At 34.9% G+C, this 115,343-nt stretch carries 116 protein-coding genes, 1 pseudogene and 2 riboswitches (2 of these 119 only partly in view); of the genes and pseudogenes, 37 read left to right on the plus strand and 80 right to left on the minus strand.

Translation table 11 applies throughout. The annotated features are described in order from the left end of the window. Both tnpA and ade read right to left on the minus strand, forming a co-directional pair. On the minus strand, window positions 1–392 hold the 5' portion of the coding sequence (gene tnpA, locus AB3U99_RS18010; RefSeq protein ID WP_100525941.1) for an IS200/IS605 family transposase. Its footprint begins 76 nt before the window's first position; 392 of the gene's 468 nt are visible here — the first part of the coding sequence; the start codon lies at window positions 390–392; its stop codon lies off the left edge, out of view. A 679-nt stretch (window positions 393–1,071) separates the two neighbouring features. Then, complete coding sequence (gene ade, locus AB3U99_RS18015; RefSeq protein WP_400242944.1) at window positions 1,072–2,805, minus strand: adenine deaminase; 1,734 nt, start codon at window positions 2,803–2,805, stop codon at window positions 1,072–1,074. Window positions 2,806–3,221: 416 nt separating this feature from the next. Between ade and AB3U99_RS18020 the strand changes: the two genes are divergently transcribed. From AB3U99_RS18020 to AB3U99_RS18030, 3 genes are read left to right on the plus strand one after another with little or no spacing between them, the layout of a single operon-like run. Next, complete coding sequence (locus AB3U99_RS18020; protein ID WP_400242946.1) at window positions 3,222–3,788, plus strand: chromate transporter; 567 nt, start codon at window positions 3,222–3,224, stop codon at window positions 3,786–3,788. Window positions 3,789–3,790: 2 nt separating this feature from the next. After that, window positions 3,791–4,330 (plus strand): chromate transporter, encoded by a 540-nt coding sequence (locus AB3U99_RS18025; RefSeq protein ID WP_400242947.1) that lies wholly within the window; start codon window positions 3,791–3,793, stop codon window positions 4,328–4,330. A 45-nt stretch (window positions 4,331–4,375) separates the two neighbouring features. Beyond that, window positions 4,376–4,852, plus strand: coding sequence for an Lrp/AsnC family transcriptional regulator (locus AB3U99_RS18030; protein WP_400242948.1), 477 nt, complete (start codon window positions 4,376–4,378; stop codon window positions 4,850–4,852). Between the two features lie 84 nt (window positions 4,853–4,936). Here AB3U99_RS18030 and AB3U99_RS18035 read toward each other — a convergent pair whose 3' ends face one another. From AB3U99_RS18035 to AB3U99_RS18045, 3 genes are read right to left on the minus strand one after another with little or no spacing between them, the layout of a single operon-like run. After that, a complete protein-coding gene (locus AB3U99_RS18035) occupies window positions 4,937–5,494 on the minus strand; it encodes a 5' nucleotidase, NT5C type (protein WP_400242949.1) in 558 nt (185 codons plus the stop codon). Between the two features lie 20 nt (window positions 5,495–5,514). Further along, window positions 5,515–6,615: a bifunctional diaminohydroxyphosphoribosylaminopyrimidine deaminase/5-amino-6-(5-phosphoribosylamino)uracil reductase RibD gene (gene ribD, locus AB3U99_RS18040; protein ID WP_400242951.1), complete on the minus strand. Its 1,101-nt coding sequence runs from the start codon at window positions 6,613–6,615 to the stop codon at window positions 5,515–5,517. An 11-nt stretch (window positions 6,616–6,626) separates the two neighbouring features. Continuing rightward, the gene (locus AB3U99_RS18045; protein ID WP_400242953.1) at window positions 6,627–7,364 is read right to left on the minus strand and encodes a GTP cyclohydrolase II; all 738 of its coding nucleotides are present in this window, start codon (window positions 7,362–7,364) and stop codon (window positions 6,627–6,629) included. Window positions 7,365–7,798: 434 nt separating this feature from the next. Between AB3U99_RS18045 and AB3U99_RS18050 the strand changes: the two genes are divergently transcribed. Together AB3U99_RS18050 and AB3U99_RS18055 are read left to right on the plus strand one after the other, a co-directional pair. Further along, entirely contained in the window at window positions 7,799–8,674 is an 876-nt protein-coding gene (locus AB3U99_RS18050; RefSeq protein ID WP_400242954.1) for a TetR/AcrR family transcriptional regulator, read from the plus strand. 90 nt (window positions 8,675–8,764) lie between these two features. Continuing rightward, on the plus strand, window positions 8,765–9,754 hold the full coding sequence (locus tag AB3U99_RS18055) for a potassium channel family protein (protein WP_400242956.1): 990 nt from the start codon (window positions 8,765–8,767) through the stop codon (window positions 9,752–9,754). Window positions 9,755–9,915: 161 nt separating this feature from the next. Here AB3U99_RS18055 and AB3U99_RS18060 read toward each other — a convergent pair whose 3' ends face one another. The 5 genes from AB3U99_RS18060 to yugI form a co-directional block, all read right to left on the minus strand. Continuing rightward, the gene (locus tag AB3U99_RS18060; protein ID WP_400242957.1) at window positions 9,916–10,248 is read right to left on the minus strand and encodes a four-helix bundle copper-binding protein; all 333 of its coding nucleotides are present in this window, start codon (window positions 10,246–10,248) and stop codon (window positions 9,916–9,918) included. A 160-nt stretch (window positions 10,249–10,408) separates the two neighbouring features. Next, a complete protein-coding gene (locus AB3U99_RS18065; protein WP_031536951.1) occupies window positions 10,409–11,755 on the minus strand; it encodes a glucose-6-phosphate isomerase in 1,347 nt (448 codons plus the stop codon). Between the two features lie 240 nt (window positions 11,756–11,995). Further along, window positions 11,996–13,159 carry an iron-containing alcohol dehydrogenase gene (locus AB3U99_RS18070; protein WP_400242958.1) on the minus strand — a complete coding sequence of 388 codons (1,164 nt, stop codon included), beginning with the start codon at window positions 13,157–13,159 and terminating at the stop codon, window positions 11,996–11,998. A 259-nt stretch (window positions 13,160–13,418) separates the two neighbouring features. Then, window positions 13,419–14,630 (minus strand): ornithine--oxo-acid transaminase, encoded by a 1,212-nt coding sequence (locus AB3U99_RS18075; protein ID WP_400242959.1) that lies wholly within the window; start codon window positions 14,628–14,630, stop codon window positions 13,419–13,421. 255 nt (window positions 14,631–14,885) lie between these two features. Beyond that, the gene (gene yugI / locus AB3U99_RS18080; protein WP_341194087.1) at window positions 14,886–15,293 is read right to left on the minus strand and encodes a S1 domain-containing post-transcriptional regulator GSP13; all 408 of its coding nucleotides are present in this window, start codon (window positions 15,291–15,293) and stop codon (window positions 14,886–14,888) included. A 524-nt stretch (window positions 15,294–15,817) separates the two neighbouring features. Here yugI and AB3U99_RS18085 point away from each other — a divergent pair. Further along, on the plus strand, window positions 15,818–17,317 hold the full coding sequence (locus AB3U99_RS18085) for a transposase (RefSeq protein ID WP_400242960.1): 1,500 nt from the start codon (window positions 15,818–15,820) through the stop codon (window positions 17,315–17,317). 160 nt (window positions 17,318–17,477) lie between these two features. On the opposite strand, the gene AB3U99_RS18090 is transcribed toward AB3U99_RS18085, so the two are convergent. From AB3U99_RS18090 to AB3U99_RS18100, 3 genes are all read right to left on the minus strand, one after another. Then, window positions 17,478–18,650, minus strand: a complete 1,173-nt coding sequence (locus AB3U99_RS18090) for an aminotransferase (RefSeq protein ID WP_400242961.1) — start codon at window positions 18,648–18,650, stop codon at window positions 17,478–17,480. Continuing rightward, window positions 18,650–19,150, minus strand: coding sequence for an Lrp/AsnC family transcriptional regulator (locus AB3U99_RS18095; RefSeq protein ID WP_400242963.1), 501 nt, complete (start codon window positions 19,148–19,150; stop codon window positions 18,650–18,652). The genes AB3U99_RS18090 and AB3U99_RS18095 overlap by 1 nt, the downstream gene beginning before the upstream one ends. A 238-nt stretch (window positions 19,151–19,388) precedes the next feature. Then, window positions 19,389–19,649: a DUF1871 family protein gene (locus AB3U99_RS18100; RefSeq protein ID WP_400242964.1), complete on the minus strand. Its 261-nt coding sequence runs from the start codon at window positions 19,647–19,649 to the stop codon at window positions 19,389–19,391. A 175-nt stretch (window positions 19,650–19,824) separates the two neighbouring features. Then, window positions 19,825–19,931, plus strand: a riboswitch (SAM riboswitch). A 130-nt stretch (window positions 19,932–20,061) separates the two neighbouring features. Here AB3U99_RS18100 and AB3U99_RS18105 point away from each other — a divergent pair. The 5 genes from AB3U99_RS18105 to AB3U99_RS18125 all read left to right on the plus strand — a co-directional run bounded on the left by AB3U99_RS18105 (window position 20,062) and on the right by AB3U99_RS18125 (window position 25,091). Beyond that, on the plus strand, window positions 20,062–21,075 hold the full coding sequence (locus AB3U99_RS18105) for a methionine ABC transporter ATP-binding protein (RefSeq protein ID WP_400242965.1): 1,014 nt from the start codon (window positions 20,062–20,064) through the stop codon (window positions 21,073–21,075). Next, window positions 21,065–21,742, plus strand: coding sequence for a methionine ABC transporter permease (locus AB3U99_RS18110; protein WP_400242966.1), 678 nt, complete (start codon window positions 21,065–21,067; stop codon window positions 21,740–21,742). Before AB3U99_RS18105 ends, AB3U99_RS18110 begins: the two co-directional genes overlap by 11 nt. Before the next feature lie 33 nt (window positions 21,743–21,775). Beyond that, window positions 21,776–22,597 (plus strand): MetQ/NlpA family ABC transporter substrate-binding protein, encoded by an 822-nt coding sequence (locus AB3U99_RS18115; RefSeq protein ID WP_400242967.1) that lies wholly within the window; start codon window positions 21,776–21,778, stop codon window positions 22,595–22,597. 290 nt (window positions 22,598–22,887) lie between these two features. Continuing rightward, a complete protein-coding gene (locus AB3U99_RS18120; RefSeq protein WP_400242968.1) occupies window positions 22,888–23,433 on the plus strand; it encodes a polymer-forming cytoskeletal protein in 546 nt (181 codons plus the stop codon). 383 nt (window positions 23,434–23,816) lie between these two features. Next, window positions 23,817–25,091: an Nramp family divalent metal transporter gene (locus AB3U99_RS18125; protein ID WP_400242969.1), complete on the plus strand. Its 1,275-nt coding sequence runs from the start codon at window positions 23,817–23,819 to the stop codon at window positions 25,089–25,091. A gap of 49 nt (window positions 25,092–25,140) precedes the next feature. Here the strand turns inward: AB3U99_RS18125 and AB3U99_RS18130 are convergent, their stop codons facing one another. Then, complete coding sequence (locus tag AB3U99_RS18130; RefSeq protein WP_400242970.1) at window positions 25,141–25,656, minus strand: superoxide dismutase family protein; 516 nt, start codon at window positions 25,654–25,656, stop codon at window positions 25,141–25,143. A gap of 129 nt (window positions 25,657–25,785) precedes the next feature. Between AB3U99_RS18130 and AB3U99_RS18135 the strand changes: the two genes are divergently transcribed. Beyond that, window positions 25,786–26,175 carry a kinase-associated lipoprotein B gene (locus tag AB3U99_RS18135; protein ID WP_400242971.1) on the plus strand — a complete coding sequence of 130 codons (390 nt, stop codon included), beginning with the start codon at window positions 25,786–25,788 and terminating at the stop codon, window positions 26,173–26,175. Window positions 26,176–26,334: 159 nt separating this feature from the next. On the opposite strand, the gene kapD is transcribed toward AB3U99_RS18135, so the two are convergent. Further along, window positions 26,335–26,952 (minus strand): 3'-5' exonuclease KapD, encoded by a 618-nt coding sequence (gene kapD, locus AB3U99_RS18140; RefSeq protein WP_400242972.1) that lies wholly within the window; start codon window positions 26,950–26,952, stop codon window positions 26,335–26,337. 413 nt (window positions 26,953–27,365) lie between these two features. Further along, a complete protein-coding gene (locus AB3U99_RS18145; protein WP_400242973.1) occupies window positions 27,366–27,572 on the minus strand; it encodes a hypothetical protein in 207 nt (68 codons plus the stop codon). Window positions 27,573–27,802: 230 nt separating this feature from the next. On the opposite strand from AB3U99_RS18145, the gene AB3U99_RS18150 reads away from it, so the two are divergent. The 9 genes from AB3U99_RS18150 to AB3U99_RS18190 all read left to right on the plus strand — a co-directional run bounded on the left by AB3U99_RS18150 (window position 27,803) and on the right by AB3U99_RS18190 (window position 34,487). After that, a complete protein-coding gene (locus tag AB3U99_RS18150) occupies window positions 27,803–30,193 on the plus strand; it encodes a Na+/H+ antiporter subunit A (RefSeq protein WP_400242974.1) in 2,391 nt (796 codons plus the stop codon). Further along, window positions 30,180–30,605, plus strand: a complete 426-nt coding sequence (locus AB3U99_RS18155; RefSeq protein WP_400242975.1) for a Na(+)/H(+) antiporter subunit B — start codon at window positions 30,180–30,182, stop codon at window positions 30,603–30,605. The genes AB3U99_RS18150 and AB3U99_RS18155 overlap by 14 nt, the downstream gene beginning before the upstream one ends. Further along, window positions 30,605–30,943, plus strand: a complete 339-nt coding sequence (locus tag AB3U99_RS18160) for a Na(+)/H(+) antiporter subunit C (RefSeq protein WP_400242976.1) — start codon at window positions 30,605–30,607, stop codon at window positions 30,941–30,943. Before AB3U99_RS18155 ends, AB3U99_RS18160 begins: the two co-directional genes overlap by 1 nt. Continuing rightward, complete coding sequence (locus AB3U99_RS18165; RefSeq protein ID WP_400242977.1) at window positions 30,936–32,408, plus strand: Na+/H+ antiporter subunit D; 1,473 nt, start codon at window positions 30,936–30,938, stop codon at window positions 32,406–32,408. The genes AB3U99_RS18160 and AB3U99_RS18165 overlap by 8 nt, the downstream gene beginning before the upstream one ends. A gap of 5 nt (window positions 32,409–32,413) precedes the next feature. Continuing rightward, on the plus strand, window positions 32,414–32,890 hold the full coding sequence (locus AB3U99_RS18170; protein WP_400242978.1) for a Na+/H+ antiporter subunit E: 477 nt from the start codon (window positions 32,414–32,416) through the stop codon (window positions 32,888–32,890). Beyond that, a complete protein-coding gene (locus AB3U99_RS18175; protein WP_400242979.1) occupies window positions 32,890–33,177 on the plus strand; it encodes a Na(+)/H(+) antiporter subunit F1 in 288 nt (95 codons plus the stop codon). The genes AB3U99_RS18170 and AB3U99_RS18175 overlap by 1 nt, the downstream gene beginning before the upstream one ends. After that, window positions 33,158–33,520, plus strand: coding sequence for a monovalent cation/H(+) antiporter subunit G (gene mnhG / locus AB3U99_RS18180; RefSeq protein WP_400242981.1), 363 nt, complete (start codon window positions 33,158–33,160; stop codon window positions 33,518–33,520). Before AB3U99_RS18175 ends, mnhG begins: the two co-directional genes overlap by 20 nt. Window positions 33,521–33,632: 112 nt before the next feature. Next, the gene (locus AB3U99_RS18185) at window positions 33,633–33,815 is read left to right on the plus strand and encodes an asparagine synthase (RefSeq protein ID WP_400242983.1); all 183 of its coding nucleotides are present in this window, start codon (window positions 33,633–33,635) and stop codon (window positions 33,813–33,815) included. A 291-nt stretch (window positions 33,816–34,106) separates the two neighbouring features. Then, entirely contained in the window at window positions 34,107–34,487 is a 381-nt protein-coding gene (locus tag AB3U99_RS18190; protein ID WP_400242985.1) for a hypothetical protein, read from the plus strand. 123 nt (window positions 34,488–34,610) lie between these two features. Here AB3U99_RS18190 and AB3U99_RS18195 read toward each other — a convergent pair whose 3' ends face one another. Beyond that, window positions 34,611–34,808 carry a hypothetical protein gene (locus tag AB3U99_RS18195; RefSeq protein ID WP_400242986.1) on the minus strand — a complete coding sequence of 66 codons (198 nt, stop codon included), beginning with the start codon at window positions 34,806–34,808 and terminating at the stop codon, window positions 34,611–34,613. 328 nt (window positions 34,809–35,136) lie between these two features. Between AB3U99_RS18195 and AB3U99_RS18200 the strand changes: the two genes are divergently transcribed. Genes AB3U99_RS18200 through AB3U99_RS18210 form a run of 3 tightly spaced genes read left to right on the plus strand, consistent with a single transcriptional unit; the run spans window position 35,137 to window position 37,469 of the window. Then, window positions 35,137–35,904: an SDR family oxidoreductase gene (locus AB3U99_RS18200; RefSeq protein WP_400242987.1), complete on the plus strand. Its 768-nt coding sequence runs from the start codon at window positions 35,137–35,139 to the stop codon at window positions 35,902–35,904. A gap of 51 nt (window positions 35,905–35,955) precedes the next feature. Further along, complete coding sequence (locus AB3U99_RS18205) at window positions 35,956–36,453, plus strand: hypothetical protein (protein ID WP_400242988.1); 498 nt, start codon at window positions 35,956–35,958, stop codon at window positions 36,451–36,453. Between the two features lie 2 nt (window positions 36,454–36,455). Next, window positions 36,456–37,469 carry an alpha/beta fold hydrolase gene (locus tag AB3U99_RS18210; RefSeq protein WP_400242989.1) on the plus strand — a complete coding sequence of 338 codons (1,014 nt, stop codon included), beginning with the start codon at window positions 36,456–36,458 and terminating at the stop codon, window positions 37,467–37,469. A 60-nt stretch (window positions 37,470–37,529) separates the two neighbouring features. On the opposite strand, the gene AB3U99_RS18215 is transcribed toward AB3U99_RS18210, so the two are convergent. After that, window positions 37,530–39,032 carry a leucyl aminopeptidase gene (locus tag AB3U99_RS18215; protein ID WP_400242990.1) on the minus strand — a complete coding sequence of 501 codons (1,503 nt, stop codon included), beginning with the start codon at window positions 39,030–39,032 and terminating at the stop codon, window positions 37,530–37,532. A 413-nt stretch (window positions 39,033–39,445) separates the two neighbouring features. Between AB3U99_RS18215 and AB3U99_RS18220 the strand changes: the two genes are divergently transcribed. Then, window positions 39,446–39,922: a divergent PAP2 family protein gene (locus tag AB3U99_RS18220; protein WP_400242991.1), complete on the plus strand. Its 477-nt coding sequence runs from the start codon at window positions 39,446–39,448 to the stop codon at window positions 39,920–39,922. A gap of 138 nt (window positions 39,923–40,060) precedes the next feature. Here the strand turns inward: AB3U99_RS18220 and AB3U99_RS18225 are convergent, their stop codons facing one another. Beyond that, complete coding sequence (locus tag AB3U99_RS18225; protein ID WP_400242992.1) at window positions 40,061–40,768, minus strand: 3D domain-containing protein; 708 nt, start codon at window positions 40,766–40,768, stop codon at window positions 40,061–40,063. Between the two features lie 338 nt (window positions 40,769–41,106). On the opposite strand from AB3U99_RS18225, the gene AB3U99_RS18230 reads away from it, so the two are divergent. Beyond that, window positions 41,107–42,099, plus strand: a complete 993-nt coding sequence (locus AB3U99_RS18230) for an NAD(P)/FAD-dependent oxidoreductase (protein WP_400242993.1) — start codon at window positions 41,107–41,109, stop codon at window positions 42,097–42,099. Between the two features lie 173 nt (window positions 42,100–42,272). Here the strand turns inward: AB3U99_RS18230 and AB3U99_RS18235 are convergent, their stop codons facing one another. Continuing rightward, window positions 42,273–42,638: a HesB/IscA family protein gene (locus AB3U99_RS18235; RefSeq protein ID WP_400242995.1), complete on the minus strand. Its 366-nt coding sequence runs from the start codon at window positions 42,636–42,638 to the stop codon at window positions 42,273–42,275. A gap of 257 nt (window positions 42,639–42,895) precedes the next feature. Here AB3U99_RS18235 and AB3U99_RS18240 point away from each other — a divergent pair, with 257 nt between their 5' ends. Beyond that, window positions 42,896–43,582: a DUF2225 domain-containing protein gene (locus AB3U99_RS18240; RefSeq protein ID WP_400242996.1), complete on the plus strand. Its 687-nt coding sequence runs from the start codon at window positions 42,896–42,898 to the stop codon at window positions 43,580–43,582. Between the two features lie 58 nt (window positions 43,583–43,640). On the opposite strand, the gene AB3U99_RS18245 is transcribed toward AB3U99_RS18240, so the two are convergent. Further along, window positions 43,641–43,880 carry a DUF1450 domain-containing protein gene (locus tag AB3U99_RS18245; protein WP_400242997.1) on the minus strand — a complete coding sequence of 80 codons (240 nt, stop codon included), beginning with the start codon at window positions 43,878–43,880 and terminating at the stop codon, window positions 43,641–43,643. A 350-nt stretch (window positions 43,881–44,230) separates the two neighbouring features. Here AB3U99_RS18245 and AB3U99_RS18250 point away from each other — a divergent pair, with 350 nt between their 5' ends. Further along, window positions 44,231–45,304, plus strand: coding sequence for an NAD(P)/FAD-dependent oxidoreductase (locus AB3U99_RS18250; RefSeq protein WP_400242999.1), 1,074 nt, complete (start codon window positions 44,231–44,233; stop codon window positions 45,302–45,304). Window positions 45,305–45,379: 75 nt separating this feature from the next. Here AB3U99_RS18250 and AB3U99_RS18255 read toward each other — a convergent pair whose 3' ends face one another. Beyond that, the gene (locus AB3U99_RS18255; protein WP_400243000.1) at window positions 45,380–45,703 is read right to left on the minus strand and encodes a YuzD family protein; all 324 of its coding nucleotides are present in this window, start codon (window positions 45,701–45,703) and stop codon (window positions 45,380–45,382) included. Window positions 45,704–45,857: 154 nt separating this feature from the next. Between AB3U99_RS18255 and AB3U99_RS18260 the strand changes: the two genes are divergently transcribed. Continuing rightward, the gene (locus AB3U99_RS18260; protein WP_400243002.1) at window positions 45,858–46,094 is read left to right on the plus strand and encodes a NifU family protein; all 237 of its coding nucleotides are present in this window, start codon (window positions 45,858–45,860) and stop codon (window positions 46,092–46,094) included. A gap of 68 nt (window positions 46,095–46,162) precedes the next feature. On the opposite strand, the gene thrB is transcribed toward AB3U99_RS18260, so the two are convergent. The 4 genes from thrB to yutH all read right to left on the minus strand — a co-directional run bounded on the left by thrB (window position 46,163) and on the right by yutH (window position 50,967). Next, window positions 46,163–47,083, minus strand: coding sequence for a homoserine kinase (gene thrB, locus AB3U99_RS18265; RefSeq protein WP_400243004.1), 921 nt, complete (start codon window positions 47,081–47,083; stop codon window positions 46,163–46,165). After that, window positions 47,080–48,141, minus strand: coding sequence for a threonine synthase (gene thrC / locus AB3U99_RS18270; RefSeq protein ID WP_400243006.1), 1,062 nt, complete (start codon window positions 48,139–48,141; stop codon window positions 47,080–47,082). The genes thrB and thrC overlap by 4 nt, the downstream gene beginning before the upstream one ends. After that, entirely contained in the window at window positions 48,141–49,436 is a 1,296-nt protein-coding gene (locus AB3U99_RS18275) for a homoserine dehydrogenase (protein WP_400243007.1), read from the minus strand. The genes thrC and AB3U99_RS18275 overlap by 1 nt, the downstream gene beginning before the upstream one ends. Window positions 49,437–49,965: 529 nt before the next feature. Next, entirely contained in the window at window positions 49,966–50,967 is a 1,002-nt protein-coding gene (gene yutH / locus AB3U99_RS18280) for a spore coat putative kinase YutH (protein WP_400243009.1), read from the minus strand. 190 nt (window positions 50,968–51,157) lie between these two features. Between yutH and AB3U99_RS18285 the strand changes: the two genes are divergently transcribed. Next, on the plus strand, window positions 51,158–51,649 hold the full coding sequence (locus tag AB3U99_RS18285; RefSeq protein WP_400243010.1) for a phosphatidylglycerophosphatase A: 492 nt from the start codon (window positions 51,158–51,160) through the stop codon (window positions 51,647–51,649). Window positions 51,650–51,739: 90 nt separating this feature from the next. Here the strand turns inward: AB3U99_RS18285 and AB3U99_RS18290 are convergent, their stop codons facing one another. From AB3U99_RS18290 to lipA, 5 genes are all read right to left on the minus strand, one after another. Next, window positions 51,740–52,516, minus strand: a complete 777-nt coding sequence (locus AB3U99_RS18290; protein ID WP_400243012.1) for a TIGR01457 family HAD-type hydrolase — start codon at window positions 52,514–52,516, stop codon at window positions 51,740–51,742. Between the two features lie 39 nt (window positions 52,517–52,555). Further along, window positions 52,556–52,993 (minus strand): DUF86 domain-containing protein, encoded by a 438-nt coding sequence (locus AB3U99_RS18295; protein ID WP_400243013.1) that lies wholly within the window; start codon window positions 52,991–52,993, stop codon window positions 52,556–52,558. Between the two features lie 24 nt (window positions 52,994–53,017). After that, window positions 53,018–54,316 (minus strand): EAL domain-containing protein, encoded by a 1,299-nt coding sequence (locus tag AB3U99_RS18300; RefSeq protein WP_400243015.1) that lies wholly within the window; start codon window positions 54,314–54,316, stop codon window positions 53,018–53,020. Window positions 54,317–54,667: 351 nt separating this feature from the next. Then, window positions 54,668–54,940 (minus strand): YutD family protein, encoded by a 273-nt coding sequence (locus tag AB3U99_RS18305; protein ID WP_031536307.1) that lies wholly within the window; start codon window positions 54,938–54,940, stop codon window positions 54,668–54,670. 282 nt (window positions 54,941–55,222) lie between these two features. After that, window positions 55,223–56,137 (minus strand): lipoyl synthase, encoded by a 915-nt coding sequence (gene lipA / locus AB3U99_RS18310; protein WP_400243017.1) that lies wholly within the window; start codon window positions 56,135–56,137, stop codon window positions 55,223–55,225. A gap of 261 nt (window positions 56,138–56,398) precedes the next feature. On the opposite strand from lipA, the gene AB3U99_RS18315 reads away from it, so the two are divergent. Beyond that, a complete protein-coding gene (locus AB3U99_RS18315; RefSeq protein WP_400248117.1) occupies window positions 56,399–57,379 on the plus strand; it encodes a M23 family metallopeptidase in 981 nt (326 codons plus the stop codon). Between the two features lie 66 nt (window positions 57,380–57,445). Here AB3U99_RS18315 and AB3U99_RS18320 read toward each other — a convergent pair whose 3' ends face one another. The 4 genes from AB3U99_RS18320 to AB3U99_RS18335 form a co-directional block, all read right to left on the minus strand. After that, the gene (locus tag AB3U99_RS18320) at window positions 57,446–58,540 is read right to left on the minus strand and encodes an HD-GYP domain-containing protein (protein ID WP_400243019.1); all 1,095 of its coding nucleotides are present in this window, start codon (window positions 58,538–58,540) and stop codon (window positions 57,446–57,448) included. A 164-nt stretch (window positions 58,541–58,704) separates the two neighbouring features. Continuing rightward, window positions 58,705–59,007 carry a YunC family protein gene (locus AB3U99_RS18325; protein WP_400243021.1) on the minus strand — a complete coding sequence of 101 codons (303 nt, stop codon included), beginning with the start codon at window positions 59,005–59,007 and terminating at the stop codon, window positions 58,705–58,707. 119 nt (window positions 59,008–59,126) lie between these two features. Further along, a complete protein-coding gene (locus tag AB3U99_RS18330) occupies window positions 59,127–60,482 on the minus strand; it encodes a bifunctional metallophosphatase/5'-nucleotidase (RefSeq protein ID WP_400243022.1) in 1,356 nt (451 codons plus the stop codon). Between the two features lie 96 nt (window positions 60,483–60,578). Then, complete coding sequence (locus AB3U99_RS18335; RefSeq protein ID WP_400243024.1) at window positions 60,579–61,424, minus strand: DUF72 domain-containing protein; 846 nt, start codon at window positions 61,422–61,424, stop codon at window positions 60,579–60,581. Between the two features lie 953 nt (window positions 61,425–62,377). Here AB3U99_RS18335 and AB3U99_RS18340 point away from each other — a divergent pair. Further along, complete coding sequence (locus AB3U99_RS18340) at window positions 62,378–62,542, plus strand: helix-turn-helix transcriptional regulator (protein ID WP_400243026.1); 165 nt, start codon at window positions 62,378–62,380, stop codon at window positions 62,540–62,542. Window positions 62,543–62,906: 364 nt separating this feature from the next. Further along, complete coding sequence (locus AB3U99_RS18345; protein ID WP_400243027.1) at window positions 62,907–64,274, plus strand: transposase; 1,368 nt, start codon at window positions 62,907–62,909, stop codon at window positions 64,272–64,274. 1 nt (window position 64,275) lies between these two features. Here the strand turns inward: AB3U99_RS18345 and rpoN are convergent, their stop codons facing one another. From rpoN to AB3U99_RS18545, 40 genes and pseudogenes are all read right to left on the minus strand, one after another. Beyond that, the gene (gene rpoN / locus AB3U99_RS18350) at window positions 64,276–65,604 is read right to left on the minus strand and encodes an RNA polymerase factor sigma-54 (RefSeq protein ID WP_400243029.1); all 1,329 of its coding nucleotides are present in this window, start codon (window positions 65,602–65,604) and stop codon (window positions 64,276–64,278) included. A gap of 145 nt (window positions 65,605–65,749) precedes the next feature. Next, window positions 65,750–66,655, minus strand: coding sequence for a glycoside hydrolase family 43 protein (locus tag AB3U99_RS18355; protein ID WP_400243030.1), 906 nt, complete (start codon window positions 66,653–66,655; stop codon window positions 65,750–65,752). A 12-nt stretch (window positions 66,656–66,667) separates the two neighbouring features. After that, complete coding sequence (locus AB3U99_RS18360) at window positions 66,668–67,507, minus strand: PTS system mannose/fructose/sorbose family transporter subunit IID (protein ID WP_400243032.1); 840 nt, start codon at window positions 67,505–67,507, stop codon at window positions 66,668–66,670. 16 nt (window positions 67,508–67,523) lie between these two features. Further along, complete coding sequence (locus AB3U99_RS18365) at window positions 67,524–68,348, minus strand: PTS mannose/fructose/sorbose/N-acetylgalactosamine transporter subunit IIC (protein WP_400243033.1); 825 nt, start codon at window positions 68,346–68,348, stop codon at window positions 67,524–67,526. Between the two features lie 30 nt (window positions 68,349–68,378). Then, on the minus strand, window positions 68,379–68,861 hold the full coding sequence (locus tag AB3U99_RS18370; RefSeq protein ID WP_400243034.1) for a PTS system mannose/fructose/N-acetylgalactosamine-transporter subunit IIB: 483 nt from the start codon (window positions 68,859–68,861) through the stop codon (window positions 68,379–68,381). Between the two features lie 12 nt (window positions 68,862–68,873). Next, complete coding sequence (locus tag AB3U99_RS18375) at window positions 68,874–69,281, minus strand: PTS sugar transporter subunit IIA (protein ID WP_400243035.1); 408 nt, start codon at window positions 69,279–69,281, stop codon at window positions 68,874–68,876. Window positions 69,282–69,618: 337 nt separating this feature from the next. After that, window positions 69,619–72,495, minus strand: a complete 2,877-nt coding sequence (locus tag AB3U99_RS18380) for a hypothetical protein (RefSeq protein ID WP_400243036.1) — start codon at window positions 72,493–72,495, stop codon at window positions 69,619–69,621. A gap of 169 nt (window positions 72,496–72,664) precedes the next feature. Further along, entirely contained in the window at window positions 72,665–74,242 is a 1,578-nt protein-coding gene (locus AB3U99_RS18385; RefSeq protein ID WP_400243038.1) for a glycoside hydrolase family 43 protein, read from the minus strand. A gap of 84 nt (window positions 74,243–74,326) precedes the next feature. Continuing rightward, on the minus strand, window positions 74,327–75,124 hold the full coding sequence (locus AB3U99_RS18390; RefSeq protein WP_400243039.1) for a hypothetical protein: 798 nt from the start codon (window positions 75,122–75,124) through the stop codon (window positions 74,327–74,329). After that, window positions 75,118–77,313, minus strand: a complete 2,196-nt coding sequence (locus AB3U99_RS18395; RefSeq protein ID WP_400243040.1) for an alpha-galactosidase — start codon at window positions 77,311–77,313, stop codon at window positions 75,118–75,120. Before AB3U99_RS18395 ends, AB3U99_RS18390 begins: the two co-directional genes overlap by 7 nt. A gap of 60 nt (window positions 77,314–77,373) precedes the next feature. Next, complete coding sequence (locus AB3U99_RS18400) at window positions 77,374–78,498, minus strand: glycoside hydrolase family 88 protein (RefSeq protein ID WP_400243042.1); 1,125 nt, start codon at window positions 78,496–78,498, stop codon at window positions 77,374–77,376. A gap of 206 nt (window positions 78,499–78,704) precedes the next feature. Further along, complete coding sequence (locus AB3U99_RS18405) at window positions 78,705–79,028, minus strand: hypothetical protein (RefSeq protein ID WP_400243043.1); 324 nt, start codon at window positions 79,026–79,028, stop codon at window positions 78,705–78,707. 65 nt (window positions 79,029–79,093) lie between these two features. Then, complete coding sequence (locus AB3U99_RS18410; RefSeq protein ID WP_400242245.1) at window positions 79,094–79,351, minus strand: DUF5348 domain-containing protein; 258 nt, start codon at window positions 79,349–79,351, stop codon at window positions 79,094–79,096. Then, window positions 79,348–80,151, minus strand: a complete 804-nt coding sequence (locus AB3U99_RS18415) for an ExeA family protein (RefSeq protein ID WP_400243044.1) — start codon at window positions 80,149–80,151, stop codon at window positions 79,348–79,350. The genes AB3U99_RS18410 and AB3U99_RS18415 overlap by 4 nt, the downstream gene beginning before the upstream one ends. Then, window positions 80,144–81,406 (minus strand): DDE-type integrase/transposase/recombinase, encoded by a 1,263-nt coding sequence (locus AB3U99_RS18420; protein WP_400242241.1) that lies wholly within the window; start codon window positions 81,404–81,406, stop codon window positions 80,144–80,146. Before AB3U99_RS18420 ends, AB3U99_RS18415 begins: the two co-directional genes overlap by 8 nt. A gap of 134 nt (window positions 81,407–81,540) precedes the next feature. Next, entirely contained in the window at window positions 81,541–82,071 is a 531-nt protein-coding gene (locus AB3U99_RS18425; protein WP_400242239.1) for a DUF6431 domain-containing protein, read from the minus strand. A 119-nt stretch (window positions 82,072–82,190) separates the two neighbouring features. Next, window positions 82,191–84,062 (minus strand): glycoside hydrolase family 36 protein, encoded by a 1,872-nt coding sequence (locus tag AB3U99_RS18430; protein ID WP_400243045.1) that lies wholly within the window; start codon window positions 84,060–84,062, stop codon window positions 82,191–82,193. A gap of 83 nt (window positions 84,063–84,145) precedes the next feature. Next, complete coding sequence (locus tag AB3U99_RS18435; RefSeq protein ID WP_400243047.1) at window positions 84,146–84,967, minus strand: Cof-type HAD-IIB family hydrolase; 822 nt, start codon at window positions 84,965–84,967, stop codon at window positions 84,146–84,148. 96 nt (window positions 84,968–85,063) lie between these two features. Continuing rightward, complete coding sequence (locus AB3U99_RS18440; RefSeq protein WP_400243048.1) at window positions 85,064–87,820, minus strand: sigma 54-interacting transcriptional regulator; 2,757 nt, start codon at window positions 87,818–87,820, stop codon at window positions 85,064–85,066. A gap of 131 nt (window positions 87,821–87,951) precedes the next feature. Further along, window positions 87,952–88,755 carry a gluconate 5-dehydrogenase gene (locus tag AB3U99_RS18445; RefSeq protein WP_400243049.1) on the minus strand — a complete coding sequence of 268 codons (804 nt, stop codon included), beginning with the start codon at window positions 88,753–88,755 and terminating at the stop codon, window positions 87,952–87,954. A gap of 14 nt (window positions 88,756–88,769) precedes the next feature. Further along, a complete protein-coding gene (gene kduI / locus AB3U99_RS18450) occupies window positions 88,770–89,600 on the minus strand; it encodes a 5-dehydro-4-deoxy-D-glucuronate isomerase (RefSeq protein ID WP_400248118.1) in 831 nt (276 codons plus the stop codon). A gap of 21 nt (window positions 89,601–89,621) precedes the next feature. Continuing rightward, window positions 89,622–90,626, minus strand: coding sequence for a PfkB family carbohydrate kinase (locus AB3U99_RS18455; RefSeq protein ID WP_400243051.1), 1,005 nt, complete (start codon window positions 90,624–90,626; stop codon window positions 89,622–89,624). 2 nt (window positions 90,627–90,628) lie between these two features. Continuing rightward, complete coding sequence (locus AB3U99_RS18460) at window positions 90,629–91,276, minus strand: bifunctional 4-hydroxy-2-oxoglutarate aldolase/2-dehydro-3-deoxy-phosphogluconate aldolase (RefSeq protein WP_400243052.1); 648 nt, start codon at window positions 91,274–91,276, stop codon at window positions 90,629–90,631. 123 nt (window positions 91,277–91,399) lie between these two features. Continuing rightward, window positions 91,400–92,158, minus strand: coding sequence for an IclR family transcriptional regulator (locus AB3U99_RS18465; protein ID WP_400243054.1), 759 nt, complete (start codon window positions 92,156–92,158; stop codon window positions 91,400–91,402). Next, a pseudogene (locus AB3U99_RS18470) lies at window positions 92,158–92,367 on the minus strand (hypothetical protein); the annotation flags it as partial. The pseudogene AB3U99_RS18470 and the gene AB3U99_RS18465, both read right to left, overlap by 1 nt. A gap of 124 nt (window positions 92,368–92,491) precedes the next feature. Next, window positions 92,492–93,889 carry a Fe-S cluster assembly protein SufB gene (gene sufB / locus AB3U99_RS18475; RefSeq protein ID WP_400243056.1) on the minus strand — a complete coding sequence of 466 codons (1,398 nt, stop codon included), beginning with the start codon at window positions 93,887–93,889 and terminating at the stop codon, window positions 92,492–92,494. A gap of 39 nt (window positions 93,890–93,928) precedes the next feature. Further along, window positions 93,929–94,366 (minus strand): Fe-S cluster assembly sulfur transfer protein SufU, encoded by a 438-nt coding sequence (gene sufU, locus AB3U99_RS18480; RefSeq protein ID WP_400243057.1) that lies wholly within the window; start codon window positions 94,364–94,366, stop codon window positions 93,929–93,931. Beyond that, complete coding sequence (locus AB3U99_RS18485; protein WP_400243059.1) at window positions 94,356–95,585, minus strand: cysteine desulfurase; 1,230 nt, start codon at window positions 95,583–95,585, stop codon at window positions 94,356–94,358. The genes sufU and AB3U99_RS18485 overlap by 11 nt, the downstream gene beginning before the upstream one ends. Further along, window positions 95,585–96,892: a Fe-S cluster assembly protein SufD gene (gene sufD / locus AB3U99_RS18490; protein ID WP_400243060.1), complete on the minus strand. Its 1,308-nt coding sequence runs from the start codon at window positions 96,890–96,892 to the stop codon at window positions 95,585–95,587. The genes AB3U99_RS18485 and sufD overlap by 1 nt, the downstream gene beginning before the upstream one ends. Before the next feature lie 18 nt (window positions 96,893–96,910). Next, window positions 96,911–97,705 (minus strand): Fe-S cluster assembly ATPase SufC, encoded by a 795-nt coding sequence (gene sufC / locus AB3U99_RS18495; RefSeq protein ID WP_312099253.1) that lies wholly within the window; start codon window positions 97,703–97,705, stop codon window positions 96,911–96,913. Window positions 97,706–98,251: 546 nt separating this feature from the next. Beyond that, window positions 98,252–99,097, minus strand: coding sequence for a MetQ/NlpA family ABC transporter substrate-binding protein (locus AB3U99_RS18500; RefSeq protein ID WP_400243062.1), 846 nt, complete (start codon window positions 99,095–99,097; stop codon window positions 98,252–98,254). Between the two features lie 11 nt (window positions 99,098–99,108). Beyond that, complete coding sequence (locus AB3U99_RS18505) at window positions 99,109–99,777, minus strand: methionine ABC transporter permease (RefSeq protein WP_400243064.1); 669 nt, start codon at window positions 99,775–99,777, stop codon at window positions 99,109–99,111. Next, window positions 99,774–100,796, minus strand: coding sequence for a methionine ABC transporter ATP-binding protein (locus tag AB3U99_RS18510; protein WP_400243065.1), 1,023 nt, complete (start codon window positions 100,794–100,796; stop codon window positions 99,774–99,776). The genes AB3U99_RS18505 and AB3U99_RS18510 overlap by 4 nt, the downstream gene beginning before the upstream one ends. Window positions 100,797–100,944: 148 nt before the next feature. Then, window positions 100,945–101,050, minus strand: a riboswitch (SAM riboswitch). 282 nt (window positions 101,051–101,332) lie between these two features. Further along, window positions 101,333–101,680 carry a hypothetical protein gene (locus AB3U99_RS18515; protein ID WP_400243066.1) on the minus strand — a complete coding sequence of 116 codons (348 nt, stop codon included), beginning with the start codon at window positions 101,678–101,680 and terminating at the stop codon, window positions 101,333–101,335. Between the two features lie 552 nt (window positions 101,681–102,232). Continuing rightward, window positions 102,233–102,544 (minus strand): thioredoxin family protein, encoded by a 312-nt coding sequence (locus tag AB3U99_RS18520; RefSeq protein ID WP_400243068.1) that lies wholly within the window; start codon window positions 102,542–102,544, stop codon window positions 102,233–102,235. Further along, the gene (locus AB3U99_RS18525; protein WP_400243069.1) at window positions 102,541–102,894 is read right to left on the minus strand and encodes a toprim domain-containing protein; all 354 of its coding nucleotides are present in this window, start codon (window positions 102,892–102,894) and stop codon (window positions 102,541–102,543) included. Before AB3U99_RS18525 ends, AB3U99_RS18520 begins: the two co-directional genes overlap by 4 nt. 205 nt (window positions 102,895–103,099) lie before the next feature. Beyond that, a complete protein-coding gene (gene gcvH, locus AB3U99_RS18530) occupies window positions 103,100–103,483 on the minus strand; it encodes a glycine cleavage system protein GcvH (protein WP_400243070.1) in 384 nt (127 codons plus the stop codon). 69 nt (window positions 103,484–103,552) lie between these two features. Next, a complete protein-coding gene (locus tag AB3U99_RS18535; protein WP_400243072.1) occupies window positions 103,553–103,909 on the minus strand; it encodes an arsenate reductase family protein in 357 nt (118 codons plus the stop codon). A gap of 280 nt (window positions 103,910–104,189) precedes the next feature. After that, a complete protein-coding gene (locus AB3U99_RS18540) occupies window positions 104,190–105,944 on the minus strand; it encodes an acyl-CoA dehydrogenase family protein (protein WP_400243074.1) in 1,755 nt (584 codons plus the stop codon). A gap of 46 nt (window positions 105,945–105,990) precedes the next feature. Further along, window positions 105,991–108,354: a 3-hydroxyacyl-CoA dehydrogenase NAD-binding domain-containing protein gene (locus AB3U99_RS18545; protein WP_400243075.1), complete on the minus strand. Its 2,364-nt coding sequence runs from the start codon at window positions 108,352–108,354 to the stop codon at window positions 105,991–105,993. A gap of 199 nt (window positions 108,355–108,553) precedes the next feature. On the opposite strand from AB3U99_RS18545, the gene AB3U99_RS18550 reads away from it, so the two are divergent. From AB3U99_RS18550 to AB3U99_RS18560, 3 genes are all read left to right on the plus strand, one after another. Then, window positions 108,554–108,688, plus strand: coding sequence for a YuzL family protein (locus tag AB3U99_RS18550; protein WP_081836570.1), 135 nt, complete (start codon window positions 108,554–108,556; stop codon window positions 108,686–108,688). 21 nt (window positions 108,689–108,709) lie between these two features. Further along, a complete protein-coding gene (locus tag AB3U99_RS18555) occupies window positions 108,710–108,982 on the plus strand; it encodes a hypothetical protein (RefSeq protein ID WP_400243077.1) in 273 nt (90 codons plus the stop codon). A 175-nt stretch (window positions 108,983–109,157) separates the two neighbouring features. Then, window positions 109,158–109,496 carry a spore coat protein gene (locus tag AB3U99_RS18560; RefSeq protein WP_400243079.1) on the plus strand — a complete coding sequence of 113 codons (339 nt, stop codon included), beginning with the start codon at window positions 109,158–109,160 and terminating at the stop codon, window positions 109,494–109,496. 466 nt (window positions 109,497–109,962) lie between these two features. On the opposite strand, the gene AB3U99_RS18565 is transcribed toward AB3U99_RS18560, so the two are convergent. From AB3U99_RS18565 to AB3U99_RS18575, 3 genes are all read right to left on the minus strand, one after another. Continuing rightward, the gene (locus AB3U99_RS18565; RefSeq protein ID WP_400243080.1) at window positions 109,963–110,211 is read right to left on the minus strand and encodes a DUF2573 family protein; all 249 of its coding nucleotides are present in this window, start codon (window positions 110,209–110,211) and stop codon (window positions 109,963–109,965) included. A 212-nt stretch (window positions 110,212–110,423) separates the two neighbouring features. Beyond that, window positions 110,424–111,569 carry a rod shape-determining protein RodA gene (rodA, locus tag AB3U99_RS18570; RefSeq protein WP_400243081.1) on the minus strand — a complete coding sequence of 382 codons (1,146 nt, stop codon included), beginning with the start codon at window positions 111,567–111,569 and terminating at the stop codon, window positions 110,424–110,426. A 370-nt stretch (window positions 111,570–111,939) separates the two neighbouring features. Next, entirely contained in the window at window positions 111,940–113,223 is a 1,284-nt protein-coding gene (locus tag AB3U99_RS18575; RefSeq protein ID WP_400243082.1) for a methyl-accepting chemotaxis protein, read from the minus strand. A gap of 451 nt (window positions 113,224–113,674) precedes the next feature. On the opposite strand from AB3U99_RS18575, the gene AB3U99_RS18580 reads away from it, so the two are divergent. Continuing rightward, window positions 113,675–113,866 carry a hypothetical protein gene (locus tag AB3U99_RS18580; protein WP_400243083.1) on the plus strand — a complete coding sequence of 64 codons (192 nt, stop codon included), beginning with the start codon at window positions 113,675–113,677 and terminating at the stop codon, window positions 113,864–113,866. Window positions 113,867–114,031: 165 nt separating this feature from the next. Here the strand turns inward: AB3U99_RS18580 and AB3U99_RS18585 are convergent, their stop codons facing one another. Beyond that, window positions 114,032–114,778, minus strand: a complete 747-nt coding sequence (locus tag AB3U99_RS18585; protein WP_400243084.1) for an amino acid ABC transporter ATP-binding protein — start codon at window positions 114,776–114,778, stop codon at window positions 114,032–114,034. A gap of 53 nt (window positions 114,779–114,831) precedes the next feature. Beyond that, window positions 114,832–115,343: the 3' portion of an amino acid ABC transporter permease gene (locus AB3U99_RS18590; RefSeq protein ID WP_400243085.1), read on the minus strand. The gene runs 190 nt beyond the window's last position; 512 of the gene's 702 nt are visible here — the last part of the coding sequence; its start codon lies beyond the right edge, outside the window; its stop codon occupies window positions 114,832–114,834.

Here is a 115,343-nt window from a genome sequence, read left to right on the forward strand (position 1 = left end):
TTCAGCTGATTTCTTATATATTCTTGTATTTGTTTCTTATTTCTCCCCACGGTATCAACGTAGAAACCACGACACCAAAATTTCCGATTCCCATAGCGATATTTCAAATTCGCATGTCGATCAAATATCATCAGGCTACTTTTTCCTTTTAAGTAACCCATGAACTGCGATACACTTAATTTTGGTGGGATACTAACCAACATATGGATATGATCCGGACAGGCATTTGCTTCATGTATGATAACACCTTTTCTTTCACATAGCTCTCTTATGATTTGTCCAATACTCTTTTTGTATTTGCCATATATAATTTGCCTTCTGTATTTTGGGGCAAAGACTATGTGGTACTTACAATTCCATGTTGTATGTGCTAAACTGTTCATGTCCTTCATAAGGGCATACCTCCTTCTTGCGTGAGATAAAGTGGTCGGGAAACCAACTTTATCCTACCATGAAAGGAGGTTTTTTTGTTACCTCGCTATAAGCTCTCCGGAACCCCCGGCATAGCCAGGGGTTTTCGAAACCATCAAAAAAAGGCATCGAAAGAGTTATCTTTCGATGCCTTTTCATTAGAACTCTACATGCTTATATAAAAACATCCCAAGAAGACTTCCACACTTTTATGCCATATTAATAATTAGCTTTATCCAGCCAAAAAACGAAATCCACAAAGGTATACTAATAATTACTCCCCATTTTAATCCGTTAAAAAAATTCGTTTGTTCTTCCATCATTATCCACTCCTCATTAGTAAGTAGATGATCTATACATTTATTATATCAGAAAACGCTTTCATTATTACTAATTTTATTATAAGTTATATGTTTATATTGGTTAATTTGAATACTTCTATAAAAGTATTCACTTTCTTCAGCAACCTTAAACATACTTTTCCTATTATTCACTAAAATTTTCTATATAATTAACGACAATATGGACTTGAAAAAGAAAAAACCCGAAAATTCTTTCGGGTCGAATATATTTTAAGAGGGGAAACTCTCAACCTATTTATAGAATATCGAATAATTATGAACAAATAATGAACAAAAGATTAAAAAATAAAAAAATCTATTATCTAGCAACTGCTATATCTTTATAAGAAAAAGAATGAAAGTCAAATAATCCTTTATCCGTTAACTTTAAGGTAGGAATTACTGTTAATGATAGGAAAGATAAGGTTAAAAAAGGATTAAATGTATCATTTCCTTGTAAAATTTCTACTTTTTGATTTAATGTCTTTAGCTGTTCATACAGGGTTAAATAATCTTGATCTGAAATCAACCCAGCTATCGGTAATGGGAGCGTGGCAACTACTTCTTCTTCGGATACAACCACTATTCCCCCATTTATATTTTGCAACTCATTAATTGCCAGCAATAAGTCTTCATCATTTGTTCCGACTGCAACGATATTATGGGAATCATGAGAAATAGTTGTCGCTATTGCACCATTTTTAAATCCAAATCCTTTTACAATTGCTTTTCCTACATTTCCAGTTTGGCGATGTCGCTCCGCAACTACTAGTTTTAGTTGATCTTCTTTCAAAGACGATTGAAAATATCCATTTTCGACTATTACCTTTTCAATTACTTCATTTGTAACGATACTATTCGGAATAATTTCGATGATATGGCATAAATCAGATGATAAGGGGAGCTTTAAATCATCTAAAGCTACTTTCGCACAATTTATCGCCGGTAAATTAGTATCCAAATAAGAATGTTTAATTAACTTCTCTTCTATTAATTTTCCATCTTCTACAACACATTGACCATTTTTAAATACACTGTGAATAGTTAATTTCTCAAGATTATCCACAAGCAAAAAATCAGCTTGATAGCCTGGAGATACTGCTCCAATCGACTCTAAACGAAAACATTCAGCAACGTTAATGGTCACCATTTGAATGGCGATAATCGGATCTAACCCTAGCTCTATCGCTAAGCGCACACTATGATCCACACTACCTTCTTCCACTAAATCATCTACTAATTTATCGTCTGTTACAAATAAACATCTTCGCGAATTTCTTGTCGTTACAGCTGGTAATAAAGCATTCATATCTTTCGCAACGGTACCTTCTCTTATCATCAGGTACATTCCTAAATCTAACCGGTCTTTTGCTTCTTGTAGTGTTGTCGCTTCATGGTCATTCCCGATACCTGCAGCACTATAAACATTTAATTTTTCTCTTTCAATACCTGCCGCATGACCATCTATTACACGATTATGCTTCTTTGTCAGCATTAATTTATCGACCATATTCAAATTCGTTTCAAATACAGATGGAAAATCCATTACTTCTGCCAATCCCAATACTCTTTCGTGTGAATAAAAAGGCTCTAAATCTTTTGCATATAATGTTGCCCCATTTGAATCATCTGGAACAGCAGGTACACACGATGGCAACATCACACGAATATCTAACGGTAGATCTTCAGATTTATCTAACATATACTGGATGCCTTCAGCACCAGCAACATTTGCAATTTCATGTGGATCAGTTATTACTGTGGTTACACCGTGCAACAATAGTATTTTCGCAAATTCCTGAGGTGTAAGCATACTACTTTCAATATGTACATGACCATCAATGAATCCAGGAACTAAATATTTTCCTTTCGCATCAATCATTCGTTTTCCTTTATAGCTACCAATCCCAGCGATTCTATCATCTGCAATTGCTACGTCACCTATCATTATTTCGCCAGTAAAGACATTAACAATTTTTGCGTTGGTAATTACGATATCAGCAAGTTCTTTTTTCGCAGAAACTCTAATTCTTTTTTCCAATTTATCTCTCAAGAACAAGTACCCCCTTTATTAATTACGAATATTCAAACTTTACAAAGTGATACAATTAACCTACTTTAGGAAGGCTACTTTTGCATAAATTGTTTCTTGTAAACACATCGTTTTTCTGCAATAAAATAAAACTATGATTACCTTAAAAATTCATTTCATAGCACTAAGGAATGGTATAATGAATAGTTATTTACGAAAGATAGAGAAAGATAACTCTAACTATAAATATATTTTTATTATTTTATTATATGTTGATTTATTTTTCAATGCACTTTCCACAGCGGCTTTACTTCCCATTAGTATTGTTTTTACATATTATTTAAACACATTATCGAGTATCAGTGGTATTATAATTACGTATCGTAATGATGATTCCCTCTATCGTTACACTTGTTAAGAAAGGAGAAATAATTTACATGTATAAAGATTTAATTCTAGCAATGCTACGATCAGGTATTTTTGGATTTGGTGGAGGTCCTTCTGTAATCCCATTATTTCGTCACGAAGCAGTAACCAAGTATAAGTGGATGGATAATGAAGAATTTGGGGACGTATTAGCCATTGCAAACACGCTCCCTGGACCAATTGCAACAAAAATTGCCGCTTATTTAGGTTATCGTCAAAAGGGTACTGTCGGAGCAATTGTTAGTGTCTTAGCTCACATATTGCCGACTTGTTTATCTATGGTATTTTTATTTTCATTTATATCTTTTCTTAGTCATTCACCAATAATAACAAGCATGGTCTCGGCTGTTGTACCTGTAATTGCGGTAATGCTTGGCTTAATGGCGTATGAATTTGGAGAAAAAGCAGTGAAGGGACTAGGAATCTATGCTGGAATCGGCTTAACAATTCTCTGTCTCTTCCTATTGCAAACATTTTCGATTCACCCTGGTATTGTCGTACTTATTTTTCTTACCTATGGAGCATTCCATTTTAAATTAAAACATAAATTCATACATAAAAAAGAAAGAGGCATGTGAATATGATTTTTGTCAGTATTTTTCTCAGTTTCCTTGTAGCTAATTTATTAGGATATGGTGGTGGCCCAGCTTCTATCCCTTTAATGTATGAAGAAATAGTTAATCGATACAATTGGCTATCCAACACCGAATTTTCCAATATGTTGGCATTTGCTAATGCATTACCAGGGCCAGTGGCTACAAAGATTGCTGCCTATGTAGGCTATGGAGTAGGAGGATGGGGAGGATTTGTTGTTGCATTACTAGCAACGATTCTACCTTCAGCTATAGGACTGATCTTTTTATTAAAACTAATGAGGAAACATAAGGACTCGATGATTGTTAAAGGTATGACCCTACTCGTACAACCTGTCATTACTGCATTAATGGTGGTATTGACGTTTGAGATGTTTCAGGATTCCTATCATTCCATTGGGTTCATTCAATCTGCAGCAATTGCATTAATCGCTTTTTTATTGTTGCAAAAATGGAAAGTGCACCCAGCAATAGTTATTGTTCTTGCCTTTCTTTATGGAGGACTTGTTGTTCCGCACTTGAGCTAAACTTAGATAATGGAAAGCTGATGAATCATTAGTTGGGGGTTTTTTATGGATAAAAATTTTTATGTTCCTAATATCAAGCTAGATAAAATAGATCGACATATATTGTCACTACTACACGAGAACAGCCGCATCTCTTATACCGATATTGGAAAAGAAATCGGGATTTCAAGAGTAGCTGTTCAAACAAGAGTGAATACTCTCTTTGAAAATGGAATTATTGAGCAATTCACAACTGTCATTAATCCCTCCAAAGTCGGGAAAACGGTATCTGCTTTTTTTAATGTAGATGTGGAACCACAATACTTAGAGGCAGTTGCTATAACTCTCGCAGAGGATTCTGCTGTCACAAGTCTATATCATATGACTGGTCCAAGTAAATTACATATGCATGGCATATTTATCGATAACCAAGAGATGGAGTCATTTTTAACGAATAAGCTTTATGCAACAAAAGGAGTTGTGAGTGTAGACTGCCAAATACTTATTAAACGATATAAGAGCAGAATCGGAATGAAGCTATAAGGTTCGGATGAAGACTAGAAATAAATGCTGAATAACAGCCTGAAAGCATCTAAACAGGCTGTTATTTATTCCTAGGATAAGAAACTAATATAATTGTTTTAGTTCTTTCCAATCCTCTATTCTGTTCAACTCAAGATGCTTATTATAAAGATGATCTTTCACATAAAGCTGCGTAGAATGATCTATGAGTGTTTCTAGGACCGCGGGCTTATCGTCAAAGTAGTAGTCTAACTTTAGACCTTGAATAATCCTTATTTTCTCATGATCTTCCATTCCACAATAAAAGTGACTATCCACAATAGGAAAACCTATCTCCTTCATCCACTCTTTCGTTTTTGCAGCAAATTGTTTTTTTCTTGCTGTAATATAATAAACTTGATGATCATTATTAACAAGTTCATTTAAAGCTTCAACTGCTCCAGGAAAAGGCGTACAATTTGTAAAATAGATTTCTTCTCGAAGTGAATCCCATAGTTGCTTTCCTTCGATAGCATTCAATCCAAATGGCTCGTGAATTTCCACCGTTTTTAACGCATGAAAGCTTGCTAATGGAATATTCTTTTTAAGCTTTTTATTATAAAGATTAAAAGCATGCTGTCTTAAATTGATCAGTGTATCATCTATATCAAATCCGAACTTCATTTATTTCCTCCACATAAATACTATGCATTCTTATTAGGATAAGCAGTTATTTTAATATCTTCTCCTATCCACTCAGTCTTTTCAAAACGTAATGGAACAGCCTCATCCACTTTTTCAATATCTTCTCCTCTAAATGGCGTATAGGAATTAACCCCTCCTGCTATTTTAGGAGCAATATATACTAGATACTTTTGAATAAGCCCCTCGCGCATAAAGCTTGCATTTACTTCACTTCCACCTTCGAGAAGAATATCAGTAATTCCTATCTTGTATAATTGTTGTAACGCATTTTTTAAATCTAATTTCCCATTATTGGAAGGGACAGCTAACAAATCTACTCCCTTTCCCTTCAATGCCTTCGCTTTCTCTGAATCAATATTTGAAGCAGTAACAATGATCGTTTGTGCCTCTGTGCAATCTGTTATGTGTGCATTTAACGGTGTTCGTAAATTTGTGTCCAAAATAATTCGAATGGGATTCTTTGATGGTCCCTCTAAGCGGGTTGTCAATTTTGGATTGTCTGCTAATACTGTTCCAACACCAATTAAAATACCATCTACTTTGTTTCTTAAATGATGCACTTCTTTTCTTGCTGCTTCCCCGGTAATCCATTGACTATGTCCAGTATGTGTGGCAATTTTACCATCCAAGGTCATTGCAACTTTCGAAATAACAAAAGGCGTTTCATGTATCATATTATGAATAAAACGCTCATTTAATTGCTGTGCCTCTTTTTTTAAAATACCAACTTCCACTTCAATTCCTGCTTCTCTTAAGATGCTAATCCCCCGACCAGCAACTTGAGGATTAGAATCTTCTGTTGCAACAACCACTCTCTTTACTCCTGAATTTTTAACCAGCAGTGCACATGGGGGTGTTTTACCAAAATGCGAGCAAGGCTCCAAGGTTACATATAGCGTTGCATCTTTTGCATGGTCACCTGCCATGTTAAAAGCATGGACCTCAGCATGTGGCTCCCCAGCTTTACGATGAAGGCCTGTGCCGACAATTACTCCATCCTTTACAATCACAGCACCTACTACTGGATTGGGATTCGTCTTTCCTAATGCTGATTCTGCAAGCTCCAATGCCATTTTCATATAATCTTGATCATGCTTCATACCTATGCTCCTTAAATGGTCACTGTATTTTTCAAGGGAATATGACCAGATTTATTCACTTTCGTCTTTAAATAATTCTCATTAAAGGGTGAAACATCTCCCCATAATGGAACATTTTCCTCTGCTGTAAGCCCAAGCTTCTTAAGTGCCTCTAATTTTTTAGGATTATTCGTAATTAATTTCACTGGTTTTTGTCGAAGAAATTGAAGTACTTTTATCGGCGCTTCATAACTTCTCATATCATCTGGAAAATCAAGTGCAAGATTTGCCTCGACTGTATCTAACCCATTTTCTTGCAAAATATACGCAAGGGATTTTGTAAATAGTCCAATCCCCCTGCCTTCATGATTAGCCAAATAGAAGAGTGCACCACTTCCATTCTCAACCATCATGCGCATCGACTCTTTTAATTGATATCCACAATCACATCTCTTACTTCCAAAAATGTCACCAGTATGACATATACTATGCATACGTATTAAAGCATTTTCGTCATTAGCGAAGTCACCATATACTAAAACAGATGATTGCTGATATTCAGCTAAGTTTAGAGATGGTAATGAACATAGAACTTCTTCTTTCGTTTGGTTTTTATTTATTGGTAACCATGTATACCACTGAAAGGTTTCCACTTGGTCGTCCAATTGAACTGGCAATTTTACTGGTCCAACTAAACTTAAATTCCGCTCTTCATTAAATGCAATTATTTCCATTTTATTTTGAAGAAGATTGATAATATTTTGATCCATCCGAAAATCTCCTTTATTGTCTGTTGTATTCTTTATTCTGTAATAGCAATATAAATATATCATGTAAAATATTCTTCAATTAAATAGCCAGTAAAATGAACTTTAAATTTTTAAGCCTCTTTTCACTTACTATATGTAAGCAAGTTTATAATCATAAGGATACATCGTCAAGTAAATAGCACTCAAATAATTTAAACCCATTGGATTACTCTACAGTTTCTACTCGAAAGCTTACTGATAACTATTAGCATATAGCAAATTCTTTATTCGTACAATTCAAAACTCCTCTGTATTCTTACAACCACTACTTAGAGAGCCCAATTCATTGATTTCGCCCGTTATATACTTTATAATTTGACTACCTAGTCATGAATTCAAAATAATATGACCAACTAGTCATTACATTGCTTCCTATAAGCATAGGAGGAAAATACGTGAAAGAAAAAGAAAAAATAATTATTGATTCAGCAATAAAGTTTTTTGCTCAAAAGGGATTTTCTTCAACATCTGTACAAGAAATTGCAAGTGATTGTGGAATATCAAAAGGCGCCTTTTATTTATATTTTAAATCAAAGGAATCTCTTCTTTATAAAATCTTGCAATATTATTACGATGAACTGATTAAAACCTTTGAGGAAATCAGCCTAAAATCAATCCCAGCTAGAGACAAATACATGGATCAGCTTACCTTTATGTTCAATCACGCCTTAAAGCATAAAGAATTTATTATCATGCAGTCAAAAGAACAGGCAATCCCATTAAATAGCTCTATTAAAGATTTATTACTACGAATGCAATCAGAAATGCAAAATTATAATCTAAAAGGTCTCCATGCTATATATGGTGAAGAGAAGAAACAATACCTTCTAGACCTCCTAATGATACAAGAAGGGCTTGTCCATTCCTTTTTAAAAATTGTAATCCTTGAATCAAGCAATGTTTCGACCAAGGATATTTCCAATTATCTTTTAAAAAGATTAGATTCCATTATATCGGATATGGATGCAAATAACGAGCCCCCACTATTTTCGAATGATTTTATAAAATATATTATAAAAAAACCTAAAATAAACTTTATGGAAGATAGCCACCAGCACATTATAAATGCTGTTAACTCGATCCTTAGTAAAATCGAGCATCTTTCAAATAAACAAGAGATCGAAGTAACAATGGAAGTGTTGATGACAGAAATTGATGCCGATAAGCCTAGGATTCCTATTATCAAAGGAATGCTGTCTAACTTGAATAATTATGAAGATCTTAAAGAAGAACAAAAAACCATTGCTGATTTTTATCATATTGCACTTTAAGAATACTGGATAAAAAAGCTTTCATATGATTATGAAAGCTTTTTTATTGGTCAATAATGCAAAGGAGAACAACTTTAAGAGGTGTCTACTTTGCCTAATTCCGTACTTTCAAGATTTTTAAGATTGCCGTTAAGTATCCGTGTATTAACGATTTCTTTAACTATTATTATCCTATTTGGGTTCTTTATCACCTTGATTGAGCCAGAAACATTTCCCACTTTTTTTGAAGGAATCTGGTGGGCAATTATTACAACCTCCACAGTTGGCTATGGTGACTATGCTCCCACAACGATTCTTGGAAGAATAACTGGCATGACATTAATATTAACGGGGGTAGGGTTCCTTTCTACCTATTTAGTGACATTAGCTACTGCGGCTGTAGCTAAACAAAATGCCTATTTAGAAGGAAAATCAACCTATAAAGGACAAAACCACTTGATTATTATTGGTTGGAATGAACGGTCAAAGCTAATGATTCATTCTATCATTAAAGATCGGGAGAATATTCCGGTTACATTAATTGACGAGTCCTTAGCAACTAATCCAGTACCTGAAAAGATACATTTTGTCAAAGGGAATTCTAATTTAGACAATGTTTTACTAAAGGCTAATATATTGACTGCAAATAAGGTGATAATAACTGCTGACCAAAACAAAGAAGAGCTGCAAGCTGATATGCATTCGATTTTGACTTTACTCGCGATTAAAGGTCTGAATGCGAATATACCATGTATCGTTGAAATACTTACTGCTGAACAAGTACAGAATGCTAAAAGAGCTGGAGCTGATGAAATTATTGAAACAAATAGTCTAACGAGCTTCGTTATGCACAATAGCTTAAATTCACAAGATACGATGATTGCATTTCTAGAGCTTTTAAATCAGTTAAAGGATAAGAAACTCCAATTTATTCCTCTAAAAAATATTAATGAAGAATTAGTAGATTATTTGACATTAAACAATTATTTATTAGCTAATGGAAAATTATTGTTAGGAGTGAAAAGAGGGGGAGCTAGTTATCTGAATCCCAATCCTTCCTTTGTTTTTGAAGATGGGGATGAATTAATTATTATTACTTAAATATATTTCCCGTGGCTTGCTGTTCACCCTTTCTAAAGCTAGCAGCAAGCCACGGAAAAGGAATATAAACCCCTTTATCCAGGTCTCAAAAAATATCCCTCGTTTCAAGGATTTCGTTCTTCCATCAATAAGACACTATCCCTTCCATCAACAATCTAACTTTAAGCTTCTAAAAATGTTTTACAAGCATTTGCACATTCCCTACAAATATCTGCGCAGTATTGACAGTGTCGATGATCATGCTTCTCACATTCACGGGCACAATCCTGACAAACAGAAAGACAGATTTCTGCAAACTCTTTAGCATATGGAGATTTTCTGATAATAGCTTGTTCTAAATAACTACAAAATTGAATACATTCCCTATTCGTATGAATGCAATCAATCATTGGTGTAACATTTTCTACTGCTAAGCATTCATTTAGGCAGTGGTTACAAACTATCATACATTCCTGCAAGGATTTTATCAGCAATTGTTCTTTTTCAATAAGCATAGCTTTCTCCTCCTTCTATTACCCATTTCTATTTATTTAACCTTTCAAAAAACCTTTAAACATTTGGGAGCAAAAATAGAGGTTAATGGAAATAAAAAAACAAAAAAGCTATCGGTGCTCTCAAAATTTCTGAGTGCACCGATAGCTCAATTACTATAGCTTATAAACGACTTTCTAGTTCTGCTTTTTTCTCTTCAAATCCTGGTTTACCAAGTAAAGCAAACATATTTACTTTGTATGCTTCAACTCCTGGTTGATCAAATGGGTTCACCCCTAGTAAATAACCACTGATCGCACAAGCTTTTTCAAAGAAGTATACTAGATATCCAAACGTATATTCATTCATTTCCGGAATGCTAACAATTAGGTTTGGTACTCCTCCATCTGTATGTGCAAGAAGTGTTCCTTCAAACGCTTTATTGTTAACAAAGTCAATAGTTTGTCCAGCAAGATAATTTAAACCATCTAAATCATTTTCTTCTGCCTCAATAACAAGCTCATGACGAGGCTTGTCCACTTTTACAATTGTTTCAAAAATGTCACGACGACCTTCTTGAACATATTGTCCTAATGAATGTAGGTCAGTTGAGAAGTTTGCAGAAGAAGGATAAATACCTTTTTGATCTTTTCCTTCACTTTCTCCAAACAACTGCTTCCACCATTCGGAGAAATATTGTAATCCTGGTTCGTAGTTAATTAACATTTCAATTGTTTTTCCTTTGTTATAAAGGACATTACGAACTGCTGCGTATTGATATGCAATGTTGTTTTTCAATTCTGATGTTCCGAAATCAGTTCTAGCTGCTGCTGCACCTTCCATCATTGCTGTAATATCAGCACCGCTAACAGCGATTGGCAATAAACCAACTGGTGTTAAAACAGAATAACGTCCGCCAACATCATCAGGAATAATAAATGATTCATATCCTTCTTCTGTCGCTAATGTTTTTAACGCGCCTCTTGCTTTATCAGTAGTAGCATAAATTCTTGTTCTAGCTTCTTCTACTCCATATTTTTGTTCTAATAATTTACGGAAAATACGGAATGCAATAGCTGGTTCTGTAGTTGTTCCAGATTTAGAAATAACATTAATAGAGAAATCTTTATCACCAAGGAAATCAATGACATCACTCATATAGGTGGAGCTAATATCTTTCCCAATAAAGATAATTTGCGGTGTGTTTCTTTTTTCTTTTGATAAAGAATTATAGAAACTGTGATTTAGCATTTCAATCGCAGCACGTGCTCCAAGGTAGGAACCTCCGATACCGATTACAAGCAAAACTTCTGAGTCACTTTTAATTTTTTCTGCCGCTTTTTGAATGCGCGCAAATTCTTCTTTATCATAATCTACAGGAAGATCTATCCATCCTAAAAAATCGCTTCCTTGTCCGGTTTTTTCATGTAAGGAATGATGGGCAACTTTCACTGCATCTTCTAAATATGTAATTTCGTGTTCTCCAAAGAAACTTAATGCCTTTGAGTAATCAAAACGAACGTGTGTCATAAATGATCCTCCAATTATAATATTTATTTATACTCCTCTTCCACTTTATCGGAAGTAGAAAAAGGAATCAAGAAAGAACTCGTATTGAAAACGGATACAATGTCTTTTTTTTTCATTTTTCACCAATTTTTCAATTTTAATTCTACTTTTTCAACCATAAGAAAAGGAATAGAATTAACTCAGATAAAAACATACAAACAAATAGCATAAATTGTTTGTATGTTTTTTTCGTCTATTCTTTTATAGAGATGCTTTATAAATTTCTAAAACATCTTTATCATTTAACACTTTAAAATTACCAAATCCGCCATTCGCCATTGCTTTTTGGACCATTAAATCAAGCTTACTATTATCAATGTCATAATCAGCCAAACGAGAAGGAGCTCCTAAGTCATTCCAAAACGCACGAAGCTTTTCAATTCCCTCAAGCCCAGCTTCTTCTGCTGTTTTCCCTTCAAGATCCACCCCAAATACGCGACCAGCTAATTGTTTGAATCGTTCTGGTTTTACAGATAAGTTATGCTTCATCCAATTAGGGAATAGGATTGCAAGACCTCCACCATGAGGTATATCATATACGGCTGAAACAGCATGCTCAATATTATGTGAAGCCCAATCGCCACGGTATCCCATATTAAGCATTCCATTAAGAGCCATCGTTCCACAATATAAAATAGCAGCTCGATATTCATAATTTTCTAAGTCATTAACAAGCTTCGGACCAAACTCTATGACCGTTTTCAATACAGATTCACACATATAATCTTGAAGTTCTGTATGCTCTTCTAAGTGGAAATAATGTTCAAAGACATGAGACATCATATCCACGATTCCATAAATCGTTTGATCTTTAGGAACTGTATATGTATTTTCCGGATCTAGGATTGAAAACACGGGGAATGTAAATGGACTTCCCCAGCCAACTTTTTCTTGCGTTTCCCAATTTGTAATAACAGAACCTGCATTCATTTCTGATCCAGTTGCAGCGAGTGTTAGAACTGTTCCAAACGGTAAAGCTGCTTTTGGGGCTGCTTTTTTCGTAATAAACTCCCATGGGTTGCCATCGAATTTTGCACCGGCTGCAATTGCCTTTGTACAGTCAATAACACTTCCTCCACCAACGGCTAATATAAAATCGATTCCTTCTGTTTTACAGATATCAACTCCACGCTGTACAGTAGTCAATCGGGGATTGGGCTCTACACCAGATAATTCAAATACTTCTTTGCCATTTTCATTTAAAATAGTCATTACTTTATCGTATAGACCATTTTTCTTAATACTTCCCCCACCGTATACTAAGAGGATTTTCTTCCCAAACGAGGCTAATTGATCTTTTAATTGTTCTAATTGACCTTTACCAAAAATAAGTTTTGTCGGATTATAAAAAACAAAGTTTTCCAAATAAATGCCTCCCATTCCTTTTTTAAGAATTATTAATGTAAAACCTAGTGTATGACTTATTATTAAACAAACTTCTATGAAAATCAAAAGATTAAGCTTAAGCAGCCGACAAATAGTATATGTATCCTTTTGGTCACTTATCCCATATTAAGGACAGTTTGCCCCAAATAATGAGAAGTTTCCTTATTTTTGTATCTATCATTTTATTCATCTAACTAAATAAAGCTGACCTTCCAGCCAGCTTTTAACTACATATATTTTATTGATTGTTCACATTTAATACTTGCTTAATCCGCTCAATAGCCCAATCCAACTCTTCCTTTGTAATCGTTAACGGAGGTGCAAAACGGATGACTGTTTCATGTGTTTCTTTACATAATAAGCCTACTTCTTTTAGCTTTTCACAATATGGTCTGGCTTCTACCATTAATTCTACTCCTATAAATAATCCTCTTCCTCTAATATCCTTAATAATCGGATTCTTAATTTCCGTTAATTTTTGCAGAAAATAATTCCCTAAATTTGCAGAACGGTCGGTTAAATTCTCTTCTATAATTACATCTAGCGCAGCAATCGATACAGCGCATGCCATTGGATTCCCTCCAAACGTTGATCCGTGGGAACCTGGATTAAATACTCCTAATATGTCCCCATCCGCAACTACACAGGAGATAGGAAACACACCAGCTCCAAGCGCTTTTCCTAATATATACATATCTGGTTCAATCCCGTACCATTCACTCGCAAATAATTTACCTGTTCTCGATAGACCTGTTTGAATTTCATCTGCAATAAAGAGAACATTATTTTCCTTGCATAACTGAAATGCCGCTTCCATGAAACCCTCCGGAGGAATGATGATTCCAGCCTCACCTTGAATTGGTTCAACAATGAATGCTGCTGTATGCTCTGTAATAGCTTCTTTCAATCGATTTATATCACCATAAGGGATAATCCTAATACCTGGCAGCATCGGTCCAAATCCCCTCTTATACTCCTCATCAGAGGATAGGGATACAGCTCCCATTGTTCTTCCGTGAAAATTCCCCTCACACACAATTAATTCTGCCTTCTCTTTTTCCACCCCTTTACAATCATAAGCCCATCTTCTGGCAGCTTTAATAGCCGTTTCTAACGCTTCTGCTCCAGTATTCATCGGTAGAACCATTTCTTTGTTCGTTAGTGTACTTATTTTTTCATACCAAGGACCTAATTGATCATGATGAAAAGCCCGTGATGTTAAAGTAACACGATCTGCCTGTCTCTTTAACGCTTCAATTATTTTCGGATGACGATGGCCTTGATTTAAAGCAGAATAAGCACTTAACATATCCATATATTTATTTCCTTCTGGATCAGCAATCCAAACACCTTCTGCTTCGGAAATCACTATTGGCAATGGATTATAATTTTTTGCTCCATATTTCTCTGACTGTTCTATTAGTGAAATAGATTTAAATTCTTGTACCATCCAATCATCCTTCCAATATTGTTATATAAATGTAAAGAACTATATATTAACTTTAGCTGATTTTACAAAAGAAGGATAGAATTTATTATCATTATTTTCTAAAAATTTGTTTTTTGATTTTATTATGGTTTACTATGATGTTCAAAGGTAAGTAAAAAACTTAAAAAAGGCAAAAAAAAGACTGCCCAAAAGCAGCAGCACTCCATGAAATAAAGGAAGCAATAGCTTTGTTAGACAGCCATTTTATAAAATTAATTATTTTTTAATTAAATCATTACGATTAGATTGTTCAATCCACTCTTGTAATTTATCTTTTAATGTATTGAAACCTTGTACGTTTTCTGTTTCAACTACAGCAGCAGCTGTTTGACGTTTAGGACGAGGTTTTTTTGCTTTAGCAGCTTCTGGTTGTGCAGGTGCTTCTTCTGTAGCACGGATAGAAAGACCAATTTTACCAGCATTTTCATCAATAGAAAGAACTTTAACGTTCACTTCATCTCCAACTTTTAAAAACTCGTTAATATCTTTTACGTAACCATGTGTTACTTCAGAGATATGAACTAAACCTTGTGTATTTTCATCCAAAGAAACAAACGCTCCGTAAGGCTGAATACCTGTAACCTTTCCTGTAATAACACTTCCAACTTCGATTTTATCTGACATGAGAACACTCCTAATTGTTTATATTAATATTTCCTTTTATACGCATTATAAGATTATATCACATATATGACATTTATACAAAAGGATTTATTTACAGTGTTATAATTCCCTTTTATCATTTGTGTAAACTATGTCTATTAATGGAACGATCTTAGCCTTGTAAGTATATACTTTCCTCCCACTTAGAATAGTATGCTGGAGTCCTTACAGGCACGATTTTCCCCCGCATGAAAGCAATGGAGCAAATCAACGACATCTGAAATTGATTTCATAAGAAAAGAGGTGTTCCAAAGGAAGACCACAATTTCATGAATTGTGATGCTTAACCATAAAAACACCTCTTTTTAGATTAAATAGATTCTCGGAATTAAATTTTCCGCATAAGCTCTAGTCTTTTGACTAGGGCTTTTTTATTGTGACACCCCCAAAACGGAGATGCGAACAAACTTTCCTCTTGACAAACATACGTTCCCTAAATAATTAAGTGACGGTATTTTTTTAATCACTTAAACGGGGGAAAACTTATGCTTACAGATATTCGTTCTCATGAATCCTATCTACACTTTGTTGTAGAGCAGCTAGACATACACTACAATAAAAAGTTTTTAAAAGATTTCTACTTCGAACCAATCATTTGGTGTTCTTTAATCGATCTAACTGACACCACAGAATTACTGAAACAACGGTATTCCTCTAATCCAAGAGGAAGAAAACCACGGAATCCTTGTGATATGCTTCGAAGCTTAATGCTTATGCATTATCAAAAGGAAACCAGTGTGGATCACTGGGTTTTTATCTTAAAAACAACTCCCATATTCGCCATTCTTAGTGGCTTTTCTCCAGACAACGTTCCTGGAGTTGGTACGTTTTATGACTTTTTCAAACGCCTTTGGCTTACATCAACTCCTCATCTATCCAATCGAAAGAAGAGAAGGTTGAAAAAGCCAAGAAAGAAAGGCAAAAAGAATCAAAAACTTGAACCTAAAAATCCAAAAATTGTGGAGAAGCTAGTTAACCGTGCACTAAAAAACAAGAAAGTTCATTATAAACAAAAGGCACACGATCAACTCCAACTCCTATTTCAATCACTATTCGTAAATAAATCGGCATCAGATGGATTATTAGGAAATACGCAGTCACTCAGCATTTTGGCTGACGGAACTCCTGTTGTAACGGGAGGTCGGTCATATGGGAAATTCCTTTGTGATTGTCGAAAACAAGGAATTTGGAAGTGCCAATGTAAACGACAATTTTCAGATCCTGATGCTGATTATGGCTGGGATAGCTCTAGAGAAAAGTACTATTATGGACGAAATCTCTTTATGATAGGTGCCTCAGATAGTCCGTATAATTTGCCAATCTACCCAAGAATGTATCGAGCTAGTAAACACGATTCTGTTCTGTTTGTAAGTACATATCATGAACTTTTACATTGGTATCCTGATTGGAAATTTAGGGAAGTCATCTTAGATTCAGCCTTAGACGCTTATCCCATTTATAAAATGTTAGAACACTATGATGTTTCAGCCATCATTGACCTCAATCCTAGGCGTTCTAAGCAGTTTATTTACAATGAAATGGATATTAATTTAGACGGTGTTCCGATTTGCCCAATTGGTCGCAAAATGCTTGATTGGGGAGCGGATAAAAAACGTTACCGTCGTAAATGGCGATGCCCAGCTGTAGTTGGAAAATGGAAGTGCCCAAACCCATGTTCTACCTCTACATATGGACGAACTTTTTATACATCGACAAAGGATAATCCTCGTCTATTTCCACGTGTCAAACGTGACAGTAAGGAATGGTATAAGCGTTATTCCTTGCGTACTGGGATTGAGCGCTGTATTAAACGGCAAAAGATTGATTATCATTTAGAGGATTCAAGAGGACGTAGTTCAAGGCATTGGAATATTCGAACCTATATCATCGGCATGTGCCAGCATGCCGATGCGTGGTTAAAGGAGGCAAAAAAGAATCATTTTGCAAATCTTAACACATTAATTAAATCTCTTTTGTCCTTATAAAGTCATCTTAAAATACATTTTTAAAAAAATCCACTATAGGTGGTTTATTTGATATGCACTTTTTTAAAAACGACTTTGAAAATTCCAATTTATCCTCCAAAATTTAGCTATCATCCCCCTTAAGACCCAGAATCAGTCATTTAATTTCCGAGCCTCTATATTAATAAGAATATTTATCAACAAAACGCTTCATTCGCTTCATTGCTTCTTGTAATTGTTGTAACGACGAAGCATAGGAACAGCGGATATGGCCTTCTCCACTTTCCCCAAACACATTGCCAGGTACAACTGCCACTTTTTCTTCCATCAATAGTTTTTCTGCAAACATCTCAGAAGTCATTTTTGTTGATGTTATATTAGGAAACGCGTAAAAGGCTCCTCCAGGTACATGACATGTTAATCCCATATCGTTTAATGACTGAACGATAAAATTCCTTCTCCGTCGATAACTCTTTTTCATTTCTTCTACATCATTTTGCCCGCTTCTCAATGCCTCTAGTCCTGCATATTGGGCCATCGTAGGTGCACACATTAAACTGTACTGGTGAATTTTTAGCATCGCTTGAATTAATTCCTCTGGTCCACACACAAACCCTAATCTCCATCCTGTCATCGCAAAACCCTTTGAAAAACCAGAGAGAAGAATTGTCCGCTTCCAAGCTCCCTCAATAGCAGCTGTGCTTGTGTATTCTTCGTCATAGCTAAGTTCTGCATATATTTCATCGGAAAGAATAAGCAAATCATGCTTTTCTGCTACTGATACGATTGCTGATAATTCCTCTTTTAAAAGGGTAGTTCCAGTAGGATTATTGGGTGAACAAATCATAATTGCTTTTGTCCGTTCTGTAATGACTTCTTCCAATTGCTGTGGCTGGATTTTAAAATCATTTTCCTTTAAACTTTGCACAGAAATTGGCACTCCACCTGCAAGCATTACTAACGGTGCATAGGAAACAAAACATGGTTCCACCACAATGACTTCTTCCCCTTGGTTCAGTATAGCTCTTAAAGCAATATCGATCGCCTGACTAGCACCAACAGTAACAATTATTTCAGAAGTCGGCTCGTAAGAAACTAAAAATCTTTTTTTCATATAATGACTAATTTCTTCTCGAAGCTCTAAAAGTCCAGGATTCGCAGTATAAGATGTATATCCTTGTTCTAGTGATAAAATTGCCGCCTCTCTTGTTGACCAAGAAGTAACAAAGTCTGGTTCTCCTACACCGAGAGAAACAACTCCTTCCATACTGGATGCTAAATCAAAGAATCTGCGTATTCCAGATGGCTGCATTTCCTCTACTTTCTGTGCAATATAGCTTTTGGTTTGCTTCATTATGGTGACACCACAATTCTTTTATCATCATCTGACGGTTCAAATATCGTTCCATCATGTTTATATTGTTTCAAAATAAAATGAGTAGTGGTAGAAATTACAGAATCAAGGGTTGAAAGCTTTTCCGAAACAAATCTTGCCACTTCATTCATGGATTTCCCTTCAATAATTACCGATAAATCATATGCCCCAGACATTAAATAGAGAGACTTAACTTCCTTAAATCGATAAATCCTTTGAGCAACTTCATCAAAGCCAACCCCTCTTTTAGGAGTTACTTTGACATCGATCATTGCAGTAACTCCTTCATGACCTTCCACTTTTGACCAATCCACAATAGATGTATAACGGACAACTACATTTACTTCTTCTAATTTAGCAATCATTACTTTTGTGTTCTCTAACTCTTCACCAATCATTTTTGCTATATCTTCGTCAGATATCCTCGCATCTTTTTCCAGAATCTCTGCAATTTCAATTTCCTTATCTGTTAATCTCATGTTCATCCTCCTGCTCGCCTGAAATATTCTCATTATACCAAATTATCACTAAATTTTTCGTACATTTTTCATTTTGGGCTTCAATTTTTAAATTGGGTTAATCTAAATTACTTCTAAAAGAGTTGCGTAAAAAACATACTTATATTGAATTAACGATACGAATCAACCCGAAGGCGAAGCGTAAACTTCGCCAACAGCATTAATCAGATAACTCCTGTGAAACTAATCTGTCCTGCCATTAAAGAGAACAGATGCCGCTTCTTTTTATAATCATAAGCTTCTTTGAAATTGCTAAGCAATTCTCTAAAGGAAGAACTTCCTCAAATGAAAATTCATAAATAGCTTGCATTGCATTTGCTAGTTCTTCCTCTTCATCTAAATCATGCAACGCTTGAAGAATATCCGCAATTTCCGTATCATAATTTCCCTCTCCAATGGAGAAAGGATCCCATCCATTTAATATACGTACAAATTCTAAAGTCATTTCTTGATTATTCATATTGCGGTCTCCCTTGTTCCATTTTTGGCTGAAACTATTCTATCATATAACCTTACAAAAGGGCATAGTCGAAAAAGAAGTCGATATTTAAAGCTATTCGATGACTTAAATTGTAGTTTTATATTGACAATTCAGTATTTTAGCTATATTATTCATTTATTGAAAATTTCATATTTACTTATCAAGAGAGATTGAGGGAACAGGCCCGATGACATCCAGCAACCTCCTTTCCTAAAGGAAGGTGCTAACTCCTGCAGAATGACTTATTCTGAAAGATAAGATCGCTATATGTATACGATACTTCTTTCCAGATGAAAGAAGTTTTTTTTATGTGCAGTGGTTCTCATAATCTGTATCTAATAACAATCTCTAAAAGACAAATGATTTTCATGCAAAGGGGGATAAAGCTCGAATGATACAAATTAACGATTTAGTGAAAGTATTCAAAACGAAAAAAGAACAAGTTGTAGGAGTGGATCATGTTTCTCTCTCTATACAAAAAGGAGAAATATTCGGAATTGTAGGCTATAGCGGTGCTGGTAAAAGCTCCCTTATTCGATGTCTCAATTTATTGGAAAAACCTACAAGTGGTGAAATTATTATCGATAATATTTCCTTAACTTCGTTAAATCAAAGGCAATTAAGAGCTGCTCGTTTAAAAATAGGGATGATTTTCCAACATTTCTATCTTGTCAGTAGTAAAACCGTTTATGAAAATATCGCTTTTGCTCTTAAAGCAGCAAATTTACCCTCAAAGCAAATACATAAACGTGTATTAGATTTGCTCGACATGGTAGGGTTAACAGATAAAAAAGATGTCTTTCCAGCACAATTAAGTGGTGGTCAAAAACAACGGGTTGGCATTGCTAGAGCGCTAGCTAATAATCCAACGGTACTACTTTGTGATGAAGCAACTTCTGCTCTTGATCCAACGACAACGAAATCCATTCTTGCTTTATTAAAAAAAATTAATAAGGAACTAGGATTAACCATCGTTCTAATCACCCATGAGATGGAAGTCGTGAAAGATATTTGCGATCGTATGGCAGTTATGGAAGCAGGAAAGGTCATTGAAGAAGGAGCAGTATACGATATGTTTGCTAATCCAAAGCAGGAGCTTACTAAAAATTTTGTTAACAGCATTCTTCAATTTGAATTGCCTAACCATCTCCTAGAAGAGAGAAAAGGGACAATTATTAAAGTTACCTTTCAAGGTGCAATTGCAGAAGAAGGAATTATCTCTGATGCATTTCAGCACTATCAAGTAAAAGGCAATATTCTGCATGGGAAGATCGAATACATTCAAAACAATCCACTTGGTATTTTTATAATGGAATTAACAGGTGATGATGCTGAGATTACGAAAGCGATTCAGTATATTAAAGATCGCACCAAAAAGGTGGAGGTGATACATCATGCCTCTTAGCGTTGATTGGAATTATATTATTGAATTACTTCCTGATTTAAATTCTGCTTTTTTTGAAACCTTATACATGGTTGGTATCTCTATTGTTGTGGCTATTATTGTGGGTTTACCGATAGGAATTCTTTTATTTGTTACAGATAAAGGACTGTTTTTAGAAAATACATTTCTTAAAAACATTGTAGGTTTTGTTGTTAATATGGTTCGCTCCATTCCTTTTATTATCCTATTAATTGCCCTATTACCTTTAGCAAAATGGATTACCAACACAACAATCGGTCCTACAGCTGCTTCCGTTTCTCTATCAGTTGCTGCTATTCCTTTTTTTGCAAGAATAGTGGAACAAGCTTTTCGTGAAATTGATAAAGGGGTAATTGAAGCCTCAGTTGCGATTGGAGCATCCCCCTGGATGATTATTTGGCAAGTTTTAATTCCAGAAGCAAGACCAGGTATTATTCAAGGTATTACTATCACCATTATCAATTTAATCGCTTATTCAGCCATGGCTGGAATTGTTGGCGGTGGCGGGGTCGGTGATCTTGCAATTCAGTATGGCTATTATCGTTATGATAATACAGTAATGATTACAACCGTCGTTGTTCTCGTCTGTTTAGTCCAAATCATTCAATTTTTTGGCGATAAAATTTCAAAAACATTGGATAAACGTTAACTCAACATAAAGACTTTTAGGAGGAATAAACAAATGAAAAAAATACTTATAGGAATTCTTTTACTAGTTTCATTTAGTGTGCTTAGTGCATGTGGGGAAGAAAAAAACAATGCCGAATCAGGCGAGAAGAAAGAGATTAATATTGGTGCAACTTCCGGCCCTTATGCGGACATGGTAAAAAAAGCAATTAAACCAATCCTTGAAGATAAAGGCTATAAAGTAGAAGTTACAGAGTTTACAGACTATGTACAACCTAATAAAGCATTAGCAGAAGGAAGCATTGATGCGAATCTGTTCCAACACAAAATTTATATGGAATCCTTTGCCGAGCAAAATAACTTAGAGTTATCTGAACTTATTTCAGTTCCGACTGCACCAATGGGCATATATTCACATAAATTTGACAGCTTAGAAGACATCACAGATGGTGCAACAATTGCAATACCTAATGATCCTACCAATGCGGCTCGTGCCTTCTTAATTTTAGAGGAGGCAGATTTAATTGAAATTGATCCAGCTGCTGACCCACTAACTGTCTCTGATAAAGATGTAACGAAAAACATTAAAAACTTAAAGTTTGAAACAATTGAAGCAGCACAATTACCTCGTGCTGTTGATAGTGTAGATTTATCAGCGGTTCCAGGTAACTTTGCACTAGCAGCAAAAATGAACCTATTAGATGCTCTTCAATTAGAAAATATGTTAGATCAATACCGTAACCGTGTCGTTGTTAATACAAAAGACTTAGATGCTCCATTTGCTAAAGATATTAAAGCAGCTGTGGAATCAGCTGAATTCGAGAAAGTAATTGATGAAGAATTTGAAGGCTTTGGAAAGCCTGAGTGGATGAATTAAATAAATGACTGTGACTGAAATATAATACAATAAATCAAGGGAGCTACGCGGTGGAAATTATTCATCCTCGCAGCTCCCTTGATTGTTTTTACACCCATTTACAAGACAATAACTATTTAGATCCTCTGTATTAATTTTCTGATTATTAAAACAAAGTCACATTTTCACCTTATTTCTTTCACAAATTGGACACACATCCTCTCTCTACAACTACAAAGTGTGTGTTAATATAATGTTGTATTGTGAATCCATTCACATAAAACCAAAAGACAATATAGGGGGAACCAATCATGAAAACTACACCAAAAGTTTTACTTGCTTCCATTTTAGCAGGAGCGCTTTTAACAGCTTGTGGAAATACAGACACAGAACCAAAAAAAGAAGAAAATAAAGCAGAAGAGTCAGCTGATGTAGTAACAACAGCTTCCATCGTTAATGAAGCAGATGCATTAGTAAATGCATTAGGTGAAAACGGTACTTGGATTGTTGCAACACTTCAAGATTTAACAGTAGACAGTGATATCGTAGTTGCAGGTGAGTTCCACGATAAAGGCGATGCTGCAAATCCAATTTATCGTAAACTTGGCCTTTATACACAAGACGAAGATCATAACATCATTGATTCTTTCACTTTAACTGCTCCTAAAATGACAGTTCAAAGTGAAAACTTCAAAATCCAAGGTGGTACATTTGCTGGAGATGTTTATGTAGAAGCTAATGGATTCACCGTGGACACTACAGCAAAAGTAGATGGAAATGTTTACTATAAAAGTGATGAATTCAAATCATCTGCTGTAATTGATGGAGAAGTAACCGGTGAGCAAGAAGTACAATAAATATTCTTTAAAGAGGCTGGGACATAAGTATTCCAGCTAGCATCAAAAAACGAACAATTATACAAAATATGTATAATTGTTCGTTTTTTTTAGTTTTAAAAAGAAGGTCTCAGTAAAATCTGTTGTTAATACCCGCAGCCATTTTGACCCAGCACCTTTGTTTACCTAAACAGTTTTTCAATTTCCCGCTTCAACCACCAAGGAACTAAACAGTTACTTTTAAATAGATTACTTCCTATTTAAATAACCCTTCCATTAAGTTTACAAAATTCCCTAAAAAAAATAACATAAATAGATTGACAATATACTGATTTAGGAATATCTTTTATATAAAAGTTGCACCAGTGAAACTTTTTAAACCAAAGGAAAATCAGGTGAAAAAAATGAAAAAAAGTCAATCAATAGAACAAATACATTCTAAATCAGCACAAAGTATTTTAAATGAGGATGTTAAAGGCTTAAAAAGAATACTCCCTTTTTTAGGTCCTGCTTTCATTGCTGCGATTGCATATATTGATCCAGGAAATTTTGCGACAAATATTGCTGCTGGATCAAAATATGGATATCTATTATTATGGGTTATTCTTTTCTCCAACATCATGGCATTAATCATTCAATCCTTATCAGCAAAATTAGGAATTGCTACTGGAAAAAACTTAGCTGAAGTAGCTAGAGAAGAATTTCCAAAACCAGTTTCTATCGGACTATGGATTCAAGGTGAACTTGTTATCATGGCAACTGACTTAGCAGAGTTTATCGGTGCTGCGCTTGGTATCTATCTTCTTTTTGGCATTCCGTTATTGGAAGCTAGTCTTATTGCCGCTGTCGGATCTTTTGCTATTCTTGAATTACAAAGACGAGGTTATCGTTCCTTAGAAGCGGGAATTACTGGTATGTTATTTATTGTTGTCCTTTCTTTTGTTGTGCAAATGTTCTTTGCGAAGCCAGATGTTCCATCTTTAATCAGCGGGTTATTTACCCCTCAATTTGATGGATTAGATAGTGTCGTTTTAGCAGCGGGGATACTTGGTGCCACAGTGATGCCACATGCAATTTATTTACATTCTGCCTTAACGCAAAAAAGAATTGTTGGGGAGACAGATAGAGAGAAAAAACAAATTTTCCGTTTTGAATTCATCGATATTCTCATTGCCATGTTAATTGCAGGATTTATTAATGGAGCAATGCTTATTGTCTCAAGTGCCTTATTCCATAAAAACGGACTATTTGTCGAGGATTTAGATGTAGCCTTTCATTACTTTGGAGAGTTGGTTAATCCTATCTCTGCCACATTATTCGGGCTAGGCTTATTAATCGCAGGCTTATCCAGCTCCTCTGTTGGAACCATGTCTGGTGATGTAATCATGCAAGGGTTTATCCATTTCCGTATTCCTATCTATGTAAGAAGGGTGATTACAATGGTTCCACCAATCGTCATTATCGCCATTGGGATTAACCCAACCACTGCACTTGTTGCAAGTCAAGTAATTTTATCATTTGGAATCGGATTTGCTCTTATTCCTTTAATTATGTTTACTAGTTCCAAACGGATAATGAGAAGTTTAGTAAATACAAAATGGATTACTGTTCTATCATGGATAATGGCTACTATAATTGTTGCATTGAATATTTTTATTCTCATCCAAACTTTTCTGTAATAGAAAATCTTAAAAGACCGGAATCCTGTTCTCCGGTCTTTTTCTCTACCTATTTCTTCTTAATTGCACCACATGCAATTCTTTCCCCTGAATCTCCGGCAGGTTGTGTCATCCCATCATCTTGTTGTTCCGTAATTACAATCGAGGTTCCATCCTTCGTAAATAACGATGTTTTTCCATCTCTAAGTGTTACCTGAGGTGCCATTAACTCCGCTTTCACAGTACCATCCTCTTTCACAAGAATATTTGGTAAATCACCTGCATGGGCGCCTTCTGGATGAAGCAATCCATGTTCTTTATTATCTGGATTAAAGTGATTACCTGCTGCTTGAAAATCAGGAGCATCACATTTATTTGTCTCATGAATATGAATTCCGTGAATCCCTGGAGTCAGCCCTTTTAAATCTAACGATAACTTAACTCCCTCAGACTGTTCTTGCAGTTCTATTGTCCCTAATAAATCCCCTACATCATTATGCATTTCCACTTCCACTTTGGTTACTTCACCTGCGGCACAACCGGTTAGGAAAAGGAGTATAATCGCCAATAAGCACAGTTTTTTCATCGTTTTTCCTCCATAGACGGTTTGGTATTAGTATTTGAAAAACTCTTCATTTATATGCAGTTAATCTCGTTTATCAAATAATGTATATTTGTGATACTATAAAAGGAAATAATACTTGGAGGGATTATATTGTCAGATCTATCTATTGGTTCTATCGTAACTGCCTTTTATAAAACAGGAAAATACATAGGGGAAATAACAGATATACGTCCTCAAAGTTATTTAGTGCGTGTACTTGCAGTATTAAAACATCCAATGCAAGGCGATTTGCATCAGCCGAAAGAGGCTATGGTTGAAATTTTCCATGAACGAAAAGCACTTTCCTATCGGGAACAAATGAATGCTCCAAAGAAAATGGTCAAGCTGTACAAGGAGGAATCAATTCCATCATATAACGAATCCTTGCAAGCTGCCTTAGAAAAAATGCGTCAGGACCTTCAAGAAGACGATTCTGCATTCGCTGCTCAAAGTTTGAAAAACTTAGAAATACTTGATGCGGAATATTATAAGTTATCTTAAATGGAAGTCTATGTTTAACACTTACTTCAGAACTAAAAGATGATGAAATTCCTCACGTGAAGGATTATTAATAAGAAGAAAATCAACAGACTTCAACCGAAGGAAAAATTAAATCTTGAAAACAAATAAAAAAGACGAGGAATGGTATCTTCGTCTTTTTTAAGCAAACTTATTTAGTAGTTTAGACATGTCAATTAAATCTCCAATTGTCGGTGGATTTGATTTCCCCATGTATTTCTTGTCTTGTTCAACGAGTTTGAAAATATGATAAGTGGTCAAAGCATCATCTAGGGCTCGATGATGTTTTCCTGTGCCTTCTCTTCCGTATTCTCTAACTGCCTTCCATAAGCCTGTTTGGTTTTTATCACCAAAAAAACGCTTATATTCCATTGACAAATCCACTTCTTTACAATGAAAAGTAAATGGTATTTGCGCCTTTTGACAATTATCCTTAAGCACTTTCATATCCATGTTTCCCCATGTAACAACGGTATTTTGATAGCCTCTGCTAATTGTCTCAAGCTTTTTCATTAAATCATAAAAAGATATCCCCTTATTTACTTGTTCCTGTGAAATATGTAGAAAAGATTTGCATCTCCTTGAGAGTGTTGAAAACTTACGGGGTACAACATAAGAAGAAAAATGTTCCCTTATTGAATCATCTACAACGGCTACGATACCAACCTCAATAATTTCTGGATAAAACCCCTTAAACTTAATACTTTTCTCTGGCATGGTGAATTCAAAGTCAATAAATAAATACTGTTGCTTTTCCATTCTTTCACCTTCTTTTTCATCGATATTTCACATGAATCATGAGTCAAAGTAATTCTTACCTTATGAAGTGCATTCCCGGACTTTGGCTATATCTATGCTAGGTTCCTTCTATTTATCTACCTATATTATAACAGAATATCACTTAACCTTTTTAATTTTCTGTATTTTTTACCGAGATTTTTGATGAGGATTTTAAGAAGCAGAATGCCTTTTCTCAAAAATTGGTGTATTTGCATATTTATGAAGCCTGTTTATTACTGCAAAATCAATTCACTGTGCTAGTTGTTAAAAGCAGTAAAGTTTTCGAATAAGCCTACTTTAAAAAAATATTCTTCCGACACATATTTTTTCATCCGCGGTAAAACATAAAAAAAGAGACAAACCCTAAAGGCTGCCTCTCTTTTTTTGAACCTTTATTCCACTGCCATCTTACGAATATATTCTCTTGGTTGAAATGGGATCATCGTTTCTTCTAGAAATAGAGAGGCATCCTCTTCTATTACTAAGAGCTCAGCTAATGAATAGAACTCTCTTTTTTGAAAGCTATTTAAGAAAGTTCCAACTAAAAGACAAAAAGAGAATAAACAAATGGAAATACATATCTTTGATTTAATATTCATGTATATAACCACCTCCCCATTAGTTTGAGCAAAAAGGTGGGTTTTTTACACAAAAAAAACAAAAAAATTTTTCTGTTTTAAACCGGTTCCTTCTTATTTAATAGAAGAGTATATTGTCCAATAATTTTCATGTTTCCTATGTGCACAGCGGTTTTTTTTGCGTTATACTTTAATATGTTCATTCATTTTCAATGACATTTCATTTAGATTTTGTTTAAGGAGGGTTTAATTTGTCTATTCTTCACTGGGTTGTACTTTCACCATTTTTATACACCCTATTGATTCCTATTGCATATAAATTGATGAAAAGAGTACATACGGGATGGTTTGTATTACCACTGCCAATATTACTGTTTATTTATTTTTGCAGTAATATCGGAGCAACGTCCAATTTGCAGGCAAAAGCAGAATCGATTGCTTGGATTCCATCATTAGGTATTGATTTTTCAGTAAAATTAGATGGTCTTGGAATGCTATTTTCTCTTTTAATATCTGGAATCGGCGCACTTGTCATTCTTTATTCCATCTATTATTTGGATAAAAACAAAGAAAAGATTAATCAATTCTATGTATATCTTCTATTATTTATGGGAGCAATGCTAGGAGTTGTATTATCTGATAATTTAATTGTTCTATATATGTTCTGGGAGATTACAAGTATCTCTTCTTTTCTTCTAATCGGTTTTTGGAATAATCGAAGTAATTCTCGATATGGTGCAATTAAATCAATGGTTATTACGGTTTTTGGAGGGCTTTCCTTATTAGCTGGCATAATCCTGCTTTATTTAATGACTGGATCATTTAACATCTCAGAAATTATTACTTTAGTTCAACAAGAATCAATTATTTCCCATCCGCTATTTATTCTGGGAATGATTTGTATCTTAATTGGAGCATTTACAAAATCTGCACAATTCCCATTTCATATTTGGCTACCAGACGCAATGGAAGCTCCAACTCCAGTCAGCAGTTATTTGCATTCGGCTACAATGGTTAAGGCTGGGATTTATCTTGTTGCCCGTTTAAGCCCTGTATTTGCCGTTTCTGGTTATTGGCTCTGGATTGTATCACTTGTCGGAATTATCACTCTGTTGTACGGCTCATTTTTTGCTGTGAGACAAGTCGATTTAAAAGGACTTCTAGCCTATTCAACCATAAGTCAGCTTGGAATGATTATGTCTTTACTAGGCATTGGTGCTGCTGGTGTCCATTATGATAATGAGAGTGTTTATTATATTGCAACAGCGGCTGCAGTCTTCCATCTTATCAACCATGCCACCTTTAAAGGTAGCTTGTTTATGATGGTTGGGATTGTTGATCATGAAACTGGGACAAGAGATATTCGTCGTTTAGGTGGATTGATGAAAATTATGCCGATCACATTTGCAATTGCATTGATTGGCTCACTTTCTATGGCTGGTATCCCGCCATTTAACGGCTTCCTTAGCAAGGAGATGTTCTTTGCGAGCATGTTGAACATTCGTGAATTCAATATGTTTCATTTAGATACTTGGGGAGTTCTATTACCTATCGTCGCTTGGGTTGGTAGTATCTTTACCTTTGTATATAGTATGATTCTTGTCTTTAAAACTTTTACAGGAAAATATCAACCTGAAAAATTATCTACTAAGCCACATGAAGCACCAATGGGTATGCTAATTTCACCAATTCTATTAGTATCTCTTGTCGTAATATTTGGATTATTCCCAGGGTTAATATCAAATACCATTCTATCCCCTGCCATTACATCTATTTATGGTGGAGGTGTTTATGATCTTCATATCTATCATTGGCATGGTTTCGAACCAGAGTTGTTTATGACGATTGGAGTCATTGTTTTTGGTATAATCCTTTATTTGACATTGAAGAAATGGACTGTTATTTATCAAGTAATTCCTGTTATTTGGAATAGAATATATGATTGGTTATTTGGAAAAACAGAAAATTTATTTAACCAGCTTACAAACAGATATATGACCGGTTCCCTTAGAACCTATTTGATTTATATCTTTTCATTCTTTATCCTAATTCTTTCTTATACTTTATTTGCAAAGGATGGATTTACAATCGACTCTTCCCGGCTAGCGCCAATTGGAGGCTATGAAGTAGTTCTATCAATCGTTCTTGTGATTTCGACTATTGCCATTTTGTTCTCTAAATCACGTTTAACCTCCATTATCCTTTTAGGCGCAGTTGGTTATACAGTATCCTTATTCTATGTAGTTTTTCGAGCACCTGACCTTGCATTAACTCAATTGGTAATTGAAACTGTTTCAGTAGCTTTATTCTTACTATGTTTTTATCATTTACCAAGAAACGCTAGGAAAAAAGAAAGTATACCTTTTAAATTATCAAATGCAGTAATTTCTGTGTTAGTAGGACTCGTTGTTATGCTAATTGCTATTGCTTCCTATAGCACAAAACTGTTCGATTCCATTTCTCAATATTATGTGGATAATACGTATTTAAAAGCGGCAGGAGAAAATATGGTAAATGTTATCTTAGTTGATTTCAGGGGATTTGATACGCTCTTTGAAATTGCTGTGCTTTCCATTGCTGCGATTGGTATTTATTCCATGATTACCTTGAGAATGGGGGGAAAGAAAAATGAAAATAAATAATTTAGTTTTACAAACCATCACAAAAGTCATTGTCTTTCTGATACTTCTATACGCTGTTGATCTCTTTTTTGCTGGCCACTATACACCAGGCGGAGGATTTATTGGTGGATTGATGGCAAGTGGAGCAATTGTTCTATTGCTTATTGCTTATGATATAAAATTAGTGAAGAAAATCTTCCCTGTTAATTTTATCTATGTTACTGCAATAGGTCTGTTAATAAGTACCTTAACAGGAATGATCGCAGTATTTTCTAATAAACCATTTTTAACGCATTTTTTTAATAAACATGTGCACTTGCCTTTATTAGGAGAAACGTCTCTTCACACTGCGGCATTATTTGATCTTGGTGTTTTCTTAGTAGTAGTGGGCGTTACAATGACCATTATTCAAACGATTGGAGAGGATGACTAATGGAATTCTTAATGGCATTCATTATCGGTATTCTGTTTATGTGTGCGACGTATTTAATTCTTTCTAAAAGCCTATTACGCATTATTATCGGAACAGGACTTCTTAGCCATGGGGTTCATTTATTAGTATTAACGATGGGCGGTCTTAAGAAAGGTGCTGCCCCTCTCTTGGGACAGCACGCAGAAAATTATTCTGATCCCTTACCTCAAGCGTTAATATTAACAGCTATTGTTATTAGCTTTGGTGTTACATCCTTCTTATTAGTGCTTGCTTACAGAACTTATCAAGAATTGGGGACAGATAATATGGAGAAATTGAGAGGGAAAAAGTATGACTAATCTAATTCTATTTCCAATTTTAATTCCTTTATTAACGGGAATTATTTTGATTTTCTTCTATAAGAAAATCATTTTACAACGTATTTTTTCCTTATTGAGCATCAGTGCTTCCATTATTATTACACTATTTATGATTGAACAAATCAAAAATGAAGGCATTCAAACAGTAAATTTGAGTAATTGGGATGCTCCTTTTGGAATAACAATTGTTTCAGATATGGTATCCGCACTACTTGTGTTAACTACAAACATTATTGCATTTTGTTGCATCATTTATTCCTTTAAAGGAATGGAAAGAGAAAGAGAAACTTACTTTTATTACTCGATCATTCAATTTCTTTTAGTTGGTGTTACTGGTGCGTTTTCAACTGGCGATATCTTTAACCTGTTTGTATTCTTTGAAGTAATGTTAATGGCTTCCTATGTACTACTTGTTCTTGGAAATACAAAAATCCAATTAAGAGAAACAGTAAAATATATTATTGTAAATGTTGTTGCATCTGCACTCTTTGTTATTGCTGTTGCCTATATTTATTCTGTTGTCGGTACATTAAATATGGCCTTAATCTCAGAGCGAATTAGCGAAGTAGGAGGAGCGGGAATATTAACAGTCATTGCTGTCCTCTTCTTAATCGTATTCGGATTAAAAGGAGCTATCTTCCCATTATTTTTCTGGCTTCCAGGCTCTTATAACGCAGCGCCAATTCCTATACTTGCATTATTCGGAGCGTTATTAACGAAGGTAGGGGTCTATTCCATAGCCAGAACTTACTCCTTATTCTTTTACGAGGATTCTTATGTCTTTTCGCTATTAGGCATTCTTGCCCTTATAACCATTATTTTAGGGGCAATCGGATCTATTGCTTATAACGACGTAAAAAAAATTATTATCTATAATATCGTTACTGCAATTGGGGTAATCTTGTTTGGATTCTCCACCTTTAATGCAGTTTCCCTAAGCGGATCCATTTTTTACCTTTTGCATGACATGATTATAAAAGGTGCGCTATTCTTATTAATTGGAGTCATGATTTATATTACAGGTACTAGCAATTTAAAATACATGAGCGGATTAATGAAGCAATATCCTCTCCTTGCTTGGACCTTTTTCATTGCAGCACTTGGTTTAGCGGGGATTCCACCACTAAGTGGGTTTGTCGGAAAATTACTTATTATTCAAGGAGCATTTGAAGAAAGTAATTATATTGGAAGTTTTATTGTAGTTTTATCCAGTCTCTTTGTATTACTTTCCGTTATAAAGATATTTGTTAAAGGTTTTTGGGGTGAGGAATCAGATAATGTGACGAAAAAGCCTGTAAAAGCACTTTTATTACCTGGCTGTATACTAGTTCTTCTTTCCTTCCTTATCGGAATTGGAGCAGAGGTGCTTTCACCCTATATTTCTCTAGCTGCTGAGAATTTGCTTCAACCTGAAAACTATATACATGCCGTATTAAAGGAGTGATGACGATGGCATTTCAATTATTATTAAATTTTCTAATCAGTTTTATTTGGATGTTTCTGAAAGGCTCCTTCGCTCCAGATACATTTCTAATCGGATTCATTATCGGATTGATTCTTATCTATATAACAAGGAGATTTTTCTCAGATAAGTTTTATTTATACCGAGTTGTATCCATTTTAAAGCTTTTAGGCATCTTCCTAAGAGAGTTGATCCTTTCTAATATCGAGGTATTAAAGGTCATTCTTCGACCCAAGCTGAAAGTGACACCTGGAATTTTTGCATTGGAAACAGATTTAACAAAGGACTGGGAAATAACTGTACTTTGTAATCTAATTACCCTTACACCTGGAACACTTGTAGTGGATATTTCAGAGGACAATAAAATTCTCTATATTCATGCCATGGATATTAGTGATAAAGAGGCAACAATTTATAGTATCAAACATAACTTTGAAAAAGCCATACAAGAGGTGAGTATTTGATGTTCCAAACTATCATGAACATATCCTTATTTATCGTCTCTATCTCAACCATTTTATTTATTTATCGGGTTGTAAAGGGACCAACCACTCCTGATAGAGTGGTTGCTCTTGATGCAATCGGAATTAACCTAGTTGCTATTACTGCTATTTTATCAGTAGTGTTAAAAACTTCAGCCTTTTTGGAAGTTATTCTTCTCATCGGTATTTTAGCTTTTATTGGGACAGTAGCTTTTTCTAAATATCTGGAGAAAGGAGAAATTATCGAAAATGACCGAGACGATTATTAACATTATTATCGCTATCCTTATTCTCCTTGGCGCCCTGTTAAGCCTTGTTGCAAGCATTGGGGTATTGCGACTTCCAGATGTTTACACACGAAGCCACGCTGCTTCCAAATCAGCCACACTAGGTGTAATGTGTATCCTTCTAGGTGTATGTCTTTATTTTTTCCAAGCAGAACAAATTTTTAATTCTCGCTTAATTCTTGCGATTGCATTTATTTTCTTAACCTCTCCAGTAGCAGGACAGCTTATTATTCGCTCTGCTTATAATAGTAAAGTTCCAATGGCAGATGTGACGATAAGAGATGATTTAAAACAGGCAAAAGAAGCAGCCGCAAGAGATAAATGAGTCCATTATTTCCCTTATTAACCATTGCTTAGGGTAGGTTAAACAATTGATTAATAGCGAATAATAATCAAGTCCTTTCTTAGGACCAAATCCATTACAGGAGTGTCACAAAATGAAGAATATTCGTGAAGGATTAATCCCTACTGTCCTAGGAACAGCTGTTACAACTGCCGGAATGGTCATGAAGCAAAATCGAAAAATAGACTCAATGATCTCCAATACCGTGTTCGGTTTCGGACTAGCCCACATCGTGCTAGGAACAATTGACCTAATCGAACACCGCCACAAGTTATAAGTAATGCGAAGGGCACCATGTTTAGGTGAATATAGAGTGGAGCGATCTTTCCTGAGGTATAGGAAACACAGGGAACGTCAATGAACCGATGTTGACTCATCGTAGGTAACGAGCGTGAATCACATCAAAAGCTCCTTGATTGTCTAAACTATTTAAAGACTTGAAATCATGAAAGGTTAGTCCAACCTGTAAATGATCTCAAGTCTTTATTTTTCTCTCTATTCATATTTTGCACCTATTAAGAATAGGATTTAAGAAGTTAGATTATTATGTAAGAAAGGAATGTCCACTATGAACCAAGGCCTTTTTTCTCATCGTAATACTCCTACTCCAGCAGCATTCCATCCATATCTTCATTATCCTATCTATTTTCGTGAATTTCCTGAAGTAAATCCTTCTAAGTTTATTAATTCTGCCAAAGATACATTAAATCTTTTATCAGACGTTGAAGCATGTTTAAAGCAGTTAGCTAATTCCTATGAATTCTCTAAAAACGTAATGAATGCAGCTCAATTATCTAAAACAGAAACAATTGAACAATTAATTAAATCCATTGGGGTAAAGGAAACACCTAAAATATCCTATAATCCAGATGGTATAACATTAAACTTTGACCACAAGAATAAGCCTCCCCATTGCTGTTATTTATCTGTTCAATTAAGATGGCGATAAAATTTTTACGTTTGTTTATAATGGATTCTTTCAGACTGCTTATAAGTGCAGGCTGAAAGAATCAGAAAAACTTGTTCTACTTTATAATCTTTACAAACATTTATGAAATTTTCAAGATAGTTTTTAGTAATAAGGATACGGTCCATATGGCACTGGACCATACGGAACGGGACCATATGGCGCTGGACCATAAAATGGTCTAGGTCTGACTAAAGCTCCTCCTATAACTCCTCCTAATAAACCACCCACAAAAGGTGCTGCAAACCAAACTCTTGAATCTTGGTGCGGATATTGATACTGATATGGGTAACCATGTATCATTCGCAATTACCTCCACTCTCTTTTATACTTTTTTCTCTCTACTCTATTTTCTATGCGAATGTCCCCTTTTTGGACTGGGCTATCGCCTTTAATAGCTAAATTTCTAATAGGAAGAAGCAGGATATAACTACAAATATAATCTTTAAAGATGAATAATCTCTAATTTAGCTAAACCATTAGACGGCTGGCATCGGCGCAATACACTGTATGCGAACATTTACAATGAAATACAGGTTAGGCATAGGTGAATCCATCAATTTATTCACCCTTAGGACATTGCTTGTCTATACTATATGGAATAGATGTAGCAGGAGGAATGGTAAATAAAATGAATTCACTATTTGATTTGACTAATCAAACAGCAATCATTACTGGAGGTAGTCGTGGGTTAGGAGAACAAATGGCAACAACGTTAGGAAAAGCAGGTGCAAATATCGTCATTTGTTCCAGAAATGTAGAGCAATGTGTAAAAACAGCTGCTAAATTACAGGATAAAGGAATTAGTGTGTTAGCCCTTTCTTGCGATGTTTCCAAAAAAGAGGATATTGAACATGTTATTAGTAAAACAATCGAGAAATTCGGAACAATAGATATCTTAATTAATAACAGCGGAACTTCCTGGATTGCACCTTTTTTAGATTACCCTGAAGACAAATGGGACAAAGTACTCGATGTAAACGTAAAAGGTTCTTTTTTATTTTCACAGGCAGTCGCTAAAAAAATGGTAGAACAAAAACACGGCAAAATTATTAATATTTCCTCTGTTACTGGATTTAGCGGGACATCACCACAGCTATTAGACGCTATAGCATATAACACAAGTAAAGGGGCTCTGATTACGTTAACAAAGGAATTAGCAATTAAATTAGCTCCATACAATATTCAAGTAAATGCGATTGCCCCAGGATTTTTCCCAACTAAAATAACGACAGTATTCGAAAATTATAAAAAACAAATTAGCGCAAGAATTCCAGCAGGACGTTTAGGTGAACTAAGTGATTTAGACGGTATTATTCTTCTTTTATCAGGAGAAGCATCTAATTACATCACTGGACAAATTATTGCTATTGATGGTGGACTTTCTTCCATACTTTAAAAGCTTCTGTAGAATGTTCATTAAAAAAAGAAAAGAAAGAGGGATCAGAAAATGGCTCATGTTACAATCGACTTTTATGAGTTATTAAAAAAAGGTGGTAACTTACTGCAATATCGGATAAATAACCGAATTAAAAATAGTTTAAATCAAATGTCTATCATTGATTTTACAAGTAAAAAAACAAACCCATTGACAAACAAGTTGGATCAGATTCAAAGCTACTCAGAACAATTAAGTAATTATATCAATCTTCCAACCAAAACAGATTTAGCAAATGCCACCCAATTAATTCTTCAATCAGAAGAGAAAATTGATAATCTTGATGACCAATTGTATAAATTGACTAATATGATGAGAGAAGTAAAACAATTAATGGAACAATTAAGCTTGAACCCTTCCGATGATTATTCCTTACAGTTATCGAATAAAATGACAGAGCAAGAACAAAGAATTTCCGCTCTGCAATATGAATTATCACAAGCAAAACAACAATTAGAAATACAAAAAGAAGGATTCAACCATTCCACTTTTCCTAATCAGGCGATATAATTATGGCTAAAAAAAATCTAGCAAATTTTATTCATACATTGTCATACGACCCAGTTGTTGGACAATCAGAAAGGTACGCAATATGGAGAAAAAATAAAGCGACTCTATGGTACTACCCTTCCAAAAAAAGAAAATTCAAAGAATCTATCTATCTTATTTATTCTATTGTCAATAAGCCATATATCCTCGACTTAGGTCCTTCCATGAGTTTAATTGAGGCATTTAATAATGCAGGATATGATGCATATTTAATCGATTTTGGTATACCGGCCTATGAAGATCGTCATTTAACAATTGATGATTATATAACAAAGTATATTCAACCAGGATTTAAAAGGGCAATGCGACATGCAAACTCAGATTCCTTTACCGTCATTGGCTTTTGTCTAGGAGGTACACTTGCTACCATATTCTCAGCACTAGATAATTCTAATATTAAAAATCTCGTCCTTGCCGTTTCACCAATCGATTTTTCTGCTTTTCCTGATTACGATAATTGGCTAAATGCACTTCGCGAAGAGGAATTACATTTTGATGAACTTATTGATAAAATGGGTATTATTCCTCCAGAATCGGTAAAATATGGAACAAGATTGCTTGTTGCACCATTGTCCTTTAGTCATTATTTAGCACTTCTAAATCGCTCTGGAGAAAAAAATTACACAGAAAAATGGGCAAGGATGAATAAGTGGACACTTGATCACATTCCCGTTGCCGGAGCAACACTTAAGCAACTCATGAATGACTTTGTAAGGGAAAATAAAATGATTGAGGGTGGATTAGCTATTAATGGAGAGGAAGCTGATTTATCAAAAATCGAATCCAATCTCCTCGTATTTTCTACGAAGAATGATCCCCTTGTTCCAAGTTCGCTTTGTGAACCAATCATGGATTTTGTTTCAAGCAAAGATAAATCCTTTGTTTTATTTGAAGGAGGGCATGCTGGTCTCGTTGCAAATACACATATGCCAGAACCAATGGAAACTTGGCTGAGAACTCATAGTACTCCCATTTAAATACAAGCCAGAACCCCATCACTAAAAAATGGACGGGGTTCTGGCTGATTACGTATATAGTTATTTCCTGCTTTCAAATCTTTCCACAAATAGTGCTAGTGTCCTTGTCATTGCACCCGTTGCACCTGGCTGTCCTAAATCTGTTGCTTTACTTTGTGTAGAAGTTCCAGCAATATCTAAATGTACCCATGGCGTTTCCTCTGCGAATTCACCAATAAATGCACCACCCATAATTGCATGACCTGCACCACCTGGTGAATTATTTAAATCAGCTATTGGACTATTACGTACCAATTTTTTGTGACTTTCAAAAATAGGCAGTCTCCACATTTGCTCTCCAGCTTCATAAGAAGCTTCTAACACTTGTTCAAATAAAGATTCGTCGTTCGTCATTGCACCCGTTGTTTCCATACCTAGTGCAGTAATTACACCTCCAGTAAGGGTTGCAACATCAACAAGATAGTTAGCGCCATGATGTTTCGCATAGGTTACCGCATCTGCTAAAACTAAGCGTCCTTCTGCATCTGTATTTAATACTTCAATTGTTTTTCCACTCATCGATGTAATGACATCATCTGGTTTAAATGCATGGCCGCTTATCATATTGTCAGTCGATGGAATAACTGCAACCACATTTTGTTCTGGTCTTAGTTCACCAATAACTTCCATTGCGCCAAGCACAGCTGCTGCTCCACCCATATCTGTTTTCATGCCGACAATACCTGTTTTTGTCTTAATAGAATAGCCGCCTGTATCAAATGTAATCCCTTTTCCTACTAAGCCTATTACGTCTTCCCAGTTTTCTTTACCTTGGTATTTCAGGACAATCATTTTAGGTGGCTCTGTAGAACCTTGGTTAACGGCAAGCAGCGCACCCATGCCGAGCTTTAGCATATCTTCTTTTTCTAAAATTTCTGCTTCAAATCCAAATTTCCCTGCTAATTCTAATGCATAATTAGCTAAATCTGTTGCTTTTAACATATTTCCTGGCAGATTAACGAGTGTACGTGCTGAGTTTGTCGCCTGTCCATACACATAGCCGACCGTAAGTGCAGCAGTAACTGCCTCTTCTTCAGCATTGCTATATACCGTTATTTCCGTTACCTTCTTTTCTGGCTCATTAGACCTTTGTTTAAAGCCAACAAATTCATAGGTTGCAAGACCAAATGCCTCACTGGATGCATGAGCAACATCCTCTGCTTCGTTCTCCTCTGTAACAAAGGAATCTAAATAAATAGCCGTTTCCACCCATTTTTCTTTTGTAATACGTTTAAAGGTTGCTCCAAATATTTCTTTGAGATCATCAAAAGAAAGCTCTTTTTCTTTTCCTAAACCAACAAAAACAATTCGTTTTGATCCAATTTTTCCAAAAGTATGTATAACTGTAATGGATTTTTTCTTTGCTGAAATATCTCCATCTTTTACTAGATTGGTTAACTCTCCATCAAAAAGTTCATCTAATTGTTGAAGCTGTCCTTCTAATTTAATAGATTTGTCAAATAAGCCTACAATAATACTTTCATGGTTATTTTGAAATTTCCATTCTGCTTGATAAGAAAACATATATCCATTCCTCCATTCTATTTCTTCCTTTATTATAGCAAAATTTATTCAACATTTCGTATACCTAATTACTTTTCTATCTTCAATACTTTAAAATATAAACAGATTTTTTCGATTTTAAGTAGAAAGCACGATATTTGGTTATGTTATAATAAGGTAAGTGGAAACAGTCATTTAGAAGCAAGGATAATGCTGTCCTCAAGAAGTTTAAAAACGGAATTGCATTTTCTACTCTCAATCGCTCTGAAAAATAAAATACATAGAGAAAAATCATTTTCACTCTATTTTCTAAACTCCACTGTCTACCTCCTTATTTCCATTAATATTCCTTATATGAAAGATTAGTAATGCGTTAAATAAGGTATACATACTAAAAGTACAGATTTTACAACAGAAATGATGAGGTGTTTTTTATGGAATTACTAGCTAACTTTCCTTTATTTGCGAGCCTAATTGCAATTTTTTTCGCACAATTTGTCAAAGTACCGATTACTTTTTTTGTTACAAAAAAAATTGATTGGTCTCTGTTAACTAGTACTGGAGGCATGCCGAGCTCTCATTCAGCTGCTGTAACTGCCCTTTCAACTGCTGTTGCACTTCAAACAGGCATGGATTCACCTATTTTTGCGGTTGCGGCTATCTTTGCAATTATTACCATGTTTGATGCTACAGGAGTTAGAAGGCAAGCAGGGGAACAAGCAATCGTTTTAAATCGTTTAGTCAACGATTTTAATAAATTCTTAAATGAAGCAAAGGGATGGCAAAACAAACCAGAACAAGAGAAAAGAAAAGAATTAAAAGAATTATTGGGACATAAACCTATAGAGGTGTTTTTTGGAGGATTAACGGGCATCTTATTAACCCTGCTTTTACATATGCTTATTTATTAACAGCTACTACTTATTAAAGTAATATAAGCACAAAAAGGGATGTCCTTGAGATAGTATTTCAAACAAATTATGTTTGATTCTTGTTAAGAATACAGTCTTTAGGACATCCTTTTTAGATTTATGTGATATATAATCTGCTTATTTATTTTCAGCTTTCGTATACTGTTGACGGAATACTTGCATCGATTCGTCTTCATTTAATGCACTTAATGTTTTTTCCGTTAATTTTCCTTTACCCATTTCCACTATGTATACATCTACTGTTTTCTTTCCCCATTGACTATAGACATCTTGTACGGTTTCATAATATAAATCTAATTTATTTCCGTTAATTGCTGAACCAGTATCGGCAACTACTCCAAATCCATAATCAGGGATGAAAAGAATTGTCCCAATTGGAAATACACTAGTATCAGCAGCAATTGTACTATATAAATCTCTCTTTACTTTGACCCCTGAATAGGTAATTCCAAAAGAGGGATGACCTGGGTTTTTCCCAGTTGATTCATACCCTGCTGTATAACCAGTCGCTACTACTCTTTTTGTTGGATATTGTGACCAATCTTTCATATTTTCCAACAAAGGCGGCTTTCCTGCAACCTCTTTACTTGATGAGATTTGTGTTTTTTCCACCAATGCTTTTTTAAAGCTCTTTAATGCTACACCAATTTGCTTTATTGTATGATCAAACTGATCGTTCGTTTCGCTTGCCCCTGATTGTTCATAATTACTAAAATTTATCGAACTTGCCTTAACTCCTGAAATCGACTGAAATGTAGTTAGTAATGCTGCCATAAAAAGTAGAGCCATTCCTACTCTTCTAAAAAACTTTTTATAAAAAATCATATTTTTCACTCCTCCCAAAACTATTCATTTCCCATATTCAAAGAATTTATTCATAAATAGTTAAAAAGAGGAACTTTCCCCTTAGTAAAATAGCAAAAAATTCCAAAAAACCGATTGATTTACTACAATCAATAGACTTTCTTTTATTTGTTCAACTAATCAAAATTAATAGAGCGTTATGGAATAAAACGGCCAAATAGTAATTTATCTATTAGTTAAATGTAGGTGTGTGGACCTACATTACTTAAAAAAACTAAGATTAAAAAAGTGAGAAATCATTATCATTATGATATGATAGCTTGTAGAATTGAATCTTTTTGTAGGAGGGTTTTAGAAAATTGGAAGAGAATCAAACCATTTTTGATATAACAGTAATTGGTGGTGGACCTGTTGGAATGTTCACTGCTTTCTATGGAGGGATGAGACAAGCAAGCGTTAAGATCATCGAAAGTCTCCCTGCTCTTGGCGGTCAGCTTACAGCGCTCTATCCTGAAAAATATATATATGATATTGCTGGATTCCCGAAAATTCGTGCTCAAGAGTTAGTCGATAACTTAGAAGAGCAAATGAAAAAATTTGAACAGTCCATTGTGTTGGAACAAGCTGTTCAAACGGTTGAAAAGCAAGGGGATGGTGTCTTCAAAATCACCACAGATAAAGAAGTACATTATTCAAAAGCAATTATTATAACAGCTGGAAACGGAGCTTTCCAACCTCGTAAATTAGAATTGGAGCAAGCGAAAGAATTTGAAGGCAAAAACCTTTATTACTTTATCAATGACTTAAATCAATTCGCTGGAAAAAAAGTAATGGTATTTGGCGGCGGAGATTCTGCTGTAGACTGGGCATTAATGCTAGAACCAATTGCAGATACCGTTTACTTAGCACATAGACGAGATAAATTCCGTGCACATGAGCATAGTGTAGAAAACCTTAAAAATTCAAAAGTAAACATTAAAACACCTTACATTCCTTCTGAATTAGTTGGAGATGAGGAGATAAAACAAGTTATTCTTGAGAATGTAACAACACAAGAAAAAGAAATTATTGATGTAGATGCAGTCATCGTAAACTACGGATTTGTTTCCTCACTAGGCCCAATTAAAGAATGGGGCTTTGACATTCAAAAGAATTCCATTGTTGTTAACAGCAAAATGGAAACGAATATTCCAGGGATCTATGCAGCTGGTGACATCTGCACATATGATGGAAAGGTTAAATTAATCGCTACTGGATTTGGCGAAGCACCTACAGCTGTCAATAATGCGAAAACATATATGGATCCAAAAGCTCGAGTACAGCCGCTTCATAGTACTTCATTATTTAAGTAAAAAGAAGATATTTTCAAGACTGATGATAATCGTTTCCTTTCTGAAAGGGAATGTGATTACACTCAGTCTTTTGTTTATATATCTAGAAATTAATAAAAAAACACCACTAATCATTCATGATCCCTCAAAATGAGGTTTTCATTCCTGATATAGCGATGTTTTTTTATTTTATGTTAGCACTCCTCAGGTGTTCCAGCCACTTTCGCCGTACGGAAAGACGAGCCACAACCACATGATGCAATTGCATTTGGATTGTCGATGGTAAAGCCTCCACCCATTAGGGATTGTTTGAAATCAATTTTTGTTCCTTTTAGAATTGGACCATCATTTTGATCTACTAATACACGAATGCCAAATTGCTCAAACAATTGGTCATTTTCTTCTTTTTCAGGTGAGAAGCCCATTCCATAAGACAAACCACTGCATCCTCCACCTTTTACCGCTACTCTTAAGTAAGCATTCTCTTCGTTATTTTCTTTCATCATTTCTTTTATTTGAAGAGCTGCCGCTTCTGTTATGTGCACAATTTCTTCTGTCACCGTTCATTCTCCTTTCGTCCTATTATTATTACCTATTATATACCTCCATTTGAAACTACTCAACTGAATGGAACTGAGTAAAAGATTGGTAATGACATCATTTCTACTTTATTTGCTTCCCTTGATCAATACTAGCAAATACAAACAAGGATTATTTACCTATTAATAATATTTTAATAGGTAAAATTACTCAAAAAGATGTATAATTAGAGTATGAATAACATGAAATTATACCTATTAATTAAGGAGGGAGAAGCTTGAATAAAATCGAACCATTATTTGACAAACAATGTACTTGTTTACTTTGCCATACTAAATTTACTTCCAAGAAATTGCGTTCAAGGTTTGTTAAATTAATTAAATTGGATACAGATTTTTTTCCTGTCTATGCAGAGCATAATCCACTCCTTTATTACATAAATGTTTGCCCTTCTTGTGGTTTTTCTTACAGCGATGATACAATCCCTTATTTTTCTTCAGAGAGTAAAATGACGCTAGTCGAAAAAGTATGTTCACAGTGGATACCACAATCATTCGGTCAGGAACGAAGTATAGAGGATAGTATTAAAACATATAAGTTAGCTGCTTATTGCGCTTCTTTACGAAAGGAAAAACATATTACCCTTGCTGGCCTATATCTCCGGATTGCATGGCATTATCGCATGTTAAATAATTCAGAACAAGAAATCCGTTTTATAGCCCTTGCATTATCAGAATATGAAACTTCCTATTCCATTGGTGATTACCAAGGAACCCAAATATCTGAACTGAGAACGATTTATTTAATCGCAGATCTTTCAAAGCGGACAAATAATTTAGAGAAAGCTACTAAGTTTTATTCGAAAGTAATCGAGCAACAGAGTAGAACAGTGGAAACACAAATTGTTAAGCTAGCTAAAGAAAGCTGGCAGGAAATGCGTGACAGCCCAAAAAACTTAATATGAAATCGCATCTATCAGTGCAATCAATCTCAATCTCCTTTTAACGCACTGATAGATTTTTTTATGAAATTGGATTATCCTTTAAATACTGATATACATTTTTCACAAGACCTTGTGGATCTTCCCCTTTTATTACTTCCCCATCTACCAATGCAAAGAACGATACCCCACATTGACCACAATAACTTAAGCAGCCATAATCCATAACATCTAACGCATCATCCAGCTCTAGAATTTCCTTTGCTTTGTATGACCCAGATGCCAGATTGCTAAGGCAGAATTCAATTAGTGGTTTAAACAAAATATCTCACCTCTTTCTTACAATTATACTAGGTTTTCTTGTAGCTAAAGCAAAGAATGTCCAATTTTCCAATAAGAAAAAATTTTTTTAGAAATATGGTTCCACATGAATACTTATAGACTAAATACGGGGATTTAGCGAGGCAGGAGAGGCACGACGGAAAGAGAAGTGTATTCACTCTGCTAGTAATTGCATCAAACTTTATGAATCGCCAAGAGAAAAGTCATTTTCCTTCTCTAAATATGAATAAACCGTCCTAACCCTTTAATATACTCTATAAGGAGACAGAACTGACTTTAATGAACTATTTTCATAACGATAGATACCTATAATGCAAAAGGGGGGAAAGAATGAAAAATTTAGTAATATTAGGCGGTGGGTATGGTGGAATGCGACTTTTATCCTCCATAATTCCCCATTTACCATATAATCTAATGGTCATATTAATAGATAAAGTTCCTTTTCACTTTCTTAAAACGGAATATTACGCTCTTGCAGCTGGAACCGTTCAGGATCAAAGCCTTCAATTTCCTTTTCCTAAACACCCTCAAGTCAGTCTTATACATGCGGAAGTAGAAAAAATTGATTTGGAAAATAATAAGGTATGGATAGCTGATAGAAATCCAATCGAATATGATGATCTAATTATTGGACTTGGCTGTGAAGATAATTATCATCAAGTGGATGGGGCAGATAAATACACACATAGTATTCAAACAATTAGCAAGTCAAAACATACACATAAGCATCTTCAAAGCTTACCTGATAATGGAAAAGTGGCTATTATTGGCGGTGGTTTAAGTGGTGTTGAATTAGCTGCCGAACTAACCGAAAGCAGAAGGTTCCAAATAGCACTATTCGATCGAGGAGATGCCATTTTATCCGCTTATCCTAAAAAGGTAAGAAATTATGTTGAACGATGGTTTGAGACTAAAAAAGTTATCGTTTATAAAAACAGTGAAATTACTCGTATCGAAGAGAATATTGTTTATAATCATGGAAACCCCCTGTCTTTTGACTGTATCGTATGGACTGCTGGGATTCAGCCAAATAAAATTGTACGTGCACTAGATGTAGAAAAAGATAAGAAAGGAAGAATTCTCCTATCCAAATATCATCACCTTCCAAGTAATGAACATGTGTTTGTTATTGGAGACTGTGCTAGTTTAAATCATCCTCCAAGTGCGCAGCTTGCTGAAGGACAGGCAGAACAAATAGCTTTTGTTCTCATTTCTAAATGGCAAGGTAAAGTGCTTCCGTATCATATGCCTCCCATCAAGCTAAAAGGAGTACTAGGATCATTAGGAAAAAAAGACGGCTTTGGACTTATCGCCAAAACCGCTCTAACCGGGAGGATTCCACGTTTAATAAAGCATGGTGTCCTTTGGAAAGATAAAAATAAAAAAAGCAAAATCACAGATTAATAAAGGAGAGCCGTTTTTGAACGATACAATTTATTCTTTATCGACAGTTCAAAACCGACTCTCCTTCCCTTTCGTCTACATGCTCGTATATCCATATTTCTCGAATTCCCCATAAATTGTCTTTAATTTTGGATTTCCTTCTCCAACTATTTCTCCCTCAATGACTACTACTGGATAAAATAAGTCTTCCTCTATTATCTTCCGACAAAATTCATTTTTTTCTTCTTCATAATTTGCTTGAAATATATCATAATAATTAATTTGAAAGGTTTGCTCAGGAAACTTTCTGCTCAACGCTGCTTGAAGCCACTCATATGTGTCTTTAGAGGATGGCAGATTGACACAGCTTGCACAAATTTGATCTGCACCATATATACTCACTTCAATCTCTTTTTTCAAAGAATTTCCTCCTTAACTGTCTATTTCTTATTTTTACTGTTTAAATAATGTTTTTATATAAATCCATTTTTTGTTTATGCAATTCATGTTTCTTGATTATAGATTTTTCATCCTAATGTGATTATAATAAATAATAGGAAAGGAGTCGATATGTATGCAAGAATTAGAAATGAAAGAACAAGTACAAGAAGTACTCGATAAATTACGTCCATTCCTTTTAAGAGATGGCGGAGACTGTGAATTAGTTGATGTAGAGGATGGCATTGTTAAGCTGCGCTTACTTGGTGCTTGCGGAAGCTGCCCAAGCTCTACCATCACTTTAAAAGCTGGTATTGAACGTGCTTTATTAGAAGAAGTACCAGGAGTTTATGAAGTAGAGCAAGTATTTTAATCTTTTCAATATGGGAAAGTAGCAAGAGGATGCAACTTCTGCATCCTCTTGCTTTTGCTTACATTATTCTATTGAGCCTTTGTTACAATAGCTCCGGAACAAAGGCTACCTTCCTTGTCTATTTCCAAGGGCAGAAAGCACATTTCAGGTAATAACGGGGTTAACCCCTCCATTAACGCATTCATTTCTCCAGGTCTTACAAAGCATAACACAGTTGGCCCTGCCCCGCTTAGAGCAACACCGTAAGCACCAAGCTCATAAGCTTGATCCTCCATTATTTGCAAATGTGGAACAAGTTCTTTTCTGTAAGGCTGATGGTACTTGTCCTTTTTCATCATCTTACCTGCAAGCTCTATATTACCTGATAACAGGGCGGCAACTAGTAAATTGGATATTGCCCCTGCAGAAACAGCTTCACCAAAGGATAGAGAGCTTGGCAATACTCCCCGCGAGGATTTTGTTAGCAGTTCTTCCTCTGGAATAACCGCCAACACTTCCAAATCGATGGAATGGATAATTTCTGCATCCACTTCTTCCCCTAATTGACAGCCTATAACTAGACCGCCAAAAAGACTTGCTCCTACATTATCTGGGTGTCCTTCCATTTTGGATGCAATTTCAAACTTTTGGTGTTTCGTCAAGCGTAAGTCTCCAACTTGATCCGCAAGTTCAATTCCCGCCACAATGGCAGATGCACTCGATCCTAGCCCTCTTGCTAAAGGGATATTGCTAGCAACTTTAATCTGGCAAGGTGATAGCAAGGTTTGAAATGATTTTGCAACCTCGATAGCCGTTTTAACGATGAAATTTTTTTCATCATTAGGGAATTCCTTTAGTTCATCCGTTAACGGAATAACCTCCCAACGATCACTTAGAACCACTTCTAACGTTAGATATAAATTTAACGCTAATCCAATACTATCAAAGCCTGGCCCTAAGTTAGCAGTGCTTGCTGGCACTTTAATAAGTAGCATTTCGCCTTCGTTCATATATGAACGACTCCTTTGATATGGTTCGCAACAGCCTTTTCATCATTAGGCAGAACTACTGGCTTTATTGGACTAACATCAATAGCTGTATTTGGATCCTTTAAGCCATTTCCTGTAAGAATAGCTACAATCTTGCTTCCTTTTGGAATTTTTCCGCTTTGGATATGCTTATACACACCTGCAATGGATGCACAGGATCCTGGCTCCGCAAATATACCTTCTGTAGCAGCAATTGTACGATAAGCAGCTACTATCTCTTCATCTGTTACCTCATCAATGATACCATTTGACTCTTGTTGTGCTTGAACAGCTAACTTCCAGCTTGCTGGATTACCAATACGTATCGCTGTCGCAATTGTTTCTGGATTTTCAAAAACACGGTTATGAACAATTGCTGCTGCTCCTGCTGCCTCAAAGCCATGAATTTTTGGAAGTCCTGTTTGCTTTACTTGATGATATTCTTTAAATCCTTTCCAATAAGCACTAATATTCCCTGCATTTCCAACTGGAATTGCCAATATATCTGGAGCTCCTCCCAACTGATCACATACTTCAAAGGCTGCCGTCTTTTGGCCTTCTAAACGATAAGGATTCACAGAATTTACAAGGGCAACCGGTTCGGTTTCGCTAATTTTCCGAACCATTTGTAGGGCTTGATCAAAATTCCCTTCAATGGCGATAATCTCTGCACCATACATTACAGCTTGCGCAAGTTTTCCCATCGCGATTTTCCCTTCAGGAATAACTACAATACAACGCATTCCTGCTCGAGTAGCATATGCTGCTGCTGCTGCAGATGTATTACCAGTAGAAGCACAGATTACGGTTGAGTTTCCTTCTTCCTTGGCTTTAGCAACAGCCATTACCATTCCTCTATCTTTAAAAGATCCAGTAGGATTTGTTCCTTCTGTTTTGACATAAAGCTCTACGCCCCACTCTTCCGATAACTTATCTAGCTTTACTAATGGCGTATTCCCTTCATTTAGTGTTAACATCGGTGTTGATTCATTTATTGGCAAATATTCTTTATATTCTTCTAAAAGGCCCTTCCATCTCATTACTTTGTACCTCCCTCAACTCGGTATGAACTTTTGACTGTTCGAACAGATGCTAAATCCCTTAATTCTAATAAAATATTTTCATAGTTTAATAAAGATGCATGATGTGTAACTAAAACGATTTCCGCCAGTCCTTTTTCCTTCACTGGTAATTGGAGAATCTTCTCAAAGCTGACCCCATGTTGCGAGAAGATAGAGGTAATTTCTGCAAATACTCCAACCTCATCCTCTACTTGCAGACGCAAGAAATATTTTGAAAACCTTTCATCTGGTTCTTTTAGCTTCTTTTTAAATTGTGGGGCAATTGCTCCTTTTCCATTAACACCCAATCTCATATTTTTTAAGACATTTACTAAATCCGAAACAACTGCTGTTGCAGTAGGTAAGCTTCCAGCACCTGGACCATAGAACATCGTTTCTCCTACAGCTTCTCCATAAACATATACAGCATTATATTCATTATTAACAGATGCTAATGGGTGGCTGTCGACGATAAAGGTCGGCTGCACACTTACCTCTACTTTTTCTTCCTGCCTTTGAGCGATACCAATGAGCTTCATTGTGTATCCCAGCTGCTTTCCATACTGAATATCTTCATCTGTTACATTTGTAATTCCTTCTACCTTCACATCTTCTAATCCTATATTCATGGAAAAGCCCAGTGTCGCCAAAATCGTCATTTTTCTAGCAGCGTCCAATCCTTCTACATCTGAGGATGGATCACTTTCTGCGAAACCTAATTCTTGTGCTTCTAATAAGACATCTTCATATGGTCTTTGCTGTTGGCTCATCTTCGTTAGAATAAAATTAGTTGTACCGTTCACGATTCCCATCAATTTGATGATTCGATCAGAAGCTAATCCATCAACTAATCCCCTTAGTATAGGAATTCCCCCAGCGACACTGGCTTCATAAAATAAATCACAATTATTTTGGGAAGCTGCCTGCAAAAGCTCTGCTCCATGCACAGCCATTAAATCCTTATTTGCTGTAACTACTTGCTTTTTATTTTTTAGCGCCTTGAGCAAGATGTTCTTTGTATCTTCAATCCCACCCATTACTTCAATTACCACATCTATTTCAGGATCATCCAAAATATCATTTGCTTCAACTGTTAGGAGAATGTCTTTTACCTCTACATCTCTCTCCTTATTGATATTTTTGACCAGAATTTTTTTTACTTTCACCGGACAGCCAACCTGGTGCATAATTTTATCCTGATGATTTTCAATAATTTTCACAACGCCCGATCCAACAGTTCCTAATCCGAGTAGTCCAATTGAGATTGTCTCCATCTGCTTTCCTCCCGTTGATGTTCTTTTTACGAGAACAACTGTCTTTGTATAGTAGACATTATAGTGTTTGATTCCTTTTTTTACAAGGGGTGTTTAAACATTCTTTTGAAAATTTATATTTTATAAAGAATGTTTAAACACATTTCCGCCCTAAAAAGAAGCAACTGCTCGTTTACTTATTGAATCTATTATAAAGGAAGATAATACAATACTAAAAGGAAAATTATAAATTTTATGTATTTTTAGATTTCTGTTACAGGATTAAATTTTCAATGATAGAATTTAATCTGTTCGTCCTATTTCGTAGACGAGACAGAACCTGATTAATTTAGTTGCTCTCTGTCAGCTTTATTTCTTTTTCGATAAGTAGACATGAGAATGCACTTCTGTTACCTTTGCTCCTCTTTTTCGGACAAAGCGGGCTCTGAGCTACTATTTCTCGATAAGATATTCACACTTTAAAAAGACCTCATTAAACAAATGTAGCATACAGCCACGTTAACAAGGTCTTTTTATCCATATTGTTTATTTACAGCCAAGTAACAATCGGTATCTTCATTGTTTTAACTGGAACTTCCGTATTTTGATAAAATTCCTTGAGAAAATTTTCTAAATCCCTTGATTGATTAAGCATTTTCTTTAACCGTTCTTCAAGAAATAATCGATCTGCTTCATGTGTAGCAGAATAGTAATTTTCCACACATTCTACATAATGAATGGGAAATAACAATCTTGCATATATTAATCTCCATGCAAAAGAGCTTAGTGGCATAACACTTTGATATTCCTCATAAAATGTTTTCACTTCTCTATGATACGTTTTAATATTTCTAAAATAACGGTCTCTTGTCCATTCTGCAAGATCTCTTCCACAATGATCAAAAACCCAATCAAATGGATTTTTAATATAATATTCCCCAGCCCATGTATCCTTGGTAAAACGATTATAGCAAATCGTTCCACTATCAACTGCATTTGGATCATCATCTAGCTCCGTATCGACAAGATACTGGATTGCATTCTCAGCAATTCCCATATAATATGGAAAAGATTCTAAAAACAGCTTATCAAATTCACTTTCCGGTTCTTTATATAACATACCGTTCCAAAAACCTTCCATCTGATCCAATCTCTGTTCCCACATGCTCTTCCATTGTCCCATCCTGCTAATATTTTGCACACCAAATTGAACCGTTCTCCCTCTAAAATGAAACTTTCCGAGCTTTCTTCCTAGCTGTCGAGAACGAAAAGGTCGTAACCGATCATTCATTATTACACAATAATGCTGTTCATCTATCTCTGTATATTTAGCTCCTTCTTTTGACTCTAAAAGCATGCTAACATGATGATCGCCAGTCTGATAAATATGTGTCGCTATTTGGTCTCTTTCTACAAGCTCTTCTTCCTCTATCCTTCCAACTGGAACGAGTGTATATAGCTTTCCTTCGTTAATACATGCTTCATAATGTCCAATTCTCGTTTCTTCTTCTACTTCAATCCCATATTTTGCAGACAAAATATTACGAATCATTTTTCCCCCTCCTATCCTCTCTTTTAGGAGTATATGATGCTGTTTGTAAAAACTTGTTAAGTGGATTAAATTAATGAATATCCGACTTTATGGAAACAATAAGGGAGCATAGGAACATTTTCGGCTTTCGTGCATATAATAATAAACACTGTGACTACATAGTGAATAAACAAAAGAAAAGGTGAAGTTCATGTCATTAAAAGACCTAACAGAAAAAACAGCCAGAAAGTGGTTACATGAACGTGGAGTTAACATAGAGGACATTGCGAAGCTTGTATATATATTACAAGAGAAATATCATAATGATTTAAAAATGGAAGACTGTATTCATAATGTGGAGCGGGTCCTGTCAAAGCGCGAGGTCCAAAACGCTATTATTACAGGGATACAATTAGATATGTTAGCAGAAAAGAAGCTATTAGAATCCCCTCTTCAAGAAATTGTAGAAACAGATGAAGGACTTTATGGAGTAGATGAAGTGCTTGCATTTTCTATTGTAAATGTTTATGGATCTATTGGCTTTACGAATTATGGATATGTGGATAAATTAAAGCCGGGTATCTTACAAAGGCTAAATGACAAGAGTTCTGGAGAGTGTCATACTTTTTTAGATGACATTGTTGGCGCCATCGCAGCAGCCGCTTCTAGTAGACTAGCTCACCGTTCTAAAGGGGAAGAATAAGGCTTAAAGCTAAGATAGCATAAAAAGGACATTTCGGAACAAGTAAACAAAAAGTATACTTGTTTGCGAAACGTCCTCTTTTTATCATGATTATTCTTTTATAACCCAATCCATTAAGCTATCTACTGTATAAGTTGGCTGAGTGGAGTAGTCACCTAATTGCTCTTTCGTCGTTACGCCTGTATGGACTAAAAGGGTATCCATATTTGCATTAATTCCTGCCATAATATCTGTTTGATAATTATCTCCTACCATCAAAACATCTTCTTTAGGCAAGCTCAATAATTTGATTGCTTGGTTTACTATAATGGATTCTGGTTTTCCTATAACGACTGGCTGTTGTTGTGTACTTACTGTGATAACAGATGCAACAGCACCGTTACCTGGCAATAATCCCCGTTCACTTGGCAAAGCAGTATCACCATTTGTAATCACAAAATCCGCTCCATTACGCACAGCAAGACAAGCTATTGTCATTTTTTCATAGGTAATCTGCTGGTCAAGACCAGCAACCACATAATCGACATTTTCAGAAACTTCAACAAGCTTTAAGCCTTGTTCAACTAAAGCTTGTTGAAGCCCTTCTTCTCCAATCATAAATACACTGGCTCCCGGGGATCTTTCAGAAATATAATTTGCTGATGCCATTGCAGAAGTAAATACCTCACTTGCTTTTGCTGGTATATTGAATTCTCGTAGCTTTTGTGCTACCTGTTCTGGCGTTTTGGTTGAATTGTTTGTGACGTATAAATAAGGGATTTTTAAAGCCATTAATCGTTTTACAAATCCAGCAGCCTCAGCAATCACTTCTGTTCCACGATACATCGTGCCATCTAAATCGATTAGATATCCTTTATAAGCTTTCATTTAACAAAAATCCTTTCTAATGTTTCAACTTCTTATACATTATTTTTTAAATGCAGATACAGGACCGAGTTCATGAATTAAGTAATCTTTCACAGACGGGATAAACGATTTTATTGAATTCATTTTTTGTGCAAATGAAGCAGCCAATTTCTGATGATCAATATCTGTATAATGATGAACAAGCTGTTTTCTCCAAAGAATAAGTTCTTTAATATCTTGTGCTGTGCCTAGGGTAATTACTTTTTCATCTGTTAGTATATCTACAATGTCATCATAGCTTCCAGGGTCTCTCATAATAAAACCGTCAATCATACTATTTCCCACATCTAAAATAACCTCAATCATCAAATGTGTTATTCTTTCCAATGCCACTTTTTCCATAAAAGTGTTCCAAGTATCCTGATTTTCAAATTGACAGATAAGTTCTTGGTAATAGCGTAATTGTTCTTCTATTTTTTCTCGGTCCACAAAATACATAATTTTGATTTCTCCTTCCGTGCCTTATGAGATTTGTAAGTGATCACTTAAGCTAGTTGGCCTGGCATAGAAATATCCTTGAGCTAAATCAACTTTATTCTTAGATAAAACAGAGGCTTCCTCTGCACATTCGATTCCTTCCGCAACCACAACCGATCCCACTTCTTTAGCAATAAGAAGCAGTCCTTTTAACATCGATTCCTTAACTGAATTTTTATCAATATTCTGGATAACAGACCGGTCAATTTTAATAATATCTGGCATAATTTCACTTATAGAATTCAGGCTTGCATAGCCTGCTCCTGTATCATCTACTGCGATTAAAAATCCAAGCATTCTTAATACTTTCAGATTATTAGTAAAGTGCTCTAAGCCTTCAAATGAATCTCTTTCCGTAATTTCGATAGTTATTTTTTTCGGGGAAATCCCTTTAAATCGACGGATAACATTTTTAATATCTTTAATAAATCTTGGATTGCCTATTGTTACAGGTGTAAAGTTAATAAAGATATTGTGCCTCCATCTCGTTTGCTGGATTTGTTCAAATGCTTTTTCCAGAACAATCATTTCAAGATCATACAAGAACTTCGTCTGCCTTGCTAAGGAGAACAGCTGAAGAGGATTTTCTAACGCTGTTCCTTTTGGTCCTCTTGTCAGCATTTCACAAGCATGAATTTTATTTGTTGCTACATTCATAATTGGTTGAGCTAATAAACAGATGCGCTTATTGGCAACAATATCACTTAATACATGGACTAATTTATTAAATTCTGTATCTGACCTTTTATGTGCCATAGCAAGCGCTAATTCATAAGCCATTTGAATGGCATCCTGAAGATAAGTATATTTTTTCTCGATAAACATGTACCCAGGATTAAATACAGGCTGAACTCTCCCTGTTTCCCGAAAAACTCTTTCAACATTATGTATAATACTTTTTATTAGACCATCCAGAAGTGACAGGCACTCTGTTCCTTGCTGCCATTTAATAAACATCGTTAGGCTGTTTGGACTGTAATCATGAATAGCCATAAATTCATTTGAAACATCTAATGATTGTATCGCTGCACGAAATGACTTTTTTAGAAACCGAATATAATCTAAAAAATCCTGCGCCTCTAATTGCTGCTTGATTCTATGTAAATTTGTTATATCAATTACAACAACGGTCACCTCATATCCATTCTTCATTGCTTTCTCTACTTGATGAATAATAGGGTCTCGTAAAACAAATGAGGGAGGAAAATACTTTATAAATTTTACCGGAAGCAATAACTTCCCCCAATTGAATAACCTTGAATATACATTTTCTTGATATTTCATAGCTCCATTCCTCTCAAAAAGCCAACTTTTCCTTTTACAAATAAGCCTTTATATCTCTATCGATGGACTTTCCCTTTACTTCTAGTGCTACACATCTAACAATCACTTGCAAAAAACAGCACTGGGGAATTTTTAAAATGTAGAATAGAAAAAATTTAATGGTCTTGCTTACTGCAAGGAAATGACTTTTAGATCTACCTAAACTTTTTTAAATAGCTTTCGCCAAGTCACAATACATTTAAGCTAATCATCTAAAGAAACAGTTCTATCGCTTCTAAACAGACCCATTTCTCGTTTCCTTTCAGAATGGAAGCTCCTTCATCAAGAACAATAGGAAGGATTGGCTAATTGCTATTTCGTTTTTTTCACTACAAAATATGCACAGCCAAAATTACAATATTCATACAAGTACTCTGTTAATGTACTTATTTTTGTGTCAAAGCTTGATTTTTGATTATTGTCATCAAAAAAACCACGTAGTCTTAATTGTCCATAGCCCCAATCTCCGACAATATAATCGTATTTCGATAATATATCACTAAATCTATTTTTAAATGCTTCTTCATTAAAACCTGATTTTCTTTCTTCAATCAGTTCATAACAATTGTTATTAATACAAACCAATCGTATCACCTCAAAACCTGTATGGATTTCATATAAATAGTCCAATCATAACATTACTCCCTATCATTATAACCTTAGGAAGGATATTTACATAGCAATAACAATAAAATCCTCCTAAAAAAACAGAATTTTTTATTTTTTACTGTTAAATAATTTTAGTGAAATCAGGCTGCAGGTAGTATAATAGTTCGATTAATTATGGGAAAACACTTAATCTGCATTGAAAATTTCTGAGTTTTTCGACATGGATAAACAAAAAAAAATCCCCAGAAGGGATCTTTTTTAAGCTTCTTTTGCATGTTCAGCCATTTGTTGATTCTTTTTTGCTTCATTAACTTGCTCATCTGCGTGATAGGAAGAGCGTACTAATGGTCCTGCTTCACAATGGCTAAATCCTTTACTCAATGCAATTTCTTTCAGCTCTTTAAACTCATCTGGATGATAATATTTTTGCACTTTTAAATGCTTTGCAGTTGGCTGTAAGTACTGACCAATTGTCATAATATCAACGTTATTTTCTCTAAGATCATCCATCGTAGCGATAATTTCTTCTTTCGTTTCTCCTAATCCAATCATAAGACTAGACTTAGTCGGTATCTTGGGCTGCATTTCTTTTGCTCTACGCAAAAATTCAAGGGAACGATGGTATTTTGCTCTTGCACGTACTCTAGGGGTCAATCTTTCTACTGTTTCAATATTATGGTTTAAGATATCAGGCTTAGCATCCATTAATATACGTAGGTTTTCTTCTATGCCTCCCATATCGGAAGGTAATACTTCAATGCTGGTGAATGGATTTTTTCTGCGAATTGCACGAACCGTTTCTGCAAATACTGCAGCGCCACCGTCTTTTAAATCATCTCTTGCAACAGCAGTAATAACGACATGCTTTAAATTCATCGCATAAACAGAATCAGCAACTCTTTCTGGCTCTTGCCAATCCAGTTCTGTCGGTAAACCTGTTTTTACTGCACAAAAACGACAAGCTCTTGTGCAAGTATCTCCTAAAATCATAAATGTGGCCGTTCTTCTTACAGCCCAACATTCATGTATATTGGGACATTTTGCTTCCTCACAAACTGTATGTAGTTGTTTTTCCTTCATCATTTTTTTCAAACCTGTATAATTTTCATTCGTATTCAATTTAATTTTCAACCATTCAGGTTTGCGTAAATAATCTTGTTTTTTCTCTGACACCATATTCATCTCCTAGTAAAATAATTTTCATCATTTTTACCTAAAAAAAGTATTGTATAACAATCTTCAATTAGAAAACTTTGTAATGTTACACACAATAGAAGGATTGCCCCACTTCATTTGTCACTTTAACATAATGCAAATGCCTCTACAAGTTATTGATTTTAAAGATTACCATTAATTGATAATCATTTTTTTCATTTTACTTCACAAAATATAACGACAGAATAAGAAGGGGGGGATTATCTTTTGCGCAGGTTAATGTTTTTAATCATTATACTTATGTTTTTACTACCTAACACTGTCACATATGCTACTCAAAACACGAATGATCTTTATACGAAACGAATGGAACTATATAACAAAGTCGAAGCGTTGTATCAAATACCCTGGTATTATATAGCGGCTGTCGATCAATATGAGAGAAATATTCGCTCCGCAAGAAAAGATATCCCAAAAGCAGAAGGACTTACTGGGATTTATTTTACAAAAGAAAAATGGGCCGGCATTATCAATCCAGATTCCGAGGATACCAGCCCTTTAACCATTCCTTTATTTGGAGGACTTGGAGCAGATGGTAATGGAGATGGAAAAGCGGATCGATTTAATAATGAAGATATCCTCTCCGCATTCTCAAATTATATAAGCCAATATGGAGTGGATGAGGATAACTTTAGAATCGGTCTATGGAATTACTATAAAAGAGATAAAACAGTAAGTATCATAATGGGAAAAGCGGCAATATATAAACACTTTGGAAGATTAAATTTAGATGACCATGCCTTCCCTCTTCCGCTAAGAAGTAACCATAGCTATCGCAGTACTTGGGGAGATGCACGTGGGTGGGGGGGTAAACGTATCCATGAAGGAACCGACATTTTTGCAGACTATGGTGTCCCTGTAAAAGCGACTTCCTATGGTATTGTGGAAATGAAGGGGTGGAATAATTATGGAGGATGGCGAATTGGTATAAGAGATATTAATAATAACTATCATTATTTTGCACATTTAAGTGGATTTTCTAAAGATATTAAAGCAGGTATGATAGTGGAACCAGGTATGCTCATTGGAGGGGTTGGGAGTTCGGGATATGGACCACCAGGAACGTCTGGGAAATTCCCGCCACATCTGCATTATGGAATCTATAAAGATAATGGATATACAGAATGGTCTTATGATCCGTATGCACACTTAAGATTATGGGAAAGACAAGAACGGATAAAACCACAAAGTAAAAAATAAAACTTTCGTTAAGTTCCTTGGCGATAAGATGAAATTGCTCATTCTTATCGCCATAAATAGAGCATTCTATAATGGATTATAAATCGTATCACATTCCGTTATGAGAATAGAGAAATCTTCTTTTAAATCCAAATCATAAGGAGGAATTTCTTTACCATCTTGTTCAATTATTCGAATAATCGGTCTTTCATTCATTCCTTTATTTTGTTTGCAGACAATTCCTTTATCTCCATTACTTAGCTTTACACTTAAACCATTAGGATAAAGGACAATGGCTCTTCTAAAAGCTTCGACAATTTTCGCATCATATAGGCGACCAGAACCGGTATATAAAATTTCTAACGCTTCATGTGGTAATAGAGCATTATGATAAACACGATTAGAGGTTATTGCATCAAAAACATCTGCAACAGCAATTAGCTTCCCAAATAAGTGTATTTCTTCTTCTATCAAACCTCTAGGATAACCAGATCCATTCAACCGCTCATGATGCTGAAAAGCACAATGTGCCACTAACAAAGGCAGGGATTGTACATTTCTTAGGATTTCAAATCCTGCTTCTGCATGGTTCTTTACTATCTCATATTCTTCTTCTGTCAATTTTCCTGGTTTCATTAGAATCTCTAATGGAATATTCATTTTGCCAATATCATGCAAAATAGCACCTAATCCTATAATTTCCATCTGTTTAGGAGAAAGTTTTAATTCTAATCCTAACGCCAATGTATAAATGGTAACATTTAAGCTATGTAAAAAAATATAATTATCATACAAATATACATCTGACATAATAGAATAAAGATCTTCATGATTCTTTAACTCTGCTAGCACTTTTCCAACTAGTTTTTTAAAAATAGGAGTGTTTTTTTCCATCACCATCGAAATATTCGAAGAATCCGTCTGTTTTATTGCCTGGAAACTTTTCTCAATGGTTTGCATCGCTTCCATCTTTATCTGCTCTGAAATAGCAGGATTCACTTTGATATCCTTTGTATGCCTATCCTCTAAGTATACGTAGCTGACGCCAAAATCAAGCAGCCTTTTAATAACCCTTTGTTCTAAACGCATCCCACTATTCACCAACACTTTTCCACGATCATTTAATATGGGCTTAGCTAAGATTGCACCTTCTTTTACATTTTTCGTCCCAACTAATCTCATGCTTTATTTGCTCCTAATAATTTATATATAAATATTATATCGTACTTTCAGCACCGTTTCTTTAGACCTACAGAAAAGAAAATGAAAAAATCCCCTTATAAATAGAAGGATTAACGAAAAAGGATATCCTATCAATCGTTAACCCTTCTAGACTTCACTCTGATTTAAATCATTTTCAACAATGCTTCTTTTCCAATCATGCCTTTATGAATTCCATATGCTTCAGCCTCGATTGTAACTGATTCTAAAGGTGCCTCTAACAATTGCTCAATCGTTCTAACGCCAACCGCTCTGCCAGCAATTATTTTTCGGTCCTTTAGCTTATCATTTAACAATCCTACATCTAGCGCTCCGCACATGATATACCCCTTATCATTTTTAACAGCAAGCAAGGTAGTTTTAGGCAATAGTACTGAGACCGCGATAAAAGTATGTCCATTGATCTCTACAGGATACACATCAATCATAATACTTCGTGCTCACTCCTCTCTTTACCTTCATGGTAATTATATTCAGAAGAGGAGGAATCTGTGTTAAATTCTTAGTTTATCAATATCCAAAATATAGACACACGATCTTTATGCTTTTATCCTGTTTCTTTTCTCAAAGTAACTGCAAGAATATTGCGCATAAATTCAGGAAGAAAATAGTCTTTCTTTGCTGCACGATAAATAGACGGAAAAAAATTACCAAACGTCAACATATCAGGTACTGTTACGACATAACTATGATTTGCTTTTATTTCTTTTGATTGTATATAATATCTATCTCTTTCTCCACTTTTCTCTTGTGTAATTCCCGCTGAAATCATTTTCCCCATTAAAGTCCCTCGAAAACCAAGACCCTTAACCTGCATCGTCTCCCATTTTTCTGCTTTCATATCAAGCAAGATTTCCTTTAATTCAGCTCCTGTTAAGGTAACATTACATGGATTAATTGGATGTGGACAAATCGATAATAAATCAAAGAAAGTGACATCCCCTGCTTGTAAGCCATTTAGTATTAACCCTTCATTTAGGATGGCACAATCAGAATGACACCAAGAGACTAATTTTTCACAGAGCATTTTCGCAAGAACTTCTCGAGCATAGTATTCATCAATAGTAACTACTTTTTCTGATAAAGCCTGTTTACCTTGCAAATAATAATTTTCGATGACTGCTTCTTCCTCATTCGCTATCGGCAATTTACTTGTTTCATATAATATCGCCTTTTTATCGATTACTTCCTTTAAATCATCAACCTTTAATTCAATATGGCCTACATAATAGCCATACTTTCCAGCAGCCCCTTGAAGATTATTATTAATTATTTTTCCTTGATGAAAAATATGATGCGTATGTGCACCTAAAATCACATCTATTTCTGGATGGTTAGTTGCAATCATCTCATCATCATTTATTCCTAAATGGGATAATAATATAATGATATCTACCTGTCCTCTAAGCTCTTCTATTTGCTTAGATAATTCTTGCATCGGTTCTGTCAATTTCCAGCCTAAAAGTTCATATAATTGTTCAAAATATGCGGTAATGCCAATTACACCAACTTTTGTTCCTTTTGCCGTTTTATAAATTTGATGAGGAATTGCCCATGCAGGTCGTTCTCCGTTGTTCTTATAAAGGTTCGCAACAATCACATCGAATAAGGCATCATCATATAAGTGATCTAGTGCTTCATATGGTAAGGTAATCCCTTCATTGTTCCCTATTGTCACAGCATCATAGCGTTCTTTATTTAATAGCTCCGTATTAATTCTACCTTTAGTCGCTTCTGTATAAGGATGAGACAAATCCAAATGGTCGCCTATATCAAATAAATAAACAGCTTCGCCAGCCTCGTCATGCCATTTTTTTCTTTCACGCAGCAATTCATAAATTCTTGGCCAATTTTCAAAATGGCTATGTAAATCATTGGTATGATATATGTGGATGACTTCCATCTTCTCGCCTTCCTTGTTTTGAATTTTCTCTATTTTTTTAGGCAATTATTTATCCAAGGAGATTATTCTTCTCCTTCTTACTTTTTCTCCAATATTTTAAAATAAATCTAATTGTCTTGGAGCTAAATCCATATATTCTATATTCAGTAATTCAATAAGCTCTTTGGCGTTATCGGCAGCGTCTCCACCAGAGTTATTATTAAAAAGAACATAAATATTTTTACATTCCTTTTCAAGGTGGCTGATATTTGCGACCCACTCTTTTAATTCAACCTTATTATAGCGATATAAATAGCGTACCTCTCGCCAATTTGGATTGTTATTTTGTTGCCACCCATAATAATTTCTACCATGGAGACGAATTAGCACTTTTTCTTCGTCAACAGCTTCTAGCACAGTAGGAACAGACCCTGGCATTACTTGTGGTTCATCACAAATACTATGAATCCAATTCTCTTCTCGCATAAACTGAAGCGTGCTTTCCCGATACTTTGAGTCAAACCATGATTGATGTCGAAATTCAAGGGCACAAGGTATATCGCCCATCTTTCTTTTGCATGCTCTTAAGTATTGGACATTTTCCTTTGTACAATCAAACCAAGGCGGAAATTGAAATAATACCATGGCAAGTTTTCCTGCTTTTATATACGGAACTAAGGAGTCTATAAATGCAAAAAACATTTCTTCATGAGAAGAAAATGGAATGTCTCCCCGGTTATGTCCTGTCATTCCCTGATATGCCTTTACTATAAATTGAAACGAGTTTGGTGTTTTCCGTACCCAAGTTTCCGCGTTCCGCACTGGTTGCACGGCATAAAAAGAAGCATCTACTTCTACCGTGGGAAAGTAACCGGCATACTCCACTAGTTTATTTTGGGATGAAGTATTTTTTCCATAAAGACTTATATGGTCTCCCCAGCCGGTTAAACCAATATGAATCAATTAAATCACCTCTATATGAGTCTTTCTCGATGAGAAATATACATTGAGAAAGACATAGCTACCTTTAATATCAAAACAATATTATTTAATCTTCCATACTAAATATCATATCATAATTACCTTAAATGACTAACAAAAAGCAAAAGGACATAACTGTATTCTTTAATACCTAGCGTGCCCTAAGGATACATTCGGTTTGTTTTTCTCCGTAAAACTTATTTCAATAAAAAATGCAAACAAAAAAAGCTTTCTTCTTGCCCCAATATTATTGAATTTAATCATCCTTAATGGGCTCCATGTTGAAACCAACCAAACAAAAAGTCTACTTGCGCTACCTTATTTAAGTTAACGAGAAATCGCAAGTATAATAAGGTTTGTATATTTATATAACTGTTGAAACCACATAATAAGTGTGTAAAATCTGACATTGGTATTGGAGGAGTTATGTATAGAATTTCTTTAGAAAAGCTTATTTTTTTATGGTGTGGGTTGGGGAATACATCAATGATGGGGGAACATTCCCGAAGCATAAAACTCGAGAAAATTCTGTAGAGTTTCAAATATTTTTGCCTACTACAAGAGAATTTAACTTATTAGAATGAGAAACAATAAATTGTTCAACAAGACAAATGTCTGATTGTCTCTCTTTATTCAAGAATATCCAGCAAGATAACAACAGATTAAAGCGTCTCTTTCCATTGCTTTACTTCTTAGCTGATTGGGAAAAAGTAGAAATCTTTGATTCTTCTTTTAAAAGCGCATTTGAAGTGATGTCTCGACAACAAATTGCTACTAGTATTAACAATACCGTTCTATTGCCTGATATTTTCAAATGCAGAATCCAAAATCCCACCGTTTATTATTCAGACAACTACTTACATCAATGAAAACTTACATGTACTCTGAACGTAGTAATGATTTTTTTACAAGTTTAATTCTTTGCTCACTAAGCAATGAGAACAGAATATATCGCTGAGTGGATTAAAGTTCACTTATCACAAGATATTACTGTGAAACAATTTGCAGATCAGTTTGAAATGAATCCAAATTATTTAACAAGATTATTCCGTCAAGAACAAAGGATAAGTGTGAAGGAGTATATTCTTTTCAAAAGATAGACATATTTATTTAAAATAAAAAAATCTTATGTACAGAGTAAGGCCAGTTGAATTTTACTCGCCGCAAAATTCAACTGACCTTATTTAATTAGAGCAGTAACACTTCTGATAAAATCAAGGTAACACACAAAAATATTATCAAAAAAGAAAAAGATGGCAGACACTATACTAATAATTAATTTATTAATCACTCAACTTTCGGAGTTGAATTTAACTTTTAAAGCCTTACGATTGATAGGGTAGACCCCATTTAATATCCATTTGCTTTTCTTTGTCTTTTGTGAAGATAAAAAGAAAAGACACCTGTTTCTTTGGTAAAATAACGGTGACTAAACCAATTACACAAAGAAAGGTGTCTACCATTATGTTATCGAAAAATTCGTCTTTTGTCCATCTCTCGCAAGCTATGAAACACAGCTTTTCGGAGTTAAATGTGGGAAGGCATTTACGGAATGCGGGTATTACCAAAAAACTTGGATTTTCATGCCTCACCATTTTTCAACTTTTGTTTCTTTTAGTATTTGAACATCGTACCTGGTATCAAGCTTGTTTGAGTAAAAAAGCAACCGTTCTTCCAGGTAAGGATGTCATTTATGACTTCTTAAAGGTGCCTACATTTAACTGGCGCAAGTTTTTATTATCCCTTTCATTTGAAGTTACACAGCGTTTTGAAAGGTTAACTTCATCAAAGAGGATTTCCGTTTTTATTTTGGATGACTCAGTTTTTTCACGTAACCGTAGTAAAAAAGTAGAGCTGTTAGCACGTGTTCATGACCATGTGACACATAAATTTGTTAAGGGGTTCTCCATGTTAACACTCGGTTGGTCTGACGGATTTTCGTTTGTACCAGTTGACTTTGCGCTCCTCAGTTCAACTAAAAAGGAGAACCGTTATTGTGAAATAGATTCTACTATTGATAAGCGAACTTCTGGATATAAGCGTCGTCTGGAAGCTATACAACCTAAACCTGAAATGGCCGCTACTCTTATCCAAAACTGCTTAGATAAAGGCATAGTGGCGGATTATGTGTTGATGGATACTTGGTTTACACATGCGCCTTTAATCGAATCGATTACAGAAAAAGGCTTATTCGTGATTGGCATGGTCAAACAAATGAAGCAACGCTACCTTTATAACGACAAACTATTGAAACTAGATGAGTTGTTTAAGGTAGTTAAGCCCAACCTTCAAAAAAAAGGTGTCTTGGGCTCTATTCAAGTATGCCTTCAAACGGATAAACAGACGTCTGTCAAAATTGTTTTTGTTAGAAATCGCAATAAGAAGAGTGAATGGTTAGCCATTTTAAGCACGGATACTGCCCTTTCAGATGAAGAAATTGTAAGGATTTATGGTATGCGTTGGGACATTGAAACATTCTTTAAATGCACAAAGTCAATGTTAAAGCTCGCAAAGGAATTTCAAGGTAGATCGTATGATTCCATGATCAGCCATACAACCTTAGTTTTGACACGCTATACTCTGCTTGAATGGAGCAGAAGAAATGAACAAGACCCAAAAACAATCGGAATACTCTTTTTCTTAATGTGCGAAGATGTAAAAGATTTGGATATGCTTACGGCTTTACAACAGTTACTAGAACTTTTCGAAACAATGTCAAAAGGTACTGTTTCTTTAAGCACGGAAACTTTAACGGGTCAATTAACACATTGGTTTGAATCCCTGCCAAGTTACATCAAGGGTTCATTGAGTTTTTCTATGTCCGAAAGTTGAGTTAATCATATCTTTTCCTCTCCATAGAAGAAGGAATTTTCAATTCTTCTCGATATTTAGCAATCGCCCTTCTAGATATTACAATGCCATCTTTCTTTATTATATCCGATATTTTTTGATCAGACAGTGGTTTTTTCTTATTCTCAGCTTCTACTATTTCTTTAATTTTTATTTTCACTGATATTGCTGAGACATTTTCACTATTATCTTTCTGTTCTAATCCATTAGAAAAAAAAGATTTTAGCTCATATACGCCCGAATTGGTTTTTAGGTATTTCCCATTCACTGCCCTACTTACTGTCGATTCATGAATATTTAGTTTCTGTGCTATTGTTTTTAATCCTAATGGTTTTAAAGGCTTATTAAAATCAAGGAAAAAATCTCTTTGATAGTTTACTATTTCAGTAGCCACGCGAAGAATCGTATCTCCTCTTTGAATAACACTCTTTTGCAAAACTTCAAATTCTTCTTTCTTTTCTTTTAGATATTTTTGAACTTCTTTATCCTTTACCTCACATAGCTTATTAAAGTATTTCTGTCTAAAAGTTAATAAGCTGGAGCTCGATATATTGGAAGAAATACTTATATTATTATCAATAACATTTATAACTATATCTGGAACAATATAATTTTTCCTAATATCTTCATAATCACCATTTGGATGAGGTGAATATTTTTTTATATAATCTGCAATCTTTTGTATTTCCCTTAATTCTATTTTATATTTCTCCGATATTTGTTGCCATTTTCTTTGAATAAACAATTCAAAATCTTCTCTTAGTATTTCATATGTGTAAGTTGGCGAACTACTATCCCTCAGAACTTGTATCATCAAGCATTCCTGTAAGTTTCTCGCTCCTACTCCAGGAGGATCTAATTGCTGCAATAAATTCAGTGCTTCTTTAACCTCTTGATGCTTAGCACCAGTTTCTCGTTGAGCTTCTTCTATTGATATATCTAAAAATCCATTTGTATCAATATTTAATACTAAAAAAATCAGCAATTTTCTTATATATGTATCATCATAATTTAAATGAATCTGTTGGTACAAAGAATCAAGTAACGAAAAGCTATTATCTATTAAATGATTGATATCAGGAGCTTCTCTACCATTAATATTGGATTGAGATGAACGACGAACTGGAGTTATTTCAAAATCATCCATTATATTTACTTTTAATAATGGATTTTCCAAAGACTTATCCTGAAGAAAATTTCTTAATTCTTCATTATCATAACGAAGAATTTGGATGGATTGCTGTATGGACTGTGTCAATATAAGTCTTTGTTTTTGTTTTTGATTCTGATCAAAGTTCAGCTCAATACGCATAAAGTAAGCTCCTTTCATTATAGTTTTTATTGTTTCATCAGATTTTATTCTGTTATTATTTTCTTGCTAGTAATTTCCGATAAGGGACTGATGTATATATCAGCCCCTTCCTGTATCCTATACATTTTAAAAATAACTTCTGTAATTAGTTTTTAGTAAAGGGAAATTCAGTCCAACTTACTGTAATTTCTCGATTATTCACTGAAACTGGTAGAATGCTATATCCTGATTCTTGTAGGTTATTAGGTACCCAGTGATCTAACATTAAATAGAAATCCCCATTACGCTCAAATACAAATGTGCTCTGTCCATTATATGTTTTTCGATAATTTGGGCCTTCGCAAGGATTATCAATTAATTTCGCAGGCGAAAATAAATGGGATGTCCTTGAATAAAGAGCAGCATTGGGAGACCAGCCACTACATCCCGATGTAATCATAAAATAATAGTTATTTGCTTTAAAGATTGTTGGTGCTTCCCTTTCCTGATCAATTAAAATTTTCGTATATAAACCAGTTACATCTTGATAATCCTCTGTCAGTTCAGAAATATAAAGGGTTTTGTTAAAATCACTACTGTGTATCAAATAACCTTTTCCATTTTCTTCAAACAGCGTCATATCCCTACAGTCTTTTCTGTTTGGTTTGATTACTTTCACTAACTGGAATGAACCTTGTGGTGTATCAGAGACAGCCACACCAGCTCCTGCATATAGATAATCTGCTGTATCATAATGAAACCACATAACAAATTTCTTTGTCTTCTTATTATAAAGAACCTTTGGCCGCTCTATAACACGAGATGGATGCAAATAACTATTTTTATCTGCTTCTGCTTCCAATGCCAATCCTAGGTACTCCCAATCAAATAAATTATCCGAAACATAGCAGGAAATTCCAATAAAATCTACCCTGGTTAATCCTTCTACATTTGGTGCACCTTTGTTTTCTCCATACCAATAATATTTCTCTTCATATTTAAGAATCATGCCACCATGAGCCTGAATTGGATTCCCAGATTTCGTATACCATTTTTGTCCATTTCTATTCATTTTATCGTCTCCCTATACAGCAATTCCTAATACAGCTAACAATGCAGATAACAGAACGATAAATAATAATACGAAATTTCCACTTTTTCCTTTTCTTAATAAATGCGCACTGAACCAAACTAGTGCAAGAGGTAATAAACCTTTCATAATTTTATCTAAAATATCTTGCAATACAAATTCTTGTCCGGATATAGTAGTTTTAAAAGTAAGTTCAAAGGGAACATTTAAGAATGTCATAGCTCCTACCATAACTAAACCTAAAATAGTAGCACCTTTCGTTACCGCTTTCAACAATCCACTTTCAGTAGCAGTTTTAATATAACTTGCACCCATTGAATAACCAACAAATGTACCAAAATATCTTACAAAAAAGAAAGGAATATGGAATAGTAAAAAGAATAAAATTGGTCCTAGTAAATTTCCTGCTGTCGCTAGGCTTAATGAGATTCCTGTAACAATAACACGTAAAGTTCCCATAAAGAAGGAGTCTCCAAGTCCTGCAAGAGGTCCCATTAACCCCACTTTAATACCGTTTACCGTTTCATCCATATTATCAATTTTTTTTATAGAGTTTTCCTTTTCCATCGATAATGTTACTCCCATAATAAATGGAACAAAACCTGGATAAGTATTAAAATAGGAAGCACTTCTTTCTAATGCATTATAATACTCTTCCTTATCATTTTTATAAACTTCCTTTAGAAAGGGCATGCTTGCATATCCATAACCAATCCCTTGCATTTTTACATAGTTCATTTCAGCAGATTGAGTTAAAGAACGCCAAAATACTTTTTTTAATACTTTCTTTTCTTCTGAAGAAATATTATATTTTTTTTGTTTAGTTTTAGCCATTCTATTCTCCCCCATTTTAATTAAAGAAGTCATCTTTCGGATTCTGTTTACCGCTTTCATTTATAGAAATAGAGTTGTTATTACCAGCGAATAATAGCTTCTGCTCCAGTTTCTGTTTTTTAAAATAATTTGCTGCATAAACTACTGCTGCAATTGTTCCAAATATAGCGATTCCCATTGTATCTAAACTTAAATAAGCAGCTAATCCAAATCCTAAAAAGTAGAAAGGGATAATCTCTTTGTCCCATAAAGATTTTAACAACAAACCAAACCCTAATGCAGGTAACAATCTTGAAGCAATTGTTAAAAAGTCATTAACAACTTGTGGAAGATTATTCATCAGATTATTTATAGGTTCAACTCCAATTAAGATAGAAACAAATGATATTATTGCATATGGAACCCCAAAAGCCACCATTGCAATTATATGAATTCTTTCAAAGGCTTTATCATTTTTATTTTCAATGCTTTTATCTACTATGGATACCACAGCGTTATGCCATACAATTTTAATTAATTGATATATAAACACAGAAATTAGGCCAACTGGAACTGCTAATGCTACTGCTGTACCCACGTCTTTTTCCATTAAGATTGCAAATGACGTTCCGATTACTGCCCCCATTTCTGTATCAGATGGCAATGATCCTCCGACTCCAAAGACTCCAAGGAAGACAGCCTCCAAAGCAGCCCCCATTATTACTCCTTGTTCAATATCACCTAATACCAAACCTACTAATGGACCAAGAATAATTGGACGCATTTGAATGTTTGCAAAACTTAAAGAGAAAAACTTTGCAATATATGTTACTAATGCAATCAGCAATGCTTCAACTAACATAATCATACTCCCCCTTCATGTAATAAATGGTTAAAATTTATTTTTTAAGTTTGCTGGCGTATTATCAGGTACTAATTGATATTCTAAGGGTATCTTTAAATCGATTATCTTTTTAAAGATACCGCTATCCTCTTCATTTACGTACAAGTTATCAGTTATTGTCTTCTTCTCACTTATTTTCCCATTAACTCTTCCATAATTTCCAACATTCACCTTTGGAATGTCCGTAACATTTTGACAAATATATAGTGCGTCTTGTGGATTATTAACTAGTACCAATACTTTTAAATTATTAATTCTTTCATCATTTAAAATGTCGATTGCATCTTTTACTTCTACAATACTAGCTTTTACTCTGTCTCCCGCTGCCATTACTAATGATGTTTTTTGAATTTCATTGTTTGCGACACTATCGTTGGCTACTAGTATTCTGTCCAAATTCAAATGTTTCGTCCATAAATATGCGACTTGCCCATGAATTAATCTCTCATCGATTCTTATCATTTTGTTCATCATGTATCCTCCTTAAATAAAAAAGTCATCTAGTTGAATTGTTTTTTGTAATTGTGCTCGAGTTATTCCATCTCGTGCATCTTGAATCATTTTATCCATCTCATTATCCGAGATATTATCAGCAAGCACAATATTGAGTAACAATGATAAATTCATCCCTCCAATCACTCTAACATTCGGAAGAACCAATAGAGACATTGCTTCATTGTACATACTTCCCCCAGTAATATCCGCCAACAAAATGACTTGGTCCTCTTCTGCAATTTCATCTCTAATTTTTTCAATTAATTTGTTCGGCGAATTGTTCTCCATTAAACAAAAGGCATGGAGATTATCTTGTTTTCCAGCAATCATTTCTACTGCACCTTTTATTCCCTCAGCGAATTTACTGTGTGAAACTAAAAAAACTTTCTTTGTCATTCTCTACAGTCTCCCTTTTTTATTGTTTCAATCTATATATAGCAATTTTCGTGCCAACTTTCTGTCGTAATGATTAAAATGATTAACCTGTTATTCTCTATACTCTTTAATTAATTTTTTGTTTTTTTCGACACATAAACAATTATATTGTGCATATATAGTTTTTGTCGAAATCCGCACTAGATTAATATAAATAAAACAGCCGCTTTAAACAATTTGCGGCTGTTTACTCTGTTTACCACTTTAAAATATTACTCACTAAATTAATTATTGCCATACTGGATAGTTACCTAAAGTTCGCTACTATCCAAGTTACACATTATTTTAATTCATGTTATTAATTATTTATTTCCTGTCTAATACCCTCTATCCTTATCTCAGCATAAGAAATAATTCCAGGATAAGCAGGATCTGTAGGGACCCCAGGATAATCAACTTGAAATTTCAAGTATCTAAATCCTTCCTCTGTCAATGATTCTTTTACTTGAACTCTTTCTATTTCTTCTGTATTCGATGTATGAGCCTCTGTTAATAACATCCAATTCACACCATCATTGGAACCATATACATTCGTTCCTTCTGATCGATTCGGAAACCCTCTTCTTGCTTGGAAGGAAAAAGCATTTACTTTCATTTGATAGTCAGACCCGAAATCAAATACAATTGGTTGCTTAACATCGCCACTGTGCGTAGCTGTATCGTTATCCATCAAATTTTTCAGATTATCTTTGTTCATTGTCGTTACAGAAGAAATGATAGAATCGTAAGCAAAATAATTAAATGTTCCATCTTCTAATTTTGGATTTAACAGCTCTAATTCATTAATGCTTTCTACCAACATTCTCAACGTTTCTAAGAATTTAGCATCATCCGCTTTTCCTTTCAGCAATTTTTCTACCTCGTTTTTATTTATTAAAAACTGCTGATAACTCTTCGTTGTATAAGTCTGATCCTGATTAAGTGTAGCCAACACTTCTTTGTATGCTTGTTTTTTATTATTTGCGACATTCATCTTTATGGTAATAGTGTTTATAACTTTCCCATTAGCAGCTATAACGGTTACCTCAATTGGATCTTTTGTCTTTTTATTTGGTACCCATTTGAGGGTTCCATTTTGATTAATAGTCATTCCATTAGGTGAATTTACAAGGCTCAATGTAACATCGGTATTATTCTCCACACTTATTTGTTTTTCAAATGGAATGCCCTTAAGTAAATAGTATGTTGGATTTTTTTCTTCCTTAAATGACGGTACGTCCGTTTGTAGTCCACCTTCCATATTAATATATTGGAGTTGATCAAAATCAACAGTAACATTATTGTCAGCTATAACAGCATAATAATCCAGATTTTCTAACTGTCTAGCAGTTCTGGATATTTGCTCTTTCGCATTTACCGTATATACAATATTTTTCCATTTACCATTTGTATCAGGAATACTAACCGATTGAAAAGATTCACTATAATAATTATTGCCACTGATTAATAACTTGGCATTTCCAGTAGATCGTATTCGGAGTGAAATATATTCACTACCATCTTGTCTACTTTTAATTAAAGATGGTAAAGCAAGTTGACTTCCACCACGTATTGTTTTTTTATCGTTAGGATATTGAGTGTTATATTGCGTCTCTATAATGTCATTTTTGCTTTTTGCAGACCTTACACGAATATAGGTTGTTTCTTCCTCACTCTTAATCATTGCTAAATTTTCATCTAAAATTGCCGCTCTTTCCTCAAAGAAAACAGCAGAGCTATTCTTAATTTGTGCTGGAATAGCAAGTTCTAGATCTAAATTACGTTCTGCTGGGAGAGATAACCAATATTCACAGCCTATTTCTGTCATTTTATTATCACTAAAACTTCCCCAATAATTAGTTTTAACGGTGCCATTATAAAAAATAGGTGAGGTAAGGTTTTTCGCCATATAGGAAATTTGAGGTGCCCGTTGTTCAAGTTCTTCTTTTGTCATTCCTTCTATATACCTGTATGCATCATAAAGCTCACTCATATTAAAGTATAATCCAGTTCTTCCCCTATAAGCCTCAGAGACTTTCCCTCCATAATCCTGATATCCCAGTTCTGTCCACGGAATTGTATATCCTCCCATATATCTATAAAGGTTCTCAGATCCAGCTAATATTCGACGATTTAAAAAATTGTAAGGTGTCACGGCATTTAAATCATTAGAGACCGTTCCTTTTACTGGATCAAGTTTTATTTTTTGTTGTGTTAGTATTCTTGCTATTCCTGTAAAATTAAGCACATCGCCAGATCCATGCGCTTGATCTCGCCCCATTTCTAAATGTTGTATATATGATTTACCTATAGGATTTTTGGGATGATCACTATCTATCAAATGAAATTGATTTTGTAATGCTCCATTTATTTCTGGTTTATCCGTAGTTGAATTAACCATTGCCCATTCTACTGCTTCATGAAATCTCTCTTTATCCTCTTTAAATATATAACCTGCCATCGCTCCAATAACAGGATATACATGCTGATTTAAATACCTATTATTCGTATACAGAAAAGTACTAATCACAGGATTTATTAAATTTTTTGTCAGTTTCGTTGTATCATCTTCTGTCCAAACAAGATTATATTTTGAAATTTTATTTTGCTCATCATTATATTCCTTATCTATTACAGTAGTGTAACGCAGTAATTCAGCAGCACTAATCATATAATAAAATGGGGTTCCTACATGGATATGAGAGTCTGCATAGTATTCAAATTCATCCGGGTCCATATTTTCCCAAATTCTCACAAGTCGTAATGCATTATATCGATATTGACTATCTCCAGTAAAATAATACAGTATAGCCTGTGTATATGCTCTAAATCCATCATTGCTTAAATTCACATTCATCGAGGATTTTTTAAAAGTAGGATCTTTGGGCTCATCAATTGTTCCAGCTTTTAAATTGGTTGACTGAAATAATAAGGAAGCATATTTTGTTTCTTTCATAGCTTCGTAAAAGCTTTTCCAAGGATCATTTCCATCTATCAATTCTTTTCTTGTATTCTCTAATTTTAATGGATCAACACTTATACCCGGATGTACAAATCCATCATTCTCCTCGATCAGTAATTCCACCTCTTCACTGATACCGTTTACATTTTCTTCTGCAAAAGCATTCTTTTCTATTAATAGACTTATACTAACCACAGATAACAAGAACAAGAATATAAACTTTTTTCTTACCATTTGTTTTCTCCCTTCCATAATCATTCCATGTATTAAACTGCTTAATCCGAATTACCCTCCCTCTCTTATTGTAAACGCATACCACGTTCACAATAAAAGAAGCAAATCCCATGCCAATATTAGTCGATTAGGTCAACCAAAATAGACAAAGAATTGCTTCTTATTGCTATTATTTTTCTTGATAATTAAAATACTTAAAATCAGCATAGGAGCTATGGTCATCAAAGTCTTGAGCACAAATTCCAACCATTGCCCCAGTAAAAGCTAGTTTACCATTCACTTTAATATAGTCATCACTTAAATGATCTGCTGGCGTCAGTTCCCCAATTGTTTCCCAAGTAGTTCCAAAAGAATAATAGAATTGGCCTTTATCCCGCTTTACTTCAACAGCTAGTTTAATCTCTTTCTGTTCATTTTCAATAAATATTCGCTCAGATTGATAGCTAAATTGATTAATATCAGCCGTTTCCACTTGAATATATCTCTTTTTCGCTTCCTCATCATACGAAACATAGAGATATTGCCAGTTATCTGTATCATAAAAAAGAACTAATCCTGCAAGTTGCTGGAAGCTTTTTGGAGAAAACTCCATCTCAGTTTCCGCACGGAACGTAAAGCTTTGCCATCTTCTTGCAACTAGACTTTGTTGATGGAGGCTAGATAAACTTTGTTCTCCATATAAGCGTATATATCCTGGCCGTTCAGTGAAAGAAAGTTTATTTCCTAAAGGGCGTCTTAAGGTTTTAAAATAAGTTGGCAACGTCGTTTCTGTAAAATCGCAAAAGGTTGAATGGTCTGCAGTTTGTATTATTCCTTCTGCTATATTAGGTGCTTCTACTTCTAATTCTGGATACTGTGTCCCATTTGCTAACCTTGGCCACCCTTCTATCCATTCAATCTTTTGTAAAGCTGTTTCTCTTCCTAAAGTGCAATTCCCGCGCTCTATTAATGGTCGTGAACATATATGTACAATGTACCATTCATTCTCTGATACCGGAACAAATGAAGCATGACCACTTTTTTGTAAAGGATTGGTTGGATCCGTTTTTGTTGTAATAAAAGGATGATATGGCGACAACTCATATGGTCCCATAACATCTTTGCTACGATGAATAGTGGAGGCATGACTATACCCAGTTCCCCCTGCTGCACATAGTAAATAGTACCACCCATCCTTTTTCAAAATCTGTGGACCTTCACAGACACCTAAATCTGTACCTTTGAAAAAGTGATTTCTTTCCCCAATTAACTTCAGTTCCTTCAAATCATATTCTTGAATAAGTAATCCATAAAAGTTCGGTTTATCTAGCCGATGGTCAAAGAGCATACTCATTATATAGTGGCGCCCGTCATCATCATGGAAAAAGGCAGGATCAAACCCACTTGCAGTGACAAAAGTAGGTTCACCCCATTCTCCATCGATCGTTTCACATGAAATAACATAATTTAATGTATCCTTAAATGCCGTTCCTGTTTTAACATCTGTATAAAGAAGCCAAAACTTTCCTTCCGAATAACTAAGATGTGGAGCCCAAATACTACCAGAATTATAATTTCCGACTAAATTCACTTGGCTTGTTCTGCTTAATGGCTGGGCTACTAAATCCCAATTGACTAAATTAGTTGAATGGTAGATTTCTACACCTGGCCACCATTCAAAAGTAGAGGTTGCAAGATAATAATCTTTATCTACTTTCACTACACTTGCATCTGGATTAAAGCCTTTTAAAATGGGGTTTTTTATCATTTAATTTACCTCACTATCTTAATTTCACTTTTTTATAGAAAGTTAATCTTTTTGACAATACAACAATTTGGGATATCCCCCTAATTAATCAGCAATTTCCCTTCCAAAAACTTCAACTTGCGTAAGTGCAGGAAATGGCGATTCATCCTCATGTTTGATTAAATTTTTTAAAGTAATCGAACTTGTTTCTACTTCTTTAAAATGAAAAAATTGACGATCTAATTTATTTGTTGGATAAATAGTTAATTCTTCACCTGTAATAAATGCGATAGTCATTTGCGTCCAATAACTATCATGTGGATAGTCCCCCCTTAAAACGAGGGCAATTTTATCAATTCTTACTAACCTTCCAAAATCAATAGTAATCTGTGCATCCTCTTTTTGATTGATTCCCCATGATTGATAAGGAAATGAACCATGATTTTCATTTGCAATCATTCCATCTATTGCATTTCTTGCAAAGAATGTGGAATCATTTCTCGTCTCTACATTTGCATAAGCATGGGGAAATGCACCAGACCATTCTTTTTGGTCATGAGGATTTAATGCTAAATTTCGATATGCTCCTACATCTTGTGCGGTCGCAATTTTTGCCATCATATAATGACGATCACCATTAAAATTTTTAGGTGAAAATGCTCTTTTTAACGTTTTATCTATCACCACTTCATACTTCCATATCTTCTCTGTTAAGTAAATCAGACTTGGAGCGAGCCCCTCATCGACCTGTACCCATAAAAACGTTGGTGCATTCTCTACCATCAATTCTATATAATCTCCTAGTTGATATTCATATTCTTTAAATGCCAAATATGTCTCTGATTGGTGCGAACGTTCACAAATGACTTGTCCTTCTTTGTTTTTCAATTTTAGTATCAGCATGCGTCCCTCTCCTTTTTATTTTGTTTCGTTAAAATCCATTGAGTACCATAAAAGTCATATGTAGGTCGCTCTAAAGCGATACCGATTTCCATAAGTTCACTGCCGCTAAACAGTCGGTTTGTTCCTGCCAAATTGTATACTGCATTTTCATCTAACTGACTGAGTTTAAGTCGTTTCGGAACTGTATTTGCTTTGGCTAATCGATATATATGGCTAACAATCACTTTATCCTCATCACTTTTCATCCACGCTACTTCATTTTGTTCATCATATACAGCTAGTCGTATATGTTTACCTAATTGTAACGTTTCTCTATGTTGCTTATAAAAATCAATCTGCTTTTTTATTTGCATCTTCTCTTCTTCCGTTATATCAAGCAAATTGATCTCATAGCCAAAGTTTCCTTGTTGGGCAACAATCCCTCTTGTTTTCAGAGATGTTATTCTTCCGACCTGATGATTTGGTACAGCTGAAACATGGCAACTCATTGATACCGAAGGATAAACGAAAGAATTTCCCTCTTGAATTAAAAGGCGCTCAATCGCATCCGTATCATCGCTTGTCCATATTTGTGGGGTATAGTAGAGCATACCAGGATCAAATCTACCACCACCGCCTGCACAACTTTCAATAAGAACATCCGGGTGTTTTGTTACAATAACATCTAAAACCCGATACAATCCCAAAATATACCGATGTCCTACTTCTCTCTGACGATCATTAGGTAATACGTGACTCCCCATATCCGTTAGGTTTCTATTCATATCCCATTTAAGATAAGAAATTTTATTTTCCGACAGCAAACTGTCAATCGTTTCTATTAAAAAGTCTTGTACTTCTCTTCGACTCAAATCTAAAACATACTGGTTACGAACTTGTTGTGGTACACGATTCGGAACTTTAATAATCCAATCAGGATGTTTATTAAATAATTCACTTTTTCTAGAGATCATTTCCGGTTCAATCCATATCCCAAAATCCATTCCTAAATGGTTTATTTCATTAATTAAACTTTTGAGTGGACCGCCAAGTTTCATCTCATTCGCTTTCCAATCACCTAGTGACGTATCATCGCTATTCCTTTGCCCAAACCAGCCATCGTCTAATACAAACAACTCTATTCCCAATTGACTTGCTTCTTTTGCTAGTTTCAATATTTTTTCTCGATCAAAGTCAAAATAAGTTGCTTCCCAATTATTAATCAAAATTGGACGTAGCTTTTTGGAATAACTACTTTGCATTAAGCACTCTAAATAAAATTGATGATAAAGTTGACTCATTCGGTTAAAACCTTGATCAGAATATACTAATACAACCTCTGGAGTATAAAAGGATTTATTCGGTAACAATACCCATTCAAAATCAAAGGGATTAATTCCTATTTGCATTCGTGTATTTTGATGCATATCTACTTCTACATTTGCGATAAAGTTCCCACTATATATAAGATTCATGCTATATACATTCCCATGATATTCATCAGCAGATTGATCAACAAGTGCAATAAAGGGATTTTGGCCATGTCCACTAGCTCCCCTTTTACTATCCACCCCTTGATAGCCTTGGCGGACTCTATTACGTTGAATATGCGTTTCTCTTCCCCATGCTCCATTTAAAGAAATCAATTCAAATGTATCTGTTAAAAAGTCTATATTGGTGGACATTAATCGATTGATTTTTAATACTTCTTCTGAATAATTAAAAACTTCCACATGTTGTGTGAAAACATCGTATTCTTCAAAGCAACTGATTGACAAGGTAATTTCATTACTTGTCAATTTATCTATTAATACTATTTCTAGAGATGATACATTTTCTTTCGCTGACGCACTAGGAAGTCCTGGTATACCTTTTTTTCCTTCGAAGATATAATGTGTTTTATAACGAAAATCAGAAATTCTGCTACCATTTTCATAAGTAAACTGAAAGGCCGGTGTTCTCATATCTGGATTTCCATAATCTGGATAAGCAAGAGGTAGCTGTTCTAGTTTAAAATCTTTCGTACTATCTGTATCAGCTATGTAACTAGCACGCTTAATTTCTCCTACAATATAATGAAGAGATTCACTAGAAACTCTTTTGCCAAAATATAATAAGGTAAGATGACCACTAGGTAAAACACTTAATGAAAGTTGATTACTTTTTGTATAAAGATTAAATTGTTTATTCTCTCCTATGTACTCAATCATAAGTTTCTCTCCTTACTCACTCTTAAATGAAAAGGGCTATTCTACGAATAGCCCTTTTCATTACCAGATTAAAAAGTCTGATTCTTGTAATCTTAAAATTGCTTCGACAAAATAATAATCTGAGTAAATAATAGGAACTTCTGTATTTACTTCATCATGGTAAGAGCCTGTAGCAAAATCAATAATACTATCTTCTTCTACATTCCAATTAGCATATTTTTCTTCCGTTGCTTTCAAAATGTTAATTGCTGTATCTATATAAAGTTTTTTCTCATATGTTCCAACATGTTTGGCTATTTCTAAGAAACCACAAGCTGCACATACTCCTGCAGATGTATCCCACATAACAGGATTCTCTGGTGCTCGAAAATCAACTAAAGGAATATACCCAGTCTTTTCAACATTAGCAATAAAATAATTAGCAACCTTTTTGGCCGTTTCTAAATATTCCTTTTTTTCTGTATGGACATAGCTTAGAGCAAAACCATATATTGCCCACGCCTGACCACGTGACCAAGACGAACCAGATTCATACCCTTGCCCTCCAGGAGTTTCCAATAGTTTGCCTGTAGAAGGATCAAAAACACCAATATGATGAACAGAACCATCTTGACGTACAATATTATTCATAACTGTATCTGCGTGGTCTTCTGCAATAAATCGGAAGCGTGGATCATCTAAAGTTTCTTCGGCCCAATAAAGCAAAGGTATATTCAACATACTATCAATAATAACCCAACCGGACCGATCTCTATTCCAAGAACGAATAAACTTGCCCCTTGGATTATATCTACCTGCTAATAGATGTGCAGCATGTAACCCTCTTGCTTTTGACCGTTCATTCCCAGTTAATCGATAGTTTGCCACCGCTGTATGTAACCACATAAAACCAACATCATGATGCAAACCTGTATATTTATCAAAGGCAGCATCTAATCGATCTTCGTTTGATTCAGCTGTTTTTTTATAAACTTCTTTTTTCGTCGCATGATACATCTGCCACATTATTCCTGACCAAAATCCATTGGTCCACCACACAATATCTTTCTCACCCATATCTAGATACTTTCCATCGCTTGGAACATACGGAATCAAATCGCCTAAGCGTGTCGCTTGAATACTTAATTTATAATCAAGCTTTTCAAAAATTTCATTTGCCCATTGTTTTATATCGTTATTTACCATTCAGTTCTCCACCTTACTTATTTATTAAAAAAGTACTTATCTTAAATCTAGCAAATTCCGTGCCATCTTTTGTCGAGATACTATCAGTATAAAACTTTCTATATATGGACTTTTTTTGGTATATACGATTTGTTTGATAACCAACTTTGTGTCGAAAATAGTGTCATAAGCTTTTATTCATAGCAGGTCTATTATTTCAGATGATCCTATTCCTCAACTTTTAGTAAAAATGCAATTGCTTGGAAATTCTCCGTGAAATCGATTACCAACTCTTTCCCATCTGATTCTGTCTTTACGGGTAATTGCTCTCCATATATATCTTCCACTACGAATTTACTATTTATGGGGATATGAATGGCTTTCGGTTCTATAAAACTATGGGCAACAATTAAAGCTTCTTTTCTGTTGTTCTCATAACGAACGACAGCTTGCTGTCCACTTGGTTCTCTTGTAAACGAGCATAATATTCCAGATACTCTTTTCCACTTTAATCCGGGAGAAAATCTGAAATAATGTGCTATTTTTTTCACTATATTTCGGAATGTGCAAAATCTTTTTCAACTAATTTCAGCTTAAATTTGGTAAAAGAAAACCCCTAAAAAGGGGCATGAACTGGCATATAATCCTGTCTTTTTATCCGGATTTTATACACCTCGTGAGTGTGGAGAACGAACCTTACTTCACTTTCAAGAGTTATGAACCAATCAAAGTCCTTTTCCAAGGTTGCCTTTAAATATCTGGTTTGGATTCTCAGTTCAAATGACTGGCCTTGCTCTACCCAAAAGGACTGTTGTCCTAACCACGCTCTCCATTCTTGCTGATAATGGTCAAATACTAATATCCCACGCTTCATGACAAGCCATTATCCTCTATAGCTAACCTAACAATTTCCTCATCAATCTGTTCCTTATTAAGCTGAGATCCAAATAATAAACTATTAATCGTTAATGTATTAATAACACGCGGCCAACCCTGAGAACGTAAAGCAATAGCTTCTATAGCGGTTTCTGTAAAGATAGGCATTTTCGATCCTGCTAGCTTCATATGATGATGTATATAATTGGATACTTCCTCTTTCGATAATGGTTGAATCTCATATTTCATAATCATTCTCTGTGATAGTGGCCGATGATGATTTAACGCTAAGCGAGTCTTTAAGTGCGGTAGGCCAGCTAAAACCAGGATAAACGGATTAGTTGAGTCCATTTGAAAGTTAAATAATAGTGCGATATCCTGCAAAAAGGCATCTTTGGCCATATGCATTTCATCTAAAATGAAAACGGGTGTGATCTTCCGTTCCCCAGCCATTCGCTCGATTCCATGTTGAATTTGCCTAAAAAGATCAACTTTACGGAACTTCGGTTCCTCCCCTAAGCCGTATACTAACCCCCGGTAAAAATCCATGACACCACCAGTTGAAAGGGGAAAATAGATTAGATGATATAAAGAAGGGTTTAATGACTCCTTGAAGGACCGCAAGGTAAAGGTTTTGCCTGCGCCTGGATCCCCAATAAGGAGACCCATTCCCTTTGATTTTTGTAAATAATTTAATGCATTTAAAGCCCCTTGATAATCAGTGGAGGGAAACGCATCCGCTGGCCGTATATCCTTCGAAAATGGTGCTTGAGCTAAAGAGTAAAAAGATTTATACATGATCTTGTTCCCCTTTCAATTCAGCTGTTTGAGATAATGAAAATGGAGAGCGAGCCCGTTTTACATGCGCATTATCCTTCATGGATACCGGAACTGCTTCAGCCACTTTCTTATCATTCTCAAAGATATAGACACCTTTTTCGTCTAGCCTCACATCGATGGAATAACCGATAAAACGTGAAGGTACCTCGTAGAGTTGCTTATTTAAGGTTATCGTACTATCAGCCTTTACCTTCCGTTGCTCTCTTTTCAAAAAGATTGTTTCAAGAATAGACAAATCCTCCAAAAATGTTATATCCTTTAGTTGAGAGTGGAACACCTCATGAGGCGTTTTACCCTCTAAAGAGGCATGAACTCTTCGATGATAATTTTCCTCAAGCCATCGCCAAAACCTCTCATTCAGCTCTTCTAATGACTTGGCTGGCTCCGCTTGTAATAATGGATAAAACCGTGTTTGAATCGTTTTAAATAGCCTTTCTATTTTCCCTTTCGCACGGGGATCATACGGCTGCGTATGAGCTAAGGTAATCCCAAGCTGAGCACAAGCATATTGAAGCGTTTCAGATCTATAAATCTTGCCATTATCCGCATAAATGATGGTCGGCTTTCCCCTTCGAATTAAAGCTTCTTTCGTGACTTCTCTTAATCCATCAAACTTCTCTGACGAAAAGAATTGCGCGTACGGCACAAGGCGAGAACAATCGTCAATGTAGGCAATTAAAAAGGTCTTTGTCTTTTTTCCATTGATGGGCACAAATGGCCCATGAGATAAATCGGCCTGCCACAATACGTTCACCTTGTCGTGAGCGAAACGTTTTCTTTCTGGAGTCGCTAAAATTTGCTTTCCTACAAGGTTGTGTTTTTTTAATAATCGAATTATAGTAGAGTAAGATATTTGATTTTTTTGTATCTCTCCACGCTCGATTAGTTGTTCGTAGAAAACACTAACCGGCATATGGGGAGATTTTTTTCGTATTTCAAGAACAAGATCTTGGTCATCAGGGGACAGCCGTCGAGAATTCCCTCTATCCATGCGCTTTTTCGGCTTTAGTGCCTCAAACCCATTTCTTCGATAATGAAGCAGCCACTCTTTCATTGTTTTCTCTGCAATTTTCCTTTCTCCATAATGAGGGACAGAATGAACCTTACCCTCTAATCCTTTTAAATATTCTTTCGGGTCAACTTGTCCATTCAAGAGGGGGGCTATTAAGCCATACCGAAATAAGGCCACTTTTTCACGCTCTTTTTCATTCATGGAATCTTCCTCCTTTTTCATAGAAGGATGACCGGTCATCCATGGTTATTATTCTACTTTTTTCGATATTTTCTGACTATGAAAAAGGTATGTGGGACAAAGAACATTTTTAAATTCACCCAAATATGATAGAATTAATTTGCCATAAAGTATTTTGATAAGTGACCCCGTGACCTTCGTAAGAAGGGTGATTCGCCAAAATCAAGGATCATTTTCATATATTTTGTGGCTTCTCTATTTATATCCTCTGACATGCCACTTTTCTTCCCCAAGCTGATAAAGAAGCTGTGAATCCAATTAATACATTTTAAGTAACGATTAAGATGGAACCTCAATAATTGTCGGCTGCCTTTCGCTTTTTTCCTTTGAAGAATTTTCATCACTCTTTCTATAATTGTATGAATAGTATGTTGAAAATAAGGGATAAGAAAGTCTGGAAGGATAGAGATATTCACTCCACACTGTAAACATCTTAGGCGACAAATTGGGATACGTACGGTTGTCTCATCAGTTATTCCATATCGCCAGTAATAGCCGTTACGATGAAGATTCCCATGGGCATGACATTTGCAGTTTGGACATACATCAAACAAAGGAAATTCATTCTTTTTTCCTCTTTTTTCATACTCCACTAAGCTGATACCAAAATCATGAAATTTGATCATAAAAAAACTCCCCCTTCTAATATGCAAAAAATTTAGCACATTATTCTAGAGAAGTATATAAACAATTCCGGAGGAATTTGAAAATTCCAACGGTATTTGAGAGGATATAAAGTGACTGTTTACAGTTCTCTGTAAGAAAGAGTATCATTTCCATATCGATAGCTCTTTCCATTTTTTAAGATACTTGCTATTTTTTTATAAAATTCTATTCCTTTATCAATAGCTTCCCATTGTTCTTTTGACAAATTATGAATATCTCCAGATAGACACATTCTTCCCAAAAATGTATTGATCATGGAATAATGGATTCTTTTAATAGAATCATTTTTCCGAATAACAGCCCAAATCAAACTTTGTCTAGGTAATAATAAGGAATGTAGATTAGCAGCAATAATAGGAATTGCAACATCTTCATGAGCATCGGAAAAAGAGGATACATCCGTTAACCCAATCATCGTTGGTTCCAAGCGATGTCCACCAGAAGAGCAATTTTCGATAACCAAATCTGGCAAAGCTTCTTTAATATCTTTAATAAACTTTTGTGTTGCCAATAGTTGAACTCTGTTCCCCTCACCTAAAGACTCTGGATGTGAGAAACCTGCACCGAAATTATCATTGTAGTCAATTTTTAAATAGCCAAATTCATATTCCTTTAAAAAATTTATTACTTTTTCTTTCAAATATTGTTGTACCCATCTATCTCGCATGTCCCAAAAACGTCTATCTCCTGTCGTTATGGGAACATTATCTTTTTGCAATAAGTGATTTACTAGATTAAAGACTGTAGCTTCTCTTCCTACTGTTTCGATTTCAAACCATATGCCAGGAGTCATACCATTCTCCTTTATTAGGTGTACTGAATCTTTTAAACCATTCGGAAATTGGTTAGGATTAATAATCCAGTCTCCCATATTTTTTTCCCATCCTACCTTGGAATCTGCATACCAGCCAGCATCAATCACATAGTACTGAATTCCCTTCCCCTTTAATCGCTCAATATCTTGACGGATTGATTGCTCTGATGGCTTTCCCCAAGTGGAACAAAACTCATTAAACTGTATTGGTAAATGCTGTTCAATTACCTTTTCTTGGCTAAGTAAAGCACGATTTTGATAATCAGTAAGTCGCTGAGTAGCCCCTACCTCTCCATCCACTGAAACTGTCAAATATGCAGAAGGTGAACGAAATTTCTCATTCATTCGAACAAGTATTTTCCAATCTCCAAAGTCTCTATCCGCTATTCCTCCAGAAACACACAAATCCTCATCAAGTCGATATGCCTCAATCTGCCATGAACCAGGATGTCCAATTTGTGCTGCCCAAGCAACTTGATTTTCCTCATCCTCTATACAAATATAAAGAAAAAAGCCACGAACTGGCATGGAGCCTACTTGACCATATTTTTCAATTCCTACACCAGATGGCTTCCATGAGGGTTCTAACTGATAATATTCAATAGGCTGTCGTTCATGTCTGACCTCCATTCCCCATTTACTCCGATATCTATGTAAAAAGAGGTTACCTACTTTATTTTTGGTATTTAATGGTGACAAACAACTTAATGAAAAACTAGATAATAATTCAATTTCTTTCTCACAATTAGATAGATTAATAAATTCTGTAAAGCTTTCAATAACATCAAATCGTCTATCATATATAGCATAGTGAATAACGCTATCCCCATAACTATCTTTAAGGTAAGTTTTTACGATGATTTCTACTTCTGTTTCAACTTTTTCTTGCCTACAATATTGTAATTCTTTGGTTGTTTGACTATTTCGCATGGTTTTACCTGTCACAAATCCTTTAGGATAATCATCTCCAACAAGCTTTATTTGTATCAGAGAATCAAATTTATTCCTCTTAGGCAAATTGATTTTATTTGATAGTTTGCTAGGTAGAACAATCCATTCTACGTTGTTAAAATTATCTGCTGTAAAATAACAAATATACATATCCCCAAATAGATATTCCCCTATTTTTTGTATCATTTCTTTCTCCTTTCTATATGTATCACCTAGTGGTATTAAAATATGCTAGTTTTTTAGTTCAACATAGGCCATTCTGAACATTCCTACTGGTTTCTACTTTTTGTCGATAGAAGTGACATTAGTCTCTTACCCACTCCTGAATCTTCATTTGATTCCACTATTTCATCTGCTACACTTTTTAACTTATCAGTTGCATTCTCCATAGCAATACCAAGACCTGCAAATTCAATCATTTGCATATCATTTTCTTGATCACCAAATGCAACAACATCTTTTGCTTGAATGTCTAAATAATCACATAATCTTTTTAGAGAGGATCCTTTATTTATCCCTTGAGCCATCATTTCTATATAATGTTTATCGGAAAAAACCGGAAAGTAATTTGACTGATTCATTATCCCTTGAATCCTTCTTAATTGCTGTCTATTTTCACTAGTAAATGCTGCCTTCAACACTTTGGGAGTATTACTCTCAAGAATTTCACGCATTTTTTCGAATGTTAGTTCCTCTACGTCCCCCCGCATCTTTTGGAACTCTTGTACCATCTCTCCACTTCCAGTAAAGGGAATTCGATAATTCTTTTCTTCTGTATTAAAAAAGACTGTTACTTCTTCTTGAAATCCTATCTCTAATGTCTTAATCAAAGCATCTTTTGGAAGCTGTTTAGAAAAGATTGTTTTATTAGATTTTCCTTCCTTTATTAGTGCACCATTTAATGTAAGTAAATATCCATCAATATCTAATGATTGAAATATCTCCCTTGCTGATATTAAACTCCTTCCAGTCGCGATTACTACTTTCACACCATTTTGATTTAACTGTTGCAGAGTCTTTTTATTTAAATCTGTTATTTGATTCTCTTGATTCAAAAGAGTTCCATCTAAATCTATAGCTACTAGTTTCATTATATCCTCCGTTATCTGCCAACTGACATATTTACTATTTTACAAGCAACTTTCATGCCAAGAAGAGTCGAAAAAAAGTAGAGAAGAATGTCTTCTCTACTCATCAAAAATAATATCATATAAATAATTTAATTCATCCTCGCTAATCTTTATATTGTATGCCATTTCAATTGGCTCTATTGCCTGTGAAATAATCTTAATATTTGTAGCACGAATTTTATCTGACTGTTTAACTTTATACTCAAGAAAATTTGAATTTCTAATGGATCGTTCAACTAATCCTGCAATATGGACATATAAAATCGCTTTTTTGCTATTAGATAAATTAATTCGTAATCTTCTCTCCATATCATCCATTACGTTATCAATATAAGCAATCACCCGTTTTACATCCAAAATTGTTATGGCAGAAACTAAACGTTCAATTGATAAATTTCGAACAAGCGAATCATTGATTTCTTTTCTGATAGTCTGATCTTCAATCATGGAAAACACTTCATTAATCTGACTTTCTCCATGTCCTGATATCAGTTCTTCTAAAGCAATGTACCTAACCCCCTCAACTTCTGGGTTTGCAGTTCCAATAATAGCTTGTACATCATATTGTTTAAATAAGGAATTTTCCTTACCATATTTTTTTATATAATTAAAATCAACCGCTTCTACCTGAAATGGAACTTCTACTGGTAAGCTTGATTGTAAAAATTCTTTCAGTTGTTGAGCTGCACCTAAACCAGTGTGACAAACGGTGATAATCATTGGCTGTTTCTCTATTACAGGATAAGCAATTTCGTAAGACATAGGTAAATTGGATGTGATTTTTTCCCCAATCATCTCAATATCTGAACCTTTGCGGAGCATTTCACCTACTAATAGAGCTTGTTGTGTTGTCACATTATTAATCATTAAGACTGGGCCATTACTATGTTCAACAAGCGTTTTAGCTAATACCATTAAAGAACCCATATCTACCAATACAACCAATCCACTACTACAATCATGCGTGCTTAAATATTTCTCCATATATGTTTTAACTTTATCTACAGATACATTAAACGGCATATCAAATGCATCAAAAACATGTTCATCTAAGAAATGGTTTACAACATCAGCGATACTACTGGCTGTTGAGAAACCATGTGCCAAAATTACTCCATGCATATCCGGCTGCTTCATTTCTAAATTTAAACTCTTTAAATAAAAGACTAAGAGAATTTTTTCTTCTTCTTCCAATGTTACATCTAACTTTGTTTCTATTAATTCTAATAAAGCATTTAATAGCTTTGTTTCTATTAAAAATTTTTTTGTAGCAAACTGATATAGTTTGCTACTTATTTTTTTATCCATGATTGGAAATTCTATAGAAAAACTACTTCTCCTATAAATATAATTAGATAATGCTATTATTGAATTTCCTTTTATTTTCACAAAATGATTATTTTCCAGATAATTAACTAATTCCTTTATTGTATTCGTTAAAAAGTGAAGAGATGAATTTTGATCCTTCTGGTCCTTCGTAACAAATAATTCAATTACAGTATTAGCCTCTCTTGATAATTGATGAATCAGGAAATCCTCTTTAAACTTTCCATTTTCATAGTCTTCAAACAAGCGGATAAATACTTTAAATATACTGCGAATCAAACGAGTGTTACTACTATTATGACCAATAAAATCACTAACTTTACTTGTCGGAGTGATTGTAATTTCTTTATTTTCCACTGTATCAATCTCTTTAATACTTAGAAATTTAGATAAAAGGTTATTTTCTAAAGTATCAGAATTAATTAAAATAGCGTTCTTATTTGTGCTTTTACTATAACCGCTGGCACAAATTAATTTAATCATATTTTTTAATTCACCAACATTATCTTGATAGGATAGAGACAAAAATCGATTCATTATCCAAGGTGTTACAATCAATGTCTTATTAAGCTTTTTACTTTCATTAATTAAGAACGTATAAATAAATTCAGCAAGCTCCTGTTTCGTACGATGATCAAGATTAGGAATATTTATTGTAATTGGGATTCTACGTAAAAAAGTTCTCAAAAAATTTTCTTGAATATTCTCTGTTGTTGCGAATATTAACCGGACTTTTGAAGAACGATTCTTGTTATTATCGCCAATTCTTTGAAATGTCCCCTTATCTATAAAATTAAACAATTTCTCCTGACTCTCAGGACCCAATCTGTGACATTCATCCAGAAATAAAATTCCACCATTTGCCGCTTCTAACAATCCAACATGATCTTTATCCGCACCAGTAAATGCTCCTTTACTGTACCCAAAAAGTATACTGCTCAGTAGCTCTTGATTATGATAGTATTGGGCGCAATTCAATTCCAATAATGGGGCTTTTTCATCGATTAACCCTTTTTGCTGACAAAATTCATACGTCATTTTAGCTAATAGGCTTTTTCCTACTCCCGTTTCTCCGTATAACATAAAGGGAAGACCAATACCAGGGTAATAAACGGATGATTTGATTTGATCAATTGCCTCTTTCAAACTTGTGGATGTACCAATAAAAGAATCAAAAGGATCGGGAGTTTCTTCTAAACGCTTCTTTTGAAGCTCATCTGATATTGATTGAAAATTATCGTAAATATCCTTGTCAGCTTTAAAAAACTTTTTCGTAAAAGTCTCTCTCTCGAAAAAATAAGCTGGTCGTGACTTAATTTTAATCGCCTTACTTTCCTTTACCAATTCATTTAAATACTGACTTGTAGTATTTCGTTGAATACCTATTTGCTCGGAAATTCCTTCTGTAGTCAAAATTTCAAATGGTTCAATACCTTGCATTTGTTCCGTGCCAAAAGTCAATGCTTTAAAGACTACTTTTTTCGACATGTAACCGCCTCCATAAATTTATTATACTCAAAAGCTCGACACATTCAATAAATACTTTTTTTGTCGATACTCCTTTGTTGTTGTATAATTAAAAAGAGATACAAGGATATCCCTTATATCTCTTTTATTATTTAAGGCTGTTTCCCAATATAGGCTAATATCCCTCCATCAACATAGAGAATATGTCCATTAACAAAGTTCGATGCTTCAGATGCTAAAAATACGGCTGAACCAGCTAGGTCCTCAGTATTCCCCCAACGAGCTGCAGGTGTTTTTCCTATAATAAACTGATCAAAAGGATGGCGGGATCCATCTGCTTGTTTTTCACGTAATGGTGCAGTTTGTGGTGTAGCGATATAACCAGGACCAATACCATTACATTGAATATTAAATTCGCCATATTCTGAGGCAATATTCTTTGTCAACATCTTTAATCCACCTTTAGCAGCAGCATATGCACTAACTGTTTCCCTGCCAAGTTCACTCATCATAGAGCAGATGTTAATGATTTTACCGCCACCATTTTGAATCATATCGGGAATAACTGCTTTTGAAACGATAAACGGCCCATTCAAATCTACATCAACTACTTGACGGAAATCTTCTGCGGTCATTTCTACCATTGGTATACGCTTGATTATCCCAGCATTGTTTACTAGAATATCAATCGGACCAACCTCTTCTTTAATCTGTACAACCGCTGCTTGTACCGCTTTTTCATCTGTAACATCAAAAACATAGCCTTTTGCTTCGATTCCAGCTTCTTGATAACTTTGAAGTGCTTGCTCAACAGACTCTTCATTTAAGGAATTAAATACAATTTTTGCTCCCGCTTTTGATAGAGCGCTCGCAATTTCAAATCCTATTCCGTAAACCGCTCCTGTAACCAACGCTACTTTTCCGTCGATGCGGAATTTATCCATTGTAAATGTCATTACTTTCTCTCCTCTTATTTTAATTTATCCATTGGAATCATATCCATATCCGTATACGTAATATTTTCTCCACACATTGCCCAAATAAAGGAATAATTACTTGTACCAACTCCAGAATGAATAGACCAGCTCGGTGAAATCGCTGCTTGTTCACTGCTCATGACTAAATGCTTTGTTTCATCCGGTTTACCCATCATGTGGAAAATTCGCGTATCCTCTTCCATATCAAAATACACATAGGCTTCCATTCGTCTTTCATGTGTATGGGAAGGCATTGTATTCCATGCACTGCCTGGCTCTAAAATGGTATAACCCATTTGCAATTGACAGCTTTCACATACATTTGGATGTATATATTGATAAATTTTACGTTGATTTAATGTTAAGGCTTCCCCGGTTTCCATCGGCTTAATATTATCAATGCTAATTTTGACATTTGGATATTTGTGATGTGCCGGTACAGAACTAATGTAAAATTTAGCCGGATTGTTTGGATCCTCTGAAGAAAAGACCACATGACGTGTTTCCTTTCCAATATAATATCCATCCTGTTTTTTCATTTCTTCTTTTTCTCCGTCGATTTCGATATAACCAGGTCCACCGATATTAATAACCCCTAGCTCACGGCGTTCCAAGAAATAATCAACACCCAATTGCTTATCTAAAATGATTTCTAAGGAGTTTTCTGTTGGGGTAACCCCACCGAAAATCATGCGGTCATTATGCGTATAAGTTAAACTAATTTCTCCAGGTACAAACACTTTTTCTACTAAAAACTCTTTCCGCAATTGTTCTGTAGAGTAGTGACGAATATCCTCTGGGCTATGTGTATAACGAGTTTCTATTTTTTGCATTTTAATACACTCCTATCGATTTATTTTTCCAGAGCCAGCTAATAAAAAGCTTATTACTTCTGGTTCGCTAAATTGATTACAATCGCCATAAACAGTATGTTTCAAGGCAGATGCTGCTGTAGCAAAGTTGATAATCTCCTGAGGAGGAGTCTGAACTAATATACTGTGAAGCACGCCTCCAGAAAATGCATCACCTGCTCCCACTCGATCAACAATTGGATTTATTACATGATTCTGAGATTCATAGTAATTTTGATTGATCCAGAGTGTTCCTATTAACTCATTACTACTAGCAGAAATTACTTTTCTTTTCGTTGAATATAAAATAGTAATATTAGGAAACTTCTTCTGTATTTCTTGGTAGTAGTAAACTAATTCATTGTCATCACCTGTATAATCTGGAATTCCTAGTAGATAGATAGCATCAAGTTTGCCTGCTGAACAATAGTCTACAAGCGGCAAAATTTCTGAAATTGTCTCTCCTGCTTCTTTTTGTGACCATAATTTTCCTCGATAGTTAATATCAAAGCTAATTTTGGAGCCAGCATCTTTTGCTGCTTTTATAAGCGCAATCGTTGTTTTTTTCCAATACGAGGATAATGCAGGAGTAATTCCTGAAATATGAAAGATATCGACATTTTTAAATAGTTCTTCCTTTTTCCATTCACTTTCTGTCATTTCGGCAAAACTTGATCTTGCTCGATCATAAATGACATTCGCAGCTCTTTCACCAATTCCAGCTTCCATATAATAAGTCCCTAACCTAGAGCCCCCGGTTAAAAGAAAGTCAGTACGGACACCATAACGACTTAAATGCTTTTTCACTCCTTCTCCTACACCGTTGTCTGGGATTTTACTAGCAAAATAAACTTCGTGACCAAAATTGGCAAGTGAAATAGCAACATTTGCTTCTCCACCACCATAGTGAGCATGAAGATTTTCAGTCTGTGCGATGCGAACTCCAGAATCAGTAGAAAGACGAAGCATGATTTCACCTAATGTGACTACTTTCCCCATATTTATGCTCCTTTAATTTGATGAAATTTATCCATATACTGACTAGCAATCTCAGTAACTTTGTCAAAGTCTCCGTTTGCCACAGGTGCTAATAAATTTCCCCCAACTCCAACTGCGACTACCCCTGCTTTAAACCACTCTTCCATATTTTCCAAACTTACTCCACCTGTTGGCATAATATTTACTTGAGGCATAGGTGTTTTAATAGCCGATACAATACTTGGACCATACGCGCTACCTGGAAACAGCTTGATAATATCTACCCCTACCTTTAATGCCTCTTTCATCTCCGTAATGGTTAAGCATCCTGGTAGATATGGTGTTTGATAAAGATTACATAATTCTGCTGTTTCTTTATCAAAGTTTGGGCTAACAATATATTCTGCCCCTTCCATGATAGCTAAACGAGCAGTTACTACATCCAATACAGTACCTGCACCAATTACAATTTCAGAATCATCCTTATACATCTCTACTAATTCACTAATCGCTTTATCCGCATTAGGAACAGTAAAAGTTAATTCGATTCCCTTCATGCCACCCTGAACTACTGCACTACTTGCCTTCATAGCCTCTTCCTTGCTATTACCGCGAACTACCGCGATTACACCAGCACTCTTTAAGCGTTGTAACGTTTCAACTCGTTTCAATTTGACCACTCTTTTCTTATTTGGAAATCAACATTTATTATTAAGAAAATTCACCTTAATTATACATATTTTTTCGAAAAATGTAAACGCTAATCATAAAATAAAAAAAATCGCCGAAACGATTTAATGAGTCACAGCTTGTGTTACCTCATTTTTTGTTTCGACGATAGCCTTAATTATTTGCCTTTTAAAATCTTCTGTGAGCCTATATTTCGGCATACTTACACTAAATGCCCCAATGATTTTCCCATCTTTCTTTAAGGACGCTCCAATACAGAAAATATCTTTCTCCATTTCTTCATCATCAAAGGCAATACCTGTCTCTCTCACTTTCTGCAGTTCCGAAACCAATTTTAATGAGTTAGTTATTGTATGCTCTGTAAATGGAACTAATGGAGTTGCTTTTACATAATTTAAATAATCCTCTTCTTCCAATTCTGCAAGAACCGCTTTCCCCATTGCTGAACTGTATAAAGGTCTTGTTATACCTACCCTTGATGACATTCTTATTGTCTGATGTTTAGCCTCTAACTTGTTTACATATAAAATTTCATTGTCTGTGAGAACACCTAAATGAATGGTTTCATCGATTAACTTTTGCAGTTTTTCTAAATATGGTAATGTTAGCTCTACTAAGTCCAGTTGATCCACTCCTTGATTGGCATACCGAATAAGTTTGGATCCTAGTCGATAATTTTTATTTTTATCTCTGCTAACAAATCCAATTAACAATAAAGTGTCCAATATTTTTAAGGTTGTAGAAGTGGTCATCTCCGTGTTGCGAGCAATGCTTTGCAAAGTTTGATTTGGATTTTCCGAAAGATAATCCATAATTTTTGCAGCCCTTAATAGGACCGTTCCATATGGTTTTGTTTTCTCCATCATACACCCTCTTTTCCAATAAAGAAATTATATATGAAAAGTGTATAAAATAAAAGTAGTCTAACCAAATATTTAAGAATTCTTGCTGGATTTCCTCCTACCACTACATTGTCCGGTATATCTTTTGTTACAACCGCACCGGATGTAATAACCATATTATTCCCTATGTTTACTCCTGGATTAGTAATCGCTCTTCCACCACAGAAAATTTTTTAAAACATATTAGTAGTATGTGAACGGTTTAAAAAAGTATAGGGCAAAACTTGGCTAAAAGGTAAACTTGGCACGAGCCAAATATAAGAAAAACCCCGATATAACGGGGTTTTTTCTTCATTATCCGATAGAACCTTCCATCTCGAACTTGATCAGACGGTTCATTTCAACTGCATATTCCATCGGTAATTCTTTTGTGAATGGCTCAATAAAGCCCATTACGATCATTTCTGTTGCTTCTTCTTCGGAAATACCTCTACTCATTAAGTAGAATAATTGCTCTTCGGATACTTTTGAAACTTTTGCTTCATGCTCTAATGAAATATTGTCATTTAAAATTTCATTATAAGGAATTGTATCAGAAGTAGATTTATTATCCATAATTAATGTGTCACATTCGATATTGGAACGAGCACCATCGGCTTTACGTCCAAAGTGAACAATCCCACGGTACGTTACTTTTCCGCCTTGTTTCGAAATAGATTTAGAAACAATGGTAGAAGATGTATTCGGAGCTAAGTGAAGCATTTTTGCTCCAGCATCTTGGTGTTGTCCTTTACCAGCAAGGGCGATAGATAGAGTCATTCCTCTTGCGCCTTCACCTCTTAAAATGACAGCAGGGTATTTCATCGTTAATTTAGATCCAATATTACCATCGATCCATTCCATTGTAGCATTCGCATCACAAACAGCACGCTTTGTAACTAGATTGTATACATTGTTTGCCCAGTTTTGAATCGTAGTATAACGGCAATATGCATCCTTTTTAATAATGATTTCAACTACCGCACTATGCAGAGAGTTCGTTGTGTATACTGGTGCTGTACATCCTTCAACATAATGCACACTTGCACCCTCATCCACGATGATTAACGTTCTTTCAAATTGCCCCATATTTTCAGAGTTAATACGGAAGTACGCTTGTAATGGCGTATCCACTTTAATTCCTTTTGGAACATAAATGAAAGATCCACCAGACCATACAGCTGAGTTTAATGCAGCAAACTTATTATCAGTAGGTGGGATAACTGTTGCCCAATGCTTACGGAAAATATCTTCATTTTCTCTTAATGCAGAATCCGTATCTTTGAAAACAATTCCCATATTTTCTAAATCTTCCTGCATATTATGATAAACAACCTCAGATTCGTACTGAGCAGAAACACCTGCTAAGTATTTTTGTTCAGCTTCTGGAATACCAAGCTTATCAAAAGTTTGTTTAATTTCATCTGGTACTTCATCCCAAGATCTTTCTGTTTTCTCTGATGGTTTTACATAATACGTAATTTCATCAAAGTTTAAAGCAGAGAGATCGCCACCCCATTGTGGCATTGGCATTTTGTAAAAATGCTCTAATGATTTCAAGCGGAAGTCTAACATCCATTGTGGTTCAGCCTTCATTTTTGAAATCTCTTCAACGATTTCTTTCGTTAATCCACGTTTAGAACGAAAGATAGAAACGTCTTTGTCTGAAAATCCATATTTATAATCCCCAATTTCGGGCATCTTTTTTGCCATTTCATTTTCCTCCATTCTACATGCAACCTTGGTGGTAAATTACGAATTTAACCCTTCGTTTACCCCTTTTTCCATTGCCTTCCAAGCTAATGTTGCACATTTAATTCTTGCGGGAAATTTACTAACTCCTTGAAGTGCTTCAATATCCCCCAAGTCCATATCATCCGCGTAGTCTTTTCCCTGAACCATCTCAGAGAATGACTCAGACATTTTCAACGCTTGCTCGACTGTTTTTCCTTTAATCGCTTGCGTCATCATGGATGCAGAAGACATGCTAATAGAGCATCCTTCTCCGTCAAACTTCGTATCGACGACAACACCATCTTCAACTTTCATTGTAAGAAGAATGCGGTCCCCACAAGTTGGATTATTCATATTAACAGTCAAGCTACCTTCAAGAATCCCTTTGTTCCGAGGATTTTTATAATGATCCATAATAACACTTCTATAAAGTGAATCTAAGTTATTAAAAGACATCGCTAAAATACTCCTTTGTTTTGCCAATCCCTTCTACAAGCTTATCAATATCTTCTTCCGAATTATATAGATAAAAACTTGCACGAGCGGTTGCAGAAACATTTAGCCATTTCATTAATGGTTGTGCACAATGGTGTCCTGCACGTACGGCAATTCCTTCAGCATCCAGCACTGTTGCAACATCATGAGGGTGGACATCTTCAATATTAAAGGTGATAACGCCAGCCCGATTGTTTGCACTTTGTGGACCATAAATTGTTAAACCGTTTATAGAAGACATTTTCTCGATCGCATAAGCTGCTAATTTATGCTCATGTTCGGTTATATTCTCTAAGCCGATTTCATCCAGAAAATCGATTGCTGCGCCTAAACCAATAGCACCTGCAATGATTGGCGTTCCTGCTTCAAACTTCCAAGGAAGTTCTTTCCAAGTAGATTCATATAACCCGACAAAATCAATCATTTCACCGCCAAATTCAATTGGCTCCATATTTTCTAAAAGATGTTTCTTTCCATAAAGTACCCCAATTCCTGTTGGACCACACATTTTATGGGCAGAGAATCCAAGAAAATCACAATCCAAATCTTGCACATCAATTTTCACATGTGGAGCTCCTTGTGCAGCGTCTACTACAAGAACAGCTCCATTTTTATGAGCAATGGCAGCTATTTCTTTTATTGGATTAATAACTCCCAGAACATTAGAAACATAAGCAATAGAAACTAACTTTGTTGCCGGAGTAACTGTTTCTTCCACATCTGCAATCGCTACCGTGCCATCTGCTTGAAGTGGCAAATATTTTAGTGTTGCTCCCGTTTTTTTTGCAACTTGCTGCCATGGAATGATATTACTATGATGTTCCATCGGGGTGATGACTATTTCATCCCCCTCTTTCATATTTTCCATCGCATAGCTTTGAGCAACTGTATTAAGTGCTGTTGTAGTACCACGAGTAAAGATAATTTCTTCTGTAGAAGAAGCAGAAATGAACTTTCTTACCTTTTCTCTTGCTCCTTCGTAAGCATCCGTTGCTCTAGTCCCTAGGGTGTGAACACCACGGTGAACATTGGAATTATACTCTCGATAGTATTTTTCTAATGTTTCAATTACCTGAACAGGCTTTTGAGAAGTAGCTGCACTATCAAGATAAACCAAAGGATGTCCGTTGACTTCTTGGTTTAAAATCGGAAAGTAAGAGCGAATATGTTTGCTATCCATTATCTAACTTTCCTTTCAATTACCTCAACTAATTGCTTTTTTACACCTTCAATTGGCAATTGTTCTACAACTGGAGCAAGGAAACCATGAATTACTAATCTTTCTGCTTCGTGTTGTGGAATACCACGGCTCATTAAGTAATACAATTGTAAAGGATCTACTCTACCAACAGATGCAGCATGACCTGCCGTTACATCATCTTCGTCAATTAATAGAATTGGGTTTGCATCGCCTCTTGCTTTTTCGCTTAACATAAGAACACGAGATTCTTGCTCAGCATTTGCTTTCGTTGCACCATGCTCAATTTTTCCAATACCATTGAAGATAGAAGAAGCTTTATCTTTCATTACACCATGCTTTAAGATATAGCCTTCAGAGCTCTTACCATAATGAACTACTTTGGTTGTAAAGTTTTGTTTTTGATCTCCGCGACCAACTACTACAGACTTTGTATCACCATATGAGCCATCACCCATTAGGTATGTTGTATTATCAGAAATCGTATTACCGTCATTCATGAAGCCTAATGCCCATTCAATTTTAGCATCGCGACCTGCAACACCACGGCGATTTACATACGTAGTAACACCATGCGCTAAATTATCTACAGCACCATATTGAACTTTTGCATTTGCGTTAGCAATTACTTCTGTAACAATATTGAACACTGCTTCTTCAGGATCAACAGTAGAAACATAGTTTTCTACATAAACAACAGAGCTATTATCTTCTGCCACTACAATAACATGGTTAAAAAGATTCGCTTCTTTGTCATCATGTAAGAAAATAGATTGAATTGGTTCTTCCACTATTACATTTTTAGGAACATATAAGAATACTCCACCATTTAAAAGAGCCGCATGTAAAGCAGTTAATTTATGCTCATCTACTTTAACAGCATCTTTCATAAAGTATTTTTGTAATAAATCACTATACTCTCTAGCAGCTGTGAAAATATCAGTGAAAATCACGCCATTTTCTTTTAATTCATTGGAAACAGCTAAGAAAGTTGGGCGATTATTTCTTTGAATATATAGTGTTTTATTTTTTTCCAAATCAATAAGTGCTTTTACTTGTTCTGGTAAATCATTTACATCCGAAAAATCTTCACTGCTTACGATGTGTTTTTCGAATTGGGTAAAGTTCCAGTTTTTAATATTTGTTTTATCCGGTCTTGGCATTGGAAGAGAATCTGCTTGTTCTAAAGCATTAACACGCAGCTCCGTTAGCCAAGAAGGTTCATTCATATCTTTCGAAAAAGAGGAAAGATATTCTTGGTCAAATGGTAATTTAATATCCGTTGTCATGGTCAATCCTCCTAACGATTACGCTTCTTGTTCAACAGTTTCGTCTTCAATACCTAGCTCTTTTTTAATCCAATCATATCCTTCTGCTTCTAAGCGTTGTGCAAGCTCAGGACCGCCCGATTTAACAACACGACCTTGCATCATTACGTGAACGTAATCAGGAGTGATGTAGTTTAATAAACGTTGGTAGTGAGTAATAATTAAGCAACCAAACTCTTCTTTACGCTCTTCACGCATTTTGTTGATTCCTTTAGAAACAACTTTCAATGCATCGATATCCAAACCAGAATCAATTTCATCTAAAATCGCAATTTTAGGATTTAACATCATTAATTGAAGAATTTCATTACGTTTTTTCTCCCCACCAGAGAAACCTTCATTTAAATAACGTTGTGCCATATCTGGATCCATTTCTAGATAGTCCATGTTTTCATCCATTTTGCGAATAAACTTCATTAATGAAATTTCATTCCCTTCGCCTAAACGGCTGTTTAAAGCAGAACGTAAGAAGTCAGCATTTGTTACACCGCTAATTTCGCTTGGATATTGCATTGCTAAAAATAGACCTGCACGCGCACGCTCATCTACTTCCATTTCTAATACATCTTCATCATCAAGACTTACTTCACCGCTAGTTACTTCATATTTTGGGTGACCCATGATAGCTGAAGATAAAGTAGATTTACCAGTTCCGTTTGGTCCCATGATTGCGTGAATTTCTCCACCTTTTATTTCTAAGTTAAGACCTTTAATAATTTCTTTTTCTTCGATTGAAACATGTAAATCATTAATGACTAATTTGGGTTGACTCATATTATATACCTCCATAGTAAAAAGAAGTTTTGTTCACAAAATTGTCGAAACTTCATTATCAATTTATTATCATTCTAATCTTATAACAAATAAAAACTGATAGCAACCTATTGCTTCCTGTTCTATAAGGAAAATTCGCATTAAACAAATCAATACGCTTCATTCGCTCATAAATAGGTATTTATTTTTCGGTTTGGAAACGCTTTCTTTCCTTATTATAATACATTGCATTTCACTAGTATAAATGATAGGTACTTTAAATTATTTATTACTATCTGTCAAATTCTTTACCATCGAGAGCTTCGTTTTAGTATTTATACACGTATTGAATTTAGCCCTAGTACTTATTGGAAATGGAATCTCCCTTCAAAACAAGAATTTCTATATTCCGAAATAATTTAACTTTGAAACAGCACTATATAAAATAAAAAATGCCCCTATAAAGACCGCTACACAAGCTATATCCATTATTGATAGAAATGACTTCATTCTCAATTGGATATTTGCTTTGTGTTTTGGTCTTTTATAGGGACATCCCCTTAATTCTTATTCATTAACAGGTACAACTGCACCTTTATATTTAGTGTTGATGAAATCTTGAATTTCTTTAGAATGAAGCACTTCTACCAATGTCTTAATGGATTCTTTGCTTTCATCTCCTTTGCGAACGGTAATGATATTCGCATATGGAGATTCACTTCCTTCAATTTCAATCGCATCTTCTACTGGGTTTAAGCCTGCATCTAATGCATAGTTTGCATTGATAACAACAGCGTCGCCCTCATTATTATTGAAAATTTGAGGAAGTAATGCTGGCTCATAATCTGCTTTCAACTTAACATTTTTTGGATTTTCTATAATATCTTCGACTGTTGCATTTACTTTATCAATACCATCTTTTAGTTTAATTAATCCACCTTTTTCTAAAAGAGAAAGCACGCGACCATGTTCAGCAACGGAGTTACTTAGAATGATTGTCGCTCCATCTGGAAGCTCATCTAAGCTTTTATATTTTTTAGAGAATACACCCATAGGTTCAATGTGGATTCCACCAGCATTTACAAAGTCATATCCATTATCTTTAATTTGTTGATTCAAGTAAGGAATATGTTGAAAATAGTTAGCATCTAATTCTTTTGACTCTAACGCTTTGTTTGGCAATACATAATCTTGGAAAGTAACAATTTCTAAATCAATTCCTTTTTCTTTAAGAAGAGGCTTAGCTTCTTCTAAAATTTCAGCGTGTGGTACGTTAGAAGCTCCTACTACTAATTTAGTTGTTTCTTTCTCTTCGTTAGAAGCTCCATTTTCATTTTTATCCTCAGACGTTCCGCAAGCAGCAAGAACGAAAACAAATGATAGTGCAATTAGTAATGACCATAATTTTTTCATTTTTATTCTCCTTATCTTTTATCTAATTTTTTTGTTATATAATCTCCAATAAATTGGATGATAAATACAATGATTAATACAATAATGGTTGACACTAGCGTTACATCCCCATTGCCTCTTTGGAAACCTTGTAAATAAGCTAAATTCCCAAGCCCTCCGGCACCAATGATTCCGGCCATTGCAGTCGATCCAACTAGCGCAATCGTAGTTACCGTAATTCCTGAAACAAGAGCTGGCATCGACTCTGGTAACAGAACCTTAAAAATAATAGTTGTCGGTTTTGCTCCCATTGATTTTGCAGCTTCAATAACGCCTTTATCCACTTCTCGAAGTCCAATTTCCACAAGTCGTGCATAAAACGGAGCGGCCCCAATAATAAGGGAAGGTAAAGCTGCTTTCGGTCCAATCATTGTCCCGATTAAGAAAGTTGTTAGTGGGATTAATAAAACCAATAAAATAATGAAAGGGATGGATCGGAAAATATTAACAATTGCACTAATCACTTTGTTAATCAAAGCATTATTCCACATATTCCCTTTAGCTGTTAAGAATAAAGTAATCCCCAGAATAATTCCTAGTATAAAGGTAAAAATAATCGAGAATCCAGTCATAAAAAGGGTTTCTACTGTGGCTTTCCACATTATTTCCCAATTTACATTTGGCAATAAACTTTCGATCATCCGTCGATCACCTCCACACTAATTTCTTGTGAATGAAGGTATTGAATAGCTTTCTCTATTTCTACGTTCTCTCCATCCAAATGAATATACAAGGTTCCATACGATCCATTTTGAGTCGGAGAAATTTTCCCTTGAATGATATTCACCGAAACGGAAAAAGATCGTATTAGATTTGTGATAACTGGCTGTTCTGCACTTTCCCCAACAAATCCAAGCATTACCAAGCTTCCTGTTTTGTAATGTGCTATTAAATGATCAATTGTGTCCTTCGCTTCTTCTGGCTCAATAACTTGTTGAACAAAACGTTTAGTAATCTCTTTCTCCGGCTTTTTGAATACATCAATTACAGGTCCTGTTTCTACTACTTTCCCCTCTTCCATTACAGCAACTCGATGACAAATCTTTCGAATAACATGCATTTCGTGTGTAATAAGAACAATCGTAAGACCAAGACGCTTATTAATATCTACTAACAGGTCTAAGATAGCATCTGTTGTTTGCGGATCCAACGCAGACGTTGCTTCATCACAAAGCAGTACTTTCGGATCACTCGCAAGTGCTCTTGCGATGCCAACACGCTGTTTTTGACCACCGCTCAATTGTGAAGGATATGCATCCTCTCGTCCTTCTAATCCAACTAGCTTGATTAACTCGAGCACTTTCTTTTCTCTTGCTGATTTTTTTACGCCTGCTATTTCTAAAGGAAAAGCGATGTTTTCTTTTACTGTTCTTGACCACAGCAGATTAAAATGTTGAAATATCATACTGATTTCTTGTCTCGCCTTACGAAGCTTGCTACCTTTGATTTTAGAAACCTCGTGTCCTGCAACCGAAACACTCCCTTCAGTAGGAAGCTCCAATCCGTTCAGCATTCTGATTAATGTACTTTTTCCTGCACCACTATATCCGATTATTCCAAATATCTCTCCTGAATGAATGGTTAAGTCTACGTGATCTACCGCAGTGACCTTCCCGCTTCTTGAGGAATATATTTTTTTAACTGCGTTAACATTAATCATATTGTTCACCTACTTCTATCTAAAATTCCACTTTATCGATAACTATTGTAGAATAGTTTTTAACAAAGTACATCATATCATTCCACATAATATAAAAACCTTTCTGCAAGATGAGCAGAAAGGTTTTTATTATTAATAATATCCCTTTCTCTCATCTATCAAAGCTAAAAGCTTTGTGTGAATTGGCACCGTTTCAGTATACTGACGGTTGCCGGGTTTCATAGGGCACATCCCTCCACCTCTCTTGATAAGAGTTTCATTATCTATATGAAATTTAAAATTCGTTTATATGATAGATGTAATTTACCACTTACTGATATTAGTGTCAACACATTTTTTAATATAACATTTTTTCTGAATTTTCAATTAAAATAGGTAAGATTTTCTGACATAATTAATTCGATAAGAAAAATTGGATTTAAAAGGGATTATACAAAAGCTTATCAAAAAAATAACCTGAAATCTCTTTCTCTTTCTGTAAGAAAAGGTGGATTTCAGGAAATAGGAAAGAACTATTTATTTAGGATGGTCCCTACTTAGCTGATTCGTTTTACAGGCTGTGAATTGCATAAGAAAAGCAAGGATTCTAACAAAAGGATTTTTCTTAAAGATCCATCTAATTGAATCAATCCGTTCTTTTTTGCTTCTCTCAGAAGAATCTCTCCACTTGCAATGGAGTAAATACTTTCTCTTTCCCCCATTAACCATACATCTGGATTCTCCTCTTTCATCCTTCTCCATGAAAAATGATGGTTTCTTACCTCCATTAAATAGGCATCCTTTTGGCATGATATTGCTAATGAAAACGAAGTGTTTCGAAATAATGGTTTTAAAGACTCTTTATGGTTCAACTTATCTACAAAACTTGTCATCCATTCCTGCAAAAGCATCTCCTACTTTCTGCCGAACAATCTTCTATTACTTATTCTTGCAATAGCAGAAAAAAACCTGCTTTATATGGAACAATCTTTTTAAGTATCCATTTGGGAATAGAGTCAGTATTTGTATGCCTTTGAATTTCCGAGGATAGAGTCTTTGAGGAGAAGAGGGATCCGTTACCTTTTTGTTCTCTTGTGGATATACGGGCTTTGATGGAACTTCTCTGTTACCTTCTTCACCCAGCTCAAAACAAATCTGCCTTCATTGAATAAGCCACTGCCTTTTATCTATCAAACATAAAAGAAGGCTTTTTTCGTAAAGTTTGTTACTATCGCCCGCAGCCGGAATACACTTCGCTTTCCGCGTGGCTCACGCTGAGCCGTTTCGTCACTACGCTCCTGCAGGGTCTTAAGACTGTCTCGCTAATCCCACAGGAGTTTACGTGTATTCCGGCTGCTCTATTTTTCCAACTAATTCTTTTTTCCTATTGAAAAAACAACAATCTTTAGAAAACAGCCTAAAAGAAAGACCCTTTCCTTCTTGAGGAAAGAGTCTTTCTACTTCGTATATTTATTGATAACTTCCACTAAATGAGGAACCGATTCAAATCTATATAATTTCTCCTTTAGCTGTCCATCTTCCACACTAACTAGGCATGGAACACTTTCGACTTCGTACTTCATCGCCAATTCTGGTGCATAGTTCAAATCCATTTTTCCTAAATGTAAATCAGGCTTCATTGTATGTAATATCGTCAGCATTTTAGAAGCAACCATACATGTTCCGCAAAGGGGAGTATACAAATAAAGAAATACAAGAGGAACATCCTTGATTTGTTTCTCCCATTGGTCGATCTTCCAATCTATCATAATCCATTCATCCTTGCATCTAAATATTTTGCTTCAATCTCGATGTTTGCCTGTAATAATAGTGTTGCTAAATGATGTTCAGGAGAGGCAGCAACTTCTTTGTATTTCCGATCAATATAAAGAAATTCTGCTTCTGGAAGCTCTCTTTTAAACTGCTTTCTTATCTTGTCTCCAGATTTATCTGCATCCACTAGAATATACACATCTTTATCCATTAGTTCTTCTAGTAATTCATCCAGCTTCGAAACGCCAATTGTTCCATTTGTGCATATAATATCCACCGGTTCGCATACAATTTTTTCTACTTTTCTTTTATCCGATTTGCCTTCAACAATGATTACTTTTTTCATTTTTATCACCTAAAGGAGTTATTTGATTTACTTTAACATATCCAAACTAGAAGAGAAAGAAGTAGGTTAATAGCACAATTTTCAAATTAAATACTCTGTACTAGGCACTTTATGCATATTCATACTTTAGTATTCATAACTATATAATTAGGCACTCAAATGAAGAAAAGACATCGGCAAATTACCGATGTCATCGTTACCTGAATTATCCTTCATTCGTCATTTCTTCATATTGCTCTGCAGTCATAAGTGTTTCGATGTCTGCTTTATCGCTTGGTTCGATAATAACCATCCATGCTTTTTCATAAGGAGATTCGTTAACATACTCTGGATTATCACTAAGATCTTCATTTACTTCTACTACTTTCCCGCTGATTGGCGCATATAATTCAGAAACTGTTTTAACAGATTCTACACTTCCAAAAGGCTCATTTGCAGTTACTTCATCGCCTACTTCTGGTAGTTCAACAAATACGATATCACCTAATTCGGATTGTGCAAAGTGTGTAATTCCTACACGAGCATTATCTCCTTCAACTTTTACCCATTCATGTTCTTTTGAATATCGTAAATCCTTTGGTACCGCCATTATTAACCCCTCCGTAAAATCATATTTGCTCTCTATCTTAGAGCCACCTATTAAAAAAAGCAGGTTATTTTATGCCCAGCTTTCTTTAAACATTTCTTCTTTAAAGCCTAATGTAACTTTATTTCCATCTGTCGTTAAAGGTCTTTTAATTAACATGCCATCAGAAGCAAGTAAATCAAGCAGTTCATCATCTGATGCCTCTTTCACTTTGTCCTTTAATCCTAGATCTCTGTATTTCTGACCAGAGGTATTGAAGAATTTCTTTAATTCCAGACCACTTTTTTTATACAAATCCTCTAATAATTCGCGAGAAGGAGGATTATCCACAATATGTTCTTCTTCATATGACATATGATTTTCATCCAGCCACTTTTTTGCCTTACGACAAGTTGAGCATTTTGGATACCAATAAAAAGTAACTTTCATTCCATCACCCATAATCTATGTATTTTATAACATCCAACTAAATATTATCACAATTTTATATAAAGTGAAACTTCAATCAAGAAGACCATCTACGGAACTTTTTACCCAACTAGATTTCTCCATTCTTTTCTTCGTTATGCAAAAGGGAACTTCTTCTCTTTTGATAAGGGAAAAATTCATAATGTATATGGATTAGAATTCTAGAGAAAGGTTCTCCATGTCAGTTCATTAGTCTTAACCAGCACTGCCTGAAGAACCTTGAATCATAATAATTTAATAATTATACCTGATATCCTCCAGCCTTTAATATACGTTTAGCAGCCTCTCTCTTACTTCTAATAATCGGCTTTGGTGTATATCTAGTATATTTCTTCAATACAGATAGGGCTAATCTTAATTCATCGCCGCTATGCATATATGCTAATGTATCTGTTGCCTCTAAAATCACTTGTTGAAAGGCTTCTTGGCAATATATTTCCGTATATAATAATTTTTGCTGTTCTTCTTGATCCCTCTTTGCCATTGCCTTTTCCGTTCTTACAATACAAGAATCCATTGCCAATACTACATTGATAATATTTGCAATATTTACCATAATTTCCTGCTGTTCTTCTAATCGCTGCTTATAGTGTTTAAGCATCATTCCAAATAAGAGATAGGTAATTTTTCTTGCATTAGAAAGGAGCATCTTTTCTTGTGATAACGGTTTTTCATCTGGTTCATCTGGAAGATAGGAAAGCATTTCTTTTTCTGTCATTGCTGCTAGAGACAACAATGGAAGCTCGCCTTTTAAGCTCTTTTTTGCCAAGGTAGGAGGTATCATTAATCGATTTATTTCATTTGTTCCTTCAAAGATTCGATTGATTCTTGAATCGCGGTACATTCTAACAATTTCGTAGTCTTCCATAAAACCATTACCACCATGCAGTTGAACACATTCATCTACAACCATATCCAATACTTCTGAAGCAAAAATTTTGTTTAAACAACACTCTATTACGTACTCATTAATAATTTTCGCCATCTCTTTCAATTCTACGTCATCTGATAGTCCATCCATCGCTTCTGAAAGCATTCCAGCTGTTCGATAAACAGTGCTTTCTGCCGCATAAATATAAGAAGCCATCGTCGCATACTTTTCAAGTGTTAGAGGAAAATGAGATATTGGGGTGGAGAATTGGATTCGTTGGTCTGTATAGGCAATCGTCTTTTTAAGTGCTTCCTTGCTAGCGCCAATAGCTCCAAGGCCTAGTTTATAGCGCCCGATGTTTAAGATATTTAATGCAATTAAATGACCTTTTCCTACCTCTCCCAACACATTTTCAATTGGTACTTCTACCTGATCAAAACGGACCGCGCAAGTAGATGAGCTCTTGATTCCTAATTTATTTTCTTCTTTTCCCACTGACACACCAGAGAATCCCTTTTCAACGATAAAGGCAGTAAAATGCTCTTGATCGACTTTTGCATATACAATAAAGATATCCGCAATTCCTGAATTCGTAATCCACTGCTTTTCTCCTGTTAAACGATAATGTGTGCCTGCTTCATTTAAAACAGCCTTTGTTTTTACACTAAGTGCATCCGATCCGACCGTAGGTTCTGTTAATGCGTAGGATGCTATTTTTTTACCGCTAGCTAAATCTGGTAAATACTTTTCTTTCTGCGCTTTATTTCCAAATAAAACAATCGGCAATGAGCCAATTCCTATATGAGCACCGTGAGTAACAGAGAACCCCCCTGCAACAGACATCATTTCCGAGATAACTGCAGTACTAATCTTATCTAATCCCAAACCGCCATATGCTTCTGGAATATCTGAGCTTAAGAGTCCTAGCTCACCTGCCTCTTCCATCAATTGTTTCGTAATTGTAAATTGATGATTTTCCATTTCTGCCAAATGTGGCAACACTTTTTTCTGTACAAATTCACTTGTCATTTCTGCAATCATTTGATGCTCTTCTGTAAAATCCTCTGGTGTAAAAATAGCGTCTTTGGTGATTTGTTCTGTTAAAAAACTTCCACCCTTTTGCATAATAATTCTTTCCTTCCTTTCTATCGTCAACTAAGGTTTTTCATCTTTATTTCGCTGTCGATGGCTTCCCTGTTTGTAATAAATGCAGCATTCTTTGCTGTGTCTCTTGTTTCCTAATCAAACGAATAAAAGCTTCTCTTTCTAGGTCTAATAGGTAGTCCTCCTCTACCAATGCTCCACAATCTACATCGCCTCCTGTAAGAACTGTTGCAAGATTACTTGCGATAAAGGCATCATACTCTGATATAAAACCGATTTTTTGTAGTTTTACTATTTCTTTCATTAAGAATTGATATCCAGCTCTGCCTGCCACAACAATTTTTTCTTTTTTCGGGGATAGATAATCTTCATTAGCTAATTGCAGGACTGCTTTTTTGGCATCCCTTAATATAAATCGTTCATTATTGGTTATCCCATCCATCTCCGTAAAAAATCCCAATTCCTTTGCATTGGCCGCAGAAGTAGCAACCCTAGCTGTTAAAATCGTCTGAAATACCTCTTCCGAAAGCTTTAGTACATCCTCAGTTGATGAAATTTGCTTTTGCTTCCACTTATTACAATATAATGCTGTTGTTCCTCCACCACCTGGAATAAGCCCAACCCCTGTTTCCACAAGACCAATATAAGTTTCTAGGGAAGCTTGCACCCTGCTTGCCGCCAGACAAATTTCTGCGCCTCCCCCTAATGTTCTTTGATAAGGAGCTGCTATAACTGGCTTTTTGCAATATTTTATGCGCTTCATTGCTTGCTGAAAACGGCGGACGGCTAGCTCTAGCTCTACAACATCTTCGTTTTGGGCTTCTATAAGCATCAATGCTAAATTTGCCCCGAGACTAAAACTCTTTTTTTCACTACCTATAATTAATCCTTTAAATTCCTGCACCTCTACCAGTGCTATCGATTGCTCAATCATGGAAAGAATATCGACACCAATACTCATATTTCTGCTGTGTAATTCAAGCAATAAGACGCCATCCCCTATATCTATTAGACTTGCACCATCATTGGAGAGAAGGGAATCTCTTTGCTTTTTGCTTTCTTGAATGCTTATTTGATCCATACTTTTTGGAATGGGCAAATATTGTCCTTGATGATAATAATGATTCACACCATTAATTTCTTTATAAAATTGGTCAAATCCATGATTAATCATTTCTTTAATCCATAAAGGAATATCCATTAATTCTTCTTCCATTCGCTCGATCGTGTCTTTTAGAGACAATTCATCCCATAAACGGAACGGACCATTTTTCCAGTTGAATCCAGACTGAACAGCTTGATCTAGCTCATAAATGGAATCTGTTATCTCACCAACCATTTTTGCGGAGTAAAGTAAAAATGGGGCAATCCCATTCCATAAAAAATGTGCTTTTTTATTTTTCTCCTGTAAAAACAATGAAAGTGATTTATTCATCACCTGTTCTTTCGCTACGCTTAAATCCTTGTATGTGAACGTATGATAATCTAGAACTTTTAATCCTTTCTCTGTTTTTCTATAAAAACCTTTTCCAACCTTTCTACCGAGCATTTTCTTCTTAAGCATTTCTTCTAGCAAAGCAGGGATTTCGTACATTTCTATTTCTTCTGCCATTTTCATGTTTCCCTGCATGTTTTGAATGACCTGATAAAAAGTATCTAACCCAACCATATCTAATGTTTGAAAGGTGGCGCTTTTCGGGCGGCCAATTAACTTACCAGTTAATTGATCCACTTCATCGATTGTTAAATCAGCCTTTATCATTTCTTTCACAATGTTTAAAAATGCATATGCACCAATTCGATTCGCAATGAAATTAGGAGTATCACTAGCTTTTACTACCACTTTTCCTAATGTCTCTTCAGCAAAAGCACTTACGATTTTCACAACTTCTGGGGCAGTTTCTTTTGTAGGAATTATTTCAAGTAGTTTAATATAGCGAGGCGGATTAAAAAAGTGTGTGCCTAAAAAATGAGCTTGGAAATCTGCAGATAGCGTTTCTTTCATCTTATTTATAGATATACCAGAAGTATTACTGCTTACAATTGATTCTTTTTTTCTATATTGATCTACCTTTTTAAATAATTCCTTTTTTATTTGAACATCTTCAATTATCGCTTCAACTATCCAATCCACTTCCTTCAACAAAGATAAATCATCCTCTAAATTCCCTATTGTTAAATGCGATAAATTATCAAAAGAGGTAAGCGGACTAGGAGAATCTGTTTTCATTTTTTCAATGGCAAGCAGTCCGTATCGATTTCTTACCATCCTATCCTTTTTCGATAATCCTTTTTGTTTCTCTTCTTCTGTTAACTCATTTGGCACAATATCCAGAAGAACTGTAGAAATTCCTGCGTTAAGAAACTGTGCCGCAATCGCTGCACCCATTACTCCTGAACCAATAACCGCAGCTGATTTTATCTCTTTCACCTTACTTCCTCCTTGAAGTTTTGATTGGTTTGTTTGTTTTTGTTTAGATGGTCACTTATTAACTAATAACCTTTTGTCTTTATGTCTATATGATTTTGTACGAAGGATTGGGCATAGTTAATCTCCAAGCTATGTGCTCATTAAATAAGAAAAATAGGAAATGCTAAAAATGAAACAAGAAAGGGAGGTGAATAGAAAGATGGCCCGTCTAAAAAAAAATCCTTCTAAAGCAGGTGTTAGTGCGGCTAGTGTGAAAGGCAATGCTGGTCCAACCGTTGAAACAGATGGTGGTGGAAAAGTTAACAGTCAAAATAATCAATATAAAAAGCGATAGTTTTTAGGAGGTCAAATTTACATGCAACAACAACCCAATAATATGACTCAGCCAAACGGGATGATGATGAAACCACCCGTTATGGTAACAGTCAAAGATTCCCTTTACTTAACAGATATGCTTTCTTGGAATTTATTAGCAATGAAAAAAGCACATTTTTTTGCTCAAAGTGCCCAAGAGCCGGCTATTAAATCACAGCTTGAAAAATGTGGACAAATGCATCAGCGTCATTATGAAAGAATACTGAATCACCTAAATGCTAACAGTCAGCCCATGTCTCAACAACCACAATAATTACTTATGAAATAGCAGCGATTGTTGATTCATACTGCTCATTCTGCTAAAGAGAATGCCAAAACCTAATTTTGACCTTGTCTTTGGCAGAATGAGTAGCTTCTCACAAAAGAGAATAGGATGAATCAGCAATCAAACAGATGAAATTATATTCTTGTGAGGAAGGACAAAGAAAATGAACCAACAAAAAACTATTCAAAATCCTGAAGCGCAGGTACCAAAAACGCCACAAATGAATGATCGTGATTTCACTAACGATATGCTTTCAACAGAAAAATATCTAACTGACTCTTATTCAACAGCTTTAAATGAGGCAAGTAATGAACCACTATATCAAGATTTATTGTCGATTTTTACTGAAACACAAAATATGCAAAGAGAATTATATGATTTAATGTTTCAAAAAGGTTGGTATAAGCTTGAAGCTGCTGAACAGCAAAAGCTTCAACAATCCTATCAGCAATTTAAAGGCTATAGTAACCAGTTCCCTTACGGAAATACTACTATTCAGTAATCATATTGATTCGATGCTGGGACAAAACTAAATAGACAAGTGTAAAGACGAACAATCTCTAATTTAACGCTTAAATAAAGGCTTCTTTTCATATATAGAAAGGGTAAAAACCGATTCGTTTTTAGAGATTGTTTACTTAAAAATTTGTTTTTACAAGAAATAATGAATTAGTTGGAAAATGGAGCAGCCTGAATACACGTAGACTCCTATGGGAGCTGCGAGAAAGTCCGAGACTCTGCAGGAACTTAAGTGACGAAGCGGCTCGGCGCTCGCCCCATGGAAAGCGAAGTGTATTCAGGCTGCGGGTAATAACAGCAGACTTCAATGAAACATTTTCTAAGTCTAAAACACGAAAAATGATACATACATGATATTTGTATAATCGTTTGTGTTTATACTAAGTGTGGAATACTTCTGTCCCAGCCTCGTTTTTGTACTTTGTCCAGCTTTCTATATAGCATATGTTTTATTTCTGATTTTGTTTTCTTATCTCATTCATTTTTTTTATTTCGGATATTATTTCTATAATCGTTTGTTTGCCATCTGGAAATTTAACATTCCAATGCTTTACCAAGCTTGGCATGTTTTTCGACATAAATGAATAAAGCATCCATACTTGTACTTTTTCATTTAGCTCCTTATTTTCTTCTCCAAGTAGCAATTCCGTATAATTGCTTAATAATGCTTCAAATTCTTCTCGGAAATTTTTATTCATTTTTTTATTCCTCCTCGTATATGCGTTGACAACTAAAATAAATTGTTCTATTATTAGATTACATCTAATGATAATGATTATCAATATCATTAACTTCCCATAATGATTGATATTCTTTCCTTTTCTTCCCCCTCATTAAAGAATCGAGAAAGAATAAACGAAAAGAGGCTGCACCCTGTCAGCCTCTTTTTGTTATTTCAAATAAAAAATCGTTACTCATCACTGGAAAACATATACTTTTTATAATGATATCTAATCGAAAAAATTAATCCCATAGAAAGCATATTCCCCATTAAAGAACTACCACCATAACTAATAAATGGGAGTGGAATTCCTGTGATTGGGAGGATACCAACTGTCATCCCAATATTTTGGAAAACATGAAAACAAAGCATACTAATAATTCCTACACTCATACAAGTATAAAAAGTATTTTTTGTTTCCAACGCTACTTTTGTAATGTGGTATATAAGCAAGAAAAACAAACTAATTATAATGCTAGCACCAATAAAGCCAAATTCCTCTCCAACCACACTAAAAATAAAATCGGTATGATTTTCAGGAAGCACTACTTCACTAGTGCCAATACCCTTCCCTGTCGTTTGTCCAGAACCTATCGCAAGTAAGGATTGTGTTAAATGATAACCAGTTGTGCTTTGATACGTATATGGATCCAACCAAGAATAGATTCTTCCCATTTGATATTCCTTTACTCCAAAATACGTTGTAATCCAATCCGAATGCCAAATAACAAGATATAGTATCGCCGTTGCAATAACTCCAAAACTGGAGAAAATAGGCGTTAATATCTTCCACGAGATACCAGAGATAAAAACCATGCCTAGCATAATAGCAAGGAATACTAAAGATGTGCCCAAGTCAGGCTGCAGCATAACTAGAAATAGTGGAAGTGCCGTTACACCTCCTATTTTAAATAATAACAAAAAGTCACTTTGTAATGTTTTCACAATATATTTTTCTTGATGTTCCACAATTAATCGAGATAGCGCTAATACTAAAAACACTTTGACGAATTCAGAAGGTTGCAAGGAAAAACCAGGAAGAGTAAACCAACTTTTCGCGCCATTAATTTCTCTTGCAATGCTTTCCGGCGCAAGAATAAGCAAGACTAATAATAAAAGACCAAAACCATATAAATACCAAGTTAATTTTTTCAACTGATCCGAATCTAACCGAATCACTCCAATAATAATTCCTATACCAACTGCATAATATAAAACCTGCTTTAACACATAAGCAGAATTTGCTCCATATATAGCAGTAAGACTTGTTAAACATAAAAGCATTAATATTAGAACAAGTGTATAATCTATTTTTGATGAATTTTTTGGGGACATATTGTCATTGCTCCTTGTTCAGTAAAACTTTTAACAGTGGGTATAAATCCTCTCACCCTAAAAAATATTATTTTAAATCATTTATATTTATCCCTAAACGAACAGAGAAATTTACACATTTACAATTCTCCATTATATTTGTATTTGCATGAAATAACAACTTTCGACAATCATTTTCGTAAAATTTATTATTTTGATTCCTAACTTTAACCAAATTGCATCAAACCTGTTTAAAATGTCATACAACGATTACTTCCTTTTATTTTCCCCCAAAAAAAAGAGAATGATCAAAAGTGTTCATCTTCCAGTGGAATTTTCTGGAGATGTTAACTATCTTTTGATCATCCTATATTTTAGCTTTTCATTTAAATTAATTTACACGGATTGTTTTTGTTAACTCCACTAGATCATCGGCAATTTTTGCTAAAGATTTAGTGGAAGAAGTAATCTCTTCGATTGCTGCCAGTTGCTCTTGAGATGCTTCCGATACGTTCATTGAATTGTGACTATTCTCCTTCGCAATGCCTGTAACTTGATCCACAGATCCTGCAACCTCAACAATATTTGTAGAAATCTTAGTGGCCGCCTCCAAAATATTTTCCATTTGACTGCTCATCGATAACATGGAATTTGAAATGATAGTAAATTTTTCCTTTGTATCATTTGTAATATTAATTCCATCCTTTACTTCCTCTGTCACTCTTTTCATTGTTTTTACAGAAGAGAGGGTATCGTTTTGTATTTCATTTACTAATACAGCAATTTGCTTAGCAGATTGATTAGATTGTTCAGCAAGCTTTCTTACTTCTTCAGCCACTACTGCAAAACCTTTTCCTGCCTCTCCAGCTCTTGCGGCCTCAATAGCTGCATTTAATGCCAATAAATTGGTCTGATCAGCAATTTCGGTTATAACATTTAAAAATTGACCAATCTCTTGTGATCGCTCCTGTAATAATACGATGGACTCATTGGATTCCTTCACTGAATTTTGGATTAAGCTCATTTGCGTAACCGTACTATCAACAACTTCTTGTCCTTCTTTTGCCTTCAGAACAGTATTATTGGTGCTTTTCACCATTTCTTCTGTATTTTTAGCAATATCTTTAATTTCGTTATTAACAACCGCTACTGACTCCACAATGAATTCCATTCCTTTTGTTTGCTCTTCAGAACCTGCAGCAACACTTTGAATTGCGGAAGAAATTTGCTCTGATACATAGCTTGTTTCCACTGTGTTAGCCGTTAGCTTTTCAGCAGATAAGGTAATATGCTCAGATGTTTCATTTACTTTCAGAACTAAGTTTCTGATAAATTCTTTCATTAAAATAAATTCATCTGTCAATTGACCAATTTCATCATTCGAAGACTTTTTTATTTCAATATCTAAATCGCCTTCAGTAATTCTCTTAGTAGAATTCAATAATTTTTTTATTGGCGAGATGATTATTCGTCGTGTAAATAGGGCGACAATAACTGTTACAAAAACTAGATTAATAATCGTATTTACAAAAATGCTAAATGCCTCTGGAAAAACACCAGCGTCACGAATTATTTCATGAATTTTAAATGAAATCATGGTACTAAATAATGTAGCAAAAAATATTATGACAATTATTTTTGTTCTTAAACTACGAAAAATGGTTCTGTTCTTCATATAGATATACCTTCCTGACTTCTTTATAGTTCTTAATACTCAGTGATTATCATGATCATCCAACTATTTTTGTTTACAACAGTTTCGTTAGCAGGACAAAAGAAGTGAAAAACGAATAACAAATAGTGGTTTATACCTATTTTACAAAAATTCATTATTTTAAGCAATTTTAAGCAATCGTAATAAACAAAAAAGAGGTATAGCCAAACGAACGGCTATACCTTAAGTGAGAGGAGGTTATGGGGTTACGGTATAAGGAATATGACTGTGTATTCAGCTTCTAAAGAAGGTGATACAAGCTATTCCTTATACTTATTAAATATGCTTTTTTGTAAAATCAGTGAGGGCTTATCCCCTTTATCCATAAAAAAGGGCAATTATCTTTAACGGTAGTATATTTATTATTCTCCACATATACTAAGATATATGAATAGCTGAAAGAAGGTTCGAAATGAAAAATCCTGTATATGTAAACACGATTATCTATTGCTGTTTGTTGACTATCATCACAACGTTTCTTTTCTATGCTATGACTGGTTTATCGGTTTACACCATTGCAGCGGTGATTTCTGGAATCATTGTTGCTTTCTTTAGTTTATTAGAAGAGGAAGTCATTCATAAGAAAATTCATGATGAACAATAACTTGCTTTTTCAAAAAAGCATGTAGATTTTAAAAAAGTTATCTTTATATGTATAAAAAAAGAAAAAGGGGTCCACAATGATACTACAAAGTGTAATTCCCCCTTTTGTTTTAGAGTTGTTATGGAGCCAAATCTCCTTATCCGAGATTCCTTAACAACTCATTTTTTATTGAATTAATTGTAGGAATTGCTTTGTTCTTGCTTCTTTAGGCACAGTAAAGATATCCTGTGGATTTCCTTTTTCCACTATATATCCACCATCCATAAAGATAACTTCATCTGCCACCTCACGTGCGAATTTCATTTCATGTGTAACAACAATCATCGTCATTCCCTCATTAGCAAGTTCTTTTATTACCTTTAACACTTCACCAACAAGCTCTGGATCTAACGCTGAAGTCGGTTCATCAAACAACATCACTTCGGGTTCCATCGCCAGTGCTCTCGCAATACCAACACGCTGTTGCTGCCCACCTGACAGTTGGAATGGATAGTAATCGATTTTATCGCCGAGCCCAACTTTATTTAATAATTCAGCAGCTTTATTCCTTGCTTTTTCCTTTGATTGCTTTTTCACCGTAATAGGACCTTCCATCACATTTTCCAAGGCAGTTTTATGTGGAAAAAGATTATAGTTTTGAAAAACCATTCCTGTTAATTTTCGAAAATCGATTATAGCCTTTTTCGTAACCTTTTTCGTAACCTTTTTCGAGAAGTCCAATTGTTTATTTTCAATCGTAATATGACCATTCGTTGGTATCTCCAATATGTTTAAACAGCGCAGCATCGTCGTTTTTCCAGATCCAGACGGTCCAATAACGACAATTACTTTGCCTTTTCCCACTTTTAGATTTATGTCCTTTAGTACTTGTAAATCACCAAAATGCTTAGACAACCCCTTGATCGAAATCATGCTATTCCCTCCTTTCTCTATCGATTATTTATCTTCTAATTGGAAGCTTCATTTTATTTATTCAAGTGACGTCCGAATCGATTTTCCAGACTCTGCTGAATAATAGATAGAGGGAAGCAAATAAGCCAATACAAAAGAGCAACCTCTGAATATAGCAGTAAAAATTCATAGTTCGTGCTTGCTATTTCCTGTGCCTTTCGAAACATTTCTGACACTAGAATTAAAGCAGCTAGGGATGAATCCTTAATTAAACTTATAAATGTATTCGACAATGGTGGAATCGACACACGCGCAGCCTGTGGCAAAATAATTCTTTTTAAATTTTGTACATAGCTCATTCCAATCGAATATCCAGCTTCCCATTGACCTTTAGGAATACTCAATATGGAACCTCTGACTATTTCTGATCCATACGCCCCAACACTTAAGGAAAAACCAATGATTGCTGCTATAAATGGTTCAAGGGTAATTCCAATATTCGGAAGCCCATAAAAAATAATGAAAAGCTGTACGAGCAATGGTGTTCCCCGAATAACGGAAACATAGATCCCTGCAATAATTTGCA

It is taken from the genome of Niallia tiangongensis, from assembly GCF_044704065.1.
In the GTDB taxonomy this organism is placed as follows: domain Bacteria; phylum Bacillota; class Bacilli; order Bacillales; family Cytobacillaceae; genus Niallia; species Niallia tiangongensis.

What these genes read in the sequence shown, in the direction of transcription:
- AB3U99_RS18085 (WP_400242960.1), top strand. Translation starts at nt 15,818, where the DNA reads ATGCTTACAGATATTCGTTCTCATGAATCCTATCTACACTTTGTTGTA.
- AB3U99_RS18345 (WP_400243027.1), top strand. Translation starts at nt 62,907, where the DNA reads ATGTTATCGAAAAATTCGTCTTTTGTCCATCTCTCGCAAGCTATGAAA.
- AB3U99_RS18540 (WP_400243074.1), bottom strand. Translation starts at nt 105,944, where the DNA reads ATGCAAAAGGGTGGAAGTTTTTTAACAGAACAAATCACCAAAGACGCT.
- AB3U99_RS18295 (WP_400243013.1), bottom strand. Translation starts at nt 52,993, where the DNA reads ATGTATTTTGTGGACCGAGAAAAAATAGAAGAACAATTACGCTATTAC.
- AB3U99_RS18225 (WP_400242992.1), bottom strand. Translation starts at nt 40,768, where the DNA reads ATGATTTTTTATAAAAAGTTTTTTAGAAGAGTAGGAATGGCTCTACTT.
- AB3U99_RS18320 (WP_400243019.1), bottom strand. Translation starts at nt 58,540, where the DNA reads ATGAGATTAGTTGGGACGAAAAATGTAAAAGAAGGTGCAATCTTAGCT.
- AB3U99_RS18455 (WP_400243051.1), bottom strand. Translation starts at nt 90,626, where the DNA reads ATGGGGAAAGTAGTCACATTAGGTGAAATCATGCTTCGTCTTTCTACT.
- AB3U99_RS18485 (WP_400243059.1), bottom strand. Translation starts at nt 95,585, where the DNA reads ATGGATAGCAAACATATTCGCTCTTACTTTCCGATTTTAAACCAAGAA.
- AB3U99_RS18435 (WP_400243047.1), bottom strand. Translation starts at nt 84,967, where the DNA reads ATGAAACTAGTAGCTATAGATTTAGATGGAACTCTTTTGAATCAAGAG.
- AB3U99_RS18260 (WP_400243002.1), top strand. Translation starts at nt 45,858, where the DNA reads ATGCAAGAATTAGAAATGAAAGAACAAGTACAAGAAGTACTCGATAAA.
- mnhG (WP_400242981.1), top strand. Translation starts at nt 33,158, where the DNA reads ATGACCGAGACGATTATTAACATTATTATCGCTATCCTTATTCTCCTT.
- AB3U99_RS18030 (WP_400242948.1), top strand. Translation starts at nt 4,376, where the DNA reads ATGGATAAAAATTTTTATGTTCCTAATATCAAGCTAGATAAAATAGAT.
- AB3U99_RS18550 (WP_081836570.1), top strand. Translation starts at nt 108,554, where the DNA reads ATGGCCCGTCTAAAAAAAAATCCTTCTAAAGCAGGTGTTAGTGCGGCT.
- AB3U99_RS18440 (WP_400243048.1), bottom strand. Translation starts at nt 87,820, where the DNA reads ATGTCGAAAAAAGTAGTCTTTAAAGCATTGACTTTTGGCACGGAACAA.
- AB3U99_RS18170 (WP_400242978.1), top strand. Translation starts at nt 32,414, where the DNA reads ATGGCATTTCAATTATTATTAAATTTTCTAATCAGTTTTATTTGGATG.
- sufC (WP_312099253.1), bottom strand. Translation starts at nt 97,705, where the DNA reads ATGAGTCAACCCAAATTAGTCATTAATGATTTACATGTTTCAATCGAA.
- AB3U99_RS18325 (WP_400243021.1), bottom strand. Translation starts at nt 59,007, where the DNA reads ATGATTGATGTGTATCCTGTAGAGATCAATGGACATACTTTTATCGCG.
- AB3U99_RS18565 (WP_400243080.1), bottom strand. Translation starts at nt 110,211, where the DNA reads ATGAATAAAAATTTCCGAGAAGAATTTGAAGCATTATTAAGCAATTAT.
- AB3U99_RS18400 (WP_400243042.1), bottom strand. Translation starts at nt 78,498, where the DNA reads ATGGTAAATAACGATATAAAACAATGGGCAAATGAAATTTTTGAAAAG.
- rpoN (WP_400243029.1), bottom strand. Translation starts at nt 65,604, where the DNA reads ATGCGTATTGAGCTGAACTTTGATCAGAATCAAAAACAAAAACAAAGA.
- AB3U99_RS18250 (WP_400242999.1), top strand. Translation starts at nt 44,231, where the DNA reads ATGAAAAATTTAGTAATATTAGGCGGTGGGTATGGTGGAATGCGACTT.
- AB3U99_RS18430 (WP_400243045.1), bottom strand. Translation starts at nt 84,062, where the DNA reads ATGATACAAAAAATAGGGGAATATCTATTTGGGGATATGTATATTTGT.
- yutH (WP_400243009.1), bottom strand. Translation starts at nt 50,967, where the DNA reads ATGATTCGTAATATTTTGTCTGCAAAATATGGGATTGAAGTAGAAGAA.
- AB3U99_RS18385 (WP_400243038.1), bottom strand. Translation starts at nt 74,242, where the DNA reads ATGATAAAAAACCCCATTTTAAAAGGCTTTAATCCAGATGCAAGTGTA.
- AB3U99_RS18115 (WP_400242967.1), top strand. Translation starts at nt 21,776, where the DNA reads ATGAAAAAAATACTTATAGGAATTCTTTTACTAGTTTCATTTAGTGTG.
- AB3U99_RS18160 (WP_400242976.1), top strand. Translation starts at nt 30,605, where the DNA reads ATGGAATTCTTAATGGCATTCATTATCGGTATTCTGTTTATGTGTGCG.
- AB3U99_RS18165 (WP_400242977.1), top strand. Translation starts at nt 30,936, where the DNA reads ATGACTAATCTAATTCTATTTCCAATTTTAATTCCTTTATTAACGGGA.
- AB3U99_RS18360 (WP_400243032.1), bottom strand. Translation starts at nt 67,507, where the DNA reads ATGGCTAAAACTAAACAAAAAAAATATAATATTTCTTCAGAAGAAAAG.
- AB3U99_RS18575 (WP_400243082.1), bottom strand. Translation starts at nt 113,223, where the DNA reads ATGAAGAACAGAACCATTTTTCGTAGTTTAAGAACAAAAATAATTGTC.
- AB3U99_RS18520 (WP_400243068.1), bottom strand. Translation starts at nt 102,544, where the DNA reads ATGATAGATTGGAAGATCGACCAATGGGAGAAACAAATCAAGGATGTT.
- AB3U99_RS18525 (WP_400243069.1), bottom strand. Translation starts at nt 102,894, where the DNA reads ATGAAAAAAGTAATCATTGTTGAAGGCAAATCGGATAAAAGAAAAGTA.
- AB3U99_RS18420 (WP_400242241.1), bottom strand. Translation starts at nt 81,406, where the DNA reads ATGAATGAAAAAGAGCGTGAAAAAGTGGCCTTATTTCGGTATGGCTTA.
- AB3U99_RS18370 (WP_400243034.1), bottom strand. Translation starts at nt 68,861, where the DNA reads ATGAACAAAATGATAAGAATCGATGAGAGATTAATTCATGGGCAAGTC.
- sufU (WP_400243057.1), bottom strand. Translation starts at nt 94,366, where the DNA reads ATGTCTTTTAATAACTTAGATTCACTTTATAGAAGTGTTATTATGGAT.
- AB3U99_RS18100 (WP_400242964.1), bottom strand. Translation starts at nt 19,649, where the DNA reads ATGAATAATCAAGAAATGACTTTAGAATTTGTACGTATATTAAATGGA.
- AB3U99_RS18285 (WP_400243010.1), top strand. Translation starts at nt 51,158, where the DNA reads ATGTCATTAAAAGACCTAACAGAAAAAACAGCCAGAAAGTGGTTACAT.
- AB3U99_RS18585 (WP_400243084.1), bottom strand. Translation starts at nt 114,778, where the DNA reads ATGATTTCGATCAAGGGGTTGTCTAAGCATTTTGGTGATTTACAAGTA.
- AB3U99_RS18095 (WP_400242963.1), bottom strand. Translation starts at nt 19,150, where the DNA reads ATGAGATTAACAGATAAGGAAATTGAAATTGCAGAGATTCTGGAAAAA.
- AB3U99_RS18580 (WP_400243083.1), top strand. Translation starts at nt 113,675, where the DNA reads ATGAAAAATCCTGTATATGTAAACACGATTATCTATTGCTGTTTGTTG.
- AB3U99_RS18210 (WP_400242989.1), top strand. Translation starts at nt 36,456, where the DNA reads ATGGCTAAAAAAAATCTAGCAAATTTTATTCATACATTGTCATACGAC.
- AB3U99_RS18330 (WP_400243022.1), bottom strand. Translation starts at nt 60,482, where the DNA reads ATGGAAGTCATCCACATATATCATACCAATGATTTACATAGCCATTTT.
- AB3U99_RS18510 (WP_400243065.1), bottom strand. Translation starts at nt 100,796, where the DNA reads ATGATTAATGTTAACGCAGTTAAAAAAATATATTCCTCAAGAAGCGGG.
- AB3U99_RS18315 (WP_400248117.1), top strand. Translation starts at nt 56,399, where the DNA reads ATGTTTTTAATCATTATACTTATGTTTTTACTACCTAACACTGTCACA.
- AB3U99_RS18105 (WP_400242965.1), top strand. Translation starts at nt 20,062, where the DNA reads ATGATACAAATTAACGATTTAGTGAAAGTATTCAAAACGAAAAAAGAA.
- thrB (WP_400243004.1), bottom strand. Translation starts at nt 47,083, where the DNA reads ATGAACGAAGGCGAAATGCTACTTATTAAAGTGCCAGCAAGCACTGCT.
- AB3U99_RS18215 (WP_400242990.1), bottom strand. Translation starts at nt 39,032, where the DNA reads ATGTTTTCTTATCAAGCAGAATGGAAATTTCAAAATAACCATGAAAGT.
- AB3U99_RS18500 (WP_400243062.1), bottom strand. Translation starts at nt 99,097, where the DNA reads ATGAAAAAATTATGGTCATTACTAATTGCACTATCATTTGTTTTCGTT.
- AB3U99_RS18190 (WP_400242985.1), top strand. Translation starts at nt 34,107, where the DNA reads ATGAACCAAGGCCTTTTTTCTCATCGTAATACTCCTACTCCAGCAGCA.
- AB3U99_RS18120 (WP_400242968.1), top strand. Translation starts at nt 22,888, where the DNA reads ATGAAAACTACACCAAAAGTTTTACTTGCTTCCATTTTAGCAGGAGCG.
- AB3U99_RS18200 (WP_400242987.1), top strand. Translation starts at nt 35,137, where the DNA reads ATGAATTCACTATTTGATTTGACTAATCAAACAGCAATCATTACTGGA.
- AB3U99_RS18505 (WP_400243064.1), bottom strand. Translation starts at nt 99,777, where the DNA reads ATGATCGAAAGTTTATTGCCAAATGTAAATTGGGAAATAATGTGGAAA.
- AB3U99_RS18130 (WP_400242970.1), bottom strand. Translation starts at nt 25,656, where the DNA reads ATGAAAAAACTGTGCTTATTGGCGATTATACTCCTTTTCCTAACCGGT.
- AB3U99_RS18045 (WP_400242953.1), bottom strand. Translation starts at nt 7,364, where the DNA reads ATGGATCAAAATATTATCAATCTTCTTCAAAATAAAATGGAAATAATT.
- AB3U99_RS18445 (WP_400243049.1), bottom strand. Translation starts at nt 88,755, where the DNA reads ATGACATTTACAATGGATAAATTCCGCATCGACGGAAAAGTAGCGTTG.
- AB3U99_RS18535 (WP_400243072.1), bottom strand. Translation starts at nt 103,909, where the DNA reads ATGAAAGTTACTTTTTATTGGTATCCAAAATGCTCAACTTGTCGTAAG.
- AB3U99_RS18340 (WP_400243026.1), top strand. Translation starts at nt 62,378, where the DNA reads ATGAGAACAGAATATATCGCTGAGTGGATTAAAGTTCACTTATCACAA.
- AB3U99_RS18390 (WP_400243039.1), bottom strand. Translation starts at nt 75,124, where the DNA reads ATGCTGATACTAAAATTGAAAAACAAAGAAGGACAAGTCATTTGTGAA.
- AB3U99_RS18555 (WP_400243077.1), top strand. Translation starts at nt 108,710, where the DNA reads ATGCAACAACAACCCAATAATATGACTCAGCCAAACGGGATGATGATG.
- AB3U99_RS18110 (WP_400242966.1), top strand. Translation starts at nt 21,065, where the DNA reads ATGCCTCTTAGCGTTGATTGGAATTATATTATTGAATTACTTCCTGAT.
- AB3U99_RS18395 (WP_400243040.1), bottom strand. Translation starts at nt 77,313, where the DNA reads ATGATTGAGTACATAGGAGAGAATAAACAATTTAATCTTTATACAAAA.
- rodA (WP_400243081.1), bottom strand. Translation starts at nt 111,569, where the DNA reads ATGTCCCCAAAAAATTCATCAAAAATAGATTATACACTTGTTCTAATA.
- AB3U99_RS18035 (WP_400242949.1), bottom strand. Translation starts at nt 5,494, where the DNA reads ATGAAGTTCGGATTTGATATAGATGATACACTGATCAATTTAAGACAG.
- AB3U99_RS18465 (WP_400243054.1), bottom strand. Translation starts at nt 92,158, where the DNA reads ATGGAGAAAACAAAACCATATGGAACGGTCCTATTAAGGGCTGCAAAA.
- sufB (WP_400243056.1), bottom strand. Translation starts at nt 93,889, where the DNA reads ATGGCAAAAAAGATGCCCGAAATTGGGGATTATAAATATGGATTTTCA.
- AB3U99_RS18090 (WP_400242961.1), bottom strand. Translation starts at nt 18,650, where the DNA reads ATGAAGCAAACCAAAAGCTATATTGCACAGAAAGTAGAGGAAATGCAG.
- ribD (WP_400242951.1), bottom strand. Translation starts at nt 6,615, where the DNA reads ATGAAGCATGATCAAGATTATATGAAAATGGCATTGGAGCTTGCAGAA.
- AB3U99_RS18025 (WP_400242947.1), top strand. Translation starts at nt 3,791, where the DNA reads ATGATTTTTGTCAGTATTTTTCTCAGTTTCCTTGTAGCTAATTTATTA.
- yugI (WP_341194087.1), bottom strand. Translation starts at nt 15,293, where the DNA reads ATGTCAGATAAAATCGAAGTTGGAAGTGTTATTACAGGAAAGGTTACA.
- AB3U99_RS18195 (WP_400242986.1), bottom strand. Translation starts at nt 34,808, where the DNA reads ATGATACATGGTTACCCATATCAGTATCAATATCCGCACCAAGATTCA.
- AB3U99_RS18175 (WP_400242979.1), top strand. Translation starts at nt 32,890, where the DNA reads ATGTTCCAAACTATCATGAACATATCCTTATTTATCGTCTCTATCTCA.
- thrC (WP_400243006.1), bottom strand. Translation starts at nt 48,141, where the DNA reads ATGAGATGGAAGGGCCTTTTAGAAGAATATAAAGAATATTTGCCAATA.
- kapD (WP_400242972.1), bottom strand. Translation starts at nt 26,952, where the DNA reads ATGGAAAAGCAACAGTATTTATTTATTGACTTTGAATTCACCATGCCA.
- gcvH (WP_400243070.1), bottom strand. Translation starts at nt 103,483, where the DNA reads ATGGCGGTACCAAAGGATTTACGATATTCAAAAGAACATGAATGGGTA.
- AB3U99_RS18375 (WP_400243035.1), bottom strand. Translation starts at nt 69,281, where the DNA reads ATGACAAAGAAAGTTTTTTTAGTTTCACACAGTAAATTCGCTGAGGGA.
- AB3U99_RS18075 (WP_400242959.1), bottom strand. Translation starts at nt 14,630, where the DNA reads ATGGTACAAGAATTTAAATCTATTTCACTAATAGAACAGTCAGAGAAA.
- AB3U99_RS18205 (WP_400242988.1), top strand. Translation starts at nt 35,956, where the DNA reads ATGGCTCATGTTACAATCGACTTTTATGAGTTATTAAAAAAAGGTGGT.
- AB3U99_RS18185 (WP_400242983.1), top strand. Translation starts at nt 33,633, where the DNA reads ATGAAGAATATTCGTGAAGGATTAATCCCTACTGTCCTAGGAACAGCT.
- AB3U99_RS18290 (WP_400243012.1), bottom strand. Translation starts at nt 52,516, where the DNA reads ATGAAAGCTTATAAAGGATATCTAATCGATTTAGATGGCACGATGTAT.
- AB3U99_RS18020 (WP_400242946.1), top strand. Translation starts at nt 3,222, where the DNA reads ATGTATAAAGATTTAATTCTAGCAATGCTACGATCAGGTATTTTTGGA.
- AB3U99_RS18300 (WP_400243015.1), bottom strand. Translation starts at nt 54,316, where the DNA reads ATGAAATATCAAGAAAATGTATATTCAAGGTTATTCAATTGGGGGAAG.
- AB3U99_RS18380 (WP_400243036.1), bottom strand. Translation starts at nt 72,495, where the DNA reads ATGGTAAGAAAAAAGTTTATATTCTTGTTCTTGTTATCTGTGGTTAGT.
- AB3U99_RS18275 (WP_400243007.1), bottom strand. Translation starts at nt 49,436, where the DNA reads ATGGAGACAATCTCAATTGGACTACTCGGATTAGGAACTGTTGGATCG.
- AB3U99_RS18425 (WP_400242239.1), bottom strand. Translation starts at nt 82,071, where the DNA reads ATGATCAAATTTCATGATTTTGGTATCAGCTTAGTGGAGTATGAAAAA.
- AB3U99_RS18365 (WP_400243033.1), bottom strand. Translation starts at nt 68,348, where the DNA reads ATGTTAGTTGAAGCATTGCTGATTGCATTAGTAACATATATTGCAAAG.
- AB3U99_RS18355 (WP_400243030.1), bottom strand. Translation starts at nt 66,655, where the DNA reads ATGAATAGAAATGGACAAAAATGGTATACGAAATCTGGGAATCCAATT.
- AB3U99_RS18155 (WP_400242975.1), top strand. Translation starts at nt 30,180, where the DNA reads ATGAAAATAAATAATTTAGTTTTACAAACCATCACAAAAGTCATTGTC.
- AB3U99_RS18145 (WP_400242973.1), bottom strand. Translation starts at nt 27,572, where the DNA reads ATGAATATTAAATCAAAGATATGTATTTCCATTTGTTTATTCTCTTTT.
- AB3U99_RS18410 (WP_400242245.1), bottom strand. Translation starts at nt 79,351, where the DNA reads ATGAAGCGTGGGATATTAGTATTTGACCATTATCAGCAAGAATGGAGA.
- AB3U99_RS18220 (WP_400242991.1), top strand. Translation starts at nt 39,446, where the DNA reads ATGGAATTACTAGCTAACTTTCCTTTATTTGCGAGCCTAATTGCAATT.
- AB3U99_RS18415 (WP_400243044.1), bottom strand. Translation starts at nt 80,151, where the DNA reads ATGTATAAATCTTTTTACTCTTTAGCTCAAGCACCATTTTCGAAGGAT.
- AB3U99_RS18060 (WP_400242957.1), bottom strand. Translation starts at nt 10,248, where the DNA reads ATGCTTATTGAAAAAGAACAATTGCTGATAAAATCCTTGCAGGAATGT.
- AB3U99_RS18560 (WP_400243079.1), top strand. Translation starts at nt 109,158, where the DNA reads ATGAACCAACAAAAAACTATTCAAAATCCTGAAGCGCAGGTACCAAAA.
- AB3U99_RS18125 (WP_400242969.1), top strand. Translation starts at nt 23,817, where the DNA reads ATGAAAAAAAGTCAATCAATAGAACAAATACATTCTAAATCAGCACAA.
- AB3U99_RS18065 (WP_031536951.1), bottom strand. Translation starts at nt 11,755, where the DNA reads ATGACACACGTTCGTTTTGATTACTCAAAGGCATTAAGTTTCTTTGGA.
- sufD (WP_400243060.1), bottom strand. Translation starts at nt 96,892, where the DNA reads ATGACAACGGATATTAAATTACCATTTGACCAAGAATATCTTTCCTCT.